General features: G+C 49.2%; 99 protein-coding genes, 5 tRNA genes and 1 other RNA gene. 48 read left to right on the top strand and 57 right to left on the bottom strand.

The features are described 5' to 3' along the window. Positions 1-753 precede the first annotated feature (753 nt). From LX98_RS00005 to LX98_RS00040, 8 genes are all read left to right on the top strand, one after another. Positions 754-888 (top strand): twin-arginine translocation signal domain-containing protein, encoded by a 135-nt coding sequence (locus tag LX98_RS00005; protein WP_496426960.1) that lies wholly within the window; start codon positions 754-756, stop codon positions 886-888. Further along, positions 828-1,190 carry a hypothetical protein gene (locus LX98_RS00010; RefSeq protein ID WP_496430638.1) on the top strand — a complete coding sequence of 121 codons (363 nt, stop codon included), beginning with the start codon at positions 828-830 and terminating at the stop codon, positions 1,188-1,190. Before LX98_RS00005 ends, LX98_RS00010 begins: the two co-directional genes overlap by 61 nt. Further along, complete coding sequence (locus LX98_RS00015; RefSeq protein WP_496426961.1) at positions 1,183-1,308, top strand: hypothetical protein; 126 nt, start codon at positions 1,183-1,185, stop codon at positions 1,306-1,308. Before LX98_RS00010 ends, LX98_RS00015 begins: the two co-directional genes overlap by 8 nt. After that, entirely contained in the window at positions 1,305-1,478 is a 174-nt protein-coding gene (locus LX98_RS00020; RefSeq protein ID WP_496426962.1) for a hypothetical protein, read from the top strand. The genes LX98_RS00015 and LX98_RS00020 overlap by 4 nt, the downstream gene beginning before the upstream one ends. Beyond that, positions 1,475-4,189 (top strand): molybdopterin-dependent oxidoreductase, encoded by a 2,715-nt coding sequence (locus LX98_RS00025; protein ID WP_496426963.1) that lies wholly within the window; start codon positions 1,475-1,477, stop codon positions 4,187-4,189. The genes LX98_RS00020 and LX98_RS00025 overlap by 4 nt, the downstream gene beginning before the upstream one ends. Before the next feature lie 91 nt (positions 4,190-4,280). Continuing rightward, a complete protein-coding gene (locus LX98_RS00030; protein WP_496426964.1) occupies positions 4,281-5,570 on the top strand; it encodes a 4Fe-4S dicluster domain-containing protein in 1,290 nt (429 codons plus the stop codon). Positions 5,571-6,012: 442 nt separating this feature from the next. Then, on the top strand, positions 6,013-6,348 hold the full coding sequence (locus LX98_RS00035; protein ID WP_496426965.1) for a fibroblast growth factor: 336 nt from the start codon (positions 6,013-6,015) through the stop codon (positions 6,346-6,348). A 125-nt stretch (positions 6,349-6,473) separates the two neighbouring features. Continuing rightward, a complete protein-coding gene (locus tag LX98_RS00040; RefSeq protein ID WP_312645104.1) occupies positions 6,474-6,842 on the top strand; it encodes a hypothetical protein in 369 nt (122 codons plus the stop codon). Positions 6,843-7,209: 367 nt separating this feature from the next. Here the strand turns inward: LX98_RS00040 and LX98_RS00045 are convergent, their stop codons facing one another. Then, entirely contained in the window at positions 7,210-7,515 is a 306-nt protein-coding gene (locus LX98_RS00045; RefSeq protein ID WP_496426966.1) for a Trm112 family protein, read from the bottom strand. Between the two features lie 190 nt (positions 7,516-7,705). Here LX98_RS00045 and LX98_RS00050 point away from each other — a divergent pair, with 190 nt between their 5' ends. The 7 genes from LX98_RS00050 to LX98_RS00080 all read left to right on the top strand — a co-directional run bounded on the left by LX98_RS00050 (position 7,706) and on the right by LX98_RS00080 (position 13,709). Then, on the top strand, positions 7,706-8,344 hold the full coding sequence (locus LX98_RS00050) for a DUF502 domain-containing protein (RefSeq protein ID WP_496426967.1): 639 nt from the start codon (positions 7,706-7,708) through the stop codon (positions 8,342-8,344). A 46-nt stretch (positions 8,345-8,390) separates the two neighbouring features. Then, positions 8,391-8,858, top strand: coding sequence for a GNAT family N-acetyltransferase (locus LX98_RS00055; protein ID WP_496426968.1), 468 nt, complete (start codon positions 8,391-8,393; stop codon positions 8,856-8,858). A gap of 66 nt (positions 8,859-8,924) precedes the next feature. Next, positions 8,925-10,214 carry a P1 family peptidase gene (locus LX98_RS00060; RefSeq protein ID WP_496426969.1) on the top strand — a complete coding sequence of 430 codons (1,290 nt, stop codon included), beginning with the start codon at positions 8,925-8,927 and terminating at the stop codon, positions 10,212-10,214. Positions 10,215-10,342: 128 nt separating this feature from the next. Further along, complete coding sequence (locus tag LX98_RS00065; protein ID WP_496426970.1) at positions 10,343-11,584, top strand: FIST N-terminal domain-containing protein; 1,242 nt, start codon at positions 10,343-10,345, stop codon at positions 11,582-11,584. 119 nt (positions 11,585-11,703) lie between these two features. Then, the gene (locus LX98_RS00070) at positions 11,704-12,042 is read left to right on the top strand and encodes an FKBP-type peptidyl-prolyl cis-trans isomerase (RefSeq protein ID WP_496430551.1); all 339 of its coding nucleotides are present in this window, start codon (positions 11,704-11,706) and stop codon (positions 12,040-12,042) included. Further along, complete coding sequence (gene gcvT, locus LX98_RS00075) at positions 12,042-13,139, top strand: glycine cleavage system aminomethyltransferase GcvT (RefSeq protein WP_496426971.1); 1,098 nt, start codon at positions 12,042-12,044, stop codon at positions 13,137-13,139. Before LX98_RS00070 ends, gcvT begins: the two co-directional genes overlap by 1 nt. A 45-nt stretch (positions 13,140-13,184) precedes the next feature. After that, complete coding sequence (locus LX98_RS00080) at positions 13,185-13,709, top strand: NUDIX domain-containing protein (RefSeq protein WP_496426972.1); 525 nt, start codon at positions 13,185-13,187, stop codon at positions 13,707-13,709. Between the two features lie 213 nt (positions 13,710-13,922). Here the strand turns inward: LX98_RS00080 and LX98_RS00085 are convergent, their stop codons facing one another. From LX98_RS00085 to LX98_RS00095, 3 genes are all read right to left on the bottom strand, one after another. Continuing rightward, a complete protein-coding gene (locus LX98_RS00085; protein WP_496426973.1) occupies positions 13,923-14,756 on the bottom strand; it encodes a sugar nucleotide-binding protein in 834 nt (277 codons plus the stop codon). Positions 14,757-14,821: 65 nt separating this feature from the next. Next, positions 14,822-15,391 (bottom strand): 2OG-Fe(II) oxygenase, encoded by a 570-nt coding sequence (locus LX98_RS00090; RefSeq protein ID WP_496426974.1) that lies wholly within the window; start codon positions 15,389-15,391, stop codon positions 14,822-14,824. A gap of 454 nt (positions 15,392-15,845) precedes the next feature. Continuing rightward, entirely contained in the window at positions 15,846-16,496 is a 651-nt protein-coding gene (locus LX98_RS00095) for a 2OG-Fe(II) oxygenase family protein (protein ID WP_496426975.1), read from the bottom strand. A gap of 494 nt (positions 16,497-16,990) precedes the next feature. Here LX98_RS00095 and LX98_RS00100 point away from each other — a divergent pair, with 494 nt between their 5' ends. The 4 genes from LX98_RS00100 to LX98_RS00115 all read left to right on the top strand — a co-directional run bounded on the left by LX98_RS00100 (position 16,991) and on the right by LX98_RS00115 (position 19,947). Then, positions 16,991-17,443, top strand: coding sequence for a response regulator (locus LX98_RS00100; protein WP_496426976.1), 453 nt, complete (start codon positions 16,991-16,993; stop codon positions 17,441-17,443). Positions 17,444-17,572: 129 nt separating this feature from the next. Next, positions 17,573-17,959, top strand: a complete 387-nt coding sequence (locus LX98_RS00105) for a response regulator (protein WP_496426977.1) — start codon at positions 17,573-17,575, stop codon at positions 17,957-17,959. Positions 17,960-18,415: 456 nt separating this feature from the next. Then, the gene (locus LX98_RS00110) at positions 18,416-18,823 is read left to right on the top strand and encodes a CBS domain-containing protein (RefSeq protein WP_496426978.1); all 408 of its coding nucleotides are present in this window, start codon (positions 18,416-18,418) and stop codon (positions 18,821-18,823) included. A 197-nt stretch (positions 18,824-19,020) separates the two neighbouring features. Then, positions 19,021-19,947, top strand: coding sequence for a TerB family tellurite resistance protein (locus LX98_RS00115; RefSeq protein WP_496426979.1), 927 nt, complete (start codon positions 19,021-19,023; stop codon positions 19,945-19,947). 445 nt (positions 19,948-20,392) lie between these two features. Here LX98_RS00115 and LX98_RS00120 read toward each other — a convergent pair whose 3' ends face one another. The 3 genes from LX98_RS00120 to gcvP all read right to left on the bottom strand — a co-directional run bounded on the left by LX98_RS00120 (position 20,393) and on the right by gcvP (position 25,995). Next, the gene (locus LX98_RS00120; protein ID WP_496426980.1) at positions 20,393-21,211 is read right to left on the bottom strand and encodes a DUF2971 domain-containing protein; all 819 of its coding nucleotides are present in this window, start codon (positions 21,209-21,211) and stop codon (positions 20,393-20,395) included. 598 nt (positions 21,212-21,809) lie between these two features. Next, entirely contained in the window at positions 21,810-23,069 is a 1,260-nt protein-coding gene (locus tag LX98_RS00125; RefSeq protein ID WP_496426981.1) for a cation:dicarboxylate symporter family transporter, read from the bottom strand. A gap of 73 nt (positions 23,070-23,142) precedes the next feature. After that, positions 23,143-25,995, bottom strand: coding sequence for an aminomethyl-transferring glycine dehydrogenase (gcvP, locus tag LX98_RS00130; protein WP_496426982.1), 2,853 nt, complete (start codon positions 25,993-25,995; stop codon positions 23,143-23,145). A gap of 448 nt (positions 25,996-26,443) precedes the next feature. On the opposite strand from gcvP, the gene LX98_RS00135 reads away from it, so the two are divergent. Continuing rightward, positions 26,444-27,751 carry an amidohydrolase family protein gene (locus LX98_RS00135; RefSeq protein WP_496426983.1) on the top strand — a complete coding sequence of 436 codons (1,308 nt, stop codon included), beginning with the start codon at positions 26,444-26,446 and terminating at the stop codon, positions 27,749-27,751. Positions 27,752-27,791: 40 nt separating this feature from the next. On the opposite strand, the gene LX98_RS00140 is transcribed toward LX98_RS00135, so the two are convergent. Next, on the bottom strand, positions 27,792-28,394 hold the full coding sequence (locus LX98_RS00140) for a hypothetical protein (RefSeq protein WP_496426984.1): 603 nt from the start codon (positions 28,392-28,394) through the stop codon (positions 27,792-27,794). A 335-nt stretch (positions 28,395-28,729) separates the two neighbouring features. On the opposite strand from LX98_RS00140, the gene LX98_RS00145 reads away from it, so the two are divergent. Together LX98_RS00145 and LX98_RS00150 are read left to right on the top strand one after the other, a co-directional pair. Continuing rightward, the gene (locus tag LX98_RS00145) at positions 28,730-29,020 is read left to right on the top strand and encodes an HU family DNA-binding protein (RefSeq protein ID WP_312645035.1); all 291 of its coding nucleotides are present in this window, start codon (positions 28,730-28,732) and stop codon (positions 29,018-29,020) included. 322 nt (positions 29,021-29,342) lie between these two features. After that, a complete protein-coding gene (locus LX98_RS00150; protein ID WP_496426985.1) occupies positions 29,343-30,167 on the top strand; it encodes a tetratricopeptide repeat protein in 825 nt (274 codons plus the stop codon). Positions 30,168-30,285: 118 nt separating this feature from the next. Here LX98_RS00150 and LX98_RS00155 read toward each other — a convergent pair whose 3' ends face one another. Next, a complete protein-coding gene (locus tag LX98_RS00155; protein WP_496426986.1) occupies positions 30,286-30,756 on the bottom strand; it encodes a globin domain-containing protein in 471 nt (156 codons plus the stop codon). Positions 30,757-31,158: 402 nt separating this feature from the next. Between LX98_RS00155 and ppnN the strand changes: the two genes are divergently transcribed. From ppnN to LX98_RS00185, 6 genes are all read left to right on the top strand, one after another. After that, positions 31,159-32,568 carry a nucleotide 5'-monophosphate nucleosidase PpnN gene (gene ppnN / locus LX98_RS00160; protein WP_496426987.1) on the top strand — a complete coding sequence of 470 codons (1,410 nt, stop codon included), beginning with the start codon at positions 31,159-31,161 and terminating at the stop codon, positions 32,566-32,568. A 1,054-nt stretch (positions 32,569-33,622) separates the two neighbouring features. Then, positions 33,623-34,015: a DUF4168 domain-containing protein gene (locus LX98_RS00165; protein ID WP_496426988.1), complete on the top strand. Its 393-nt coding sequence runs from the start codon at positions 33,623-33,625 to the stop codon at positions 34,013-34,015. A gap of 120 nt (positions 34,016-34,135) precedes the next feature. Continuing rightward, a complete protein-coding gene (locus LX98_RS00170; RefSeq protein WP_496426989.1) occupies positions 34,136-34,762 on the top strand; it encodes a hypothetical protein in 627 nt (208 codons plus the stop codon). Positions 34,763-35,481: 719 nt separating this feature from the next. Then, positions 35,482-36,459, top strand: a complete 978-nt coding sequence (locus LX98_RS00175) for a lipase family protein (protein ID WP_496426990.1) — start codon at positions 35,482-35,484, stop codon at positions 36,457-36,459. A gap of 535 nt (positions 36,460-36,994) precedes the next feature. Then, the gene (gene rbp / locus LX98_RS00180; RefSeq protein WP_312645020.1) at positions 36,995-37,318 is read left to right on the top strand and encodes an RNA-binding regulator; all 324 of its coding nucleotides are present in this window, start codon (positions 36,995-36,997) and stop codon (positions 37,316-37,318) included. A gap of 307 nt (positions 37,319-37,625) precedes the next feature. Further along, positions 37,626-39,800 carry a fused MFS/spermidine synthase gene (locus LX98_RS00185; protein ID WP_496426991.1) on the top strand — a complete coding sequence of 725 codons (2,175 nt, stop codon included), beginning with the start codon at positions 37,626-37,628 and terminating at the stop codon, positions 39,798-39,800. 261 nt (positions 39,801-40,061) lie between these two features. Here LX98_RS00185 and LX98_RS00190 read toward each other — a convergent pair whose 3' ends face one another. Then, positions 40,062-40,433: a response regulator gene (locus tag LX98_RS00190; protein ID WP_496426992.1), complete on the bottom strand. Its 372-nt coding sequence runs from the start codon at positions 40,431-40,433 to the stop codon at positions 40,062-40,064. An 877-nt stretch (positions 40,434-41,310) separates the two neighbouring features. Between LX98_RS00190 and LX98_RS00195 the strand changes: the two genes are divergently transcribed. The 4 genes from LX98_RS00195 (at position 41,311) to LX98_RS00210 (ending at position 46,326) form a co-directional block, all read left to right on the top strand. Next, a complete protein-coding gene (locus LX98_RS00195) occupies positions 41,311-43,011 on the top strand; it encodes a SulP family inorganic anion transporter (RefSeq protein WP_496426993.1) in 1,701 nt (566 codons plus the stop codon). A 93-nt stretch (positions 43,012-43,104) separates the two neighbouring features. After that, positions 43,105-44,142, top strand: coding sequence for a GAF domain-containing protein (locus LX98_RS00200; protein ID WP_496426994.1), 1,038 nt, complete (start codon positions 43,105-43,107; stop codon positions 44,140-44,142). Positions 44,143-44,484: 342 nt separating this feature from the next. After that, positions 44,485-44,853 (top strand): hypothetical protein, encoded by a 369-nt coding sequence (locus LX98_RS00205; protein WP_496426995.1) that lies wholly within the window; start codon positions 44,485-44,487, stop codon positions 44,851-44,853. Positions 44,854-44,874: 21 nt separating this feature from the next. Then, positions 44,875-46,326, top strand: a complete 1,452-nt coding sequence (locus LX98_RS00210) for a radical SAM protein (protein WP_496426996.1) — start codon at positions 44,875-44,877, stop codon at positions 46,324-46,326. A gap of 144 nt (positions 46,327-46,470) precedes the next feature. Here LX98_RS00210 and LX98_RS00215 read toward each other — a convergent pair whose 3' ends face one another. The 3 genes from LX98_RS00215 to LX98_RS00225 all read right to left on the bottom strand — a co-directional run bounded on the left by LX98_RS00215 (position 46,471) and on the right by LX98_RS00225 (position 49,300). Beyond that, complete coding sequence (locus tag LX98_RS00215; RefSeq protein WP_496426997.1) at positions 46,471-47,028, bottom strand: transglycosylase SLT domain-containing protein; 558 nt, start codon at positions 47,026-47,028, stop codon at positions 46,471-46,473. Positions 47,029-47,142: 114 nt separating this feature from the next. Then, positions 47,143-48,042 (bottom strand): glycosyltransferase, encoded by a 900-nt coding sequence (locus LX98_RS00220; protein ID WP_496426998.1) that lies wholly within the window; start codon positions 48,040-48,042, stop codon positions 47,143-47,145. Positions 48,043-48,052: 10 nt separating this feature from the next. After that, on the bottom strand, positions 48,053-49,300 hold the full coding sequence (locus LX98_RS00225) for a glycosyltransferase (protein ID WP_496426999.1): 1,248 nt from the start codon (positions 49,298-49,300) through the stop codon (positions 48,053-48,055). A 301-nt stretch (positions 49,301-49,601) separates the two neighbouring features. On the opposite strand from LX98_RS00225, the gene LX98_RS00230 reads away from it, so the two are divergent. After that, on the top strand, positions 49,602-51,200 hold the full coding sequence (locus tag LX98_RS00230) for an alkaline phosphatase family protein (RefSeq protein WP_496427000.1): 1,599 nt from the start codon (positions 49,602-49,604) through the stop codon (positions 51,198-51,200). Positions 51,201-51,401: 201 nt separating this feature from the next. Next, positions 51,402-51,950 (top strand): hypoxanthine phosphoribosyltransferase, encoded by a 549-nt coding sequence (hpt, locus tag LX98_RS00235; protein ID WP_496427001.1) that lies wholly within the window; start codon positions 51,402-51,404, stop codon positions 51,948-51,950. Between the two features lie 302 nt (positions 51,951-52,252). Here hpt and LX98_RS00240 read toward each other — a convergent pair whose 3' ends face one another. The 3 genes from LX98_RS00240 to LX98_RS00250 all read right to left on the bottom strand — a co-directional run bounded on the left by LX98_RS00240 (position 52,253) and on the right by LX98_RS00250 (position 57,773). After that, complete coding sequence (locus tag LX98_RS00240; RefSeq protein WP_496427002.1) at positions 52,253-53,272, bottom strand: adenosine deaminase; 1,020 nt, start codon at positions 53,270-53,272, stop codon at positions 52,253-52,255. 384 nt (positions 53,273-53,656) lie between these two features. Then, complete coding sequence (locus LX98_RS00245) at positions 53,657-54,034, bottom strand: hypothetical protein (RefSeq protein WP_496427003.1); 378 nt, start codon at positions 54,032-54,034, stop codon at positions 53,657-53,659. Between the two features lie 307 nt (positions 54,035-54,341). Continuing rightward, complete coding sequence (locus LX98_RS00250) at positions 54,342-57,773, bottom strand: GH36-type glycosyl hydrolase domain-containing protein (RefSeq protein WP_496427004.1); 3,432 nt, start codon at positions 57,771-57,773, stop codon at positions 54,342-54,344. A 788-nt stretch (positions 57,774-58,561) separates the two neighbouring features. Between LX98_RS00250 and LX98_RS00255 the strand changes: the two genes are divergently transcribed. Genes LX98_RS00255 through LX98_RS00265 form a run of 3 tightly spaced genes read left to right on the top strand, consistent with a single transcriptional unit; the run spans position 58,562 to position 59,840 of the window. Next, positions 58,562-58,816, top strand: a complete 255-nt coding sequence (locus tag LX98_RS00255) for a type II toxin-antitoxin system prevent-host-death family antitoxin (protein WP_496427005.1) — start codon at positions 58,562-58,564, stop codon at positions 58,814-58,816. Then, positions 58,813-59,112: a type II toxin-antitoxin system RelE/ParE family toxin gene (locus LX98_RS00260; RefSeq protein ID WP_496427006.1), complete on the top strand. Its 300-nt coding sequence runs from the start codon at positions 58,813-58,815 to the stop codon at positions 59,110-59,112. Before LX98_RS00255 ends, LX98_RS00260 begins: the two co-directional genes overlap by 4 nt. Then, positions 59,091-59,840, top strand: coding sequence for a hypothetical protein (locus LX98_RS00265; RefSeq protein WP_496427007.1), 750 nt, complete (start codon positions 59,091-59,093; stop codon positions 59,838-59,840). Before LX98_RS00260 ends, LX98_RS00265 begins: the two co-directional genes overlap by 22 nt. Positions 59,841-60,082: 242 nt before the next feature. Here the strand turns inward: LX98_RS00265 and LX98_RS00270 are convergent, their stop codons facing one another. Then, positions 60,083-61,126 (bottom strand): hypothetical protein, encoded by a 1,044-nt coding sequence (locus LX98_RS00270; RefSeq protein WP_496427008.1) that lies wholly within the window; start codon positions 61,124-61,126, stop codon positions 60,083-60,085. Positions 61,127-61,458: 332 nt separating this feature from the next. On the opposite strand from LX98_RS00270, the gene LX98_RS00275 reads away from it, so the two are divergent. Continuing rightward, positions 61,459-62,121: a CPBP family glutamic-type intramembrane protease gene (locus LX98_RS00275; RefSeq protein WP_496427009.1), complete on the top strand. Its 663-nt coding sequence runs from the start codon at positions 61,459-61,461 to the stop codon at positions 62,119-62,121. Between the two features lie 481 nt (positions 62,122-62,602). Here LX98_RS00275 and LX98_RS00280 read toward each other — a convergent pair whose 3' ends face one another. Beyond that, a complete protein-coding gene (locus LX98_RS00280) occupies positions 62,603-63,271 on the bottom strand; it encodes a hypothetical protein (RefSeq protein ID WP_496427010.1) in 669 nt (222 codons plus the stop codon). 461 nt (positions 63,272-63,732) lie between these two features. Next, a complete protein-coding gene (locus LX98_RS00285) occupies positions 63,733-64,356 on the bottom strand; it encodes a thermonuclease family protein (protein ID WP_496427011.1) in 624 nt (207 codons plus the stop codon). A 207-nt stretch (positions 64,357-64,563) separates the two neighbouring features. Between LX98_RS00285 and LX98_RS00290 the strand changes: the two genes are divergently transcribed. Next, positions 64,564-64,839: a hypothetical protein gene (locus LX98_RS00290; RefSeq protein ID WP_496427012.1), complete on the top strand. Its 276-nt coding sequence runs from the start codon at positions 64,564-64,566 to the stop codon at positions 64,837-64,839. A 181-nt stretch (positions 64,840-65,020) separates the two neighbouring features. On the opposite strand, the gene LX98_RS00295 is transcribed toward LX98_RS00290, so the two are convergent. The 6 genes from LX98_RS00295 to LX98_RS00320 form a co-directional block, all read right to left on the bottom strand. Next, positions 65,021-65,096: transfer RNA gene (locus LX98_RS00295), tRNA-Lys, on the bottom strand. Between the two features lie 51 nt (positions 65,097-65,147). Then, positions 65,148-65,834 carry a hypothetical protein gene (locus LX98_RS00300; protein ID WP_496427013.1) on the bottom strand — a complete coding sequence of 229 codons (687 nt, stop codon included), beginning with the start codon at positions 65,832-65,834 and terminating at the stop codon, positions 65,148-65,150. A 726-nt stretch (positions 65,835-66,560) separates the two neighbouring features. After that, positions 66,561-66,636 (bottom strand) — tRNA-Lys (locus LX98_RS00305). A gap of 224 nt (positions 66,637-66,860) precedes the next feature. After that, positions 66,861-66,936, bottom strand: a tRNA-Arg gene (locus LX98_RS00310). Between the two features lie 149 nt (positions 66,937-67,085). Then, positions 67,086-68,192 carry a hypothetical protein gene (locus LX98_RS00315; RefSeq protein WP_496427014.1) on the bottom strand — a complete coding sequence of 369 codons (1,107 nt, stop codon included), beginning with the start codon at positions 68,190-68,192 and terminating at the stop codon, positions 67,086-67,088. A gap of 11 nt (positions 68,193-68,203) precedes the next feature. Beyond that, on the bottom strand, positions 68,204-70,216 hold the full coding sequence (locus tag LX98_RS00320; RefSeq protein WP_496427015.1) for a UvrD-helicase domain-containing protein: 2,013 nt from the start codon (positions 70,214-70,216) through the stop codon (positions 68,204-68,206). Positions 70,217-70,380: 164 nt separating this feature from the next. Here LX98_RS00320 and LX98_RS00325 point away from each other — a divergent pair, with 164 nt between their 5' ends. From LX98_RS00325 to LX98_RS00335, 3 genes are all read left to right on the top strand, one after another. After that, positions 70,381-71,277, top strand: a complete 897-nt coding sequence (locus LX98_RS00325) for a hypothetical protein (protein WP_496427016.1) — start codon at positions 70,381-70,383, stop codon at positions 71,275-71,277. A gap of 111 nt (positions 71,278-71,388) precedes the next feature. Further along, entirely contained in the window at positions 71,389-73,542 is a 2,154-nt protein-coding gene (glgP, locus tag LX98_RS00330; RefSeq protein ID WP_496427017.1) for an alpha-glucan family phosphorylase, read from the top strand. 263 nt (positions 73,543-73,805) lie between these two features. Then, positions 73,806-74,231: a hypothetical protein gene (locus LX98_RS00335; protein WP_496427018.1), complete on the top strand. Its 426-nt coding sequence runs from the start codon at positions 73,806-73,808 to the stop codon at positions 74,229-74,231. Positions 74,232-74,391: 160 nt separating this feature from the next. Here the strand turns inward: LX98_RS00335 and LX98_RS00340 are convergent, their stop codons facing one another. The 17 genes from LX98_RS00340 to LX98_RS00420 all read right to left on the bottom strand — a co-directional run bounded on the left by LX98_RS00340 (position 74,392) and on the right by LX98_RS00420 (position 90,647). Continuing rightward, positions 74,392-75,261, bottom strand: coding sequence for a HEAT repeat domain-containing protein (locus tag LX98_RS00340; protein WP_496427019.1), 870 nt, complete (start codon positions 75,259-75,261; stop codon positions 74,392-74,394). Between the two features lie 43 nt (positions 75,262-75,304). Next, a complete protein-coding gene (locus LX98_RS00345) occupies positions 75,305-75,508 on the bottom strand; it encodes a hypothetical protein (protein ID WP_496427020.1) in 204 nt (67 codons plus the stop codon). 196 nt (positions 75,509-75,704) lie between these two features. After that, a complete protein-coding gene (locus LX98_RS00350; protein ID WP_496427021.1) occupies positions 75,705-76,163 on the bottom strand; it encodes a c-type cytochrome in 459 nt (152 codons plus the stop codon). Between the two features lie 365 nt (positions 76,164-76,528). Further along, positions 76,529-77,446, bottom strand: coding sequence for a RodZ domain-containing protein (locus tag LX98_RS00355; RefSeq protein ID WP_496427022.1), 918 nt, complete (start codon positions 77,444-77,446; stop codon positions 76,529-76,531). A 64-nt stretch (positions 77,447-77,510) separates the two neighbouring features. Continuing rightward, positions 77,511-78,425 carry a PfkB family carbohydrate kinase gene (locus LX98_RS00360; protein WP_496427023.1) on the bottom strand — a complete coding sequence of 305 codons (915 nt, stop codon included), beginning with the start codon at positions 78,423-78,425 and terminating at the stop codon, positions 77,511-77,513. A 5-nt stretch (positions 78,426-78,430) separates the two neighbouring features. Further along, positions 78,431-79,369 (bottom strand): S-methyl-5'-thioadenosine phosphorylase, encoded by a 939-nt coding sequence (gene mtnP, locus LX98_RS00365; protein ID WP_496427024.1) that lies wholly within the window; start codon positions 79,367-79,369, stop codon positions 78,431-78,433. 136 nt (positions 79,370-79,505) lie between these two features. Next, positions 79,506-80,531: a tRNA (adenosine(37)-N6)-dimethylallyltransferase MiaA gene (miaA, locus tag LX98_RS00370; RefSeq protein WP_496427025.1), complete on the bottom strand. Its 1,026-nt coding sequence runs from the start codon at positions 80,529-80,531 to the stop codon at positions 79,506-79,508. Positions 80,532-80,551: 20 nt separating this feature from the next. Further along, positions 80,552-82,342, bottom strand: a complete 1,791-nt coding sequence (gene mutL, locus LX98_RS00375; protein ID WP_496427026.1) for a DNA mismatch repair endonuclease MutL — start codon at positions 82,340-82,342, stop codon at positions 80,552-80,554. A gap of 58 nt (positions 82,343-82,400) precedes the next feature. Next, positions 82,401-83,306 (bottom strand): tol-pal system protein YbgF, encoded by a 906-nt coding sequence (ybgF, locus tag LX98_RS00380; RefSeq protein ID WP_496427027.1) that lies wholly within the window; start codon positions 83,304-83,306, stop codon positions 82,401-82,403. 158 nt (positions 83,307-83,464) lie between these two features. Continuing rightward, complete coding sequence (locus LX98_RS00385) at positions 83,465-85,201, bottom strand: coiled-coil domain-containing protein (RefSeq protein ID WP_496427028.1); 1,737 nt, start codon at positions 85,199-85,201, stop codon at positions 83,465-83,467. Positions 85,202-85,253: 52 nt separating this feature from the next. After that, a complete protein-coding gene (locus tag LX98_RS00390; protein ID WP_496427029.1) occupies positions 85,254-86,207 on the bottom strand; it encodes an OmpA family protein in 954 nt (317 codons plus the stop codon). Between the two features lie 44 nt (positions 86,208-86,251). Then, complete coding sequence (locus LX98_RS00395) at positions 86,252-87,610, bottom strand: hypothetical protein (RefSeq protein ID WP_496427030.1); 1,359 nt, start codon at positions 87,608-87,610, stop codon at positions 86,252-86,254. 18 nt (positions 87,611-87,628) lie between these two features. Then, the gene (locus LX98_RS00400; RefSeq protein ID WP_496427031.1) at positions 87,629-89,002 is read right to left on the bottom strand and encodes a TonB family protein; all 1,374 of its coding nucleotides are present in this window, start codon (positions 89,000-89,002) and stop codon (positions 87,629-87,631) included. Positions 89,003-89,133: 131 nt separating this feature from the next. Continuing rightward, positions 89,134-89,574, bottom strand: a complete 441-nt coding sequence (locus tag LX98_RS00405) for a biopolymer transporter ExbD (RefSeq protein WP_496427032.1) — start codon at positions 89,572-89,574, stop codon at positions 89,134-89,136. Continuing rightward, on the bottom strand, positions 89,571-90,290 hold the full coding sequence (locus tag LX98_RS00410; RefSeq protein ID WP_496427033.1) for a MotA/TolQ/ExbB proton channel family protein: 720 nt from the start codon (positions 90,288-90,290) through the stop codon (positions 89,571-89,573). Before LX98_RS00410 ends, LX98_RS00405 begins: the two co-directional genes overlap by 4 nt. Before the next feature lie 85 nt (positions 90,291-90,375). Then, positions 90,376-90,454 (bottom strand) — tRNA-Asp (locus LX98_RS00415). A gap of 117 nt (positions 90,455-90,571) precedes the next feature. Then, positions 90,572-90,647 (bottom strand) — tRNA-Val (locus LX98_RS00420). A gap of 183 nt (positions 90,648-90,830) precedes the next feature. Between LX98_RS00420 and LX98_RS00425 the strand changes: the two genes are divergently transcribed. Next, positions 90,831-91,640 (top strand): tetratricopeptide repeat protein, encoded by an 810-nt coding sequence (locus tag LX98_RS00425; protein ID WP_496427034.1) that lies wholly within the window; start codon positions 90,831-90,833, stop codon positions 91,638-91,640. A gap of 34 nt (positions 91,641-91,674) precedes the next feature. Here the strand turns inward: LX98_RS00425 and LX98_RS00430 are convergent, their stop codons facing one another. The 3 genes from LX98_RS00430 to LX98_RS00440 form a co-directional block, all read right to left on the bottom strand. After that, positions 91,675-93,624 carry a LysM peptidoglycan-binding domain-containing protein gene (locus tag LX98_RS00430; RefSeq protein WP_496427035.1) on the bottom strand — a complete coding sequence of 650 codons (1,950 nt, stop codon included), beginning with the start codon at positions 93,622-93,624 and terminating at the stop codon, positions 91,675-91,677. 212 nt (positions 93,625-93,836) lie between these two features. Further along, on the bottom strand, positions 93,837-95,786 hold the full coding sequence (locus LX98_RS00435; protein WP_496427036.1) for a RiPP maturation radical SAM C-methyltransferase: 1,950 nt from the start codon (positions 95,784-95,786) through the stop codon (positions 93,837-93,839). A gap of 8 nt (positions 95,787-95,794) precedes the next feature. Beyond that, a complete protein-coding gene (locus tag LX98_RS00440) occupies positions 95,795-96,139 on the bottom strand; it encodes a 4a-hydroxytetrahydrobiopterin dehydratase (RefSeq protein WP_496427037.1) in 345 nt (114 codons plus the stop codon). A 684-nt stretch (positions 96,140-96,823) separates the two neighbouring features. Between LX98_RS00440 and LX98_RS00445 the strand changes: the two genes are divergently transcribed. Then, on the top strand, positions 96,824-97,384 hold the full coding sequence (locus LX98_RS00445; RefSeq protein WP_496427038.1) for a hypothetical protein: 561 nt from the start codon (positions 96,824-96,826) through the stop codon (positions 97,382-97,384). A gap of 440 nt (positions 97,385-97,824) precedes the next feature. Next, positions 97,825-98,394 carry an acyloxyacyl hydrolase gene (locus LX98_RS00450; RefSeq protein ID WP_496427039.1) on the top strand — a complete coding sequence of 190 codons (570 nt, stop codon included), beginning with the start codon at positions 97,825-97,827 and terminating at the stop codon, positions 98,392-98,394. Positions 98,395-98,730: 336 nt separating this feature from the next. On the opposite strand, the gene sthA is transcribed toward LX98_RS00450, so the two are convergent. Further along, positions 98,731-100,125 carry a Si-specific NAD(P)(+) transhydrogenase gene (gene sthA, locus LX98_RS00455; RefSeq protein WP_496427040.1) on the bottom strand — a complete coding sequence of 465 codons (1,395 nt, stop codon included), beginning with the start codon at positions 100,123-100,125 and terminating at the stop codon, positions 98,731-98,733. Continuing rightward, positions 100,122-100,997: an HDOD domain-containing protein gene (locus tag LX98_RS00460; protein WP_496427041.1), complete on the bottom strand. Its 876-nt coding sequence runs from the start codon at positions 100,995-100,997 to the stop codon at positions 100,122-100,124. The genes sthA and LX98_RS00460 overlap by 4 nt, the downstream gene beginning before the upstream one ends. A 401-nt stretch (positions 100,998-101,398) precedes the next feature. On the opposite strand from LX98_RS00460, the gene LX98_RS00465 reads away from it, so the two are divergent. After that, positions 101,399-102,118 (top strand): SDR family NAD(P)-dependent oxidoreductase, encoded by a 720-nt coding sequence (locus LX98_RS00465; RefSeq protein ID WP_496427042.1) that lies wholly within the window; start codon positions 101,399-101,401, stop codon positions 102,116-102,118. Positions 102,119-102,238: 120 nt separating this feature from the next. Here LX98_RS00465 and LX98_RS00470 read toward each other — a convergent pair whose 3' ends face one another. The 6 genes from LX98_RS00470 to LX98_RS00495 all read right to left on the bottom strand — a co-directional run bounded on the left by LX98_RS00470 (position 102,239) and on the right by LX98_RS00495 (position 109,820). Then, a complete protein-coding gene (locus LX98_RS00470; RefSeq protein WP_312644907.1) occupies positions 102,239-102,454 on the bottom strand; it encodes a hypothetical protein in 216 nt (71 codons plus the stop codon). Between the two features lie 1,281 nt (positions 102,455-103,735). Then, entirely contained in the window at positions 103,736-105,772 is a 2,037-nt protein-coding gene (locus LX98_RS00475; protein WP_496427043.1) for a DUF6077 domain-containing protein, read from the bottom strand. Then, positions 105,772-106,164, bottom strand: coding sequence for a GtrA family protein (locus LX98_RS00480; RefSeq protein ID WP_496427044.1), 393 nt, complete (start codon positions 106,162-106,164; stop codon positions 105,772-105,774). The genes LX98_RS00475 and LX98_RS00480 overlap by 1 nt, the downstream gene beginning before the upstream one ends. 15 nt (positions 106,165-106,179) lie before the next feature. Beyond that, on the bottom strand, positions 106,180-108,195 hold the full coding sequence (locus tag LX98_RS00485; protein WP_496427045.1) for a hypothetical protein: 2,016 nt from the start codon (positions 108,193-108,195) through the stop codon (positions 106,180-106,182). A gap of 1 nt (position 108,196) precedes the next feature. Beyond that, positions 108,197-109,114, bottom strand: coding sequence for a methyltransferase domain-containing protein (locus LX98_RS00490; RefSeq protein WP_496427046.1), 918 nt, complete (start codon positions 109,112-109,114; stop codon positions 108,197-108,199). Between the two features lie 400 nt (positions 109,115-109,514). Further along, positions 109,515-109,820 carry a hypothetical protein gene (locus tag LX98_RS00495; RefSeq protein ID WP_496427047.1) on the bottom strand — a complete coding sequence of 102 codons (306 nt, stop codon included), beginning with the start codon at positions 109,818-109,820 and terminating at the stop codon, positions 109,515-109,517. A gap of 136 nt (positions 109,821-109,956) precedes the next feature. Between LX98_RS00495 and LX98_RS00500 the strand changes: the two genes are divergently transcribed. After that, positions 109,957-110,127, top strand: coding sequence for a hypothetical protein (locus tag LX98_RS00500; RefSeq protein WP_496427048.1), 171 nt, complete (start codon positions 109,957-109,959; stop codon positions 110,125-110,127). A gap of 40 nt (positions 110,128-110,167) precedes the next feature. Here LX98_RS00500 and LX98_RS00505 read toward each other — a convergent pair whose 3' ends face one another. Beyond that, positions 110,168-111,109 carry a glycosyltransferase gene (locus tag LX98_RS00505; protein WP_496427049.1) on the bottom strand — a complete coding sequence of 314 codons (942 nt, stop codon included), beginning with the start codon at positions 111,107-111,109 and terminating at the stop codon, positions 110,168-110,170. Here LX98_RS00505 and LX98_RS00510 point away from each other — a divergent pair. Beyond that, positions 111,108-111,362, top strand: a complete 255-nt coding sequence (locus LX98_RS00510) for a hypothetical protein (protein ID WP_496427050.1) — start codon at positions 111,108-111,110, stop codon at positions 111,360-111,362. The genes LX98_RS00505 and LX98_RS00510 overlap by 2 nt on opposite strands. Before the next feature lie 837 nt (positions 111,363-112,199). Here LX98_RS00510 and LX98_RS00515 read toward each other — a convergent pair. The 3 genes from LX98_RS00515 to ssrA all read right to left on the bottom strand — a co-directional run bounded on the left by LX98_RS00515 (position 112,200) and on the right by ssrA (position 115,002). Continuing rightward, on the bottom strand, positions 112,200-113,030 hold the full coding sequence (locus LX98_RS00515) for a TIGR03915 family putative DNA repair protein (RefSeq protein ID WP_496427051.1): 831 nt from the start codon (positions 113,028-113,030) through the stop codon (positions 112,200-112,202). After that, positions 113,008-114,297, bottom strand: a complete 1,290-nt coding sequence (locus LX98_RS00520) for a putative DNA modification/repair radical SAM protein (protein WP_496427052.1) — start codon at positions 114,295-114,297, stop codon at positions 113,008-113,010. Before LX98_RS00520 ends, LX98_RS00515 begins: the two co-directional genes overlap by 23 nt. 354 nt (positions 114,298-114,651) lie before the next feature. After that, positions 114,652-115,002: a transfer-messenger RNA gene (gene ssrA, locus LX98_RS00525) on the bottom strand. Positions 115,003-115,343: the final 341 nt, after the last annotated feature.

Below are 115,343 nucleotides of genomic sequence, written 5' to 3' on the forward strand. Positions count from 1 at the left end.
GTTGGTCCCCTTTGGTCAAAATATATGCATGCCGGTTTTGCGTAGGTGCAGTGTTTGAAATCTTGGTCAATATTTTAAAAAAAAGGTGTTTTATCCAAACGTTAATGAAAATTTTGAAATTTTTAGAATGGACTGAGTTCTATTGAAGTTGAGCTATTTGAATGGTTCCACATGAACCTAATTGTCGTTTTGAGCTCAGGGTTAGTCAAGGTAATGCCAGTATGGATATCTGAAGAGTCAAACAAAAACAGGAGCAGTTGGGCAGAGAGAAATCAATCTTATGCTCATGCTCAATGTGATTTTTCTGGTTATTGCTGGTGAATATTATTTGCATTAGGCTGGTGTTACCGTTTAATTATTTGTTACCAATTGGTACGTTTGTGGAGATAGCTTAATATTTTAATTATAATTTTCAATAACTTACAAAACTTTATAAAGTTTTAAGTGGAATTTGGACATTAGAAAAGATAATGATGCCGTTACCATTTCGAATCATTTTGTTTTTTGTAAAGGATCCTCATTAAATTTTTTTATAATTTATACAATGACTTACGATATTTTCATACTGGGTGAAAAAGGTTCAAATCTTGCAATTTTTCACTTATGTTATGTATTTCCTCAAGATTATTAAATAAAAAGTAAAATTGACCCAAATTTTAATTTTTGTAAAGGAGGTGATAGGGAGTTTTGAATTTGTATTTGTGAATTAAATCATGGACTTAATGTCCTGCACTCACTTAGGAGGTGTAAGCAATGTTTCTTTCTAGACGGCAATTCTTGAAAGTTTCAGCGGGAACAGTCGCAGCGGTCGCACTGGCCGATAAGCCTTGGCCCTCACGGCCTACAGCCGGTTATCGAAGTCGGAAATCCTCTCGGAGAATACCCTGACCGTTCTTGGGAGCGTGTCTATCACGACCAATATCGGTATGACAGTTCTTTTACCTGGTGTTGTTCTCCGAATGACACCCATGCGTGTCGCATCCGTGCATTTGTCCGGAACGGCGTCCGTCATGCGCGTGGAGCAAAATTACGATCATCAAACCTATGAAGACCTCTATGGCAACCGCGGGACGTTTGCGCATAATCCGCGTATGTGCTTGAAGGGCTACACAATGCATCGGCGGGTGTATGGACCGTACCGGCTAAAGGGGCCCTTGATGCGGCGGGGGATGGAAAGCCTGGATGGATGACGGGAGCCCGGAATTCACCCCGTCCATCATGAGCAAATATAAATTTAATGCCCGCTACCTGGATGATATGTTGCGGGTCTCCTGGGATACCGCCTTTACCTATTTAGCGAAGCTATGATCATCATTGCAGAGCGGTATAGCGGAGAAGCGGGCGCTCGGCGATTACGGGAGCAAGGCTATCCACCGGAGATGATCGAAATGACCAAAGGGTCAGCGATTCGTGCCTTTAAGTTCCGTGCCGGTATGCCCATTCTTGGTGTTATCGGAAAAATGGCATTACCAGGATGAATGGTGGCTGCGGGGCCTTATTGGACACCTACATTCGAAAGGTTCAACCGGATCAGGCCCAAGGGGGTCGGTACTGGTCGAACTACACCTGGCACGGTGACCAAAACCCTGCCCATCCGTTCTGGAATGGTGTCCAGGCATCAGATGTCGACATGAACGACATGCGGTTTTCGAAATTGAACACGAGCTGGGGTAAAAACTTCGTGGAAAATAAGATGCCGGAAGCGCATTGGAAACTGGAGAGCATCGAGCGGGGAGCCCGTTTGGTGGTCATCACTCCGGAATATAATCCCACAGCCTATCGGGCTGACTATTGGATGCCGGTGCGACCAGCGACTGATGGAGCTTTATTCCTGGGTGCATTGAAAATCATTTTTGACGAGAACATGTACGATTATGATTTCTGTCAATCGTATACGGACATGCCCATTTTGGTTCGGACGGATACCCTCCAATACCTGGATCCCCGTGAAGTGATTAAGGATTATGCGTTCCCGGATTTTGCCAATTCGTATTCCGGTAAAGTCCAAACCATGAAGCCTGATGTCATTGCGCGTTTGGGCGGGTTTATGGTGTGGGATCTTAATAAGAATCAAGCTGTGCCGCTTCATCGGGAATTGGTGGGCTGGCATTATCGAAAGAGTGGGATTGATTCAGCCTTGACAGGCACCTATCGGGTGCAATTGCTCAGCGGCCGGGAAGTGGACGTCATGCCGATTTTCCAAATGTATCAAGTCCATCTGCAGGACTATGATTTGGATACCGTCCATCAAATCAACCGGTGTCCGAAGGACTTGATTGTACGGTGGGCGCGGGATTCAGGGACGATTAAACCTGCGGCCATTCACAACGGTGAAGGGACAAACCATTACTTCCATCAAACCATCATTGCCCGTGGCGCGGCGATGGTCTTGATTGTGACGGGCAACGTCGGGAAGTTTGGGACCGGCCAACATACTTGGGCGGGGAACTACAAGGCCGGCATTTGGAATGCCACCCCCTGGGGAGGTGGCGGTTTAGGAACCCATACCGGAGAAAATCCGTTTAAGATTACGACGGATCCGAATGCCCATGGCAAAGAAATTCATGTCAAAGGGTATTACTACGGAGAAGAAGTGGCCTATTGGAACCATGGCGATACAGCGTTAATTGTGAATACACCAAAGTATGGTCGCCGGGTGTTTACGGGGAAAACGCACATGCCAACCCCAAGTAAATTCCGGTGGGTGGCCAACGTGAACGTGTTGAACAACGCTAAGCACCATTATGACATGGTGAAAAACGTGGATCCGCACATTGAAACTTTGGTTAATCAGGATGTGGAGATGACGTCAGATGTCAACCATAACGACATCTCGTTTGCCGTCAATACCTGGATGGAGTTTACGTATCCAGAGCATACGGCGACGGTGTCCAATCCCTGGTTCCAAGTGTGGAAGGGTGGTATTCGGCCATTGTATGACACGCGGAACGATTTGGATACGGTGGCGGGCGTCGCGGCCAAACTCAGCGAAATGACGGGTGATGGCCGGTTCCGCGATTACTTCAAATTTGTCTATGACAATCGCGTGGATGTCTATCTCCAACGGTTGTTGGATGCCAGTAGCACCGCTTATGGTTACAACGCGGATGTGATGTTGAAGTCGGAAAAGGGCTGGATGGTGATGTGCCGAACCTATCCACGGCATCCGTTCTGGGAAGAGACCAACGAGTCAAAACCTCAATGGACGCGAACGGGACGGTATGAGAATTATCGTGTGGAACCAGAAGCCATTGAATACGGGGAAAACTTCATCTCGCATCGGGAAGGGACGGAGGCCACTCCCTACTTGCCCAATGCGATCATGTCTTCCAATCCGTACGTCCGACCGGATGACTATGGGATTCCGATCACGGCCCAACATCATGACGACAAAACCGTCCGCAACATCAAGTTGCCATGGGCGGAAATTAAACGGTACTCCAATCCTCTCTGGGAGAAGGGATACCAGTTCTATTGTGTGACGCCGAAAACCCGGCATCGGGTACATAGCCAATGGTCGGTGAATGACTGGGTGCAGATGTATGAATCCAACTTTGGCGATGCCTATCGGATGGATAAGCGGACGCCAGGTGTGGGTGAACATCAAATTCATATCAATCCGCAAGCGGCCAAAGATCGCGGCATCAACGACGGGGACTATGTCTACGTCGATGGGAACCCGGTGGATCGGCCGTATCGTGGCTGGAAGCCCAGCGACCCCTATTACAAGGTGGCGCGATTGATGATCCGGGCGAAGTACAACCCGGCCTTCCCGTACCATGTCACGATGGCCAAGCATGCGCCATATGTGTCGACGGCGAAGTCGGTGAAGGGGCATGAAACCCGGCCGGATGGACGGGCGATTGCGCTGGATACCGGGTATCAATCGAACTTCCGGTATGGGGCGCAACAGTCCTTTACCCGTGACTGGTTGATGCCTATGCAGCAGTTAGATTCGCTGCCTGGCAAACATGCCGTCGGTTGGAAGTTTAAGTTTGGGTACCAGGTGGACAACCATGCGGTCAATACGGTGCCGAAGGAATGTCTGATCCGTATCACCAAGGCGGAGGACGGCGGCATCGGTGGTCGGGGACCGTGGGAACCCGTCCGGACCGGGTTCACGCCAGGCCAGGAGAATGAGTTCATGATCAAATGGCTGAAGGGTGACCATATTAAGATTAAGGTGTAGGAACGGGTTCAGGGGAACCCAAAGAAAATTATGTCTTTGGGTTTCCCCCTCGTTCACTCGGTAATTCAAACAATAGAAATGGAGGACGACAATGCCTGAAGTGTATAATTGGCACCTGGGACGAAAGATGCTGTATCCGTATGAGGAGCGGCATCCGAAATGGCAGTTCGCGTTTGTCTTTAACATCAACCGGTGTTTGGCGTGTCAAACCTGCTCGATGGCGGACAAATCGACGTGGCTGTTCAGCAAAGGGCAGGAATACATGTGGTGGAACAACGTGGAAACGAAGCCATACGGGGGCTATCCGCAGTTCTACGATGTGAAGATCACGCAGTTGATTGAGCAGGTCAATCCGGGCGGGCAGGTGTGGAATGTGCGGGTGGGCCGCAAACACCATGCGCCGTACGGAGTATTTGAAGGGATGACGATCTTTGACTCAGGGGCCAAGATCGGGCAGGCGGCCATTGGCTACATCCCGACCGACCAGGAATGGCGGTTTGTGAATATTTATGAAGATACGGCCACCTCGATGCGGGCGATCGTGGAAGGGGTGGATAAGACAGGGTTCACGAAAGAAGAGCCGTGGAAAATGCAAGGCAGCAGCTTGCCGGAGCATGAGACGTACTTCTTCTATCTGCAACGCATCTGTAACCACTGTACATATCCGGGGTGTCTGGCGGCGTGTCCGCGGAAGGCCATCTACAAGCGGCCGGAAGACGGGATTGTGTTGATCGACCAGAACCGGTGCCGGGGGTACAAGAAGTGTGTGGAGCAATGCCCCTATAAGAAGCCGATGTACCGGGGCACGACGCGGGTGAGTGAGAAGTGTATAGCGTGCTATCCGCGGGTGGAAGGCAAAGACCCCTTAACGGGGGGCGAGCCGATGGAGACGCGGTGTATGGCGGCGTGCGTGGGCAAGATCCGGCTGCAAGGGTTGGTGAAGGTGGGCGATGACGGGCTCTGGGCGGAAGATCGCTGGAATCCGTTGTACTATGCCATCCGGGTGGAACAAGTGGCGTTGCCCTTGTATCCGCAATGGGGCACGGAACCCAACGGGTATTACATTCCGCCGCGGCAGGCGCCGCGGGGCTACATCCGGCAGATGTTCGGGCCGGGGGTAGATAATGCGATTGAGAAGTATCTGGTGCCGAGCCGGGAGTTGTTGGCGGTGCTGCAGTTGTGGCGGGCAAGCCAACAGATCATCTTCCGGTATGACGTGATTCCGGGGCCGAAAGTGTTTGAAACCCAAATCCATGGGCGGAAGTTTGAGATGTACAACGACACGGTGTTGGGGTTCAACAAATCGGGCAAGGAAGCGGTGCGGCAGCAAGTGGAAGAGCCGATTTACATCCGCCCGGCGGAGCGGGTGAACTGGCTGTAAGCAGGTAGCCCAGAGGGGAACCCGAAGAGCAGGGGGCGACATGCGTCGCCCCCTGCTCTTTTTTTTTCTGGGAATGCCGATTTTAGAGAAGATCCCGTAAGTTAGTAATATATTAATATGTTTTGAATTGAAACTGGCTTTTTTAGGAGATGAGGGACCTGGTTTTTGTAAGGTTGGCCGAAAAATTTTATGTATTGGCAATAAAAATTTTTGGGCTAACCTAGGTAATCGATAGAAATTGATTTAGGACGGAATTGGGTCGTTGGAGTGGTTTGAAAAATTTTCAATTATTTTGATTTTCAGGAAATATTTACAAAAATTGTGGTAAAAAAATTGGTATAAATGTTTTGATATACAGGGAACCCCTGATACAATTACATATTAACTATTTGAAAATGTTGATTTCTTTGTCGCTGTGGCCAAGTTGGAGTTATAAAAAAGCGTGACGAAACTCGCAAAAACCATAGAAGATCTTCCATTTTCGGCGCAAGCTGTATCCTTTGCCGAAATCATCAAAAATGGCGAAATTCCAAAACAATATTTGGAAAGTGAATATGTTATGCATCAATTTGTGGAACGTTTGGTTCACTATATCTTAAGTGTTCCGCAAGGCAAATTCTCAATGTCGGAGTTAGGGAAACTTTTGGAGAAAATGGATCCAACTCACCAGGTTTTCTTTTTTAAACGGCTCAAAGAAAATAGTCCCAATAGCCTGAAGCAATTTGCACCTTTATATTATGGGTTTATGGCCGAATTTCATCCTTTATTATTTACCTGAGGTCCCCAGACTCTTAAAAAAGGAACCTCTTTGTACAATTATAATGAAAAAGTCCTAGAAGGATTCTGAGTAGCAGTATATAATCGAAGAGAGAGTAAAATAATTTTTTTTGTGAGGAACGGATAATGAATTCAATTTTACATCGTGCCGTGGCGAGTTTTTACAACCTGATTTATGAAGGACAAGCATTTGCCTCAACCATGGCCCGGATCGATGCAGCTGAACAAGAACGGTATTTTGGTCGGGTGGAAGGGCTCAACTGGGTTTTAGACCGTTGTCAAGAATTAGAGGACGTGGATATGAACCTGACGACAGCCTCCCTCCAGAAGTTATTAGGGGACGTTAAGTCAGATCTGGAACATGAACTTTCCATACAACGTAGGGAAAAAGGGCGTCGCGCGGATGGGAGAGAAGAAGCCCTAATTTTCGTAACTGATTATCTCGTCAGTTTAATCACTGCCACGGAAATCGAATCAACGAAAAGCCCTGTATAATTGCCTGCCCATCAGTGTTGGACCATTCCAGGAATGGTCCAAGCTCTGCCCTTGGTACTGAGCACTCGGAACTAACATGGTGTTGTCTCGAAAAACAATGGTCCGTGAGTGGATTATCTTAGCCTTATGTTTGGGGTTGGGCGCCCATGTGGCATTAGGATTTCTTCTGCATGGTGGACAGAATTGGCCAATTGAGTCGTATGGATATTATGGGATTTTTTTTGGAGTCTTTATCTATGTGGTAGTCCAGATTGGTCGATCACTATGGTGGTTTAAAAAAGGAGGTCGGAATATACAAGGTTTATAAAAATTCTCTTCCCAAAAAATGATTATCGCTTTATTCTCGGAAAACGGTGAGGCTAAAGCCTTACATTGATGAGAGATCGGATTCCTCTATAGGAATGCCTTCTTCAATAAGCATAATGGGAATTTGATCACGGATAGGGTAGATTACAGTGTGGTCTTTTCGAAGGAGTCCTCCATCGATTTGTTCAGTGACGAGTTGACCTCCCTTCGTCTTCAATTCTCCTTTTGAGATTTTTTGATTCAGTCGTTGAACAACGGTTTGGTCCAATACACACACCTCTTGCTTTGTCTCTGGGCAACAGAGTATTGCCAATAGGTCATCAGCAATCTCACCTTTGCCTTTAGTTGTATCATCAGGGCGCACCATCTGACTCCTTTCATGACGTGCCAGCAAATTGACGAACTCTTTTCCAAATGAAGAGTAGCACTGCCCTTCTTTTGTAGCAAGAAATTTTCAGAAAATTCGGTTGTGTAAGCACACAATCATTGTGGCTCTGATGCTGCGGAGTGGATAGGTTTTTGGTAGACTGCTCTCATTTCCTAGCTCCACCTATTTTATGCATGCCCTTTCTGACCATACTTTCAAACGGTATCTCCTGACTGGATTATTTCTTATTATTCCAGCCTGGGGAACCTTATTAATCCTCTATACGCTACTCGAAGCCTTAGAGCATATGACGGTAGACATAGTGTGGGCGTTATATGGCGTAAGGATTCCCGGTTCAGGAATCACCTTTTTTTGTCTTCTGGTCCTCTGGGTGGGCATGGGAACGACCCATTTACTTGGCCAGCAAATTCATCGAAAATTGGAAGATTCTTTGGAGCGTATTCCCTTTGTGCGTAGTATTTACTATACCCTTAAAAGTATGGCGGATGTCCTCAAGTTCCGCGAACGGTTTGGTCAAAGCAAAGTCGTTGCATTTCCGTTTCCTCGTGACGGGCTTTGGGCTTTAGGTTTTGACATGGGATTACCTCCACCTAGGCTACAAGTTGCTCCTGAAGGACCTCTAAGGATGGTCTTTGTTCCGACAGCAATCCATCCGTTTACCGGCTATCTGGCCTTTGTCCCAGAAAAAAGTGTGAATCGAATTCAGTTACCACCAGAAGAGGCGATGAAAATGGAGTTTTCAGCCGGACTCTACCGTCCCCGACCGGGATGGTTGTCACCAGCAAATGTTCCGACGAAGGATAGTTAACCTGGGAATGGACAGGTCATCCCCGGTGGTAATCAGACGAGCAACCATGTCTGATTTGAATACTATTGTAAGTTTTAACTTGGCTTTAGCCAGGGAAACTGAAAATCGATCATTAGATGTGCGGATTCTTGAGTCGGGTATAGAGGCAATTCTCAAAGATTCGGGTAAGGGATGGTATGCAGTTGCAGAAAAGTCTCTTATCAGTGGCGGACTTATAGTAGTTGGGCAGATACTGGTCACCTTTGAGTGGAGCGATTGGCGAAACGGGAATTTTTGGTGGCTTCAAAGTGTGTACGTGCATCCAAATCAGCGTCAACAGCAAATCTTTCGACAGCTATATGAGTATGTGCAAAGCCAAGCTCATTTGAATCAAGAACCCGTTTGTGGATATCGCCTCTATGTGGAAGAGAAAAATCATCGGGCCCAGGAGGCCTATGCCCACCTCGGATTTCAAGAAACCGCCTACCATATGTATGAAAAAGAGTTTTCCTGGACATCCCCGTCCTTTCCCTAAGCAATCGTGTAAATTTTTCGTCCCTGCTATGGGTGAATGGGCTGGAGGACAGGTAGGACTGGTACTATGCGTTTTCCCAGATTGAAGCAGGGTCTCCGGGCCTATTTTTTTAGCATGTTAGGAATTGGCTTGGCATGGACTTCCTCTGCCGTATTGGCCAATACCTCTGTTACGCAGGATGTAGTAGAATCCCGCCCCCATGTGAAGGATCTTGGGATCACCATAGGCCGGTATGCTCCGGGGAAAATGAATGCCATCACCGATGTCCAAGGGGTGAAAGTAGGACATGTCACCATTCATGAAAGCGAGGGGGCCTTGCAGGTAGGTCAAGGTCCTGTTCGGACCGGTGTGACGGTCATTATCCCGCGTGACGATGTATGGCATCATAAAGTTCCAGCAGGAGCGTTTGTATTAAATGGGACAGGGGAAATGACGGGGTTGGCCTGGATCGCGGAATCAGGTTTTTTAGAATATCCCATTGCGTTAACGAATACATTGAATGTCCCTCGTGTGGCAGATGGAGTCATGAGCTGGATGATTCAGCGCTATCCCGACATTGGGGTAACTGATGATACGCTCACGCCTGTGGTGGCTGAATGCGACGATAGCCGGCTGAATGATAGTCAGGGAAGGCATGTGTCTCCGGAAGATGTAATTCACGCCCTGGAAACGGCAACAAGAGGTCCGGTTCCAGAGGGGTCCATTGGGGCAGGGACGGGGATGGTGTCCTATCAATTTAAAGGCGGCATTGGTACCGCCTCTCGAGTGCTTCCCTCCGAAGATGGAGGATATCGTGTCGGCGTGTTAGTGAATGCAAACCATGGCCGTCGTCATGAACTAACAATCGCGGGAGTGCCGGTTGGCCAAGTTTATAATATGGACCTGCCAAACGTTTCACACAAAGACCCCGAAGAATCAACCTTGGAAGCTCTGGGCGAGCTCCCGGGAGAGGTCCCGCCTCAAAGACGGCAGGACAGCGGGTCCATTATCATCATCATTGCGACTGATGCTCCGCTTGATGCACGCCAACTGTCTAGACTCTCCCGCCGGGCGACCATAGGATTGGCGCGAACCGGGTCCATCTCCCATCACGGCAGTGGAGATTTTGTCTTGGCGTTTTCTACCGGCAATGTTATTCCTCATTATCCGGAGCACCGGACATTTTTTATGGCTCATCTTGCCGATACCCATATCAACCCCTTGTTTCAAGCCACGGTGGAGGCTACCGAAGAGGCCATTCTCAACGCCTTGCTGCAAGCCACAACGGTTACAGGAAGAGATGGACGACGCTTTGAAGCAATCTCTGTTGAAAGACTCCGTTCGATTTTAAATGCCTATGGTGGCCCAATTCAGTAAGCAATTTACGTCTAGGGTGAATGTGCTTTGATTATCGGGACGGGTTAGGAAAAGAGGGCAAAAATTCACCAATTCTCTTTCATGGACATCGTTTGGCGGGGATTGCTAGACTTCAAAATAATTGAAATATGATGCAGTGTCACGTTGCCATTTCCCAAGAAGCTCATCCTGAAGTAGCCGCGCATGCGGTAGCCGCATCAGTGTATGAGGCATTAGGCCAAGCGGAGTGTCATCTCGCATTTGTCTTTTTTTCTCCCCATTATTCCTCAGACATTCAGCGCATGGTCGAAATCATCCACGAGAACCTTCGCCCTCAGGCCCTGGTGGGGTGTATGGGGCAAGGGGTAATTGGAGGCGATCAGGAAATTGAAGAACATCCTGGTCTGGTGCTCTGGGGACTGAGAAGCACTGATATGCGAGTGGTGCCTTTCAAGTTAACGCCAAAGTCAGAGGGTGAGGAAGCGTCCCTGGATGGCTGGCCGGTAGCATTAGAAACCACCACCCATCCTTACACATTTTTCCTCTTTGCCGATCCGTTTTCTACCCCTATAGATGAATTATTGTCCTTATTGGAAAAGCATGCTCCCGGCTCATCCGCTATTGGAGGAATTGCCAGTGGAGGCATGGATGTCGGGGAAAGCCGCCTGGTCTTTAATCGAGACATTATTAGATCCGGGGTCGTAGGCGTGGCTGTTAAAGGTGGATTGGAAATCCGGACGGTGGTGTCTCAAGGGTGTCAACCTATTGGTGAACGGTATGTTGTGACCAAGGTCGATCGGAATGTCATTCAAGAGCTTGGGGGAATTCCGCCGTTGGAACGATTGGAAACCACCCTGAAAGCGTTAGATGAACACGAACAACAACAAGCGGCGCACGGGCTGCAAGTGGGCATTGCCATGGATGAGCATCGCCCAGAATTCGGCCAAGGGGACTTTTTGATCCGCGGGCTGTTAGGAGCCGATCGACAATCTGGGAGTCTCGCCATCGCGGATTTTATCCAGGAGGGCCAGACGATTCAGTTCCATGTGCGGGATGCTCATGCCGCGAGTGAAGACTTCCATTTACTCTTATCCAAGGAACGAGTGACCCATCCGGACAGTCTGCCTAAGGGCGCGTTGTTATTTAGTTGTAATGGCCGTGGGCGGCGATTTTTCGAAACGCCTCACCATGATGTTTCTACACTGCAACAACAAATGGGGACCATGCCGATAGCGGGGTTCTTTGCGGGTGGAGAAATTGGCCCCGTGAGCGGGAAGAATTTTTTGCATGGCTATACGGCCAGTATGGCGCTGTTTTATGAAGAAGTGCCTCGCCCATCAAAACTGAGCATGGTATCGGATACACACACCAGCAAAGAGAGAGGTTCATGAAAAACGGTATGATGTTACAATCAGGTCTTCGATTACCCGTATTTGTTATAGGATCTTGGATCCTCCTCCTCATTATATTTGTATTGAATCCCCTTTCCGGGAAGGCTGCGGAAGAAGCGATGGTGACCACACCTTCTGGATTACAGTATGCCGATCTCGCCATCGGTTCGGGGCGTGAAGCCCATGCGGGAGAAACCGCCATCGTTCATTATACGGGGACACTCACGGACGGGAAAAAATTCGATAGCTCTAAAGATCGTAATTCACCCTTTTCCTTTCGATTAGGAGCGGGCCAGGTGATTAAGGGTTGGGACGAGGGCGTCGAAGGGATGAAAATCGGTGGTATCCGTAAATTGGTAATCCCGCCTCAATTGGGATATGGTTCCCGAGGGGCCGGAGCAGCGGTTCCCCCCAATGCCACTCTCATCTTTGAAGTCGAACTGCTCGATCTGCGTTGATGAACGAAACCCCGCTCGTTCCCTCCCATCGTTCGCTCAATGCCAAGCTGGTGAATTTCGCCGGCTGGCTCATGCCCATTCAATATACAGGTGTTCTTGAGGAGTATTTTGCGGTCAGGAAAGCGGCTGGTTTTTTCGACGTCAGCCACATGGGACGCATCGAGGTATCAGGAGACCAGGCTGAAGCCTTTCTTCAATGGGTCAGTACCAATGACGTCAGTCGCCTCCAGAAAGGGCAGGCTCAATATGGCATGGTTTGCCAACCCTCCGGAGGCATTCTCGATGATGTGTTTGTCTATAGAACCGGGTCCTCTTCGTTTTTGGTTTGCGTCAATGCCTCCAATCGGGAAAAGATACTTCGGTGGTTCTTGAAACATCAGTCTGAAAAATTTCCGCGAGCGATCATTCATGATCAATCAACAGAGTTGGCCCAAATTGCCATTCAAGGGCCGGCATCAAAATCCATTATGCAAAACCTCATAGGAATGCAAATCGAAACCCTGAAGCCTCGGAATTGTTTGGCGCTGGAGGGCATGGGGTTTTCCGGTTTGCTTAGTCGAACGGGATATACCGGAGAGCTTGGATATGAATGGTATGTGCCTGCGGCGCAAGCGGTCTCCGCGTGGGATCGACTCTTGAAGGCCGGCGCGGAATTCGAAGCCAAGCCCGCAGGGCTAGGGGCACGAGATCTTTTGCGATTAGACGTGGGCTACTTGCTGTATGGCAACGATATGGATGAGAACACCTCCCCGCTGGAAGCAAGTGCGGAGTGGGTAGTGGCCTGGGATAAAGGCGAGTTTCAAGGGCACCTCGCGCTACGCAAACAGCAGAAGGATGGTCTCACTCGTCAGCTTGCCGCCTTTGAAGTGGTGGAACGCGGTATTCCCCGCCACGACATGACTATTTTCAGCAATGGACAATTGGTGGGTAAGGTCACCAGTGGAAATTTTTCGCCAATTTTGCAAAAAGGGATTGGCTTAGGATTTGTGCCCCCTGCACTGTGCAAGGAAGGCATGTCGCTTGAAATCGACATTCGTGGAAAACGGGTACAAGCCAGGATTGTCACACTTCCGTTTTACAAACGTCCAAAATCTTAAAATGCTATTGTAGTATTCCTCATTCTGACTGAAACGAGAACTCCTTTGTCGATCGAACATATCTACGCCGGAAAAGTCTTAATTCTCAACCGCGAAACGGTGAAATTGCCCAATGGGCAATCCACCCAATTAGAAGTCATTCGCCATCCTGGCGCCTCGGCTGTCGTGCCGGTTAAAGGTGACGGTACAGTTATTCTCATTCGGCAATTTCGCCATGCAGCGGGAGGATTTATTTATGAAATCCCCGCGGGCAAACTACATCCCCAGGAAGACCCGCTCATCTGTGCAGCACGCGAGCTGGAGGAAGAGATTGGCTATCAGGCCGGTCAGTTGGAGTTGCTCACCAGTATTTGGACCGCTCCAGGATTTACGGATGAAGTCATCCATATCTATCGGGGAACGGATCTGAAGGAAGGACGCCAGAATTTGGACCACGATGAAGTGTTGGAAGTGGTGGAATGGCCGCTTGAAAAGGCGTTGGCCGGTATTCAGGACGGCACTATTCGTGATGCCAAAACAATCATCGGGTTGCAGCTCGTATTTCTAGCCTCCCATTCTTCATCCGTCTAGCCGGTTACAGATTGATCGAAAGCGTCCAGACTCCTCGCATTGGGTACACCCGCCACACAATTCGGAAGAAAATTCCGGAACGCAGTTGAATCCCACAGTCCAATCTCTCAAAAACCAGGCATCGACAGAAAGTTCTGTCGCATCATTTCGAATCGATTCGGTGTAGAGTAATACTCTTTTTCGAAATTATTTTTTTATATTTTTGTAGATTGTTCATCCATCCAGGACGCTTGCCAATGGCCAAGAAAGGCTATCGGCATAGGCGCTGGTTAATTCCACCCGGCCCAAATGGGGGGCCGGCCGTTGATGACGGCTCTCGCAACGGAAAGTGGGAGGTTCTCCCAAAATCGACATCAGATGCTTGGCCAATTCCACTCTCGATACAGCCCGAGTGGCGGAGATATGCCGGATGCCTGTCTCAGTGCTTTGTGCGAATTTCATGACGCGTCTGGCCAGATCCGTCACCCACACAACGGAGCGAGATTCATCTTCAACAATAGTAATGGGAAGATGCTGTTGAGTGCGGTAACGAAGCCAATCCAAATGCCCTGTGCGCCCGTTCGGGGAAGGGCCAATCGCCAGACCCGTCCGAATGACCAGCGACCCTTGTCGATTCAAGACCAGCTTTTCTGCGTTGACACGGGTCTGGCCGTACACACTAATGGGACACGGGGGAGAATATTCATGGTATTCCCCATCCCCACCAAAGACATGATCAGAAGACACATACACCAATCGGATATGGGCTGGTAGTTTCTCCACCACACGATCGAGATGTTGGACGTTGATCTCATGCGCCCAAGCGGGGTCGGCTTCACACTTCGGCACATCACACACCGCATGGCAATACAACAGGACCTTCGGCTGATACTGAGCCAAGGTGTGTTCCACCCAATCTGGATTTTCCAAATGGAGGACCGGCCACTCACAAACTGATTTCGAAGAATTGCCCGGGGAGATAAACGGCAGAATGGTTTCCGGAAATAATCTGGCGAGGTTAAACCCAAGAATGGAGGTCGCGCCGAAGAGCAGCGTGGAATGGGTCATCTGCACCGAGTTTTTGAGGCCATAAGATAAATCATGAGTGTAGCGATCTCCCGAAGGCGCCCAATTTAAAATGCCCAACCCACAAACGTGTATCGTTCCCCTTTCGTGACTTCTTTGACTTCATGTGGATACATAAAGTTCGAGGGAAAGACGAGCATATCCCCGGCTTTGAGTTTCACCTCATAGTCGGAAGAGAATAAAAATTCGCCCCCTTCATAGCCCTCGTTGAGTACCCCTAATAAGGACAAGATGGGGATGCCTTTATATTTCCCGTCAAAAATGGAATGAATATGATCGTAATGTTTCCTCATCATGGTCCCAGTGCGGTACCGGTTAAACCGTATGGGCGTGAAAGTTTGGATAAAACTTTTAATGCGTTCATCTTCTTGTTTCGCAAACTTCATCATATATTCTTCGACGGATTGGCAAATAAACGGGGCTAACTTATCCTGTAGGGCTTGGGTGGTATTAAGGGTATCTAATTCTTTCTCAGGCTCGGATTTAAAATTATTGGCTGAATAGTTATACCAGGTATGGGGCTTCCACTCTTTGTTTTTAATTTCCCCAAGAACGTCTTGGCAGATATGTTGAGGAATCACGTTGGTCACAAAAATATAATCCGATACCTTATCCATTGCCCATCTCCTTAAAATTCAGATGTCTGACGCCGCCAGCGGAAGCTGGAAATGGCAACATCTTCACTCAATTCCGTAATCAATATTTCCAATCCCTCTGGCCCAACAAAGCCGTTATAAGATTGTAATACCCAAGTGGACTGTGTGGCCAGTCCTCAGATTCCCATGCTTATATATGTGGTCATTCCGGCCTTGCTGGACGGGCCTTTTTGAACATCCAGCCTCCCTCAGGGGTTCGTAAAATTTTTGATCCAGACAAGCTCTCAAAAGAATTTTGAGTTTCTCAACGCCCGCTAGGATACGGCAACGTCTCACCCATCTGAGGCAATTTGTGAGCCTTCACGGTAGGAACTTCAAGCTGGGAAGGCCCTGCTGCATCACAGCCTTTGGAAGTGGGATCTCTTCCGGAGTAGAAGTGATAGGACTGAACTATGTTTGGGTGGTGTGAGGTATTTCAATGTTCCGTCATGAACCATCCGGCGATAGAAAGGCGTTTATGGTCTCCAGCAAGAACGTCCACCCGGCAGACCCGATGTTGTCGAGGCACCGCGAAAATGACCAGAGATCCCGGCAATGGAGGGATGCAATGTGTCACCTGTAATGACGTATTCTTTTTAGAGTTCGTGGGAGGACCATACAAGATAAGTTCCCCTCCCCAGTCCGGATGCCACTCCTCGTGGAAATAGGTGACCAAGGCGAGACGACGAGTTGGCGGTCGACGGCCCTCGGCATAGGTATAGAGGTCGTCGGTATCGTCGTGGGTTGGGAGACAGTCACCAGCGCCATATGAATAATAGTTAAAATTAACATGCCGCTTTTTGATGTTTGGGAAGGATTCAACATAGGCGGCAATGCAGGACATTCCGACCCGTTGCATGAAGTGAGTAGCATCAGAAGGGCTGATGTCTGATTTCTGCCAGTTTCCGCAATTGGGAAAGGCTTGAGCCACGGGTGGCATATCGGCTAGGGCCATCCATTTCGATTGTGCCATGGCTTCCCGAACAACCTTCCGTTCCTCCTGACTCCAAAAATCTTCCAGGATCAACACCGGATCTTCGGCAAACGAAAATTGGTCAGGATGAAATTGAGAGAATTTGGCTTTCATGCTTCAAGGGCAATCAAAAATAAGGATTGGATGCAGAAAACTTGGAGACTTCTTTTAGCAAGTTTCTCATAGGGTATCAAATGAGAAATGAGAGGCATGTTCGGCAAAAGAAACTCTTTAAGGTTTCTCTGGGTGAAGAGATTGTGCCCCCGTCTCATCGCTAGAGACGTTTTCTCCTTTTTTGAGAAAACCAAGGAGGCTTTAGGAAACATGATAAATATTTCCTTAGGAGAGCATCTTCTAAATGCCTTGTTCTACAAGCATCACAAGGGATACGCCCCCTTATCCATTTAGATAACTGAATTGCGACTTCCCTCACTCTTAATGGGTAACGGGTAGAGCGCTAAGAAAATTTTACTTTTAATTTCAAGGTGTTATTTCAATGAATTTATTGAAAGCTATGCAGGAAAAGCTTGGCAATACTTTTGCTTATATAGGAAGTTGGGCGGAACAGGGACCAATTGATTGATAACATTTTTATCAGGTAGCGATTCATGAACCTGGGAACGATAGGCGAGGTCGCAGGGCAAGGAGCGATCTCCGACACCTATGTGGCTATTCCATGGGCGTATCATATGAAAAAACCAATTCTATTAATTGAAGACGACCGGCCTTACAGACAGGCCTTGCGTCTGTATTTGGAGAATCACGGCTTTACAGCTAAGGAAGCCGAGGATGGTCGGGAGGCCCTGGTCTTGTTGGATGGAGGGCTCGACGTGGATATCATCATATCAGATTATCATATGCCCGTTATCAATGGGCTCGATTTTCTCAAAGCCCTGTCCTATCGTGTGAAGGGACAGGACGTGCGAGTCATACTCGTGAGTGGTAATATGACAAAGGAAATTGAAAAGGAAGCAAAGCAAGCAGGGGCTTTTGCGCTTCTGGCGAAACCGATTGATTTTCATGAGCTTCTGGCGTTGGTGTCCCGAGCCGGCAAACAATAGGCTCTCATAAACCCGTCCTCTGTGAGAGGGAGGCATTGAATTTTTGACCATGAAATCAGACAGCACCCTAAAACACGTGCAATGTTGGGTCGGGAGGAAACGGTACCTAAACGCTGGTGAGGTGGATATGTGAAAGCGACAATTTTACTCTTAGACGATGACCCCGGATTATGTTCAGCATTGCGAGATCGGTTGGTGATGGAGGGCTATGATGTTCGGACTGCCTCCGATGGCCGACTGGGATTAAGGCTCTATCATGAAAGTCCCGTTGATCTGGTCATTACTGATTTGCTCATGCCTGAAATGGATGGGCTAGAAGTAATACGGGAACTTGCTGGGACGCCTTCTCCTCCATTAATGATTGCCATGTCGGGAGGTGGGAGCCGTGATTTGGGATTTTTGGTAGAGGCGGCAGAGTTTGGTGCAACCCGCACACTCTCTAAACCCTTTCTCCCGAAGGATCTGCTGAGCCTTGTGAAAGAACTGCTGAGTACTCTGCCCCATTCATCGACATGAATTTTTTGTTCAACTCCGATGGGCGGCGTGTGTAAAGATCCCATGAATCTGCAGTATGATGATCTCACGTACGGTGGTATGAAGACGAGAGCGAAGAAGGCCACCTTCCTGAGGTGACCAGGGCAATGAGTCTAGTGCGCGATTGCTGAAATCGTGTTATAGGTGAGGTAGGAAATCGCAGTCCTAGCCCGGGATTCTTCCCAGGACTGCTCTGTGGAATCCTGCGGACAGAAGAGCTTTCCACATGATTGACACCCCCATAGTCCATTGCAATGTTGATGGGATGAAGTAAAAAACCCCCTGTAAACTTTTAATTCTAAGATGCCGAATAGGAGGGGTGACGGCTATAGCAGCTGAGGACAAAGTTTTGTGGTAAGGTCTGAATTCAGTCACCCTATGCCATGAGGACCTCGTAAGGTGGAGTCAGAGACGAGAACCAGGGTAATCGGCAGAATTATGACGACCAGAGTTGTGACCATTGAGATGGATGATTCACTTGAGGTGGTCAAGGATATTTTCAAGAAAGTCCCATTTCATCATCTACTCGTCGTGGACAATGACAGACTGGTGGGAATTATTTCCGACCGGGATATGTTGAAAGCCGTCAGTCCGTTTGTCGGAACGATGTCGGAAACCACCCGGGATCGAGCGACCCTCAATAAACGTGTCCATCAAATTATGACGCATCATCCGGTGACGGTTCGTTCATCCTGCTCTTTGCAGGAAGCGGCCGAACTGATGTTAGCCCGAGGGGTCTCTTGCCTCCCCATCACGACTATTGGTGGTGAGGTTCTGGGGATTGTCACGTGGAAAGATGTGTTGCGAGCAATTCTGGATTCCCATGGTTTCACCGGTGATTCATAAGTATCTTCGCGTCGGTTACGGTCGGTGCCGGGAATGCTCCTTGTTCCTCATTTCACCGGGTTCTTTAGCCTCTGGATTCCCTTCGGTATACTGACTCTAGAATTTCCCACATCATTATGAATGCCGGTGACGAGGCAGGCGAGCCTGGTGAATGACAGGTATGCTATGTCTAGAGTCTACAGAAAGGGAGGATAGGGATGGTCGATAAAAGCTTTATTCTTGAGCTTGGTAAACTTTTGATCGGTGCCGCATGGGCTGATGGGAAACTGTCGTCTACCGAAGTGAACGGGTTAAAAGAACTCTTGTTTCAATTGCCGGAGATTTCTGGAGAGGAATGGATGGAATTGGAGCTGTATATGGTTTCGCCGGTGAGCGAGGAAGAACGGCAACGTCTTTTACATCGTGTGCTAGGACGTATGGGATCGGCAGAGGATAAAGCCCTGGCTGTTGCGACGATTGGAAAGCTTCTGACCTCAGAAACCTCAGGTGGAGATCAACAGACAGAAGTGGTCCAACAACTTAAAGCCGATCTTGAGGAGGGGAGTAGCGGATTTTTAGAACATCTTCGACGACCATTTCGGCAAATACTGAATCTGCGGGGGCAGCGTTTTACCGACGAGCATGATCGTGAAAGTCGATTGGAAGATTTCATTAAAAACACCATTTATTTCCAGGTCACTATGGAATTACAAGATCGGGGCATCACCTTTGATCTCTCTGATGCCGAGATTCGCAAGCTGTGCCTTGCGGCAGGATTGATGGCACGAGTAGCCGGCGTTGATCATGTGGTGGATTCAGTAGAAACCACGGCCATGAGTGCCGTACTTAAACGTCACTGGGCATTAACAGACGAACAGGCACAACTGGTGGCGGAAATCAGTCATCACCGGATTTTTCGAGGGTTGGATAGCGTACGATTGGTGAAACGTTTTAAGGAATTAACGACGAGGACTGAACGGCAAGAGTTTCTCCATTGTTTATTTGAAGTGGCCAATGCGGCTGAACAGACCTCGTTTGAGGAAATTGAGGAAATTCGGAGCATTGCGAAAGGCATGGACCTCAGTCACCAGGACTTTCTTGATGCCAAGCTGACTGTTCCGCGAGAAGATCGCAAGGGGCTCTAGGAATTTTTGCCTTTGGCAGATGAATGGACGAATCCAACCAGCGGCATCTCGAAGGGTGCGATCTTATATCTTGTAAATGACCAAAAGAGTTTTTCCGATGCGGTTATTCCCGACGGTTTTCATCGGGAATCCATCTTGTGTATTCTCACCTATAATGTCTAATCAATAATTGGTGATGCCGGAATTCGCCCCGGCAGGCGACCTACTTTTCTTTCGGGAAAAGTAGGCAAAACCATTGACGCCCCGTCCGGCCACATTGGAAGGGTCGGACGCAGGATTGAAGAGCGGACCAACTCGCTCCGCTCAAACAAGGCCCGCCAAAATAAAGAGCGTCCAACCCGAGGGCCGAACGGAAGGCGTCAGGGAGGGGGATACTGGATGCCGTTTAAGGGGTTCGAAAAATTATTCTTTTGAAAAATCTAAGTGATATTTAGATTTCATAAATTTATTCAAACTTGTTTTCATGAATTTTTGCATGTCGAATTTCAATGTGGGACAAATCATTTTCTCTCATCAAATCCTTGATTCCTTCTTTTAATTTGGGTAAAGCTTTCACCCCTATATCAACACTAATGATGGCCTCTGCCGGAATTTTTACAAAATGAATGTCATTTTTCAATTCACACCTTTGGATCGGAATAAACCATCTATACTCCTGCTCATATTTCCATCCTAGGCTCTTTACTATTAATGCCCTTTTAATATCGTCTTTGACGGTAGGATCCCCTTTGTGAATTTTTATGGAGTCAAGCATCACTCTGTCTTCTGAATATTCTACTTGGTCAATTTTCAGATCATTCCAACCAATTTTTTCAGTATCAAAAGAAATCTTTACTCCTTTATGCCCGTTTGAATAGTGCGCCCACATTAAAATATCTCCATAAGGCTCGATAGCTGTTGCATCAGAGACACATAAAATTTTATTTTCTTTCGAAAATTCATTTTTAACCGAATCTAGGGATTTCATAACATCAGTTTGCATAAGAGCCGTCTGAGCTTTTTGCCTAGCACCAGCTTCCCATTTCTTTCGAAATTCCTCTATGTCCTTTATTCCAAGTCTGTGATGCATACGATTGTAAAGGTCCTCGATAGTTGAATCTTGCTTAAGATAACATTCCCATTCTTGCTCTTCAGATTTTCTGAAATATGGAGAATTTTCGAAAGGATCATTTAATTCGTTTGGATTGGTTACTTTAAATGAAAGGTCCTGGAGTGTCGTGACCACGAAAGAATCGGAAAAATATCTGCATACAACCATTGCCATGGTCCTTGATCAAAATTGACCAGGTTAGTCTTTAAACCCAATTCAAAATATTCACATTTTAGAGGGATAAAATAAAGGTAGCTTAGACCCAAAGAAACACCTGCTAATATTGTTCCTAAGGGGAAGTCATCTTGAGAAGGGATGGCCAAATTTTGATGATATAGTGCAGGGCAAGCTTTAAATCATGATTGGCCATCTGCTGCGGTTCTTGTTTGCCCTTTACTCGGGAATTTAAGGACCTCTGTCGTTCTTGCTCATCAAGCCGACGCATTAGCGTCATATATCCTTATATAACTCTCCTTCAAAGTTTTGACGCCTGCAGTCAGGCCTTAGGGACGGACGCTCTTGCTCTTGCGGGCCTTGTTTGAGCGGAGCGAGTTGGTCCGCTCTCTTTCTGGCGTCCGTCCCATCTGATTTGACCTGACTGGGCGTCAATGGTTTTGTCTACTTTTCCCGAAAGAAAAGTAGGTCGGCAGCCGGGCCGAAACCCGGCATGCGCCAATAAAAAAAGGGATCAATATTTACTAGGATCCCTTGACTGGGAATTTCTTTTGGGTCGTTACAGGAAGGAAAAAGTCGGTTTAGCTGAAGAGAAGCTTTATGTCTTGTTAGTAGATTCCCACCGATCAATGACTGCGGCCCCGACGGCATCACCCCAGACATTCACCGTTGTTCGGCAGCGGTCCAGAAACCAATCCACCACTAAGATCAGGGAAATGCCTTCAATTGGTAGGTCCACGGCTTTGAGCACAATGACCATCGTCACGAGTCCGGCCTCTGGGATACCTGCAGCGCCTATCGCAGAGAGGGTGGCGGTGAGCAACACCACAATGGTTTCCCCTACACCCATTTCAATTCCATAGGTTTGTGCGATAAACATGGCGGCTACCGCTTCATATAGAGCGGTCCCATTCATGTTGATGGTGGCTCCTAAGGGGACCACGAAACTCACGACTCGCCGAGAAACCTTTGCTTCCTCAATCAGGCCTTCCATCGTGAGGGGTAGGGTGGCCGAACTGGAACTGGTTGAGAAGGCGGTCATCAGTGGGGTACTCATGGCTTTGGCATAAGCTGGGACAGAACGTTGACCGATAAATCGTAAAGATAAAGGAAGCATGACCAAGCCATGAATGGCTAAGGCAAGGAGCACTGTACCTACATAGGTTCCTAAGCTCGCCAATTGGGGACCAAATCCTGTGAACCCTCCAGCTTCGCCTAATCTCCCGGCTAATAAGGCGCCAATGCCTACCGGGGCGACCCACATGAGTAGGTGGACAATGGCCATCATAGCCTCGTTGATTCCTTCAAAGACCCGAATCACTAAAGTGCCTTTTTCTCCAATGGTGGTGAGGACGCCACCAAAGATTAAAGCAAAGACGATCAACGGCAAGATTTGTGTTTCGGCCATGGCCGCGAATAAATTTTTGGGGACTAAACTCGTAAGGATGGATTTAAACAAATCACCTAGGGTGGTGGGTTTGTCTTCCATTCGTTCTGACAGGCTTGTGGTCTGTACCGTTAGTGTATCGGGGCTGGCTTGTTCGGTTGGTGTTCCAGGGTGAATGACGATGACCAAGATCAAGCCGACCAACACAGCCAGCCCAGTCGTCGTCATGAAAAATAGGATGGTGCGAAGCCCAATAGATCCGAGTTGCCGCACGTCCCCTAAACTGGCAATGCCGACAATCATTGAGCTCATGACCAAGGGGACGACGAGCGCGAACAAGGCTTGTAAAAACAGGTCACCAATAAACGCGAGGCTCAATCCGATGGATGGTGCAAGCCCACCCAGGAGAATGCCGACGACAATGCCCAAAAGCATGGCAATGAGCAGATGATGCGGGCTGGAGGCTTTCATGTGGTTGGACGCTGTTTCCCCATCAAGAATAGGAACGGGCTATCCAATGGTCGATGAAAAGCCTAGAGGAAGTCTAGGATGAATAGGTGTCCATGGGTGGACAGGTACAGACCAAATTCCGATCTCCATAGACGTTATCGATCCTGGAGACGGATGGCCAAAATTTATACTGCCGTAACCAGGGAGCTGGAAATGCCGCAGTTTCACGGGAATAGGGGTGCGGCCAGTCGGATTGTGCGATGGTCTCAATAGTATGAGGCGCATGTTTTAAAGGATTATTGTCGCGAGGGAGGCGACCTGCTTCAATTTCGGCAATTTCCTGGCGGATCAGGATGAGCGCATCGCAATATCGGTCTAATTCCGCCTTGGATTCACTTTCGGTTGGCTCGATCATCATGGTGCCGGTGACCGGCCATGAAATCGTGGGAGCATGGAATCCGAAATCCATGAGCCGTTTGGCCACATCTTCCACTTCGATGTCCGCTGATTTTTTGAAAGGGCGAAGATCTAAAATAAATTCGTGGGCCGCCATACCGTTTTTCCCGGCAAAGAGCATCGAATAATATTTATCTAATTTGTTGGCCATATAGTTGGCATTGAGGATGGCCACTTGTGAGGCTTTTGTGAGTCCCTCTCCGCCCATGAGTTTAATGAAGACCCAAGAGATAGGAAGAATATTCGGGCTGCCATATGGGGCAGCGGCGATGGGCCCGATACCTTTTGGTCCTCCTACCTGTACCAAGGGATGGCCTGGGAGAAAAGGGGCCAAGTGCGATGCGACGGCAATGGGGCCCATCCCTGGGCCTCCGCCACCGTGGGGGATACAAAAAGTTTTGTGCAGGTTGAGATGGCACACATCGGCCCCGAATGCAGCCGGATGCACCAAGCCAACCATGGCATTCATATTGGCGCCATCCAAATAAACTTGGCCTCCATGCGTGTGCACGATTTCACAAACCTTGCGAATACCTTCTTCGAATACCCCATGGGTAGACGGGTAGGTCACCATTAAACAGGAGAGGGTGTCATGGTATTGAGCTGCCTTGGCTTCCAAATCCTGAATGTCGATGTTTCCATGGGTATCACAGGCGACAGAAACGACCTTCAATCCGGCGATGACCGCACTCGCGGGGTTGGTCCCGTGCGCGGAAACCGGAATAAGGCAGATATTCCGTCCTTTCTGCCCTCGCTCCTCTTGATAGGCACGAATGACCATCAATCCGGTATATTCTCCTTGAGAGCCGGCGTTGGGTTGAAGTGAAACAGCCTCAAATCCGGTGATCTCGGCGAGCCAGGCTTCCAATTGCCGAAACAACAATTCATACCCTTGCGCCTGGTCGCTGGGGGCAAAGGGGTGTATACGACTGAATTCCGGCCACGTTACGGGAACCATCTCCGTTGTCGCATTGAGCTTCATGGTGCATGATCCCAATGGAATCATGGAATGGACAAGGGAGAGGTCCTTCGATTGTAGCCGATACATATACCTGAGCAATTCGTGCTCGGAATGATAGTCGTGAAAAACAGGGTGTGTGAGAAAAGGAGAATGTCGCTGAAAGGTGCTTGGGATAGAGGAACCGAGTTGTTCCGCCAGATCGTTTAAGGAGAAGGGAAATGATGTATTGTCGGTAAAAAGGGTCAGGAGCTGGCTCACGTCTGTGATGGTGGTCGCTTCGTCCAACGCGATGCCAAAGGACCCGTCTGGAAATGGTCGAAGATTGATGAAACTCTGTTGACCCTTCTTAATGATTTGGGCAGGGCTCCGGTGCGGGCACCGGACCCGAAGGGTATCAAAAAAGACATCGGAGTCAAGTTGACATCCCAAGCGACGAAGTCCTTCGGCTGTGAGCGCAGCAAGGTGATGAACATTGGTGGCAATGTTCTTTAATCCTTCTGGTCCATGGTAGACCGCATACATGCCGGCAATATTTGCCAGCAGCACCTGTGCGGTACAAATGTTACTCGTTGCCCGATCGCGCCGGATATGTTGCTCCCGGGTTTGGAGGGCCAGGCGATATGCCGTTTGGCCATGAGCGTCCTTGGATACTCCCACCATCCGGCCTGGAATGTTTCGTTTAAAGGACTCTTTTGTGGCCAGAAATGCCGCGTGGGGACCGCCATAGCCAAGCGGAACCCCAAATCGTTGCGATGACCCCACCGCAATATCCGCTCCCCATTCTCCGGGTGGCACTAAGAGGGTTAGGGCAAGGAGATCCGTACTGACCACGACGAGTGCCCCGGCTTCATGTGCCTTCTGGACCAGGGCTTCATAGGAGCGGAGCGTGCCGTCAGTGGACGGATAGGAGAGGAGAATGCCAAAGGTCTCATCGTTTGAAAAATTTAATGTATCTGGATTCCCTATGGTAATTGAGATATTCAATGGTTTGGCCCGAGTCTGTAGGACTCCAATGATTTGCGGGTGACAATCCTCCGCGACGAAAAATGTACGTCCCTGCAGGGTGCTGAGTGCCCGACACATGCTCATGGCTTCCGCCGCTGCCGTGGCTTCGTCTAGCAATGAGGCATTAGCCAGGGGAAGCGCAGTCAGATCGGCGACCATGGTTTGGAAATTGAGTAACGCTTCTAATCGTCCCTGGGCAATTTCCGCTTGATAGGGCGTATATTGGGTATACCAGGCGGGATTTTCCAGAATGTTCCGTCCAATCACCGGTGGGGTCAGACAATCGTAATAACCCATGCCGAGAAATGATCGATAGACTTGATTGCGTGCGCTGAGATGGCGGAGTTCAGCAAGCACCTCTTCTTCCGATTGTGCCGGGGGCAAATCCAAGGATCGGGCAAGGCGAATTTCCTGAGGAACTGTGGCTTGCATAAGGGCATTAAGTGAAGAGAGCCCCAGCGCTCCCAACATTTCCTGAATTTGGCTCTCACTGGATCCGATATGGCGGTGGGCGAACGTGGTCATGCCTGGCTACACCTCATGTGATGTGAAGGTTATTCCTCAAGCAGATGGGAAATTCGTTGCGTTAACCGTAATGAGGAAATGATGATTTCTAGTTTTAGACCTATGGTGAAAAAATTCGAGAGGAATTCTGAAAGAAAACATAACTGACAAATGCGTCTCTCATGAATAGAGAAAAGAGATGAGTCAATCTCTTCGAAGATTATCATGTTTATTATGAATCCGCAAAATTTCAATGCCCACAAATGTAATTGATGTAATTTATTAACAGATGTTAAAAAATGAACGCGACCAGATTAGGGGACGCTCAGAGGGGACGCCGAACATCCCCTGCTTGTCCGGAGGAGTTGTTCAGGAATGAGCGTGATCGAATGTGTTGCAGATATTGACGGATATACGGTAAAGAAAAAGTGGAGGGTTCATAAGATTTTATCTCGAAGAGAGGGATGTGATGATTGTTCTCTCAAATATACACAAACTCTATGATGGGACGTCGGCAACAACCAGTTCTATTCACGAACGAGTTGATGTGTGGATAGATGATGGAACTATCAAGGCCGTTACTCCTCATAACCCCGCTCGTCCTCAGGGATCTGATGTTCATCGGATCGACTGCGCAACCTATACCGTCACCCCAGGGCTTATCGACTGTCATGGGCATGTGACACTTTGGGGAGTGGGAAGTGCTGAACTGGACCGAATGAATTCACCGGAGGCCCCGTTTTGGGCTGAACGTATCTTATATCGCACCTTAGTTCAGGGAGGCGTAACGACCCTGCGGGATGTGGGTGGAGCCACTTCTGTTCTGAAACGACTCGTGGAACAGGGGGTGATGTTAGGTCCACGTCTCAAGTTGGCCATATGCATGCTCTCCACGACTGGAGGGCATGCGGATTTTCGAGGGCCGGATCGGTGCTGCGGGGAGCTTTCCCGTTTGTGGCCTGCTGGTCCCGGTCGTCCGTCCAGTCTCGTCGATGGGCCGTGGGAATGCCGAAAGCGGGTAAGAGAGATTGCCGCCTGCGGGGGCGATCTTGTGAAAATTTGTGCCAGTCCGGGTGTGGTGTCTCCTACCGACCATTTGGAGCATAGGGATTTTACTCTTGAAGAAATGGAAGCCATCTGTGACGAAGCGGCTGGGCGGGGGATGTATGTGGCGGCCCATGCCCATAGTCGAAATGGCATTAAGTTGGCCATTCAGGCTGGAGTGAAGGATATCCAGCACATTTCATTTATGAATGAGGACCTGGCCGAATTGGCCTATGCGAAGGGGTGTGTGGTGACTCCGACGGCATGGGTAGGGCAAAAATTAGCTCAGTCAGAGGGGTTCAATGCCTTCATTCGCGCCAAAGTTCAACAGGTGGCAGAGAGCCATGCTCAGGCAGTCAAATCTGCGCAAGCTAGCGGGCTCAAACTGTTGGCTGGAACTGATCCGGTATTACCCGATATGCATGGCCGGAATTACATGGAGTTGGTGGCTTTGATCGCAGAGGGCATACCGCCTCTGGCAGCATGGTTCGGAGCGACGGGGTTGGCGGCAGATCAACTTGGACAAACCGATACAGGAACACTTGTGGAGGGGAAACGCGCCGATATCCTGGTCTGCAGAGAAGATGTGGTTGAAGACCCGTCGCGATTTGAATACGGAGCCCTGCTGGAGGTGTTGAAAGATGGCTGGGCCTATCGCAATGGACTACCGGGTATGAGGCAACGGACCTTTCCGGATTGCGTGGACTTGGCCCTCGGATCAAGCTCTTCGTGAGGCTCTTCTTCAGCAGAGCAGGATTGGACTATAAGGTGGCTTATGCCAATGTTTGGGTATCAGACTTGGGTGTAGGGGCTATATCATCCCCAGTTTCAGCGACTTCTTCCAAATCCACAATGAGTTCGCCCTTCGGAGAGTAAAATCCCTGTCCGTCGATTTGCACAATGCCATTGCAGTTTTCTTGAAAAAATTCCAGAATCCATCCGTTAAAATCATAGCCCTCATCAGTCATATCTTTTTTCACCATTTGGGTGGTGGCAATGAAGCGGGCTTTTGAAATACATTCCCGGGCAATCCCCGCTTCGACATCATCAAAGACAGATATGCGGTTGAAAAATGAAGTTTTTTCTCCCTCAAACACGTCCTGATAGGTACCCCGGTCCCGCAAGCAAAATAAGCGGATGGGCTTTCTCTCCCGGCTATACCCAAGGGACACATGGACCCAGTCCCAATCTTCCAGGGCGGCCGGATCCATTTTGGGAATGAGTGGAACCTGGTTTTTGGATTTGAGAAAGTCCAGAAGCAGCTTCAGAGGGGGGCTATCCTCCCGCGTGCAAAACACTCTGGAATATATCAGTTCTTCTTGTTCTGAGGATTCTGATTGTTTGGGGAATGGGATAACAGGTAATTCTTTTGCCATGATCGATGCCTCATGTGTGTTGTGCCAATTGCACGAACGACTAAAGTAAGTAAAATGTGTATTTTGGCTACTTTACCGTGACAAAAGCCGAGGCAGCAAGACAGAAAAGTCATTGGGAAACTTATGACAAAAGAATATTCCCCGCACTGGGCTTGTTTTTTGTTGACAGTTTTTGAGGCATTCGGTAGACTCTGCCGCCGTTGTGACAGAAGGGAGAGGTGTTCCCGCGTTAAACCCTTCTTCCAAAATGACAGACAAGGCAACCCTTCCTTGGAATTTTAGAATCAACAAATGGTGTCTCTTACTAAAACAATTCAAATGAGGAGGAAATGTGTATGGGAAAGGCCATGACAAAGTCGCAGATTGCCGATCACCTGGCTAAAAAAGCGGATGTTACCAAGAAAATTGCCACGCAAATTCTTGATGATTTTGCCGCGTTGGCTTACAAGGAAGCCAAAAATGCGTTTGTGGTACCTGGAATTGGCAAGTTGGTCCTTGCACACCGAAAAGCCAGAATGGGCAGAAATCCCCAAACTGGAGCTGCGATTAAGATCCCAGCTAAACGTGTCGTGAAGTTCCGCGTAGCCAAGGCGGCTAAAGATGCGATCTTGGGGGTTAAAAAGTAACTGTACCCTTCTCAAGGCATTATCCTGTCGGCTTTCCCCTCTCTAAGCCGGTTGGTTTGAATGAATGAAAAGGCCGGGGCCTGCCTTTTTATTTTGAGTTTCTCTCAACAGCCGAGTCCAGATGTCTGGACTCGGCTGTTGTGTTTATAGGCTGAGTGAGTTCCGGACAGACCAACGTAGATGGGACGCTTTTCAGACTGAATGTCGCAACAGCCCTTCGATCCGGCGAGGTTTCCCTGATCCTTGTCAGGTGTAATCTTGCTAAAGCGTGCTCACGTGTCATAGGTTTTCATGCAGGTACAAGCCTAGAGAGTCGGTCAGGATGTATGTTTTACCGGCTTTCCTTGGAGAACTGAATAATTGTTACGGGATTTTCATTGCTATCATGGCCAGCTCTTCTTCTCGTCTCGGCGAAATTTTCCTTCATCGTGGCGATCTGTCAAAAGCGCGTGAGTGCTATGAACAGGCTACCGCAGAGGCAAGACAGCTGGGATCATCCAAGGCCTTGTCAGATGCCTTGGGCAATCTGGGAAATGTCAGCGCCTTGTTAGGACACTATGAACAAGCCGAGGCCTGTTATCGAGAAGTCCTGGAAATTCAACGAACCTTGCAAGAAGACCATGCCATCGGGGAAACCCTGGTGAATTTAGGAAGTCTCAAAGCCGACAGGGGTGAACCGGAAACGGCTCACGCGTTCTATTTGGAAGCTATAGATTATTTGGTTCCTTTAGGCCATGACCGGGCTTTGGGAATTTTATATAGCAATCTGGCCCTGCAAGAATTGAAGTTACATCGGTCCGAACCTGCCATTCAAGCCTTTCACACGGCTTTAGACTACCACCGCAAAGTCGGAAATGAAGACGGCCTGGCTACCACTTATGGGCAACTTGGGAAAACATTTTTTCATCTGGGCAATCTTACACGGGCCGAGGCCTGTCTGAATAATGCGACTGAACATTTCATCAAACTGGGACATGGTTCGGGAGAGGCAGGAGCCTTGCGTCTACTGGCTGACGTCTATATCGAGCGAAAAGATCACATCTCGGCGCTTCGCTGTCTGGAGCGTGTCGTGCAAATCGATCGAACCTATCGGCTCCCACAATATGAAGAAGATCGCCAACGACTCGCCTGGTTGCGTAGTTCCTAAGCGGACTGACGGAAAAAAGGTCTCCATGTTGTAAGAAAGTGTATGGCGGATCTGAACTTGGCCCGCCATGAGCCTGTGACTCAAAGACAGGCCACGATTCGGATAACCCGATCTATTTTTAACTTTTTCGTTCAACAATATAGGATCGCAGATTGCCAATTTTGGCCATCACCTCATCATGTTCACGATCAGGAATTTTAAATTCCTTGAGTGTCGCAGCCAAATGGTTAACCACAATATCGAACTCTGTGTCGGTGATCCCCAAACCCTCATGGGTCAGTTCTAGTGGTCGATTGATCTTCTGGCAGGGCCCCCCTGTGTTGAAGCACAAGAGGTTTTTATTTTTTTGGCGTAATTGATCCCGGGTGTCAGTTCCCATTCCCACAAAAAACCGACCCACGACCGGGTCGTCCCAAACCTTTGTCAAAAAGACATCAACGACGGCGGAGATGGCATCATAGCCTCCCAGGCGGTCATATAGGGATTTTTCTGTATTGGCAAAACTGAGATGCTGAAAACCCGCAACCCATAAGAGGGTGGCTGTAAGGCAAAGAAAAAGTGGAAAGCGAGGCAAAGAACGTTCCTTCATGCAATTTTCTCCTTATTGAAACAAGAGCCCAATTTTTGATGAAACCTGTTAGGAATGGTTTGTGGAGTGAGAGTACATTTTTAAAAGTCACGGCAAAAGGGAGGGAACGCAAAAGCCGAAGAGATTACTGGTAAAGAGGTGCTGAATTTTAATCTCCCCTCTTGATCATATCGAACACGGCCTTCACCTGACTACCCTCAATGGATTTTCCAGATTCTTTACATAATCGTAGCACGGTATATTCTGCCGAATGTGTTCTCATTTCATTTACAGGGCGTGTTCTGACACCGCCCATAGAGCCTGAAGAGGTTGGTGTGATAAATTGACTTCTTCCTCGTGGCCAGCATTGGGCCACGTTCCCACAAAGAGGGCTCTCATTTGACTAGGAGCTAGGGCGCAAGAATGGAAAACAATCGAGAGTACATCACGTCGAAGCGCACATCCTCAGGTCAGGGCGTGAGTGTGAGCATCACCCCGGATACCTCAATGCACATGCTCTCGCAGCATGAAGTTGAGAAGCTTAGGGAGACCAGTGAGGGCGGCCTTCATGAAATTTTCAGAAGCAGTGCCTTAGCGGTTCTGACGAGTGGCAATGATACGGACGACACGAAAGCATTTTTCGCCCGCTATGCAGATTTTGACGTGGCCTTGGAGCAGCGGGATCGCGGAGTGAAGCTTGAGCTCATCAATGCTCCGGCCAGTGCGTTTGTGGATGGGAAGATTATTCAAGGGATTAAAGAGCATCTTTTTTCGGTGCTACGTGACATCATCTATGTCCATAACGAAATAGAGCACAATAAAAAATTTGATTTAACGACATCCAATGGGATCACCAATGCGATTTTCCATATCTTACGAAACGCCGAGATCATTCATTCGGTTGATGATCCGCATTTGGTGGTGTGCTGGGGAGGCCATTCGATCAGTGAGGTCGAATATCGTTACACGAAAGAAGTGGGGCATCAACTAGGCTTGCGTTCCATGGATATATGCACGGGCTGTGGGCCAGGGGCGATGAAGGGACCGATGAAAGGAGCCACGATTGCTCACGCGAAACAACGTATTAAAAACGGGCGATATTTGGGCATCACGGAACCAGGCATCATTACGGCTGAAGCTCCGAATCCTATTGTGAATGAACTGGTTATCATGCCGGATATTGAAAAACGCCTCGAAGCGTTTGTTCGTGTCGGACATGGGTTTATCGTATTTCCTGGCGGGGCGGGGACCTTGGAAGAGATTCTTTACCTACTCGGCGTCCTGTTGCACCCAAATAATAATGAGGTGCCCTTTCCGCTTATCTTTACCGGCCCCAAAGGCAGTGCCAGCTATTTTGGAACAATTGATACCTTTATCAAGCAAACGCTCGGGCCTCAAGCGGCCCAACGATATCAAATCATCATTGACGATCCTCAGCGTGGGGCCTATGAAATGACAACAGGCATACAACGCGTACGGGAATTTCGAAAACGGACCCACGACGCCTTCTATTTCAACTGGCATCTAACCATCGACCATGAATTTCAAAAACCGTTTGAGCCCACACATGAGTCGATGGCGCAATTGGATCTCCATGTCGACCAACCCATCCATATGTTGGCCGCGAATTTGCGTCGGGCATTTTCAGGAATCGTTGCCGGTCATGTGAAGTCCCAAGTGCTTAATGCCATTGAAATAAATGGGCCATTCACCATACACGGGGATTCAACAATTATGAAGCTCATGGATGAACTCCTGCAATCCTTCGTCAATCAGCACCGCATGAAAATTGATCAACAGAACTTCAAGCCGTGTTATGAAATTATCGCGTAGTCGTCGCGTGACATGCTTCGCTGTTCGAGTGTTAAGTGCTCTCTGAAATTGAGGAAGAGCATTCCCTGTTGTTTACAGGCAGATTTAAAAGGGGGTTGGGGAAAAGGAATTTTCGCATTTGGCCTCATACTGGCTTGAAGAATGCTACTCACCATCTTCCTGTTTTTCCCAATTATCCCCCCTCAATCATGTCAGGTATTCCCAAATAGCATGCAGTCGTGATTTTCTTGCGAAGATAATCGGTAATCAAATCGCCTGCCCTTCCCATACTTTTCTGGGATGACTCTATTGGTCAAATAATCTGAGCCAAGAGGTTGGCGAAAGATTTTAGACGAAATGCCTATATTTCGTGAATTATCTGGGCCCTTTAATAAAAAATTATTATAGGGCTTGTGGTTCAATCCAGCTTATATCAATTGAAAGTCTGCCTAGCGTCATTGATCGAGCATGGTCCATCCATTCTTATATTCCCTTTGAGATATATCAACTCCTTCTTGGGTTTTCCATTTGTGAATAGGACAAAAAAATCTATTTCAACCAATGGAATACACGCAATAGTAATCTCTGTACGAGAGGAAAAGTACCAAGTCAATGGATAAGATATGGATTTTTAATGCGGACAATCTCAATGACTATTCAAATTTTCATAATGTATTTTCGTTTGAAACTGTAGGGATTTCATGTGCATTCGTAGGGTCTTCCCTACGCTACTCGTTGAAAAAACAGGATCATCAAAAAGAAGCCCTAGAGGCGGATTTTGCGCCCATGACTTAAGTTATGCCTTACAAAAGGGTACTTCCGCACTTCGGCCGCTGATTTTGGCCTGGCTTTTGCCTTTATGTACAAAAGAATGAGATGAAAATACGGGTATGTAATGGGTTTCACGTTTCTCTGACCCAATTCACTGATCCAGAAGAAAAAATGATATTTCGGGAGACCCCAAATTGAGCTTGCGGCGTTCCTGTTTCGAAAAGATAAAAAGACATGACATGAATGGTTATTCGATCTCAGCTTGCTGGGGAATATTTATTCAAACTAACAAAGGAGAGCTGGTATGAATTCCATGGCAACGAGTTTACAGAAATTGAGTGTGCTGCTAGTGATTCCGAGCTTATGTGGCTTGGGACTTTTTTCTGTGGTACAGGCGCAAAATGTTAATTCCCAACCCCAGAAAGTTGAATCCCAATTGATTGGTCCAAATCTTGAGCCCTTTGCTGGAGCCTACAAGGAAATTTCCCAGATCCATACGACATACAAGGAGCGAATCATCCAGGCAGGTGACCCAACCAAAAGTGAAGCTCTTCAAGAAGAGGCTAACCGGAAGATGAGTCAAGCCGTGACGGATCATGGATTGACCATCAAGGACTACAATACAATTTTTCAATCAATTCAAAATGACCCGGCCCTCAAGGAAGAATTCATGACGGTCCTGAATCGAACGCAGTAAAAGAAAGTCAGAATCCCCGCTCTACTCGATTTTTTAATAAAGAATAACGTCTCCAATGACAAAAACCCGGTTTCTCAGAGTGGGAGAGGCAAAAGGGTCCATTCAGATGGGAGGGAGCAAATGCCGGCAATGTATCAGATTTTTGGACAAACAGCGGTCTTGATTATGTTGCTTGTCAGCAGTGGATGTTCGGACTCATCCACTGACCCTGCTTCCCAAGAGCCTAAGGTGGATCAGTCAGGATTTACCGCAAGCCTATCCGGATCTGTGAGTGGTGAAGTGTCGGGGGCAGGTGTGGTGACCTACCTGCCCCCCAAGCAAGGGGACCCGGTGACTGGAGTGCGTCCCGGTTACTTTTTGGTTGCCAATCTCAATTCAGATAGGAATGACAGAAGAGAGTTTCTCATTATTTTTCGAGTCCCTGGTGAGGCACAGCCTGGCGATTATGATTTGGTGGCACCCGATCCTTTGAGGGTGGGTGAAAATTTTGAGGTGCAGGTTGAAATGGTAGAAGAAGGAAGGTCCATTTCATACCAATCCAATACCGAGGGGACCATTACTTTAGAGGATTTCGCTCCTAACAGTGCTGGTTCCGGTGATAGTAATATTACCGGAACATTTCAATTTGTGACGGAAAACAGCGAAGGGGGACAGATTTCAGCCACGGGCACGTTTGATTTGCCTTTGGGTAGGAGGGTCGTATTTCAGGATTCAGCCTATTCAGGGAAGGATGTGTCGAAGGGCTGAGAGAATGCCGCATGGTCGCCTTCGAAACATTAGAAGACCGACCTGTAGGAATGTTGATGGCTAACATGGGTTTTAAAGTGAATCTTTGGTTTAGCTCCTCTTAAGCGACGGATGAATAGTGTGCGATCGCCATTCCGTTTTGCCACTAAACCTTTCGTGACCGACCCCATTCTTTGTCCTGTTGATGAATGACATCTTCGCGTTGTGATGGTCTCTCTGATCCAGGATTCCTACCCGTTTCATGTCTGGCAGGGTGTTGAAAGTTCGCCATCGGCGTTCCCTGCCTTCGCCGGAGCGGTTATGCGCAAGCGGCCTTGCTGGGCGGGCCTGTTTGAACATCCTGCCGTTGGTGACTAACGTCCCTGAAGTGTTGAGTCAATATAGACCGTTTACCTGTTCTTGAGTTTCAGCAGGCTGCTAGCTTTTAATTGACAATTTTGGCACAGTTCAAATAAAAGATTTCCGCCACAAGCAGCGGGGAAAAGAAATGATTCAAAAATTTCCCCCCCCGTAGAATCCAGCCATCGCGATGTCGGTGGTCAAACTTCAAAGAGCGTTTCTTCTCCTTGGTAAAGGATGCACCTTGGGGTTCGACTTCCCCTCCATCAACACCTTTTACAAGCAAATTGTAAACGTCATCGTTTGGAATTACTCTGTGGCAATGGACCTGTTTCCAGTCACAGGGGAATATAAGTTCAGTCCATAACAAGTCTAAGCCCATGCCAAAGATTATTCCTGGTCCCAATATAGAAGTGGTGTTACCTCCAAATTTGAACCATAACTATTTCGCCGAGGCCAGCCAACATCCATTCCGGTTTAGGTCCCAAAGCTTTCAATTGGTGAATGCCTGGTGGTTGGCGGAAGCCGCCTTACTGGCGTATGCCGAAAATGAATTTGCTATTCCTCAATACACTAAGACCGGCTTGATCGTGGAAGGCAATCAGCCCTTTAGCAATGGTGGAAGTACCCAATGCTATGTGACCCATAACCAGGACCTTGTGATTGTGGCCTTTCGCGGCACGCAGGTGCTGAAGCCGGTAGGAGGTCAGCTCCCTGGGGAGATCTGGCGTCAGGTAGTCAAGGATTTGTGGACGGACGGCAATTTTCGGTTAATCGTATCTGGTCAAGGTGGGTCTGTGCATGAGGGCTTTAAAAAGGCATTGGACGAAGTGTGGGAACCCCTCAAGGCGTATTTAAATGGATTGAAAGAGGAAAAGCCAAATCGAACTTTTTGGTTTACCGGCCATAGTCTTGGCGCGGCTCTGGCGACATTAGCTGCCGACCGCTATGGAGATGTGCAAGGGCTCTACACCTTTGGGTCTCCGTTGGTAGGGGATGAGAGCTTTGCGAGGGATTTCTATGTCAGTGGGTATCGATTTGTGAACAATAATGATGTGATTGCTCGAATACCACTTTGGGGTCCCAATGCGTTGAACTTGATGAAGTGGGGTCGTTATGAACATGTCGGTCTCCTTAAATACATCGATGAAACGGGTAAGCTTTTCGACAATCCCTCCATGCTGGAAAGGGTACAGCGTGGTGTGGCAGGCCAGGTTCAACTTCTTCGTGAGGTGATGAGTCAATGGTCCAATGGCGAGTTTAGTGACATACCCATTGATTTTTTCAATGATCACGCTCCCCTGTATTATGCCCTTCATATATGGAATTGTTATGAGCAGGAACTCCAAGGTGTCTAGAAGTATATTTGCCCCAGATTTCCAATCGGCTATACAAGCCAGGGTAGCTGCGGGGAAAGTCCGTTCATTTGGGCAGGAACAGCCTGACCGTTTGGAAATACCGCGAAAATAAGGGTGAAAGCCGGTGGGAAATTCGGATTTGGATACTGTTTTTCCGGCGTGTTTCCACCCTGTTTTTTCGTTCCAGGAAGGGATGGCTTTTTCGTAGAACCCTGAAAATGTTAAAGAAAAAGACCTTCTCGCCTCAATGGCTCAGTGCCAGGCTTATATTTCTGTCAAATTTTCCGTTCCCTCTTACTGAAATTGTCTATCTTCTTCCCTTCTCTTGTGCTAGTTTGAATGAACTTAACGCCTAGGGCTTGGCGATGAGCAATCAAATTACCAAAGCCCGTAACCGGTGTTGTTTTGCCCGAGAGATTACTCGAAAAGTGTCTGTCCACTGTCGCATGAATGCAGCGTCCGCGGCCTACTCCTTCTCCAGGTTTTACCCTTTCTCGAGCCTAAGACAATATCATTTTTCAAAAGGAGGACCCCCATGGGTTCAAAATTGTATGTAGGTGGTTTGCCGTATTCCGCGACTCAAGCAGAATTAACCGACTTGTTTTCGGCACACGGCACGGTCGAGTCAGCCAATGTTATCAGCGATAAGTTCACCGGCCAATCGCGCGGGTTCGGATTTGTCGAAATGTCTTCGGGAGAGGAAGCGCAAGCCGCAATTTCAGCCCTGAATTCTACCGAGTTTGGTGGCCGCACATTGACGGTCAACGAAGCTAAACCCCAAGCTCCACGCACGGGTGGTGGAGGGTATGGCGGCGGCGGTGGAGATTTTGGCGGCGATAAACGTCGCAGCCGATTCTAACCAGAACACCGATACGTTTCATAAAAGGGAGAGGTCAATACGATCTCTCCCTTTTTTTGTCAAAATTCAGCAGTTGAAATGTATGGTCTAATCCAAATGTGCCACATTGGACCTGTGGAGCGTGGATCGCCTAAAAAATGGATAGTATAATGCCCCGCCCGACATTTAGCCCATTTTTTTATAGGACAGGGCTTGGATCGAGTGCATGGATTTGAACTGAATGAAGTAATGAAGTGTTGATACAAGGCCGTATTCGAGCCCCGCTGGTACTAATATCCGCAATGACCATGCAAAATCGGTTGCATGTATGAACAATGCCCCATCGCCACCGTCTGTCAACATGAAGGTCATGACTCCCTTCCCACCCAAAATGCCCCAGGTGTCTGTCCTCCCGTATGCCGTTGCGATCTTTCTCAGTGCCTTTTTGCTGTTTCAATTAGAGCCCATCATCGCCCGGTATATTCTTCCCTGGTTTGGAGGCACCCCGGCGGTCTGGACGACGTGCATGCTCTTCTTTCAGGTCTTTCTTTTGGTCGGGTATGCCTATGCCCACCTTCTCGCAAGCCACCTATCCCCTCGGCATCAGGCGCTGGTTCACCTGGGTCTGGTGGTGTGTTCTCTGGTCTATCTTCCTATCACCCCAGGGGATGGATGGAAGCCGGATGGCACACAAAATCCGATGGTGGCGATTCTTCTCCTTCTCATGGTGACCATTGGGGTGCCGTTTCTCCTCATCTCGGCTTCCGGCCCTCTCCTGCAGCATTGGTTTAATCGAGTCCATCCCGCTGTGTCACCGTATCGGCTTTTCGCCTTATCGAATCTTGGCTCACTCTTGGGATTGGTCTCCTATCCTTTTTTTATCGAGCCGCAACTGGGGTTGCGCACGCAGACCCTCTTCTGGTCGGGCGGGTACGCCCTGTATGCGGTCATGTGTGCGTGGGGTGCCAGGCCGCTGTTTCGATTAGACACGAAGAGCGGATTCTCAGAAAATCCTGAGTATGGACCAGACAAGAAGCCGGGTCAGCCTGAGAGTCTTCTGACACTTGCTCTCGCAGCTTGCGGGTCGGTGGTCCTCCTCGCAAGCACGAATCAGATTTGCCGGGATATCGCGGTCATCCCTTTTCTTTGGGTTCTCCCGCTGGGCCTCTACCTTATCTCCTTCATTCTGTGTTTCGATCACCCGCGATGGTACGACCGACGGATCTGGGTACCCGTGTTGCTGGTATTGCTCTCCGCGGTTGTCTACCTGCTGCATCAGGAATATGCGGAGACGGAGATCAATATCTACCTCCAGATTTTCATCTATTCGGCTGTCCTTTTTGCCTGCTGCATGGTGTGTCATGGGGAACTGGTTCGCTTGAAGCCTCCCGCCAGGTTTCTCACATCCTTCTATCTCATGGTCGCGTTGGGGGGAGCGTTGGGTGGGGTGTTTGTCAACCTGGTCGCACCCGTTCTTTTTCAAGGATACTGGGAATTTCATTTCGGGCTGGTGGCCACCATGATGCTCCTGGGAATCTGCCTGTTTCGGACAAAGAATCCACTCAGATCGCCACTCATGTTCTGGTCAGAAAGGGTTGTGTTTGTTGGGGGAATTGCCACTCTTGCAGGTTTTCTGGCACTGCATATTCACGAGCAGCAAGCGAGTACCATCCTGACATCGCGTAATTTTTATGGTGTTCTGCGAATAAAGGAGACGGACAAAGGGACGAAGTCCGCCAGCCGTTTCCTCTATCACGGTCGCATCAACCATGGCAGGCAATTCCTGACTCCCCCCCGGCACTCGTACCCCACTGCCTATTACGGACCCTTCAGTGGAATCAGCTTAGCCATCAGCCGTCATCCTCACCAACTGAGGTTGAACACGCTCGAGGACAGAAAAGGGCAAGGGGGCTTGCGGGTTGGGAACATCGGGTTGGGGGTTGGCACCACCGCAGTGTATGCCCGGCCCGGCGATACGTATCGATTTTATGAAATCAATCCTGAGGTGGATCGAATGGCGAGGGAGTACTTCACGTTTCTCAAAGATGCCAAGGGATCACAGCAGGTTGTCCTTGGAGATGGACGTATTTCTCTTGAGCGGGAATTGGAGAAGGGGCATCGACAGCAGTTCGATATTTTAGCGGTGGATGCTTTCAGTGGCGACGGGATTCCGGTGCACCTGCTGACGAGGGAGGCCTTTGCTCTCTACTGGGAGCATTTACAACAAGACGGGATTCTCGCCCTCCATGTCTCGAATCGCCACTTTGACTTCAGCCCCGTGGTGCGGGCTCTGGCCCGAGAGTTTGGAAAACAGGCGCTCTGGATCAAGGACGTGGCTGACCCTGAGAAAGGGAATAGCTATAGTGATTGGATTTTGGTCACGAACAACCAGGCGTTTTTAAAAGACCCCTTCGTCAACTTCCGGATTGCACCCTGGCGATTACTCGAAGAAATTCTCTGGACAGACGACTACAGCAATCTTTTTCAAGTGGTGGCGCCCTGACCTGTCTTCTGGCGTGATTTTACTTGTGCGTGATGATTGCGGGTATATCATGTCTCAGAGCATGCTTCACAGATCCCTTCCGATACCGTAACGGTGCTTCGATCAAATTCTATTTGACCGTACCCTCCACTTCCTATATTTCAGGGAGCCCGGCTTCCAGGCTGAATACATGCTTCTCTGTGAAACCTGTTTTTTCACGAACAAGCTGAGTTATCACATTCTTTTGGAGATGAGGAACGCCGGGACTGCACTCTCCATGTTTTACAGTGTTTTGAGGGCTTTGTTAACCATTCCGACAAAATCTGAAAAATTGTACGGTTTGTTGAGTACGGCCAGAGCTCCCGCCTCATTTGCCTGTTGGTACATCTCGTCGGTGATATTTCCCGAATACAGAATGAAAGGGATGGAGCCGAAATGAGGGTTGGCTTTCACCTGGAGGAGTAAGGCCATGCCGGTCATGACCGGCATGTGGTTATCGGAAACGATGAGATCTATGGTCGGTCCTTGCTCCAACTTAGCCAGGGCGACGGCTCCGTGTTCGGCTTCCTCGCAGGCATACCCATGGTGCTCAAGAAAAAGCTTCATGGCTTTCCGGGCCATCTCATGATCATCAACAAGGAGAATGCGTTTCATGATGGACGACCTGTTCCAGAAAGGTTAAAACCTTTCTATTCTAAATGAAGCAAAGACCGAATATCCTCGATCGGAGCGAGCTTTACCGGAACGGATATACTGTATTCTCTTCTTTCAATAATTTCAAAGGCGGTGTGCTGGAGAGTGGATATGGAAGTTTTATCTTATGGAGATTTCCCACGGATGGGAAAGCTGTCCAAATCTAGCTCTCAAAGCATGTTAAAATTATGGTGACTTTAGCCCAACCTATTAACGTTCTTTTTTTAAAAGGTGGGGAAAGCATCTCGGTTTTCCCATTCTCCTTACGTTTTTTCTGGAGAGGGTGTTAATTATTAATCTGGAAAAATAGTATTTATTCCTTTTCTTGGTCGAGAGTGGTTGAGGAGATTTTTGTAAGGGTTAAACTCACAACCGTATGTGAATGCTGCCTCATAATGTTTGGTGGACCATGCCTGTTCGAGCCGGGCCCAGGGAGATCAGCAAAGGCGGGTCCAAGCACCGTTCGTCAGGGCGGTAATACGTCCACCCAGAGGTTTGCACCACCGCTACGCGATGGCATTCCGGACTATGTGACGCGCAGGTTGATTTTGAGGACATGATTATATTCCGGCAATCTCCTGAATATAGTTTCGTCAATGGGCCAAACCAACCTGAGTCGTCATATCGTCATCGCTCTACCGTATTTCCCTGAAATCTGGCATCAATCCCACCTTCCATTCGGTCACCGTTGGCTTTAAAACATTAGGTTCATAGCCTATACTATCCCGTCGTTGACTGGTGTAACGGGACACAGACAGGCTCGGAAGGCTCTGGACTGGTGCAAACCCAAAGCATAGGAGTCGTGCTGAAGCTCTGACCGGGTGATCTCTATTTTCCTATGACATACACCGCGCAGGAATCACAATGTAATTTCCTTCATATCAAGGGAGATGTTCTCGGCGGCTTGACTGCTGGAGTGGTGACCTTACCCTTGGCCCTGGCCTTTGGGCTTCAGTCCGGACTGGGAGCGGTTTCCGGGCTGTATTGTGCAATCCTGCTGGGAGCCATTGCCATTCTTTTTGGGGGCACGCGCACGCTCATCAGTACTCCAACAGGCCCCATGACGGTGGTGGCCGCGTTGACAATTTCTCAAGCCATCAATTTCTCCGGGAGCTTGGAATTGGCCCTGGGGACGATTATCGGAATATTCATCTTAGCGGGTGTGGTGCAAATCGTCTTCGGCCTCATAAAAATTGGCGGAAATATCAAATATATTCCCTATCCGGTGCTTTCCGGGTTTATGACCGGCATTGGCATTATTCTGATCTTATTTGAAGTGTTTCCGTTAATGGGTTTGTCGGCTCCCTCCACCATCTATGGAGTGTTCACCGGGGGGGCGCAGGCTTTGCGCGACATGAATATACAAGCGCTGGCCCTGGGGGGCCTGACCCTGGTGATTCTGTATGCGGCCCCAAAGGTCAGTACCACAATTCCGGCTGCGCTGATGGCCTTGTTGGTTGGAACCTTCCTCGCACTGGCGACCGGTTTGTCTGTTCCTCTTATTGGGGAGGTGTCCCAGGGCTTGCCTTCCTTGCAACTTGAACGGTTAATGAATGTGGTCATTTCTGAACCGTCCTTTATCATCACCGCCGCATTGACCCTTGGAGCCTTGGGATGCATTGACACCCTCTTGACTGCAGTCATCGTTGACAAAATTACCGAAACCAAGCATCAGAGCAACCGGGAACTAATCGGTCAGGGTATGGGCAATGTGGCATCGGCACTCTTTGGTGGATTACCCGGTGCGGGAACGACCATGTCGTCGATCGTCAATGTGAAAGCCGGCGGTCGTACACGCCTGGCAGGTGTGGTGTCCAGTTTATTTCTCCTGGCTGTGTTATTAGGCTTGGGGAAATATGTGCAATATGTCCCCATTCCCGTTCTGGCGGCCATCCTCATTACTGTCGGTTTAGACATTATCGACTATAAGGGCCTCAAAGAAGTGGTGAAAGTGGATCGGGCTGAAAGCGCCATCCTCTTCATTGTATTATTTCTGACCGTGTTTGTTGATTTGATCACGGCTGTCGGAGCAGGGATGACTCTCTCCGTCTTTGTGTTCATGAAAAAAATGGGGGACATCGGAGAAGAAAAAATTGTCCTGTTTCCCCTTCGGTCGCTAAAAATCCGAAAACCCTGCGACCTGAGAGAAGAATTCGTTTTACCACAGGATTATTTAGATACCGTGTATATCAAAACATTTACAGGTCCGATTTTTTTCGGCTTTTCCCACTTCTTAATCGATAACATTAAAAAATTGCCGTCAGTCAAGATTCTTATTTTTGAGATGAATCGCGTGCCGTATCTCGACCAATCAGCCGCACATGCTCTGGAATTAGTCTTTGAATACATGCAAAAGCGAAAGATTCGAGTCTTGTTGGCCAACATTAACCCTCAACCGTTAGAGATGCTCCGCGCGGTTGATCTGACGCCAAGAATCATTCCAGAACACCATATTTTTGAAGATATTTTTGATTGCGTACGATGGCTGGAGGAAGAGTTTGTCTCAGGCAAAACTACCTTGAATCCACGGGTGATTTAATTCTTGGGAGTCGATTCCAAAATGAAGGTGTCGGCAAGGAAATGACAACACTCACGAACCCCAACCGCATTTTGTAAGGATCGCAGGTACCCTATGCTCAAACCCTTTTTAAACTTTTCCGGTTTTTCGATCCCGACCGTTGGCTATGTCGTTCTGATGGTCGGCGTTGCCCTGGTCATTTCTCTCGTGGATGGCATGTTGCCGTTGGGTGTGTCAATTGGCGAAGCCTATACCATTTTGGTGTTAATGGGCTTCATGGCCAAAGACAAGCGGCTGATCTATGGCGGGGCCATTGCCGGGACGATTCTGACCTTAGAAGGGGCGTTTATTTCCGATCCGGGCGTGGCCTTATGGATGGCAGAAATCAATCGGGCGCTTTCTATCTTCGTCATCTGGCTGGTCGCCGTGTTTGCCCTAGGACAGTTGCGGTTTATCGAAGAGCAGAAGGAATCGGAAAAAATGAAAATGGCCTATGAACTCTTGAAACAGGAAACGACTTTTCTGAAATTAAATCAGGAGATTGCCGTCTTATCCAATACCAATGACCCGGTGGAGGATGCGTTAAAAGGTGCCATGAAAATCATTTGCGACTATACGGGGTGGCCGGTCGCACATCTCTATATTCGTGACGGCGATAAGGATCTCTTGAATCCAAGCAAAATTTGGATTTTGAGGGACTGGGGGAAATTCGAGACGTTTCGACAGGTGACAGAATCGACGAAATTTTCTCCTGGAGAGGGGTTGCCAGGTCGGGTGTTGGCCAGTGGAAAGGTGGCCTGGATTAAAAATGTGACGAAGGATCCCAATTTCCCTCGCGCCCGCCTTGCCAAGGAAATAGGCGTGAAGGCCGGCTTTGCCTTTCCCATCCTTATTGGACCGAAGGTGGTGGCGGTGATGGAGTTTTTCTCTGAAGAAGCGATGGAGCCGGATGGCAAGCTTCTGGACGTCATGGAAATCATCGGCTACCTGTTGGGTCGCATCTTTGAACGAGATCACGCCGGTCTCAAACGAGGCGAATATGAGGACCACTTGAGACGCCTTTACGGCCGAATCAAAGCGGTGCGGGAACTAGAAGACGTGCCGGGTGGTCACAAGAGAACCGCCGAAGGCATTCATGAAGATTTACGATAAATAGTCTGAATAGTCGAAAAGTGTTCCGTTTTTGCTGCCCTTCAAATGCAAGAAGCTGTCTAGTCCGTTCCGTGCAAAAGTCTCTACAACAGTTGCCTTGATGACATCACGGCATCGCGAATATCAAACTCCCCAACCACAAAATAAGTGAATCCCCCATGACGAGGTGTCGATTCTCTATACATCAGGACGTCGGATGTCTGTGGAAAACGGGGTCATTATTTTAATTGACAATTTATGTCCGTACTTTAGAATGGCGCATTGAAAAATTACCACATGGGTAATGAGCAATAGCCATTAACCTGAAACAGGGGTTCCATCTATTTTCAATAGGGGGTATGTATGCCTGATAAACCGGTTCGTGCCATTGATCCCCTCGGTATCATTGCTCTTGCTGACGTCCTCGTAAATCATGGGCCCCTATACTGTGGATGTGAAGGCAAGCCGGGACCCGGCTGTTCCTGTCAGGACAAGCCGCCTGGGTGTTCATGCGAAGATAAGCCGGGGCCTGGCTGTTCCTGTCAATTGAAGCCGGTCAAAACAGATATTCTTGAGGTGGTGTCCAATCCAATTTTTCGTGAAGTTGTGGCAGGAATGGATATCAAAAAACTCAAGAGCATAGAAGATTTCCTGTCTATTGTGGACGAAATCCGTACAAAAATGAATTCGTCCAGGCTTCCGACTCGCTCCACGGACAAGAAAAAATCCTAATGTCTAAAAGGAGAGTCTCCTATGCCAACAACCTTACTTATGCCGCAGAAACGTAGCAACAGTCGCAGTCATCCTTCAGAGAACTTCATTGAAGAGCGAATAGAAGGAGCAGGAGATATCTTTCTTGTTTCATTTCTCAACGGATACTTGTTTTACAGTCCCCTTTCGAATTTCAGCATGATTCTTGACGAATTTGGCGCATCGACCGTCAGAAAATATTTTCGTCATGAGATGCTCTTACCAAAGGAGCAATCTCTGATCGATGGCCTCGTCAAACGCCAGGTGTTCAAGATTCCCGAGACGCCACAGCGGTCCCTGGTCAAGCCCAGCACACGATGGGCCCCAACCAGCGCGACCTTCTCCAACACTCAGAAGTGCACCTTGCGGTGCACGTATTGTTATGCGGAAGGTGGGAGGTTGGAAGATCTAGATATACCCTTGCCCGTAGCGAAAGGGGCAATCGATTTAATTGTTCAGAATGCACACGTGCAAAATGTGGATCCGTCCATCAGGTTTTTAGGAGAAGGGGAAGCCACGGCCAGTTGGGGTATATTTCGGGAAATTATTGAATACTACAAAGAACAGTGCAGGGTCCATCATTTCAAGCCCTCCGTATCGTTGAGCACGAATGGTGTGTTTGCCCAATCCCGGCTGGATTACATTGCAGAAAACTGCACTCATCTGACCTTCTCCTTGGACGGTGTGCGAGAAGTGCATGATGAGCATCGGGTCCTGCCGAATGGCGGGGGTTCGTTCGATCGCATTATTGCCATCATGAAGGGGCTTGAGATGCGTGGGAGGACCTACGATATCCGATCGACGGTGACAGTCGCAGGGAGTTCGACATTGTCGGAATTTGTTGCGTTTGTCGGGGAGAACCTCCAATGCAAAAGTCTCCACTTCGAACCGGTGTTCGATGCCACAAAAGTGACAAACCTGAAGGACCAGATTGGACATCTTGATGGGCAGATATTCGTTGAGAACTTCCGCACCGCAAGACAAGTGGCTGCAGGATTTGGTATTCAACTGCACTATTCAGCGGCTTCTCTGAAACACCGGGAGACGTTTTGTGGTGCCAGTGATGCGAGCAACTTCCTGGTCACCTCGCGTGGAATTGTGACTTCATGTAACGAAGTTCTTCAACCTACGGATCCTCGATCCAGGTTGTTCCAATATGGAGCGTGGAATCAGGAGGATGGTGAATTCGTTCTGGATCATGAAGCGATTGATCGTTTAGGGAAACTTAATGTTCATGACATGCCGAAGTGCCAGGGGTGTATCGCAAAATATAATTGTGCAGGAGACTGCTATGCCAAGAGTGCCTCCTCGACCGGCGACCCGGCTTCGGCAGGATACACGGAACGGTGTCATATCACCCGGGAATTGCTCAAAGATAACCTGCTCCTTGCGCTCATTTTTAAAATGGCTGGTGTTAATGCGGGTGGGTCAGTCCAACATGCTTGTCCCATGTAATTTTTAAAACGCGGATATTATGTTCCAGAGGTGTTATTTGGGGACAGACAGGCCTAACCGGAATGCGGCAGGATAAAGTAATAGTATACAGCAAATTCTGATTCCCCCCGTTACAATACCCTTCTGTGATCAGAGGTTGGAGTTTCAGCTGCAGAATGGCCAGAATTGATACCAGTGTCGACACCTGAACCGATGTTCGCATTGGCGTAACTGAGCGCCGTATTGCCTGGCTTGGCGATCCACACGATTCGCGATGCGCACGACCTTCGGTTTACGCTTGTAGCTCCCACGCCGATAGCCGCCGCGACCTTCATGGTAAGCCAAATAGAGGCGCTTGGGGTCCCATTTGGATATGCCAAGCTCTCTGCTGGTTTTGTGGTTGTACCAGCCGATGAAGTCCAGGGCGTCCTCCATGTTTGAGCGGCTATTGAAGAACCCACCGGCCTCATCCTCATACTCCTCCCATGTTTCATCTTTAGCTTGGGCATAGCCTTCCGCCGACGATTGGGGTCCGAGTGGAATGAACAGGAACCAATCCCATGGGGGCGTCGCGTCGTGGCGAAACGCCGACTCCTGTTTGACGAAAGCCATGAGAATGTGGGGTGGGGTGCCCCATTTTTCCTGGGATTCTTTGGCCGCATCGTACCATTCGGGGTATTGGTCGAAAATTGTGCACAGATTCTCCTGATGTCTGGGGGGCATTGATGCGCATCCCGCTAACAGTACGATGGCTATCGCCAAAAATTTTATGCACTGGATAGAATATCTTTCAGTAACTGTTCTGTTCAAAACCATCAGCCATCCATCCATGTTTCTTTATTTCACGGGATCTTTCTCCTCCCTGGCGAGGCTGATTGCACCCAGATTCCAGTAAGCAAGGCCGATTCCAAGATACAGAATTAACATCATGGATTCCATCCAAGAGTACCGCCGGGTACGGACGACATTGCGAAATACCTGCAGCCGTTCCTTATTACTTAACGGTTCTTGCTCCACAATAAGTCTATGGCTTCTTCTGCTACGCCCATAAATGAAAAATTTTTGGTACAGATTCCTTGGAGTTTCAATTTCCAAATGCCGGACTCGAATCTGTGGGCAATACCGGACGACCTCACAAGTATACTTATTGACAGATTGTCGAACAAAAACCGTGTCGCTTCCCCTGGCTCGCTCTACGAAGGGACCCAGGTCGTCAAACAAGTGTTTTTTTACGGCCATATTGTTCGTATGCCCGTAATAGAGTTCTTTTTTTCTGCTATTGAACACGTAATGATGCTTTTCATCCTCGTAAGCTGCAAACATCGACAGCACATGAGAGTCCCCGCCATATTCTCTCTGACCGAGAACAATGCTGAGGTTTGGTTGCTCTATTGCCATCATGATTTGGTGCAGCCAATCGTGAGCGGGGACACAATCCGCATCGATAAAGGCCAGGACTTCGCCCTTCGCTTCCTGTAGCCCTCGATTCCTGGCCGCATACGCGCCTTGTTTCGGTTCTGTCAGCAACCGAATGCCGGGATATTGTCTCGCCGTTTCCGCAGAGGAATCCGTAGAGTTATTATCGATCAGGATCAGTTCGTAGGCCTCTCGTGGTAAGCTTTGCTGAAGTAATCCTTCGACACATCTCTGGATATACCGTTCCGAATTATAAAAGGGTACGATGACGGAAACCTGGATCATAATTGGACCATGCGCGACAGTCTTTGCACGGGACATGACCCTGTCGTTACTCGCATTCTCCCTCCTGTTGCCCGCGTTTGTGAGGCTGGTTCATATGACGAAGCATCAAGGTTACCGTCGTCTGTATGTCATGGTGTTTTTCGACCAAGGCGCGAGCCTGTTGAACCAGGCGATTTCGAAGAGCCGGGTCTTCCCCAAGCCGCATAATTGCTGCAGCCAACGCATGTGGATCATTGGAAGCCACCAATGAACCTGTTTCTCCATCCCGCACGAGCTCTGGTATTCCTCCAATGGGGCAACTGATCACGGAGCGCCCGACGGCCATGGCCTCCATAAAAACAGTCGGGATCCCATCCATATTCCCTGTGCCATCTTTGCGGCATGGCATGACAACAAGATGACTCTTCGTCATTTGCTCCAACACTTCGTCCTGTGTGATGGGACCTCCAAGCGAAACCTTGTCAAGTAAGTCCAATTCGGAAATTTGCTGCTCCAACACTGGTTGTAACGGGCCATTGCCATATAAGCGCAAATAGAATCTGAAGTTATTCTCACACAGAATCTTGCAGGCATCCAGGAGCGTATCCAAGCCTTTCTTTTCAACATAACTGGCCACGCATAACAGCTGAAGAACTCCATGGTGAGGAGGAGCAGGTCTCCGCGTAAACAATGTCAACGGGATACCCACATGAACAAGGTGTATGTGGGAACAATCAGGTGCCATCCGGCGGAGGAGGCGAATCCCATCTTCGCTAATGGCAAACACCTGGGTTGCATGGCGAATCTTCCATCTGAGGGTGTCGTTACGCAGTTTAAGGGAGGTACAGTAAATATCGTAAGCATGGGCGGTGAATGAGAAAGGAATCTCACTGACACGTCCCGCAATACCGGCGCAGGTGGCTGACCGGGTGGCAAACGGTGCATGGATCCGATCTACGTTCATCTTTCTCAGGCGCCAGGCCGTGGCCAGCGCTTTGGGCGTCCATATAATATTACTGATATGCGCATAAGGATTTAGCCCTGCAGCCCAATGAAGGGCAGCAAGAGTTTTCAAGACGCGCCAGGGACGCCTCAGGAGCATTAGAAGGGCTAAGCCTGCGACTTGGAGGTCAAACGGAGGGTCAGGCAGGACGGCTTCGGGTTTCACATGCTCAGCTCTTCCATAATGAGTAAGAGAGGGCCCGCCTGAATAAAGAGGCGCCAGAATTATTTGATGGCCTGCACGCTGAATCTCTACCATTTCATTGATCGTAAAGGTCGTGACCCATGAGCAGGAATCAATAACATATGCCATTCGCATCGCAACCCTACCTGACTTTCTTTGGCTAATAGAGAAATCCGTTTAAGCTGCCATTACGAGAGACTACCACCGTCTTCCTGGTATCCCAATACTTCACGGTCCATTCCACACGCAGCCTTCTACCATTAGCGAGGTGTGGTTTGATATTCCACTTTTTTTCAATTAAGGTCTGTAGGCAAACTCAGTCATACGAGCCGGATCTGAACCATCGTATTGAAAAATTCGTGACAACTTCAAACCTCTTCTCGTTGCATGGTGTAGAAATACCGCGGTTGGATTTCTGAGGAGTATTCAGGTGGAAAAACCCCAAAAAGTTGTGTTGCTGGGTATTGATGCGGGATCGAGAGATTTATTCAAACGATGGGCGCAGGATGGAACTCTGCCGACCCTGCAAGCCCTTTTCGCAAAAAGTTTGGTGGGAGCCACTATGAGCACCCCTGGGCTTTTTGTCGGTTCGACGTGGCCCACATGGTATACCGGCGTCAACCCGGGTAAGCACGGGATTCATTCCCTACATCAGCTTCAGTCGGGAACATATGAGCTGCATCCAACGTATGCAGGAGAGAGCGTTAAACGTGAACCTTTTTGGAACCATCTAAGCCGGGCAGGGCGAAGGGTCGCCATCCTTGATATTCCTCTGACTGCCCTGTCCCACAATCTCAACGGGATTCAATTGGTTGAATATGGCGCACACGATGCGCATTCCGGTTTTATGACATGGCCACCCTCGCTGGCTGCTGAGGTGGAACAACGCTTTGGTTCACCGTGGTCTCATCCTATCCAGGGAGACTGTGATGCAAAACGGGATGCGGCGGGGGTCGCGGCCTTTCGGGATACTCTTATAAAAGGGGTTGCCAGAAAGACTGCGGTCACGAAACATTTTCTGCAACAAAATAATTGGGATTTGTTTGCCCAGGTTTTCACCGAAAGTCACTGTATCGGTCATCAGTGCTGGCATGTACACGATCCCACCCATCAATGGCATGATGCAGATCTTGCCAGGAACGTTGGGGATCCGATCAAGGATGTCTATAAAGCCATCGACACGGCCATTGGAGAAATTCTCAAGGATATTGACGAAGAAACCACGGTGATCGTTTTTGTCAGCCATGGTATGGGGCAGACGAACATCCCATATGGCTTCTTGGAAAAATTCCTGCTTCAGTTAAAGGTGGCTGTGCCGCCAAAAATCCCGGCGAACAATGTCACAGGCCCTCTTCTTCAACGAAGATCACTCGCCTTCCTGTACCGAATGTGGCAGAAGATTCCGTCGGACGTTCAGAAATTCCTTGCGCCCATAATATATCCTCTTTCTCATAAACTGTCCTCAGATTCTGGCCCACTGGTGGATCGAGCGGGGAGTAAGTGCTTTTCTATTCATGACACGCCTTCCCATGCCGGGATCAGAGTGAATCTGCTTGGCCGGGAACCCGAAGGCAAGGTCCAGCCGGGGCTGGAATTTCAACAATTTTGTATGGAGCTCGAAAAGGATTTGTTAGGGATCATCAACGTCAAGACAGGAAAGCCGGTGATCCAGCGAATTATTCGCACAGCCGATTATTATTCCGGTGAGAACCTTGCTCATCTGCCCGATCTCCTGGTGGAATGGTATGAAGAAGATCCTATTCCAGCTGTCTTTTCAGAAAAATTCGGGAAAATCTCGACAAATTTCTGGCATCCTCGTACAGGGCATCATCGCGCGGGCGGCATGTTCCTGGCTTTCGGACCATCTATTCATCCGGGAACTGTAGATCGAACGGTGTCCCTTATGGATTATGCCCCCACGATTGCACAGTTGCTCAATGTCTCCCTTCCTGATGTGGATGGCCGGCCGATTGATGAACTTCTTATGCCCCTTCACACTTCCCAAGCATCTTCCCGCCGAGATACCTGAATACAACGCCATAAAGCCAAGGAATGTTCTTCCATCTCGCAGTCTCCTCTTGTTTTGGACATTCTTGAGCTAGCCATGGGTCCGTTTGTCGGAGTGGCTCGATTAGGTGGTTAACAGGTAGGTTTTTCCTCTTCTGTGCTTGCGGTGGCTATGTCAAATAGTCAAGAATTTCATGACACACGAATTAATAGAAGGGACTTTGTGCTTCCTCATTCTGTCCTCATTGATGAAAACACCATTGAGACGCGGGTTGGCGAATTAGCCAAACTGATCGCAACCGATTTGCCGACCAGACGGCCCATCCTGCTTGGATTGTTGACAGGAAGCTTTGTCTTCCTGGCTGATCTCGTGCGACACCTTTCACGCCATGGTATTGAGCCACAAGTCGAATTTTTGAAAGTTTCGCACTATGGTGGCAGCAGGGATGCCAGCAGGTCAGTCAGCTTTATCAGGGAGGAACTTCCCCATATTAAAGATGAAGTGGTCTTGGTCGTCGATGATATTTTCGATTCGGGTTTCTCGTTGCACGCGGTGAAGGAACATCTGAAACAACAAAAGCCGGCCTGGGTTCGTTTCTGTACCCTATTGAATAAGCCAAGCGGCCATCAGGTGGCTCTCAAGGTAGACTACGTCGGATTTGAGATCCCGGATGTGTGGGTAATCGGGTATGGCTTGGACCTAGGGGGTGAGGGTCGGGCTTTACCTTATTTAGCGGCAGTTGAGCGGGAAGGCCGGGAAGACCCCCAATAGGGTGTTGAAAAGGATCATACGAAAATTACGGTTCGAGCCCTTTTCCGGTCCTCTCCTTGTCATCCTGAGAGAAACGAAGGATCTGAGCCCAGCCTAACCACGGCATGTCTCAGGCAAATGCTTGTGTCTGCCCTGAACGGAATCGAGGGGCTCAGCATGACCATTTTGTTGAGGGTGTCTCCCACCTAATTTTTTGTCATCATCAGACGTTCAATGGACCTCCATCAGGATTCATCTTCTCAGAATGATGAGCGCTGTAGGACGGAGATCCTATATTCTGTATGATCTCAAAACTGCCAATGCTACAGGCTTGCGGCATGGTCCTGAATTTTACCAATAAGTTTTTCCTTTTCAGTGTCTGACAGGAAGCTGGCCTTCACGCCATTCTTCGCCAATTGAAGAATATCGGTTGGCTGGAGATTCAGCGCACGCTGGGCGGCAAGATAATTGTCGGTAATGTACCCCCCAAAGTAGGCGGGGTCATCGGAATGGATCGACACGCATAAACCTTTTTGGAGAAGCACCTTTAAATTATGATGACCCAGTGAGGGGAACACTTTGAGTTTCACATTCGAGAGAGGGCAAACCGTGAGAGGAATTTGAGTGTGAACCAGATGCTGAACGAGGGATTCATCCTCAATACAACGAATGCCGTGGTCGATGCGGACGACTTTGAGTAGCTCGAGGGCCTGCCAAATATATTCCGGAGGACCTTCTTCTCCGGCGTGAGCCACGGTCAGCAATCCTTCAGTCCGTGCGTGATCGAAGACGTCCTGAAAAAGCTCCGGAAGACGCCCCTTCTCGGAAGAATCCAGCCCCACAGCCGATACCCAGTCTCGATAATCCAGGATCTTTTCCAGCGTCTGTCTGGCAGAATCGGGAGGGAGATCGCGAAGAAAACAGGGAATCAGTTTGGAGGAGACTTGCAACTCGGTGCGAGCTTGCTCAAGGGCGGTGTGAATACCTGAAATGACGTTGTGAAGGTCTACCCCCCGATTCATATGCGCCTGGGGGTCAAAAAAGATTTCCACGTGGCGGACATGTTCCTTCACCACGCGTGTGAGGTAGGCCCAGGTCAGATCAAAAAAATCACGTTCCTGTCGTAAGACCTGCGAGCCTTCATAGTAAATATTTAAGAATGACTGCAGATCTTGAAAGTTGTAAGCCTGCTTCAGGTCCTCACTTGTCGCAAAGGAAAGAGAGAGGCTGTTACGCTTCGCGAGATCGAACATCAAATCCGGTTCGAGGGTCCCTTCGATATGAAGGTGAAGTTCGACTTTGGGAAGATCAAGAATCCATTGTTCAAGTTCGTTCTGGTTCATGGATTAACCTGAGATTGGAGTTTGTCCATTCTGAAAAAATGATATTCCCAAATTACCACACAACATGGGAATTCATACGGTCGCTTGAGATGGGTGGTTTAAAAAGGCCTCGGATCGGTCGGTATCTCTTATGGATTTTGCCCTTCACTATTGGGCCGTTGTTCAATGTCTCCCTTCCTGATTTTGATGGCAAAAAGATTATTGAATTTCTTATGCTCGATCCTTCTCCATCCGCATTTTCTCGCAGAGACACCTAAATTACAGGTCTTTGAGCGGTGTCTCCTGGCCATTAGATTAGGAATTTATTAAAAAAGGGGTTGTAGATGTGGCACGACTGAATGGGTTTTTGACCCTCATTCCGAGTGTTCGACTAAACCTGCCCAGTCATTGTCCCTTCCCTTGAGTGGGAGGAGCTATCTGACTGTTGTACCCGGAGCCGGGTTGGTAATGGATTTCTCCACGATTTAATGCTCCCTGGTAGCCACCGGAATACTGCCATTCCTCCAGAACGGGTTCTCCATATTCCGTCACGTAGGGAGCTTGAGCTTTCCGTTGAATGTAGGTCGGCCCTCCGTAATCATAGTCAAAGGTACTATAGCCATTATACTGGGGGTTGGGAACGTATTCGTACCCTGGCTGTGGCGGATTATAGCCGGGCGGGGAATAGCCCTGTTTGGGAACCACGGGGGATTGTTGCGTTGCGGGAGAGGCCGCGTCTTCCGCTTGTCCACTGCCCCAAAAGAGCATCGAGGCACAGGCCATTATGAGAGAAACTACCTTCGGCAAGGAAAAAGAATGCAGAAATCTTTTCACCATCATGATGTTCCTTAATCCATAAGGTTAATAAATGGTTCCTCCGAAACAAATTGAACATGCGGCCTGCTAAAAAAAATCGCATACTGAAAGAGGTGAAGTCAACGACAGGGAAAGACGGGATGCTGGATGTTGTCCCCGTCATTTCCGCATCATGTCTTATAGCTCTGTGGGACTCACAATGTGCTGCCCATCCATACAATAGTTGGAGCCAAGTCTGTTATTGACGAATACCTCAGCTTCGCGGGAAATCGCTTTAGCCTATGCTGATGAGAATGCGATTGGGGCCGTCAGTCAGGAGGGGGTACACGTCGGGGCGTGGGATCCGGACCCCACCAGGGCGATAGGGATTGTGATCGCGTGTAAATCCCATTTCGGTTCCATTGATGGTGACGGATTGGACCGAAGCCGGAGCATCGCCAGCAATGGAGTAGATCACGGTGATGGGTTTTTCATTGATGGCAAAGGTAAAGTGTAATCCGTCCAGTTGTTTGGGTAGGACAGGATCGATGACGACATCGTCATATGACAGCCTCAAGCCCAAAAAATTGCTGACGATTTGATTGATTAAGATCCCGGGTCCGCTGGAGTAGATGCGCCACCCCCCTTTTACCCGAACCTGACCTGCCCGCAGCCCATCCCATAGCTGTTCGGCCTCATACCGATCCCGCACATCCGCATCCGAGCTGCTGAAGTAGGCATTGCTCTGCCGTGTGACCGCATTGGATACCTGATCCTGAATCGTGATTGGCAAAATCTGCAGGATCGCCTCGTAGGCTTTCCGGGCTTGGCCGATTTTGCACATCGCTTCAATATAGCGGATGTGGGCGTGGACATATTGTAATCCGATTTCACGCCCGAAATGGGCCGACTCTTCGGCCCGACGGAACAGCACTCGCACCCCGCCTTGATAGGACACCGGTGTGTTCATAAGGCGGACACCGTCCGGAAAGCTTAGGTGGGACTCGATAAGCCCCAGATGATCCTGCGCTTGCTCAGGAGTAAATAACTCGCCAATGATGCTGCGGGTCATCGGCAGCAGCCGGTAGTGAATCTTCGTGCGCGTATCGCTCGGGTGGATGATGGGTTCTATCCAGCCATCGGAGTGGCGATAGCCAAATCCGCTCACGACCTCATCCGGTAGAAGATGCTTATTGAAATCTGCTTTGATGCGCCGGGCTAACTGCAGCAGCCGTTGTTCGTCGGCATGAAGCCCGGCCTGCCTGAAAGCGGTGCCCAATTGTTGAAACACTTGATAAGTTAAGGCGACCGTCCAGGTGCTGACCATATGCTCGCGCATGGCGGATTGAGCCGGTTGAAGGGTATCGTCCCAATCCCCCGCGCCGTAGGCTGATAACGCCGTACCCGGAATAAAGCGGGATTCGATGGCGTCAATCGTGCGCTGAACATGCCGTAGCAGAGTCGATCTGGTGGAACTGCGAACAAACGTGGGTATCTCAGTATAGGGAAGCTCGATGTCCAGGATGCTGAAATCATTGCTGGCCTCGAGGTACATGGCCAGGGCTTTTAAGGGCCAAAGGATGATGTCACCATGGCTCTCCGGATGCTGGATATTGGCGAACCGGTCAAACATAAACCATTGTGGCCAATCAGCCGTCTTCTCGTATTGCTGGGCAAAGACCGTCACCAAGATCTGTTTGGCTTCAGTATGGTGTCGGGTGCCCAACAGGAGTTCGAACGGGCCCTGGCAGACATCGCGGACACCCCATGCGGCACCGGAAAATTGTTCGAGACCATGGGGGATCGTGAGGTGCACCATGGCATTGTGGAGGTACCAGTAAAAGATGTCATTGAGTTTGTCACACAGCGGATTCGTATTGGGAAGTGAAAGGTGAAATTGTCTTCCGAGTGATTGCCAAAATGACCAGCCGGCCTGTTGGTCCTGTTGCAAATGAGCCGGCTGCGCTTGATATTTCTTGCATAATGTCTTTGCCTGCCCGGCGTTAACGATGGAACCTGTGATCGCCAACGAAAACGTCTTCACCGGTTTAGTACGAAAGGTGAGATAGGCTAACCCACGGGACTGTTGATCGGTAAATAATTCGTCATCTGTTCCGATGTGCTCGACCTTGGCTGGTTCCGACGTGGTGATATAAAAGATGGTATCCGGATATCGTTGGGCCATCTCCGTATCGGCATGCGGCCGTAAGGTGGCGGTGGCTGACCCCGCATCAATATCAATATGGCCTTGATGATCCAGTTCATGGTTACCCAGAACCAGATTGCCGAGTATGACAAAAGTCTCGGGCTGATCGGATTCGATACTCACAAACGCGGCGGCCTCTTCGGGGCTGACCCAGGCATCGACCACAATCCATCCCTGATCGGTCTTGTAGCGCCATCGGCAGGAGTGCAGGCCGATCTCATAACACGACGGCATCCCGAGAAGATGATACGTGGCGCCTCGATTGATGAAAATGCGCAGGCCGCTCGTTTTGAAGATGTTGAAGTGAGTTCTCGTAATAGACAACAGTTTGTTAAACGACGTGTTGCCAATGGTGAGATGGGAGTGAAAGACGCCGGCCATATGCGTGGTGGAACTCAGTCCATCGTCCTGCGGAATCCTGGCGTTCCCGCTGCGCAAAATATGGCCGTGGGAGCGTTCGACGAGGAGTTCTTTAGCTTGTAACACCACATGGGTGGCATCCGCATAGAAAAACGACAACAACGTTCCGTTCTGGACTTCCTCATGGCGTCGTCGATCCGGGTAGAGGTTTTGGACCTCGTCGTCGGTTAAATCCTGGCCGGACAACATCGTAAGGTTGTGCAAGATGGTCTGGGTGGCCGGTTGGGACGTGAACACGCGATGGGGTGGTTGATCTTGTAGTCGTTCGATATGATTTATCGCGGGAGAAATGCGGTTGGCGTCAGTGGTTTGGGTGGGCTCCGGATGGTGGGGAAGATATTCAGCAAAAAACGTGACCGATCGGGACTCGCCGGGACCAATACGAAGGATATCTGATTGCAGACCGCAGAATGCCATTTCATATTGCTGTTTGACACTCGCGAGGCAATCCTGGGTCAGTCCAACAGGGATATTAGTCTCTTTATACCCCAATCCATAAAATGGGAGCCCATCTGTCACGAAGCCTCTGGTATGGGTGGTACATCCCTGCATCAACCAGGGATGTTGATCTCCGCAGGCCTGATTCTGGCGTGAACAGACGACAGGTCCGTAGAGGTCGTGAGTCAGAACATGGTGGTCAATGTAGTGGCTGCAATAGGCTTCATTGTTCCGGACCGCCCCTTCGTGAGCCAGGCCGATATCCTGGGTATAGATCACATCGCAGAGACGATCCGTCGAGGCGGCGTTGAGAATATCGATAGTCCAAAACCACAGCGTGGCTTCCGGGTGGAGCGTCAGTGAACAGGTATACGCCAGATCCTGCCAGTGCCCTTGCCATCTAGCTTGGTTGGGAGCATGCGCGAATGAGCTGGGTGATGAGGGTCCGATCAGCGGGATGAACGTGATTAAATCAGCTGTGCGGAGGCGTAAATAGATATTGTTCAATGATCCTTCAAGCGGGTTGCCCAGTATTTGATTAATCATCACATCATCACGCATCGCGCGGAATAACCCGCCATTCGGAAAAAATTCAAAGACAAGGCCGCTTGAATTGGCTAACTCAATCGTTTCAAGCTCGTACCGTGATCGAAATGTCGACATAGTGTCTCCCGATGGTTCTGTCACAAACAGGATTTCCAATCGAAAAGGATTGGATCATACAGAATATAAGGTTCCTCGCTCTTTTAGGTGATTCACTGAAATGCTCGTTTCCCATGATTTGACGCCTGCCGTCTGGCCTAATGAAGGGACGCTCTCATCCCCCGGCGGGCCTTGTTTGAGCAAAGCGAGTTGGTCCGCCCTCCGCAAGTTGGCGGCCGTCCTCTCTAATGCTGCCAGACGGGGCGTCAATGGTTTTGGGGCCTTTTGCCGAAACAAAAGGGCCTCGCCTGCCGGGGCGAAACCCGGCAACGCAGAATATCACCTGAGACATGAGAGATGCCGGTACCAGTGCGAGGTGTTCACCTGCCAGCGATTTTTAACTGGTAACCCTCAAGATGTATTCCCGATATGCATCATCAAGCTGTAAGGCCAGAACCATAAATTCTGAATGATCCAAAGAATCGCGCTGACTTTGATGATTAGTCGGCGAGGGCGTAGGATATCTCAGCGGGAGATTACTTGTCTCACACCAATGGCTTCATCGGCCCTTACCTGATCATCGCTAGCACTTCCATGCCCGCTACCGTCTGATGTCGCCAACGTTTCCACTTCCATATTCAAGTACTTCTGAATACACAGAAAGCCCAAGGGGAATGAAGGCGCGACTTTATCTCCACATTACATCCCTCATGCTGTTCTGGTGCAAAGATCTGCAAAGCTCTACAAAACGGCATAGACTGAGGGCATTGTTGTGGCTATAATTATAGCTACCAAATAGGGAGGGAAGTATGAAAATAGCCAGTGTAAAGGAAGTGAAAGATAACTTATCACAGTTTCTGAAGAAAGCTGAGCAAGAGGATGTCGTGATTACCAAAAATGGGCGACCTACTGCCATTCTTCACCATCTTGGAGAAGATGAACTGGAGGATTATCTTCTGGAACATGATCCCAAATTCAAGCAAAAAGTCGAAAAACGCTGGAAAGACTATCTCAAGAATGGTGGTGTCTCTATGGGGACATTGCGTAAGGAATTGGGCGGGTGAGCGAAGGTGATGAGCTGTTTACCATTGAATTTGCCAAGGAAGCCGAACGCGAAATTAGGGAATTGCCGGCGGCAGACGCGAGGATGATTCTTCAGAAAATTGAAAGTCTCCTCACGGCTAAGCCGTTTAAGGGGAACAAAACTCGAATCAAACGGCTCGTGGGTTTTGTCCCGCCGTTGTATCGGTTGCGAGTCGGAGACTACCGGGCTTACTACCGTATTGTTAGGCAGCAAGTTGTGGTCCTGACCGTTTTGCACAAAAAGGACAGCGAACGGTGGCTAAAACGTCGCAGTTGATTTCAATGCCCAAGATACTCAGAGTGCGAACCCCTTTACAGCGAAGTTTTATTTGGTTTCCGACTTGCGGAACGATGCTCCTGATTGGCCGCGCATGCCTTGCGACGGCATTACTCGTGATATTGGCCGGCTTAGGTCAATCGGTTTATGCCGCAGGCGGAGGTCAGCCGGAGTTTCAGCGCATTTCGACGCAGTACATCGCCGCATTGGGTGATCCGGATGCAACCTCCGGGACTGGCGCGGAGTCGTGGGGTCTCTGGCCTCTGGATCCGGGTCCTCGGGGAGTGCGGTTGAGCAATTTGGAGCAGTTGGAGGAGGCGGGGGGTGTTGCCCCGGCACGCTGGCAATTTGACCAGACCGACTGGTGGCTGGAGGAACACGGCCTCATTATGGAGCAGCCGACATTTCCGATCCCTCCCGGCAAATACCTGGTCACGGGTGACCGCGAGGTCACGACCGTGCTGACCATTCATCCCCCTGATAAGAATGGAAATAGCCGCTGGGAGCTCGATGACCAGGCGACGCTCCATGACGTGACGCACCTGAGGTGCCGCTCCGCCCGCTATACACCGACGTCCGGTGATGTTTCGTGTTCTCCGGCAAACGTGCAGCAGACGGCGTTTCCGGTCACTCCAGGTGGGGTGATGCCTCCAGTCAAAGGTTGCCAGAAGCAAGACTATGCGGTTCTCATCGTCACAGCTGTGGCGGTGGAAAACAAAGGCCCGTGACGCTGGCAGGATTCATAGCGTATACCGAGAATTCTCCCACCAAATGCATGCGGTGAGTTAAACCATTCATTACGCTTGCGGTCTGCCGCTTGTGCGTTGCGTGATGCGGCGGTAACCACTCCCAACCCAAAGCAGGACCAAGCATGGGTGTAAAATCGTGGATGTGAGTTTTTACAGGACCAAAACGCAAGACAAGGGAGATATTTCCCCGACTTCAGATATTTTAACCGTAGCCAGATTGATTAAGGCCTTGGATTGGCAATCTTGTGGTCTGAAATAAATTCGGCCATTAGGGCATTTCCATCGGTCTGAAATTGCTCAAAATCTACCGCTTTAACCACCGACACCTTTCTTCGGATCCACGTATCCGTCGTAAATAACAGCCCGTTTCTTTTGATCTGCACTGGTTCCGACAATCGCATGGAGGCTTCATAGATGCGGAGATGAGGACATGCTGTTTGCGCGGGCCACATTTCAAAACTCAAAAGCAGTCGTTTGTTTATGGTCCCTGAATGGCTCTGGCTCAAGGACAATCCGGCGTCCGGATTCTGACTTTGGGCAAAACTCTTAAATTGCCTTTTGTATTGTTCTGTCCAAGCAGCATATTTAACACGATCCATGTTAAACGCTTCTAACGGACCTCGGCCGCCCACAGTAAACTCTAGGTGTTCAAGTTGCAGCCCTTCTAAACTGGCCTGATCGGTTGGGACATGTGGGCATGGAGAGGATGGTTGATTTTCTCCCGCTAATGGTCCGGTGGGAGAATTCGTGTAATATTCCGGGTAGGCGGCACGACTGAGCCGATTATACCCAATAAACTTTTCGATGAATTCTTTCCCAAACGCCTCTATCACTTTGAGGGCATCCCTCTTTTCTATTGTATGGGCTGGTGCCTCCGAGGACCAGGTTAGAGCTTGAACTTGAATGGGACGGGGCTTCCTCTCCACCAAAACCGCCGAAGTCAACGTTATCATGGGTTCATAAAGCAACGCGTCAGGACATAATGCTCCGATTGGTTCCGCCATCAGGTGAAGCTGCAACGTTGACCGGTGGTGAGCCAGCGGTTTCGCTGCAAGCGGGGAGAATGCATACTGAGTAAAAAGGTCACGCGCTTGGACCACTAAACGATCTTTCAGTTCAGGAGGGGAGACCACCTCCAAGTACACGGTGTCCAGGTCCAGCCCCACCGTCGTTGGGATATCATTTGCCTTCCCTTGTGGAGGGTAGACAAGTCCGCCCAACCCCCAACACAACAGCGCGATGAGAAATACACGATAAAGGTCCATGTCGTCAGCCTTCCGCCCAGAATCTATGTGAAACACGGGCGAGGTTTATAGTGTCCACAATAGGCGTGGGCCTCTCGTAATCCTTTTAACAGGTCCTACCGACAATGCAAGCTATGTTGTACTGTTTGGAAGTAGAGGAAGTGATTCGGAGGCGGGGACTGGGTCATAACTTGACCAGGAAATCCTCAACCTTGTCCCACAGTTCATTTTCCTCATTCCACAGATTCAAAGTCTCACCTTTCATGGCCAAGTTATCTCTGCTTTTATTTCACTTTCCAATCAACCGAAAAGAAATCAGAAGAATCGAGGGCTGTGGGTAATCGAGAAGACTAATGGAAGAACGGATACAAAGTCATTCAGTCAATGCGTGGGATCCATGGTTCATTCTAGTTGCCTTTCTTTCCTTATTTGTCCTTCTCTTTGTTACCTCAGTTTTTATGTCGGTCGTGCTGGAAAAATCCAACCTCCTGCTTTCCCTTGAATGGTTTGAACGACGAGAGATATTGCTTGCCAACCTTCTATTAGCTCTCTACTGCCTTAAACAATATGGGCCTATCAAATTGTCGGAATTTATACCACGTGGGAGGGATTATGTCGTTTTAGCCATAGGGCTACTGATTATATTTTGGGCTTTTGGATTAATTGTAGGTCGTCAGGGAGTCAAGGCAGACCCCGACTGGCGGAATCTCGCGGGGTACCAGTATGTGATTACAATATCGGCGCTGACTCTATTTGGGCCTTTGCTAGAAGAAGTCTTTCTTCGGCGATACTTTTACGAAATGCTCGCGACTCTATATTCTCCGGCGGCAGCTTTGGCCGTTACAGTTTGTATCGGAGCCCTTTTACACTGGCATCCGGATATCAACTGGTTCTATATCTTTTGGCATCTTTTCTTAGAAGGTGTATTGACCTTGGCCTATATGAACAGCCGGTTAAGCGTGTCTATTCTCTTGCATATTTTTAACAACACAATGGTCGTGTTGCTGTCGCGTTAATCTACAACTAAAATTTCTCTCCATTGTACTCATCAAGCAGACGTCTCCTAAGCCTTCCATGGTAGCTAAAGGTGGTTTTGGGTAGGACAGAATTTGCCATACCACCTCCAACCTCAGCCTACTTTTTATAGCATGAGATAGATGACCTGATATGTTTACTCCTATTTCTTTTATGAAAAACAGGTCCAAAAATGGCTTTATGGGAAACGGGTTAGTGGCGGGAACAGGTAAGGCGGTGAACGAAATGGTGGACCGTGTAGGGGGCGAACCTAAAGGCCGGCTGGTCAAAAGTTCGAAGGGGAGCGTAAAAACCAGCCTGCCAATGCCTTTCAAGCCCAGATTTTTGTCATGGCTTTCTGGTCTATCCCCGACTTCGTGTAAACATCTGAATAGCGCAATAGGAGGCGAGGTGGCGTGAGATGGAGAACCGCAGAAAGTCTAGCCAGAAGCTTGGGCCAACTTTGCGAACCAACTCCCATTTCTAGGATCGTCTGGCATGTGTCACCAAACAGTCTCTGCGCCAGATGACGTAAGCCGTAAAGGCCAAGAGTGAGATGAAGAACACGGTGCGGATGCGTCCGAATCCAAAGCATACGAAGTTACTGGTGGCATTGAGAATGCCAAAGCCGGCATAGGCCAGGAAGACAAACAAGGCCCATCGACGGAGTGTGAGAAAGCCATACCCGATGGCGATATGCAGCACTGGTGATTGCACTTTGAACAAGAGACCTAAGATGCCGGTCGGTTTGGTGCAAAATACGGACAGGTGGTATTCAGGGTTTGCCAAAATAATGTACAGGTCCATGAGGGCTGTCCACAGAAATAACCCGCCAAGAAATCGGATGTCGTGACCACGTTTCCAGACAAGGCGTAACGTGGCCACCTGGCCTTGTGGAGTTGGAAGATACGCTTGATAGGCCTGAAGGCACCACCAGGGCAAAATCATCAACATGCCGAAGAACCAGCCCGCTCCCGGCCCCCCGACCTCTCCGAGCGCCCAGGTGGCGACGCCGAGCAGTCCTCCCACCATCAGCACCCAGGTCATCTGAACGGGAAATCCCCGGACCAGGAGCCCAAGTCCTGGAAGAATGGCCGAGAGGATCCCTCCAAGCGGAGACGTGTTTGAATGATCGGATGCAAGCAAATTCAATTCAGATTTCATGAGAAGGAAAAGGATAGAGATGTGAGAGACTGAGGGCAAGCCGGGCAGAGGGGATTGAGAGGGTGGCATCGAAAAAAAATCCGGCCTGCTGGAAGTGAGATTTTAACGCCTTATTCGCCGGAACTTCTACTCGGTTGGCAGGCTTGTGAAGGAAGGCAGGAGCGCTGATCTGTCCTAGTCTCTGATCAAGGTCGGTGAGGCCGATGATGTGACCGGAAGATGAGAATCAAAGTAGGTTAGGCTGTTAAGAAGTTTGCTATGATCAAAAAACTCATCCAGCCTAGGGAAACTAAACACACATATATTTCCATGCGGATGAATGAATAGAAGAGATAGGTGAAATTTGACTTCAGCGGACCATATCGCTTGCGACCACGGTGGCGCACCCGCGCGTTACCGAAAATCTGGAACGTTCCTTGTTTCCTCTTCACCGGAACCGATGTTGAGTTCTATGAGCACCAATCCCTTTTCCCTTCCCTAACGGGAGTGGCAAGTCCTTGGCTGACTAAGAGCTCGGAAAGATCCTGGTCATCAGCAATCAACCTTCCCACGATTTCTTCCCGGTCTATCGAGGAGGAAATGAGCTCAATGTGAACGGCGGAAGAAAGATATCCATGGATGAGTTCCTGAGCCTGTCGGCCCAACAGCGTTTCTTGTTCACAGGACGCCTTGATGTGCGGAGTTCGGATGCCTGCAAGTCGGATAACTAGGCGTTTTGCAGCGGGCTCGTTCGTCTGTTGGAAAGAAAATTCGCACTGGTTACTATCGGAGCAGCCCAGGTACACAAGTGCAGAAAAGGTAGATGTCTCCGGCTGTTGGGAGGTTTCCGGAAACGGGAGAATGCGATTGGGATCCACATAAGCGGGTAGTCCCGGGAGCGAGTCCTGCGAAGGGGTAAGAATCGACCATTTATAGCGACCCGGGTTAAACTCTCCGTCGATACCGAACACACCGACAATCCCTTGTTTATAAAAGTAGCGCCGCTCAAGGACTACACCCTCGGTCTGGGCTGTCAATTCTTCACCCAACAGCGAGAACAGACCAATTACGAGTAGGAGGACGCGAGGAATCATAGAAAGAAATCCTATCACTTATGATGTCCTGGAAAAAGTAGGAGGCGGCACCTGAGAGTAAGGCTGAGGGAATGCTCCTCACTCAGGGAGGTCACTCCGGGGGGTATGGGCTGTATGTGCAGAAGGATCGACTCATCTATCACTACAACCTCGTTGGTGTCGCACGGTATACCATTATGTCTAAAGGAGCCCATCCCGGTAGGAGACGTGACGATCAAAGCCGTGTATAAATCGGACACGGACACACCGTTTGCCGGAGCCACCGTGATCCTTTATGCGAACGGGAACCAAATTGGGGAAGGCCGAGTGGAGAAAAGCATTCCGAACCGCGTGACTCTTGACGAAACGCTCGACATTGGTTTTGACACGGGTACGCCGTTGACGGAAGGATATGAGATGCCCTTCAAATTCACGGGCCAATTGGCGGCAGTGACGATTGAATTGAACCAACTCATCAGTCTACATCGGCCCCAGGATGGTTGACTCTAGCTCTTATCACCACCAGCGTAAGTGGTCAAAATCTTGTCTGATCCCCTATGGTCAAACAAATCAAAGCCTGCCGTTAAAAACAGAGGAACGCGCTCGCCCGATTTCCAGAAACAGATCTCAGACAGGTTTTTGGGAAACGGGTTAGTGGCGGGAACAGGCAATGAGGTGATTGAAATGGTGGGCCGTATAGGGGTTGAACCTACGGCCCGCTGATTAAGAGTCAGCTGCTCTACCAACTGAGCTAACGGCCCCACCGACACGGCGAAGGTTGAAAAAATCCACCAGTTGCGATTTTCTTACTCTTATCGCACCTCCTCCAGATAGAAATCTGATTCCCCGTTCGTCGACTCAATCTTTCCCGCTGCTGCGAAGAGGAAGCTCCCAAGTTCTACTTCCTTCTTAAAGGTCCCCGCAAAGGACAGCTCGACTCGCCGTGCAGAACCGGCCTCCCCATGAGGTGAAATCGACCGAAGGTTTCCTTTGGCCTCAAATGTGATGTCTTGCGGGGGATTACCGGTCCCAACAGGTTCGTTAAGTGTCACGTATCCGGTGATCGGCAAAGTTCCTTCCCACCCGATTCCAACCTCGGGAATTTCTGCTCCACCCAAATTAGTCACTCGGCTAACTTGGCCCTCGACAATCGGAACTTCGACCGTTCCTGGCATGCCTGGCCTGGTTTCCTCCCTGTCGCTAAAGTCGATGACCAAATCGATCTGGCCCAGTTGGGTCAACCCCGCAGTCGTTGAATCTTGGAGCGAATACATGCCGGTCATCCTCACGCGACCGCGACCAATGTGAAATTCACCATACCCGGGGTTGAATTGATAGCTGGATATCCGCTGGTAGTTGTCCCGATAGGAAGGGAGATCCTCTGACGAATATAATCCCGTGTTCGTCGGTTCAAATTCAAGGCGTTCAATAAGCGAGCAAGACGCAAAGAATGCAGAGAGGACTATAAGCAGGATAAATTTGTGGTTCTGTCGTGTCAAAATTACCTCCTTTACCTCATAAATGAATGATTATTTTGGAAGAAAAAAAAGGATAAATGATTGGCCACACTCTTTCAACCTTACAAAAAAAATTGATTGGTTTCCCGCTATAGAAGGGTGTTTTAGAAGGACATTCAATAATGCTGACCTGATGTTTTCCAGGAATCGAGTTGATTTTGCTGAGCAGGCATGGCTCGTCTGCCAGCTATGTAATGGTGAAATGACCTAATTGGATGAAGGGGGGAGCAGAAATGTTTTTCTCCCCTGAAGAGGTGAAGGGACTTCGAAGCTATCGAGAGAAATCGTAAGTCGGCTTTTCGATGACAATTCATCCTAATTCTTGATCTTTGATAGGAAATTTCTTGAGGACCTCACACTATCGGATGTGAAGACTTTGGATCGCAGCGGAATCTCCCAAAGGGAAAATCTCTAGCTTATTGAGAGTGAGTTAGGATCATGCGGCCTTGAAACACTGCCTGGGTCTTGGAGTCCAACGAAACTTCGTGTCGACCAATGCGTCTAGGAATGTCACATGGCCTTCACCAGATAACCAACGTGATCAAGTGCGGATACCTGTGGAATGGGAACTCAAGAAACCAGATGAATGAAAGGTTGTGGCCAGAAGGATGTGGAGAAATTGGGGGGCGCTTTTTTAATTCCAGCGCTCTTCCAAGAGTAATTTGGTTTCGGATTGGATTGGCGTAGGTCTAGATGTTGCGATAAATATGGTGGGCCGTGTAGGGGTCGAACCTACGGCCCGCTGATTAAGAGTCAGCTGCTCTACCAACTGAGCTAACGGCCCCACCGAGGTGAAATATATTTTATGAAAATATTTACGGTTTTTTCCGGAACCACTGCTGGATATCGGAGAATTCTACCTCCCCTAGCCCCTCCTTACAAAGGAGGGGGACTGATGTCTAATTCTTCTCCATCGGGTCTTTCGTCCACCTATAAGGAGATTCCTACCTCCCCTAGCCCCTCCTTACAAACACAAACGGAGGGGAACCTGCGAAATATACATGTGCATGGTGCGCCTGACAGGATTTGAACCTGTGGCCCCTTGCTCCGGAGGCAAGTGCTCTATCCACTGAGCTACAGGCGCAAGATTGTGTTCATGTGCGATTACATCCGGCCTCTAGTTCTTGTGGCCTCTCCGCCATGCGAGAGGAAAAACAGAGGGCAACCGCCCCGGAAAAGTTTTGAAGCTAGCATGGATGTTCAGGTGATGTCTACCTGCCGGAGGCCCTCAATTTATTCGCAAGAGGGAGCCGGTTCCATGGTGGTTTGGTACTGCTCAAACACCGCGGTGGAAGCTTGGACCAGTTCGGGTGGTTCCCCTAGGACGGTGGTTAACAACAGTTCGACATCCTGCGGGGTGAGGCCATTGGAAGGGGCAATGAAGCGTTTACGGGCGATCTGGCGTTCCTCCGGATCATCGGGTTCGTAGTAGCCCAATAATTCACCGGAGTTCACCGCATCCGTTAACCGTTGGGTCCATTGCTCGATGAGTGCGGGTGTCCAGCTTTTTGTGGTCAGGTGGTCCTGGAAGAGTTCCAATTTGGTCCATAGCACCCAGCCGACAAAGACCGCCCAGGTTTCATTCATGACTTCCCACGTGTCCTGATCCGAGAGAAATCGGAGTTCGGTGGCGCCTTTGAGCTGGCGAATAGGATTGATCCGGACAAAGCGGTAATGACAGGCCATCTGGTTGTTGGCGGCCTCCAATACCTGCTGGTCTTCCGCGGTCAGCGCTTGTCCATGGTCGGTGGCGTAGAGGTAGTCCAGATAGGCATGCAGGAGTTCATGGTAGAGCAGGGCGACATCATGGTGGGTCATCCGGGCCAGATCGGCCAACGCGCCGCCGGCTTCATTGAAGGACAGCCGCAGGTTGAGAATCATGGTGTGATCGTGTGGGTGGTATTCTGCGGCGTACGTGCGGAGGTCTTCAAAGTGTACGGTGACAAATGTGGGGTCGATGTGTTTGAGGAACCCCGTTGGCAGCCCCAGGGTGTCGGCTTGCTGCAGGAGGGCAGGCCAGGGATGACGGGGGTTGGGACGACTTGAGGTGGTGTCCTCAACCGACCAGGCTTGGCTTGGCATGTTCACACTTATCAGACTGACCAGAATGGCCAGGCCCAACATCCGACCGAAATATGTCACTAGCAGAGTGTTGAAAAAGTTCGCCAACTGCGTTCTCGGCCTTTTGTCGTGCTCACGTACTCCCCCGTACGCTGCGCTCGCCAAAATGCCTGCGGCCTTGCTGGACGAGCCTTTTTGAACACTCTGCCGCCGCTGATGAGATAATGTGAAGTACTGAATAAAGTTGAGCATTTTAATGTTCTTTAGGCTTTTCGGCATACTACTAAAAATTACCTCCAGGAATAGGATTGATCTTCTTCAACTAAACTCCAGGTGTCGAAATAGGATGGCGGGATGTGATCCAGGTACCGTGAGGGTTTCGTGAGGACCGACCCCGTCATTTTATCGTACACATTGATGGGGTAGGTGAGGAAGAGGTGCTGTTTGGCTCTGGTGACCGCGACGTAGAGCAGTCGGCGCTCTTCTTCCAGTTCTTCGGGGCCCATGAAGGAGTAGGCTGAAGGAAACCGTCCGTCCACCAGCCAGATGACAAAGACGCATTGCCATTCTAATCCCTTGGCCGAGTGAATGGTGGAAAGAATCAGCCGCTCGTCGTCCCGATCGGGGGCTTCGACGTCCACCACACTTTCATTGGGGGGCTCAAGCGTGAGATCGGCCAGGAAGTCGTTGAGACTTTCGTAACGTTCCGCCATGACGGATAAATGTTCCAGGTCTCGAATCCGTTTGGGGTAATCGTCATACTGATCTTTGAGGAGAGGGACATAGTATTCCATCATTTCCCCGAGCAGGACGGCAGGGGCGAGGGGATTTTCGGTTAATTGGTCCAGTGTGGCGGCCAGGTGCCGCAATCCCGAGGCGGAGCGGCCGGTGCTGTGTTTCAAGATCTCATATTGGCCATGGGCCTGGAGGATTGACGCGATCAGATCTTTGGCTTTTTTGGGGCCCACCCCTTCGAGGAGCAAGAGGAGCCGGTTCCAGCTGACGGTGTCCAGAGGATTGTGAATGATCCGCAAGTGGGCCATGAGGTCTTTAACATGAGCGGTTTCAATGAATTTGAACCCGCCTCGTTTGATGAAGGGGAGGTTTCGCCGGGTGAGTTCCAATTCGAGGTCAAAGGCATGAAAGCTGGATCGGAACAGCACGGCGATCTCATGTAAGGGGATACCTTCTTCCCTTAATTCCAGAATTTTTTGAGCGATGAATCGCGATTGGGCGTTTTCTCCCATGGCCTCCACGACGGTGGGTAATGGTCCCTTTTCTTTTCGTGTGAAGAGCGTTTTGCTGTATTTTTCGGGCGCCGCTTCGATGAGCTTGTTCGCCAGTTGGAGAATCGGTTGCGTGCTCCGGTAGTTTTCCTCCAATTTGTATATAGTGGCTCCTGGGAAGAGGTCGGGAAATTCCATGATGTTGCGGAAGGTGGCACCACGAAAGGCATAGATGGATTGCGAATCGTCGCCCACCACCATGACATTGTCATGGGTGGCCGCCAGATTGCGGACCAGTGAGGCTTGTAGGCGATTGGTGTCTTGATATTCATCCACCAGAATATAGCGAAAAATTTGACTAATGGTTTCCCGGGCCTGTTGGTCGATGACCAGGAGTTCAAGGAGTTTGACTAAGAGGTCGTCGTAATCGACCAGTTGCCGTTGGCGCTTGGCTGCGTCATAGGCGGCCTGAAGTTTCTGGAGTTCTCCTAGGTACTCCCCGAAGTGGTTGTATTCGTTGATGACAATGTCTTCCAGGCTTTCCAGCGTGTTGGCTGTTTTGCCGAATATTTCGGCCAGGGTATGTTTGCGGGGGAACCGCTTACCGGTATCGTTCAGCCCCAATTGACCACGGAGGAGGCTTAAAAGATCTTCGGAATCTCCCCGGTCGAGTATCGTAAACCCTGGCTCCAGGCCGACGGGGCGGCCATATCGCCGCAGGAGGATATTGGCCATTGAGTGAAAGGTTCCACCGCCGACCTGCTGGGCGCGGAGTCCGATGAGGAGTCCGACCCGGCTGAGCATTTCCTGTGAGGCTTTTCGGGTAAAGGTCAGGAGTAAAATGGAGCTGGGGACAATGCCCAGGTCGATGAGCCTGGCGACCCGGTACACGAGCGTGCGTGTTTTCCCGCTGCCGGCTCCGGCGATGACCAGGGCCGGGCCTTGCACGGCTTCCACGGCGGCGAGTTGTTGGGGATTCAATTCTTCCGCGTAATTACGCGATAATTTTGGCGGAGTGGACTCCTCCAGGGGACGTTTCAGGACATAGACTTTGGATGGTGGCGACGTGGAATCCATGAATCCATGGGCAGGAATTGACGGGAGATATGCACCCGAGTTTCGTCTTTCGAAGACCTTTGGCCGTGTATAGCATACGTGGTGGTGGGTTGCAACGCGGGCGATATTAGGCTTGGACAGGTCGTGGGCCCTCGGTTATACTTTACACAATTACGGAGTTGAAAATGGCCAAACAATCCGCTGAAAATTACGAGAGTGTGCTGAAGGATCTTGCTCATACCATGATGAGTGTAGCTCGGGAATCGGTCGGCCTGATCAAACGGTCTGATCAAAAGCTAGCCATGAAGCTGCAGCGGAAGCAGGAATGGGAAATTTATTTGGAATTTCTGCGTATGCTGTTTAACCTGGTGGATCGCCTGTCTGGATTTTATATCCCGATTCAAGGCCAAAAAGACTTTATGAATAGTTTGGAAGATTCCGTGGCCCACCAATTAAAAACGGTCCTGGCGCCGTCGTTGAGTTCAAGTGAAGTAGATGACATGGAAGTGACGCTGTCCGTTGGCCAGGTGGTGGCGGATAGTCGGAAGACCTATGAAAAATTTAAGTTTGTGGTCACAGACCAAACCAAAGAGCGGGATCAATATTTCCAGTTTTTTTCGGAACGCATTGCCTCTAAAGCCGGAGCTCCGGGCAAGCAGGAAATAACCGCTGCGGCATTTTTGTGTGGAAGCGCGGTCGTCCCGGCTCTCAAAAGCCTATTTGAAGATGCGACTAAACCCAAAGTTCAACCGGGAGCGGCTGCGTCTCACTCCGTGGCGGAAGGGACCGGTTCGTCCGGGGCTGCTGAAACAGGCAGCTCTTCAACCCAATCGGGTGGCCCGGAGACAGCGGGGAAAAACCTGATCAAATTGATTAGCGTGGTGTCTCGCGCACAGGGGGAGGAAGTCGAATCCTGGTGGGGGCTTCATCCACAGTTTCGCCGCGACCTTCCCCCTGATGAAGCCAAGGAATTGGCCAAGCACATGAACCGGGCGACCCGGATTGTGGGCGAGCGCTTTGCGGTTGTGGCTTCGTTGGCGCAATCGGGGACGAATCCAAATCAGCCTGTTGGGAACGCCTAACCCTCTCTAACTGACTCTTCTGCGTGTTCTCTTTGACCACCTCAACATGTGTCCATGTTTGGTGAAGATCCTTCGCCATTGGATGATGCCATTTTTTTGTGAGTATACCCTATGAATCAAACTCGTACATTGACGGATGAATTTCGTAACCTTTCTGAGTTAGCTCAAAATGTGTGGTGGAGTTGGTCTCCTGAAGGCCGGGCTGTCTTTTCTTATATTGATCCCACACTCTGGCGACTAACGTATCACGATCCCATTAAGCAGTTGCAGAAGATTTCCTCTGATCGATTGGAGGCTCTTAGACAAGATGTGGTGTTTCTTTCCCTGTATCGCGAGGCGATGAAGGCGTTTCTTGTTTATATGGAGGCCAAGGACCACTGGTTTGGGCGAACGTATCCCCAGTGGCAGGATCGCACAATTGCCTATTTTTCTGCAGAATTTGGCTTGCATCGTTCCGTTCCCCTGTATAGCGGGGGATTGGGGATTCTGGCTGGTGACCATCTCAAAGAAGCCAGCGATCTGGGAGTGCCCCTGGTGGCTGTCGGATTTATGTATAGCCAGGCGTATTTTCGTCAGGTCGTGGATACCAACGGGTGGCAGGAAGCCGTGTATGATTCCGTCGATCCGATGATGATGCCGATTGAGTTGGCACGGACACCGGCCGGGGATTTGGCGAAGGTTCAAGTCCAATTGGGTTCCCGAATGGTCGCATGTGTAATCTGGAAGATCCAAGTGGGCCGGGTTTCGCTGTATCTCTTGGATACCGATACACCGGAAAATTCACCAGAAGATCGTCATCTAAGTGCCCGGCTCTATGGAGGAGATCATCGCACACGGCTTTGTCAGGAGTTGCTGTTGGGCATCGGCGGTGTACGGGCCCTTCGTGCCGTGGGGCGGGATCCCGATGTGTGGCATGCCAATGAAGGGCATCCGGCCTTTTTTCTGGTCGAACGGATGCGGGAACAACTTCAACAAGGGCTGTCCCTGTCGGAGGCGGCCGCTCAAATTCGCCAGAGCACCGTATTTACCACCCATACGCCCGTCCCGGCCGGGCATGATGTCTTTTCGGGAGACCTTATTCGTGAGCATTGTCAATGGTGGTGGGAGGAGGTCGGGCTCACGCAGGAAGATTTTATGGCGTTGGGGCGTCATCCGGAATTATCAGCGGATCAATTCCATATGACGACATTGCCTATCCGCCTGGCCTCGTTTATTAATGGCGTGAGCAAGGAACACGAACAGGTTTCAAAAAAAATGTTTCACATTCTATGGCCGGAGCGATCGCTGCAGGAAGTGCCTATTCATAGCGTCACGAATGGGGTCCATGTCCCCACGTGGATTGCCCAGGAAATGGATGTGTTGTATCAAAAATATCTTGGCTCTGACTGGCGTGAACGGTGTGACGATCCGAGCATGTGGCAGCGCATGCAAGAGGTACCGGATGGGGAAATTTGGGAGGTCCGGCAATTTTTGAAACGAAAGCTGTTGACGTTTATCCGTCAGCGCGCCCGGATGGGATGGATGGATGGGACAATGGAGCCTATCCAGGTGTTGGCGAGCGGGGCATTTCTTGAACCGCATTCGATGACACTGGGCTTTGCCAGGCGATTTGCCTCCTATAAGCGGGCCACGTTGTTGTTTTCAGACCTGGACCGGCTGAAACAGATTCTGTTGAATCCATGGCGGCCTGTTCAAATTATCTTTGCCGGAAAATCTCATCCCGCCGATCAGGCAGGGCGCGAACTCATTCATCGTATTTATCAATTTGCCAAAGCGCATCATCTGGGGGGCCATATTGCCTTTGTCGAAGATTACGATATGCATGTGGCCAAATTTTTGGTGCAAGGGGTCGATGTGTGGCTCAATAATCCTCGCCCCCCATTAGAGGCGAGCGGGACAAGCGGCCAGAAAGCCGCCCTAAATGGCGTGCCCAATTTGAGCGTGTTAGATGGGTGGTGGAAAGAAGGCTATGATGGAAGCAATGGCTGGGCAGTGCCTCTCCCTGAAGAGCCACTTGGTGATTGGGCCCAGGATGACCTGGATATGGTCGGCCTCTACACCAAACTTGAAAACGAGGTGATTCCGTTGTATTACGACCGTGGTGTTGATGGCGTTCCACATGGGTGGTGCACTGTCGTCAAAAATTCCATTCGGACCTCGGCTCCACGGTTTAGTGCCCGTCGCATGCTCAAAGAATACGTGCAGCGTGCCTATACGCCGTTGTTTTCGGAGGCAGGGAAGGCACGAGACGAAAAGTTGGCCTGAATCTCTTAGCGGGTTCTATAAACTTTCGGCTCATGTGCGGTAGCCTGACTCTTTCCCCAGAAGGTCATGGAGTATCCTGTGTCAGAGTTGTACCTTCTGCAATGCAGTGATACCATCGGCTTACGTATGGTGCATCATTCCCTGTCTCATCGGTTGCTCCTCGATCGATATGAATTTCCCTTCCAGTCTTATTCATGGAGTGAACTAGGGTCGATGTCTATTCAGCGAAGAGCGGGAGGCATTTTGAGCCGGCGAGGTCCACTATGAAGGTGTTACGAATATTGATCCTGCTGGGTATTGTATTTGGATTGGGTTATTACACGGGGCAAAAACCGGACGAGGTGAAGCAACGATTGCGAGACTTGTCGGGACAAGTCCTGGAGAACACGATTGGATATGATCAGAAGATTAATTTGCAGAGACAAATGCTGGCAGCAAAAGATGGCTTTTTGGAAGGGCGAGCGTATCTGTTAGATCAACATTTCAAGGAAGCGTCAGAGGAGTTTGAACGTGCACTTCACCATTTAGATCAAGCGGTTGAGATAGACCCTCAAGGACCCATGGCTCAAAAAATCAAAATCGTTAAACAGAAAATTCGAGAGGCCCAGCAAAATTTGGCTCAAGGCCATAGCCTTCCTCCTCACACGTTGGACGATCTTCGTCAAGAATTGCAATCCGTTATGCCTTGATTAAGTCGTTCGAATAGCCCGCCGCCGGTTGCGTTCTTTGTAGTTTTCACTCCCATCTTATTATTCCGGATTCGTCCATTTCTGACCATAAAAAAGAGCCCTCAATTGTCCTGACAATTGAGGGCTCAGGTTTGTTCGCAATCCTAACGGCTGAACAGGATTAAGCCGTGACAGCCTGCTTTTTCCATGCTGCCAACATGCGTTCGATGCGTAAGCGCACAACCAGATCAGGGTCTTTCGCCAACGGCTTGATCGCCTCACGGCCACGAGGATCTCCGATTTTTTCAAGCGCGGCAGCTGACGAGAGTCGGATGAACCAGTCAGGGTCTTGCAAGCGTTCGATCAATAAATCCACGCAACTGGCATCCTTAATCTCTCCGAGAGCCAGGATGGCCTGTTTTCTAATCACTTCATCTTGATTCTTTAGGCATTCGAGTAACCGTCCAACAGCGGGTTGTCCAAGTTCTGCAAGCGCCCAGGTCGCATCGTCCTTAAATTCATCATTGTGAAGCATCGAAATTAACGGATCAAGGACTCGTTCATCGTTGATCTTCCCCAGCGCTTTGATCACTGATTTTCGAGCATCGTAGTCTCGTATATAGCGGAGGAGCAGGTCCACGGCCGGTGACCCAATCATGGCAATGGCTTCAACGGCGGCATCCCGAACCTGCCAATCCCCGTCTCGAAGGCACCGAACGAGAGGCTCGACACAGCGTTCATCGCCCATTTCGCCAAGGGTAATGACTGCTTCACGTCGGACAACCCATTCTGAGTCATTCAAGAGATCGATCTGAATATCGATTTCATCTTTAACCTGCTCTTCGACCAACTCTTCTTCTGGTTCTACGCCTTCTTCGGTTTCAGCAGAGGCGACGGTGTCGGTTGTTTCTTCATCTGCTTCTGCTGTGATGGCTTCTGAGACTTCATCTACTAGTTCGTCTTGAGGCAGGGTTGTCTTGCCTTCCAGCGATACAAACTCCTCCGTTTGATCTGAAAATGCATCATCAATATTATTTTGGTCGTCTCGCATCACTTAATTCCTCCACATTCTCTTCAGTGACGATTGCAGAAACTTAGGCCTCTGCCTCGACTTTCTTTGATTTTCGGTGTTCTTCGCGCCGTTTGGCGGTTCGGACCTTCCGTTGCACCCGTCGTAATCGTTTTCGTAATGACCGAATGGCTGAATCTCCCTCAGGATTGTCGCTACTGGCTAGGGATTTCGTGACCTTGGCTTTTAGAGAGGTTGCGTCCTCCTGAAGTGACCGTCGTTTCGCCATATGATTATGCTCTCCTTACACTAAAAATTTGATTGACGAATAGTGGTATAGGTTACCTTCCACCACAATGAGTCTAGTCAAGGGATTTGAATGGTGTCAACGGGGAACCGTCATTATTGGCAGGGGTAAGGTTCTTCTCAAAAAAAAACCCCCGCCGGGTCAAGCCCAGCGGGGGTTTTCATGAAGATAACTACTACTATTTGCAGAAACTTCTTTCGTATGCAATGACCTTCCAGGCCTCTTCTTCACTGATAGTAGCTGGGACTAGGGGAACCATACCTGTGCCCGGGCTACCATTCTTGATGACCCACATGAGTTCGCCATCTTTCCGTTTCTTGTGAAATTTGCAATTGGTGAAATCGCGGGGACCCGGATTTAAGACGGCTCCTGCCGGACCTTGGCCATTGCCTTCTTTGCCGTGGCAGTTAATGCAGGTCCCTTTTCCCTCATACAAAGCTTTGCCTTCCGCCACGATTTCAGGCGAAGCATCTTCGGCCTTGGAATATAAGTCTGTTTTATCTTTTTTAGCTTCACTCCGTTTATCAGCCGGAACACGGGCTGGAAGCGGATCTTTTTCTGGTCCGGCAATGGCCAAGCCAGTGGTCAAAAACATGGCGGCGGTTAAGGTTCCAAGCACTTTCATCGAAAACGTCATGTAAGCCTCCTAGGTTAAACAGAGTTGATGAGACCGTAAAAAGCATGGGTGCATTATCGCTTCCCCTTTTTTCCTCTTTGGAGTGGTGTCATTTGAGTGCACCTAACTTACTCATAATTATAACATATTCATAAGATAGGTTGCCTTTTAGCCACCCAAACTCCGACATCATATCAATCACTTTTTTAGGCTGTCAAGAAGTTGAATATGAGTTATTGTGGACATTGATTGACAAGGCACTCCACTCGAACATTTGAGAATGGTGCAATTGCCAGGAATAAGGTTTTTTATCCATTTATCAAGTAAATTTTGCAAGGCGAGAGGGAGAAAGATAATGTGGAGCGCTTGGCATTCGTTTTGTGAGGTCAGGGCTTCAAGCGAATGTCTCTGACCACCTGACCTGGCTTTCCAAATGGACCTTGTGGTTCTCCATTAAGGCGGATGACTACACCGGCAGCGTTCCCTAGCGTGAGCAAGTATTGTGTGTTTGCCTTCCAGGTGCTTTTTTGTCCCGGTTGTAATAGCGCCTCATGCGGATCCTGATCATCAGACTGCACCACCACCCAGGTCAGTTGAGTGGCTTCGATTTCCAGGACCAGGGTTCCATCGGTCCCTGTGGTCTTCTCAGGAACGGGGGAAACAGCCAAGGTCGGGGATATCGGTTGAGGCTCAGGGGGGGGCGGCGAAGGTGTGATACCGGATGGGGGAGGAGAAGTGAGCTGTAGTACCTCAGTGTCGACAGGGGCTTCTATTGAAACACTGGCGGGTAATTCTTCAATGGGGGGTGCGGGCTCATGTATGACATCCTTCTGGATTTCATTGATTGGTAAAGGGGTTTCGGATTCAGATGCGGGTGGAAGGGGTTCCTGCTGTTCGGGTAGCAGATAAAAGAGGATTCCACCGAGGGCAAGAAAAAGTATGACAACAAAATTCCAATTGAATCGTTTACGATGGGCTGCTTGTAAGGTGATTTGAATGTGTTGTTCCTCTTCTTGGGTACGATCATAGAAATTGCTAGAGGAGGTTAGGAAAAGCTGAATGGCATTTTCTTCATCCAGTCCCAACGCACGTGCATAGGACCGAACGAATCCTTTGACGAACACTTTGGCCGGTAGGCTTGCGAAATCCTCTTCCTCAAGCGCGTGAAGGTGGTGCTGTTGAATGCGAGTTCTGGAAGCGATCTGCTCCAAAGATAAACGTTGTCGTTCCCGGGTCTGTCGGAATAATCCCCCAAGAGTTTCCATGGCGTTATCCTGAATGGGAAAGGCCTTTCCGGTATTCATGTGATTGACTTGTCATGGGAAGGCACACGTCATGTAACAGGTGTGCCCTCCGAAATCCTGAGGCCTATGACAAATCCTCAAAATGAGTCAGATGTTTAAACGAGGTAAATCGTTGGTCAATTTCCTCGCGGGTTAAATGCCTGAGTCGGTCCAGGCTGAATTCCTCCACATTGAAGGACGCCATGACACTTCCAAAAATGATGGCCTGTCGAAGCCCAGCTTGGGAATAATTTTCCGTAGCGGAAAGGTACCCCATAAAGCCGCCGGCAAAAGTGTCGCCTGCCCCGGTTGGATCTTTTACCGCTTCCAGCGGGTAGGCTGGAGCCCCGAAAATTTCCTGCTGATGAAACATCAAGACGCCATATTCTCCGCGTTTAATAATCAGGGTTTTGGGGCCGCGCGATAAGATCCGTTTCGCCACTTGTACGAGATTTGCGTCATTGCCCAATGCACGGGCCTCTCCGTCATTAATGACGAGGATATCGATATGTTCAAGGACTTTCCATAATGCTTCCCTTTTCCCCTCAATCCAAAAATTCATGGTATCGCAGGCCACGATAGAGGGCCGCTTCACTTGATTCAGGACATCCAGTTGTAATTCCGGATCGATGTTGCCCAGAAACAGGGCGGATGGCGTGGTGTAGCTGTCGGGAATTTTTGGGCGAAACGTTTCGAGAACATTGAGATGGGTTTCCAGGGTTTGAGCTTCGTTGAGTTGATAGGAATATTCTCCTCGCCAGCGAAAAGTTTTTCCAGGTCGGTGCTCTAATCCGTCCAGATTGATGCCCCGACTGTGCAGGAAATCGAGATGTTCTTTTGGAAAGTCTTCACCAACGACCGCAATGAGGTTCACATCTGTAAAAAAACTGGCCGAAGTGGAAAAATACGTGGCGGATCCTCCCAGCACATTCGAGGCTTCGCCAAACGGCGTTCGTACAGAATCAAAAGCAACGGATCCAACGACTAATAAATTACCCATAATAATTAGGCCCTTTTTTTGGAGTGTAGGGTGGTCGATAATAAATGACGCCGTAACAGAAGCTGATACCGCTTTTGTAAGGCCGGACTGATTCGTTTGAGCGGGGTGATGACGGCGTGTTCCAATGCGGTCTGACAGGAGCAAGGCCCAAGGTCTTTTGCAAGTTCTAGCGCGTGCCGCAGAACGATTTTAGCGGTTTCGACATTTTGATGCATGATAGATAGGATGGCCCCAACGGAAACCGCATCTTCCGTCTCGTGCCAGCAATCATAATCCGTGACCAGCGCAAGTGTGGCATAGCAAATTTCGGCTTCACGAGCCAATTTGGCTTCAGGAATATTTGTCATCCCGATGACATCAACGCCCCATTGCCGGTAGAGAAACGATTCTGCTCGACTGGAGAATTGTGGGCCTTCTATGCAGAGGTATGTTCCCGGACGGTGTACCCTGACGGAGGCTCCCAGGCTAGCCTTTTCTAACACATTCGATAAAGTCCCACACAGGGGATCTGCAAAAGCCACATGTGCAACAATCCCCTGGTCGAAAAACGTATTGGCACGTTGAGTGGTTCGGTCAATGAATTGATCAGGCAGGACAAAATCCCCCGGTCGAATGGATTCCTTCATGCTTCCCACCGCACTGATGGAAAATATCCGCGTCACACCCAGGGCTTTGAGGGCATGAATATTTGCGCGATAATTTATGGCGGAAGGTAGCGTGCGGTGTCCTCGTCCGTGACGAGCCAAAAAGGCGACTCGCATGCCATGCAAGGTTCCCAAAATAATGGCGTCCGAGGGCTTTCCAAACGGGGTGGCCATCCTGACTTCTTTGAGGTTGGTAAACCCCTCCATTTCATAGAGTCCACTGCCTCCGATAATCCCGATTTGGGCCTTTTGGGTGCGTAACGAGGGCCGTTTAGTCTTCGCTTCCTCATTTTCCGTCATGTGAAAAGGTCTCTCTGATTAAAGGGGAAAGGCATGTGGTTTTGGTGGCATGCTGATTCAGCCCGAACTATTGGGAGTCTCTCATGTCTCAACGGACCGAAATTTTCCGGATTGTACCATGAACGGTCCTGTATGGTTAACCCGACGATTGAGTGGATTTGAAATGGGACCTTCCTTCCGTAGGAAATGGTAAATTTACGAAGGTAGAGAGAAACTGGTTGATATGGTCCACGATTTTGGCGGCCGCTCGATCAGGGATGTCTGACTCTTCCACTGTCATCCACTGGATCTCGGATTCCTTCTGGAACCAGGTCATTTGTCGTTTGGCGAAGTGACGGGTATCGCGTTTTAATAATCTCACAGCCTCTTCATAAGAATAGTCCCCTGCTAAAAATCCTGAAAATTGTCGATAGCCCAGCCCTTTCATGGAACCGAGTTCTCGAGTAAATCCTTGACTCATGAGGGATTGCGTTTCTTCCACAAGCCCTTTTTTTATTTCCCAATCGACGCGGGTTTCTATTCGCTGATAGAGGGTCTGGCGTTTCATGGTGAGCCCAATCAATAAATAGGGAAATGGCGCTTCGTCAAATCGGTGTTGTTGCTGGATGACCGATAGGGGCGTGCCAAGAATGCGATACACTTCAAGCGCGCGCTGGACCTTGGGCTGGTCATTGGGATGTAGCCGTTGTGCGAGTTCGGGATCCACTTGTTGAAGCTTTTCATAAAGAAAAGCGGGTCCTTGCATTTTGGCTTCTTGGGCTAATTCACTCCGAATCAGCCAATTAGCCGGTGGACCAGGGCAAAGACCTCGTAAGAGGGCTCGGATATAAAGCCCGGTACCTCCGATGACCAGAGGCAGAAGACCCAGGCGATGCAGGCGGGCAATGTCTTGGATGGCGTAACGCCTGAAGTCACCGGCATTAAAGGATTGGTCTGGATCGACGAGATCGATTAAGCGATGCGTGATATTCCGTTGCTCGGCTAATGAGGGTTTGTCGGTGCCGATGTCCATGCCACAATAAACCTGTCGGGAGTCTGCGGTTAAAATTTCCGTGTTGAGCATTTTAGCGACTTCAATCCCGATACGGCTTTTTCCGATTGCGGTGGGTCCTGCAATGGCGACGACGGGTTTCCACGCTGAGATGATGTCGGCTTGTTTCATGAACCATCAACGAATAAAAATTATTTTAATGGACGGGCAAATAGGGTGTGCAATTCTTCCAAGGAATGTCGAACAGCCACTCGCCTTCCGTGAGGACAAGTCATGGGAAAATTTTCCTGTGCCCAGTCCTGGAAAAGGATGGTGATTTCAGGTTGCGTCATGGGTCGTCCGGCTTGAACGGCACTTTGACAGGCCATGGTAGCCAGTATGGGTTTAATTGTGTTGTCCAGCGAATCTGTTGATTGCCATTCAGAGAGTTCATCCAATAATTCCAGGACCAAGGGACCAACGGATATATTCCCTAATATGGCTGGAATGGCTCGCACAACATACGATGTGGTGCCAAATCGTTCCACCTCCAATCCCGCTTGAGCCAGGAGGGGCAGCCATTCTTCCAATAATTCTCCCTGGTGTGGAAGGAGTTCAACCGGCTCAGGAATGAGTAAGGGTTGTTGAAGAATTTCTTTTTTCTTCCATGACCGAAGCAGTCTCTCAAAACGAACCCGTTCATGGGCCGTGTGTTGATCGACAATGAATAGGTCTTGATCGATTTGTCCGAGAAGATACGTGTGATGAATCTGCCCAAGAGGATATACATCGTATGGCTGCTCCCTGCCCGTATAGATAGCAGGCGGCTCCTGAACAAATAGAGAAAGAGTGGGATGTCGATTGGTGCCGCCTCCAGGGATTACAGAAGCATGCTGGAATGGAGCCGGGGCGACGGTGAGTGACCCAGATGGTGGCCTGGCAGAATGAGGAACTGGGCCAGTCATTTTCTTGTGTTCATCGGATGGGATATCGGATGAGAGTTGCGTGAAAAAAAGAGCTTTGATGCCACGAAGAACGCCCGTATGAATGAATTCCGGATGGGAGAAGCGAATCTCCCGTTTCGTCGGGTGGACATTGATATCGATTGACTGGGGGTCAAGATGGATAAATATAGTAAATTGTGGATGTTTCCCTTTTGGTAAAAAAGATCCGTAGGCTTCAACCACCGCATGGGATATGGTCGAATTCTTAATAGGGCGTCCATTGACAAAAATTTCCTGTGGCGCACGAGACGCTCGTGCATGGTGAGGACTGACCGTATACCCCGTGAGTTGAAATGAACCGGCGTTATAGGTGACGGGGAGAAAGCGCTCAAGGAAGTCTGGTCCGTAGATCTGTAATAATCGATCTTGCAGCGAGGACACGGCAGGGTACTCCAGCACCTTATGGTTCTGGTGGCGTAATCGGAAGTGGATCTCTGGATGCACGGCTGCCGCCTGTTGGACGACATAACAGATTTTAGAAAATTCAGTGGGAACGGTCTTGAGAAATTTCAGCCGTCCTGGAGTATTAAAAAAGAGATCACGCACCTCCACTTGAGTGCCTTGAGGTCCGGTATAGTCTTGAACCTCCCATGCCACGCCTCCCGTGGACTGTGTTTGGGTGCCAAGCGTGCTATCGCGTGGAACGGTCTTCAAGCAAAAACGAGAAATGGAGGCAATACTGGGAAGAGCTTCCCCTCGGAATCCCATCGTCATGAGTGTCAAGAGATCGTCTTCGGATCGTAGTTTGCTGGTTGCAAAACGTTGACAGGCCAGTTGGGCATCCATTCGCGTCATGCCTGTCCCATTATCGATGACGCGAATGACACGTCGGCCACCTTCTTCGACCTCCACGGTGATCAAGGTGCTGCCAGCATCCAGGCTGTTATCGACCAATTCCTTCACCACAGAGGCTGGTCGTTCAACCACTTCTCCTGCGGCAATACGACATGACACGCTGTCTGGAAGGATTTGAACTTTTCCAGTTACGGTCGAAAGCATGGGATTCCAAGCACGGGGTGATTAGGGTGAACAATAGAATGCGAAGACTGGCAGAGAATCAAGACAGCCCAGATTTTTTTAATTGTTCTTTCGCTTGGGTGGATTCTGGTGAATCTGGGTAATCTTGGATGATGGAGTTCCACAGTTCCTGAGCTTTGGATCGTTGATCGATTTCAAGCATAATCTGTCCCAGCTTGTACAAAGCGTGACTCCGATATTTGCTGCTTGGATAGCGGCTGATGACTTGCTCTAGGGCTTGCTTGGCAGGATCATACTGTTTTTGCACGTAGAACGATTCCCCAAGATAGTAGTAGGCCTGAGGGGTTAAGGTGGTCGAAGGATAATTTGTGACAAATCGTTGGAATTCCACCGAGGCCCGGTCATAATTCCCATTAAGGTAAACTTTATAGGCTGACCGAAAGGCCGATGCCTCGTTTTCCGCTCCTGCGCTTTCTTTGGGTGAGGCAGGTGATCCGGGGATTCCTGTCTGGGTTGCTTTAGGATCGGAAGAAGGGCCTGTGGGGTTAGGAGTCGTGACTTCAGGGGATTCTGAAACAGATCGAGGTTGATGAATCACATTGTCTATTCGGCTTTCCAGAGCCTTTACCCGAATGGAAAGGTCCTGATCACGGCGTTGGGTGGTGGAGCGGGTTTGTTCAATTTGTTCTCGGAGCAGAGTACTGGTCCGTTCGAGCTTCTCCAGAAGGTGTCGAGTATCCAGACTGGCTTCTTCTTCGGTTTTGATGAGTTCACCCACTAAGAAATCATGTTCGTCCAATTGCGATTCAACCGTCTCTATCCGGTCGAGAATTTGTTGTTCCTGCTTGTGGGACGCTTCTTGTTGGATGATGAGGGTTTGGACTTGTTTTTGGATGTCAGTCAGGTTGGGTTCGGTTGCGCAACCCCATCCGCCCGTGAGGGCTAACCCAATAAAGATGGCCATATTGGAAAATTTGGGAGTCATGAAATTCCGGCTTAGGCAACAGATAATGTTTGTAATATCGGAGTCAGTTACCCTCCGCCTCATATCTTATCAATTGCCAGGGAGTTTAGACAAAGGGGTTTTTGACAGTCTAGAGGTATAGTCGGCCTTTCTTTAAAAATATTAAGTGATGATGTACCCTATTTTTGTGGTTTGGGGCTTTGCAAGTGATTGACTCTCTGGGCCAATTGGCCTAGACGATCTTCATGCTGGTCCACCCGCTCGCCTAATTTGGTCCCAATGGTATTAATCACATCGCGCAACTTATTGACGGTTTCTGTCAACTGATTGAGGTGATTCAGATTGTTTTGTGAGGTATCAGCGGTACCCTGGACCTGTTGGAAAGAGGTCATGGCTCGATTCAGCCGCTGTTCCTGGCTTTCAATGCGAGCATTCAGCTTCGTACTGACATTTTCCAGTGCTTGGGCGACCGATTGAATTCCGCTGTTGACTTCTTGGAGGTGGGTATTTGTCATCTGGGTGTCAGAGTCAATTTTCCCCACCAGTCCAGATTGATGATTCTCCAGGTCTTTTAAGCGTGAGCCAATGCGCTCGACCGTCTGGTTAAGCTGATCGGCAACCTGGCTGACCGCCTGCGCTTGTTGCTTTTGGTCCTGAACGTCTCGTTTCAACTGTTGGATTTGTTGAACCGACTGACTGAGTGTTTGTCCTGTTTCTTCTTGTTTGGCCAGGCGACTGGAGAGTGATTGCCTGGTTTGATCAAGTGCTTGAGTAATGGAGGTGAGGCTGGCATTGACCTCGGCTAGATGGGCAGACGTTTTTTGGGTATTGGATTGAAGTTGTTCGGTCAATGCGGATTGGTGTGATTCAATCATATTCATGCGTTCCGAAATTCGTCCCGCTTGTTGAATAATTTCATCCCCGCGTTTCCCGAGTAAACTTCCCATGACTTCCTGGGCTTCGCGAAGTTTGAGCACTGATTGGGACAGATCCTGCACGTGAGAGGCATCCGCTTGCACGTGCGTTCCCAGAGCTTCCATATCTTTTTGTAAGGAATCAATCTGCGCTAAAATCGGGCCTTGGCGGGCGTCTATCTCGGCAACTAACCCGGCCATAGAGGCTTTCACGTCTTGTTCCAGATAGGAACGAAGGGCTTGGGTATCGGCGGTAAGTTTCTCTTGCAGGGTAGTGACCTGATTTTCAAGCTGAGTGATTTGTGTTGTTTGCTCTTCAAATCTGGCATTGAACACCCTAGGCAGTTCTTCCGTTCGGGATTGCACGGTTCCCAGGTCGTGCCGTTGTCCTGATAAATCGGTTTGGACCTGTCCAATCGTCGCTCCGAGGCTGGTCAGCGTTTCCTTGAATTGGGTAAGGGAATTCTGAAATTCGCCCATGTTTGTGGTTAACGCTGAATTGTTTTCATCCACCTGCTGGGCGAGGTTGGTATTGTGGGTTTTTACCGTTTGGAGGTCTTCCTCATGTGTTTGAATTGTTGGTTGAATCGATTGGACGTCAGATTTCAAAGCGCCTATTTGATTCGTAAAATCCTTTTTGAGGTCCTGGATACTTTTTTCAGTTTCTTCAAGTTTTCCGTATAAACTCGCCACATCCTTTTCTTGGAGGAGCGTGGCTTTTTGATTAATAGAAGCCAGATTGCCACGTGTTTTTTGCGCGTCCTCATTCATCTTGATGAGTTGTGCCTTGGTTTCATCAACTTGTGCACCAAGGGTCTTTTTTTCTTCTTTGATCTTGGCGATTTGTTGTTCTAAGTCCTTTTGAATCCGGGCAAGATCAGCTTGTTGAGCCACGCAACCCGTACCCAATAAACTATAGACGGCAAAGACCACTATCCAATTGAGAGAAAAAGTCGATGTCCACAATCTTGAAACATGTTGCAAGGTCCGCCCTATGTTCACTCTGGATTTATCCCTCCATGCTTTTCGAAAACTGGTCGATTGAAAGGAGTTGCTAATTTTGAACAAGTAAATGTCCCCGTCGGTTCAATTGGTAGCACACTTCTGTGGTGTCCTGGCAAAAGGGCTTGTCTTTGCCATAAGAAATGACGGTCAATCGCGAAGGATCGACCCCCAATTGAGAAAGGAAATCCCGAACAGCCATGGCCCGTTTTTTTCCGAGCACCATGTTGTAGGCCTGCGTTCCACGCTGGTCGGCATGTCCTTCAATAATTAACTGTGAGGAGGGATCGTTGGTGAGCCATGCCATGTCTCGTTCGAGGGAATCCTTGGCTTCAGCGGTGAGAGACCAACTGTCAAAATGAAAAAATACATCCTCTAAGCCAGCAGATACTGTAGCCAATTCTTCCTCTTGAATTTTATCCAACTGCTCTCGAATGATTTCTGACGGCTCAGCTTTTGCTACCTGAAGCGTTTCAGGAATGGGTTCCGTGTCCTTTGGCAAATTCGAAAGATCATTTTGGAATTCCGTCTGGGAGGTAAAGGGGGACGTCTCTGTTTGATCGTGAGGTGAGCCGTTCATACTTGAAGAACTGGATTGAGTTGAGATGTCCTTTCCATCGTTGATCGGCGTCGATGCGCTGGCACCGCTTTCCTCAATTTCGGAGTCTTTCCCAGAAGGAACTCCAGCTTGAAGATTCTGCTTGAACGATTCATCCATGTGGTTGGGGTCGTACCCAAAATTGGAAGATTCAACCGGAGCAGGTGGTTGAACCGCCTCTGCCCGAATTTCATCGGTGGAAGTGCCTTGCCCCGGCAGGGGGGATTCATCAATTGAGGTCCCTGTTAACCCTGACGTATCAGTGCCTGATGTTGTTTCCCCGGTTTCTTCGCCTGGGGAGCCGGAAGCGGTGGAGACGTGGATCCGTTTTTCTCCACATCCCGAAAAACTGATGAGTGAAAGACTGAGAATGCCAAGTAGTGAAATCATATGAGTGGCTGGGCGCATGGAATGACTCCTTTTTTGGACTATCACGGTTGGTGTCTCGTTAATTATGGTTGAAACGGCGACCAGGAGGGAGAGCTGAGATGTTCGCCTGCCAGGGAAATTTTCTCCAATCCTGCCCCCTCGCTAGTGATGATGTATAATTGACTCTCTCCTCTTCGAATCGAACTAAAAACAATATGGCGTCCATTTGGAGCCCAAGAAGGCGAGTCATCAATACTTTGCCCGTTGGTGATTTGTTTCCGCTGTTCCCCATTCGGACTGATGCGGCATAATTTAAATCCCTCGTTTGGTATCCGACACACATAGACGATCCAATCTCCCTTTGGAGACCAAGCTGGAGCCGCGTTATAGTCTCCATCATAGGTTAATCGACGGGCGTTCAAGCCATCGGCATCCATGATGTAAATTTGGGGGCGGCCTCCCCGGTCTGAGGTGAAGGCCAGATGTCGCCCGTCGGGAGACCATGACGGGGACAAATCTGCGCTATTATGGGAGGTTAACTGCTTCACGCTTCTACTGTCCAATTCTATCTCATAAATGTCCGAGTTGCCATCTTGGGCTGCGGAATAGGCGATAGATTTTCCACTAGGAGCAAAGGTGGCGGTAATGTTCAGACTGGCTGGCGAAACCAAAACTTCCTCCCGACCGGTAGCCAGCTCCCTTTTTATAATCAGTTGTTTCCGGTCCCGATATGCGGTGTAAATAAGGGATTTCCGGTCCGGGGCCCAGGTAGGCATGAGGTTTAAATATCCATCAGCGGTAACCTGTTGCGGGTTATATCCATCGTAATCCATGACGAAAAGCTCTCGTCCATTCTCCTTTTGACCCACAAATGCAATTTTCGTTCTGGCAATGCCCTGCTCGCCGGTATACCGATAAACCAGTTCGTCCGCCCACCGGTGGGCCATTAAGCGAGTGAGAGTTTCTGTCGTTTTAAGGGAAAAGTACCGTTTCCCGGTCAACACATCCTGTTGTCCGGGATCAAATGCGCAAGCATCAAGGATAAGTCCCTGAACTCCGCTCGACGTCCCTCCTACTCCTATTCTCCCCCAGGTAGAGACTGTCACCTTTTGGAAGTGCGGAGCCAAATTTGAAGAAAGACTCATGCATTTATTGTCAGAAAAATCCCCTTTGGCAGGAGGTAATTCAGCAATCGAAAATATTTGTGAGCGTTTGAGATCCGCTTTTAGGACCGATGCGACTTGGGACTCAAGGTCTTCTGAAAGGCCCGTATTTTGTTGAACGGGCGAGAACCCCATTACCCAAATCGGGATTTTTTGAAACTCTGAACGTGTAGCTTTAAGATCTGCTTCCTCCCCATGAAGAAAGGCCGGTGAGACGGAAATAACAGAAAAGGCGAGAAGAGCCAAAATGGCATACAAAGGGTTGAGTGCTTTCTTCATAATATAGCTGGTGTCCTTCTAATCTTTTTTGATGAATCGAAATCGTACTTCGAAGAATGGTTCGGAAATGTCTGGTGGAAAAGGTGGTAATGGGTTCACGGCAGATACCGCCCGTTTGGCTGCGGAGTCGTAGTTCCCGTTTCCTGAACTTTCATCAATGTGAATATTAGAAATTTCTCCAAATCGGGAAATGCGGAATTTGAGGACCACGACCGGAGGGTTTGTGACCAGTGGAAGGGCTCTCCACTCGTGGTCAATTCTGTCCTCGACCATTGCCAAATAATTGTTTTTTCCAGGAGAAGCCGGAGACGACGACTGGCCTGGTTTTGAGTTGGGCTGCACCTCGAGCCGTTGGAGTCGTTCCTTGATCGATTCGACGGGTGTGACATTGGGAATAGATAATTTTGCAATTTGTTGATCAATTTCCGACTGGACCGGCTGGGTTAACGTGGAAGAAGAGGGCAATGGTTGTTGAGAGGATGGTGTGGGTGGAGACGATTGTAAATTTGGGACTCTAGCTTCTTCCAGTAATTGCTTCATCATATCTGACATTTTCTCACGTTGGGGAGCTTTTTCCAGTGGTGGGGAGGGAGAGATCTGGGCTAATTGAGGAGGGGAAACTTCAGGGACGAAAGGTTTTTCCTGTTTTGGGGTAATGGTTTTGTGCTGTTTTTTGATTTTTGGAGTTGGCGCAGGTATTGGAACTGTTGGGATGGTTCGCTTGAGAGATTCCTCAAGATTGTTTGATGGAGAAGCGTCGTTGGGTTTTCTTTCTTTTTTGGATGTTCTGAATGGGGTCACCGAACTCAATTCCGGTAGCACAGGAGCTAGCTTGACAGTTGGTTCAATTTTAGGAAGCTGAGGTTGTGATTCCGACCCTTGAGGCTCGGGAGGAACCGTTGTGGGGGGCGCGGCCTCTTTAGGAGATGGCGCTGGAGTTGGAGCAGGTTTGGGAATGACAAAGGGTTGTGAGGAATGTAAGCGTTCCGGGCGTGAAATCTGTGGAGCCGTGGGGGGCATTCGAAGGTTTTCAAACAACGGTGTCTGGTCATTCGTGGGTGGTTGTTCGTGTATGGGGGGCTGAGGTGTTGGTGAAGTCATTTCTTGTTTGTGAGGCATCACGATTGAGCCAACAGCCCCTTCCATGAATTCCGATAATCGCTCGGAGGCTTTTGGGACCGGCAACGGAGGAAGGGGGGGGGCTGTTGGTTGCGTCTTTGTTGGTTCTATTTTTTTTGTTGGTTGAGATTTTTGCTGTGATGGCGGTGGGGGAGAAGATTTTTTTTGGCTTGGAGCCGGAGCTTGGGTTTCGGGTATAGAAATAAGAGTGACATCGATGGCCCGGAGAGGTTCCTCAACTGTCGATTGAAAACGTAGGAACAGGGCCATCATGATGACGACAGCATGGAAAAGGCCTGAGGTGGCGAGTCCCCAACGGAATGAGGCGTCTTTTTGAGAAACGTCAGTAGCGAGCCCCAGGGAAATTAGACTTGGGGATTCAGCATGTCCCATTGGTCAAACGCTTAGCGGGAAATCCCGATGGCCTCATCCTCGATTAGTGTTTCAGTCTTCGGGCCGGTAATCATTCCGAGGCGTTCAATTTTGGCCCCTTTTACCTCATCCATGACCTGTACAACAGTTCCATATGGAACCGTTTGGTCCGCTCGCAGATACACTGAAATCAAGGGATTTAAGGTTTTGGCTTCATGAAGCTTGGCTCGTAAATTGACCAGACTAATCGTGTCGTTGCCGAGGGATAATGTGTGATCCCGCTGAATTGTCACAATCAATCGTTCTTCGGCTTTAATATTGTTGGCAGTTGTTGTCGGGAGGTTAATGTCTAAGCCCCGATGCAGCATCGGGGCGGTAACCATGAAAATCACCAAGAGAACCAGGACGACATCGACGAGAGGAATGACATTGATTTCAGAGAGAAATTGCCGAGGCCTTGATCCACTATTCATCGGGTTACTTCCACCTCATAGGCTTTTTCCGCTTCTTCTATCGTATTGAGAAATTCAATTGTAAACGCCTCGACTCTGAAGGACATTTTTCGAATTCTAGAGAGAAAATAGTTGTAGGCCATCACAGCAGGAATTGCAGCAAATAGCCCAGCAGCAGTGGCCACAAGTGCTTCAGAGACTCCAGGAGCAACTGCGGCAATGCTCGCTGAACCTTGAAGGCCGATTTCATGGAAGGCATTGATAATGCCCAAAACGGTTCCGAGGAGACCAATAAATGGAGTCAGATTTCCTGTGGTCGCCAAAAAAGGTAAATAGGCCTCCTGTTGGCCGATTTGGTTCTGGATGATGTATTGAGCGACTTTTTCCAAATACTGTCTGTTAGGGGAGCGCTCTGCCTGTTTTGCCTCCATTGAAGGTCTCGAGGTGAAAAGATCGGAGGATTCTGGCAAGCGATCGGTAATGCCTAAATACACCACTGAGCTTGGGCTGTAAGTTAATGTTTGAGCCTGGCTTCTTAAGGTATGCTGGTCGATGGGATTTTGTTCATACAATTGTAGAAATTGTGATTCTTCCTGTCGAATGCGACTAAATCGCCTGAATCTATTCACGATGATTCCCCATGAAACCACCGAAAAAATTGACAGGATAAAAAGAATGACAATTGATAACAGGCCCAAAGATCCAAAGAACTCAGAGGGATTGGCAGCAAAGGTCATAGGTTGTTTTTCGACCTCCTCTAGGCTGATCAGAATCTAAACAGGGGATAATTGATACAGAAATAAACCACTGCGAGATGAGGTATGGCGGGGCCGACGGGATTTGAACCCGCGACCTCCAGATTGACAATCTGGCGTCCTAAACCTAGCTGAACGACGGCCCCGAAAATTTTTTTGATCTTGGGCAAATAGCCCACGCATTCATTCAAAGAGGAAATGGAGTCGATGAAGAATTTCGTAATATATCAGATCAAGAAGACCATAAGCCAAAAAAATATATTTGGTAGGCGGAACAGGGATCGAACCTGCGACATCTGCCGTGTAAAGGCAGCGCTCTGCCAGCTGAGCTATCCGCCTAAAAATAGAACACTACAATTATTCTATTATAACAGTGAGTTAGACCTTGTCAACTCAAATGGAATAGTGTGGAATACTGTTTGACATGATCAGGGCACGTGGGTATAAGGCATCTCGTCTCAATCAATGCGTCATGCCAGAAAAAAATATGTGGTCGTCCAGTGACGAGAGGGAAAAATAATTATGGGATATAAAATTAAAGATCTTGGCAATAAGCCTCCGATGGTGGAACAAGCCCAGTTTCTGTCTAGTAAAGAACGTTTTTTGTTTTTTGTCGAAGAGCACCGGGCATTGGTATGGGGAGGAATTTTTCTTGGTCTGGCGGTGATTGTGGCCGTGGTGACATTGAGTTGGCTCAATCAAAATAATCAAGAACAAGCCTGGGAATTGGAAGGCCAGGCGCAAACAGTCTATTTGGATCGTCCTATGGATGATGTCAAAAAGGGTCAAGAGAATATTCAAAAGGCTTCAGGCATGTTCAAAGACATCCTTAATCAATTCCCAGGTACGCCTAGTGCAGGAGTCTCTTCATTTTTATTGGGAAACAGTATGATTGAGGAGAAAAATTACCAGGGGGCGATAGATGTCTATACCTCCTGGGTCAAGGAATATGGGCACAATCAGATCCTCCTTGGATTAGTTCAGCAACGATTGGGGTTTGCCTATTTACTTAATGGCAATCGAGAGGACGCCCTAAAAGCTTTTGAGGCAGTATTAGCCAATTCACATGCGTTAAATAAGGACCAGGTAGTTTTTGAGCTGGCGAAAATTTCCGAGTCGGATGATAATATTCCTGAAGCGGTGGGGCAGTATAAAAAGGTTATCCAGGAATTTCCTTTATCTCCGTTTGCCTCGGAAGCCGCTCTCCGGGTGAAGGTATTAGCGCCAGAAGAAGCTAAAGATTCTCCTTCATCGGAAATAAATGACCTGGGTGGAACCGAGAAAAGCAGTCCTGAAAATCCACAGGTTCAGGATAAAGAAGAGGGAAAATAGTATGGGTTCAGTGGTTTAACCCGATTAGGTGGGGTTATTGGCTCACCATTAACATGCGGCCAGCCTGGATAATGCTGGAAGAGAGGTTGTTGAGTGCTCGCAAATCGTTCACACTCATACTAAATTGTCGGGCAATCGTCCATAAACTATCTCCCCGTCTGACCTTATACCATTTAGAGTTGTTTTTGTTTGAAGGGCTTGAAGGTTCCCCATTTACGCGTAACCGATCTCCTGGATGAATGATATGGCTAGAGAGATTGTTCAGTCTCATCAGTGAGTTAACGGATTTTCTAAATCGAGTGGCAATGCTTCCCAGGGAATCCCCGGATCGAACCCGGTACCAGGTGATTTCAGAGTCAGCATCATCGTCACCAACCTCGCCACGAACCCGGAGTTTGGTTCCTACTCGTATGATATTGCTCCGCAAGTTATTCATTTCTTTTAATTGACTCACTTTCATTCTATATCGTTTGGCTACAACCGATAAACTCTCTCCTCGTCTGACCGTATGCCATTCGGTTGGTGGGGGAGGAGGTTGTGTCCAGACAGCGAGTGTCGGATGGAGTTCCTCAACGAGCGAGGCCATTCCAAGGGGAACTTTCAAATAATAACCAGGAGCCGTAAGGCTGGGCACGATACTGCGTCGAAGTTCAGGGTTCAGCCGTTGGAGTTCCTCAACCGGAATCCCAGTTTGCTGGGTGACGGCCGAAAGATGAACGCGTTTTGTAATCAGGACTTCTTCAAATTCATGCCGATCACCGTCCGGAGTCGTGAATCCATAGGCTGTAGGATTTTGGGCAATAAGGGTTGCTGCAATAAAGCGAGGCACATAGTCTTTAGTTTCCCGTCTTATGTGGTGTGACCGTCGAATCTTCCAAAAGTCACGGGTACCCGTTTTTTTGATGGCCCGCGAAATCTTTCCGCTCCCCGCATTATACGCCCCCAAAGCCAAAGGCCAGGAGCCAAATTGGTCATATAAATCACGAAGATGATGAGCGGCAGCAACTGTGGATTTAATCGGATCCCGTCGTTCATCCAAATACCAGTCGACATCGAGGCCATACACACGCCCAGTCCCTTTCATAAATTGCCAGGGGCCCGAAGCACGGGATCGAGAAAATGCACGTGGGTTGAACCCACTCTCAACGAGTGAAAGATACATGAGTTCCGGCGGGAGACCCAGTTCACGAAATACGGGTTCTACAAGATCTTGGTAATGATGAAAGCGATCAAGATACGATTGAAATCGTTCATGAATTCCATACTGAAAATATTCAAGGTTTTTCTCTACGGCATCGTTCAGGACAAGGGGAATGGTGCCATAGGTCCCAGGCTTTCTCTGGTGGGGCGCTTCCCATGTTTGATCGAAAACTTTGGCAAATCGAGCAAGGGCAACTTGCGACCGTTGCTCAGATGAGTCAGCAGGGTAAAAACGTAATTTTGTAGAGGCTTTAATTGAAAATTGGGGTTGAGGGTCGAGGGCTTCAAACTTGTTCTCGTCAGATAAAAAAATCCGCTGGTCTTGGGAAGCGTTGGATTCCTGAGAGACATCAACTGATAAGGGAGCAACGGATTTTACAGCACCCGATGAGTGAATCTGGTGTTCTGGGGTTTGAGCTAGGGCCTCTGCAGAGGACTGATTCGGGTCAACTTCGGTAGGTAACCCTGGCATGCGTGGGGTATCCCCGGTTTGATTTATGGGAATAGACGATTGCTGATGGGTATGGTTGGTGCTCGTCTCAAACGTTTGAGCTTCAATTGAGGTCGCTGGGCGAGAGTAGCTATTCGCAATTGCATAATTAAACGTAAGAGTCTCAGGGGAATCAGTATGAGGTAAAAAAGAGGTTTCGCCGCGGGTTGGTTGGCAGAGAGTTAACGTGATCAAACTCACACTGAAGCCAACCAGTACGTTGCGGGCAAAACCAGTGGCTCGCAAAGGCATGAAGGAGCGTTGAACTTGTAACGTTTTATCTAAGTGACTCATTTTATAAGAGTTTTCGGCAAATCTGTGCACAACTTAATAGGCTACCCTCGTAAGAAAAAATTGTCAAACATATTTATGAATTTTTGGCAATTGTCGATGGGTGGAAATCTTGCACGAACCGCACCAAAAAGTAAGTGTATGAAAAGAAGAAAAAAATACGGTGGGCCTGTGAATGAGAGTGGCGTTTTTATTCCAGTTGTTAGGCAAAAATGTCAACGATGGGGATTGACCGGCAGGGCCAGAGTAAAATACCGTCCCCCTTCCTTATGCAATAACCTTTTTCCCTGCAATGTCGTGAGGATATCGGTGATGGGCACGATAATGTCTTCCTCCGATCCTGGAACGGAGCACCCCTGCAAGGCTTTACGAATCTGTTCGACGGACTTGGGTTGCTCATTGCAAAATTCTAAGATGAAGGCCTGTGGTCCTTCAAATCGTTCGCTCGTCGGAGTTAAGCCTCTCCCGTCATAAACGGTGAGATAGCTCAAGGCTTTTGCAAAGAAGAGAAAGGGCCGATTAGAAGAGTGATATCGCTGTTTCCACTCTTCCACAAGTCTGACGAGTTCCTTATAGAGATGTGGATCGACTTTCCAATCGATTGTGTACTCAAAATCATAAGCGATTTTGTTGAGATCAACCTGCCGTTCGTCATACACATAGGCATAGGCTAACCCCGGTCCTGTTCGGTGAATCCCATATCGTTCAGGCCATTTAAAATAAGGACTAAACCGTTCGAGCCAGAGTTTGGCTGTGGATTCTGGAGGTTGCAGGTGGATCAATGAGGGAATGAGTTCGATTTGTTGTTGGTAATCGGTATCGGTTTCCTGTGGAAAACCCAATAAAATATTCCAGGAGAGGTCGATATTGTAATATCGGCTCCATTTTAAGCATTCAATGTTTTGTAGTGGGCTGACACCCTTATCCATTTCCTTTAATTGCGCCGGACTCAAGCTTTCGATACCCGGTTGCATGCATTTCACCCCACCCTTCGCCAGTGTCTGAATTTGTCGTTTATTGAGATTGCTTTTCGTCTCCATAAACACGTCCAGGTCCACATGTTCTTGGGCTAGTTGCCCGAAGACACCGTTCACGTATTTCATATCAATAATATTATCGACCAAGCGAAAGCGGGTGGTGTCATAGCGGCTGGAAAGATAGTCCAATTCTGAAGCGACCTGAGCAGGATTTTTTGCACGAAATTCCATCGCTTGAGCATTCAATCCGCAAAAGGTGCAATGATGTTTTTCTCCCCACCAGCACCCGCGAGATCCTTCATAGAGCAGAATCCGGTTCAATCCGGTGGATCCCTGCTTGGCTAATTCCTGGAGCTCTGCAAAATAATCGTCGTAATCGGGTGGGGGCGTTTCTGAAAACTTGGTGAATAAGGATTCCTGGGGGGTAAAGTTGATCTGTCCTTCCCGTCGAAAGGCCACTCCGGGAGGAATATCCGTTTCATCGTCCAGGAGGATGCGTTGAACCAATGGAGGAAAGGCTTGTTCACCTTCTCCGATCACGACGTAATCAATCCAGGGAAATGCCCGAAAATGTTCCAGCCCCATTTCTCCGTCGAAATTTGCCCCCCCAAACACTATCCGAACATCGGGATAGACGTCTTTGATCAATTTGGCCAGACTCAAGCTGGCGACATTCTGATCGAAGGTGGAGGTGAAGCCCACCACGTCGAATTGACTCCAATTCACCGATGTCAGGCACCAGGTTAAAAATTGAGGAGCGATCGACCGGGCAATCTCTTCTAAATGACTGATTGAACAGCCGGCTTCCCGAGCCGTGTCTTCGAAGATGGGTTTAAACACCATAGGATATTCCCTGTGTTTTGGATTATTCCGAAACAGGAGTGCAGAGAACAGCCATTCGCCAAATAGGCCACGTTTTTCGCATAAGATTTCATATAACGGTACCCCGATTTTATGGGCGAATTGGAGGTTGAAATGATAAGTTTGGGCACCAATCCCCTGCGCTTTTAGTAAGGACGAGAGGGTCCCTAATTGGATCGAGGGAAATTTCGAATAACTAAATGGCATGGTTACCAGTGCGACCTTCGTTCCGAAAGATCGGAAATCGGTGGTGCCCTGAGAGGCCGCAGTCTGGGTTCGTTTTGCTTCTGAAGCGACCGGGTGAATTAAAATCGGGCTGGTGGCCATAAGAGCCTTCAATACGCAGCAGGAAGGTGGAAGGCGCGATCAGCCTTGGCGGCAAAATAAAAATCACTTTCGGTGAGGCCTTGAATCTTGTGAGTCCAAATTTCTACCTTGCATTTGCCCCAGGCCAAATATATATCAGGATGATGGCCCTCAAGTTCAGCCACATTCCCTACTCGATTAGTAAAAGCCAAGGCATCGGCAAAGTTGTCAAAAGTATAGGTTTTCTCAATATGACCTTGAGCATTGAGCACCCATCCCGTTTCTAATTGACCAAGGAGGTCCTGGATTTTTTGAGGTTCCAGCGGAGGGACGCCCCCACGACAAGGTACGCATGTGTTATCTGCTAGACTCATTTGCTTTCTCCTTACCTTCTGAACATTTCTGGTGGATTGCCTTTTTCAACGTGTTCTTGACTTGTACCAGGGAAACCGGTTTTCTTCCCATCTCCTTCGTATGAATTATCTTCGATGTGGTAGAGAACTCCAGATAATCGTGAGGTCATACCATATCCCCAGTCAAGCCACTAATTATAGACATCACCAAGTTCGGTGCACAATTCCAGAGCGGAAATTGGAATAAGCCAATGTGCAATTTGGGATATCTATATGGTGAGTTTGATTATTGGGCTGATCCGGTTTACCGTACCATTGTAAATTGACCCCACTGAGCCTTTCAGGGAACTCAATCCACATTGGTTTCTATAGGGAAAGAAAAAGCCAGTATTCAGAAGAGCATGTTTGCTGATCAATCGAGGTCGATCAAAGTCTTTGGTGGCTTCTGGGCAGAATCTCATTATCCCCTCGCCATGATTGGATGACCAGCCTTAGGGCGGGAAGGCTCCAGGGGGAAGTGAGCAGCGTATGGAGTCTTTCTTTCCTTGCCAAAAGATCATTTGACAACCTGAATCCTAGACAGGTAGAAAAACATTCCAAAAGCTTAGGTCCTTCTGCTATTGCGCATTCTTGTCGTCATTCAAGATTTAAGGCGACCTTAATGAGCGTCGGAAGGTCTATGCTACACGATCATGGAGTTGGGCAATGCCAGTGAATGCTCTGCGAAAACCTGGGGCGAGAATGAGTCTGCAAGAAGCTCTTGCACGAGTGGAGAAACTCAAACGGTTAACAGAAAGCAGTAATCCCCACGAGGCGGCCTTGGCGGCCATGCGATTGAAAGATTTTGATGTAGAGGTGGCCCGCTTTCCCCGGCCCGAACCCGTTGTTGAAGATGCCCCCCCCCACGATGACCAAGCTTTCCTCAATAAAGTTGTTGAAATACTTGATGAAATTCCCATTGTTCCCTATGAAACGTTGGATGAGATAGAGGTCGAACAACCTTCTGATAAATCGAAAGTCAATTGGGATGAACTCCATTTTGCCCTTGTGAAGAAGGCGCAGCGTATGGGAGCAGATGCCTTGATTCATATCCAATTAAAGGGCACTGCTGAGCAAAAGGTGCTTGGGGCGACGGCATTAAAATATCTCACTCCAAAAGAGGTCATGGAAATTCAACGATCCACGGCGTTAGAGGATGCCGAGAAAGCCTATAACGAGTCTCAAAAGGAGCGCCTTGATGAAGATCTAGCACCTGGCATTGGCTAGACAAAATTTTTGTCAGAGGGAAGAAGACCTGTTAGGCTTTTAGAAGAAAGGGAAATATGCAACCACATTCATATTCTGGATGGACCGCCTCTAAATCGAAAGGTTGATTGAGGGCGATTGCTACCCAAAAAATAGAAGGGGACGACAGACATATGAGAATATGGTATATTCCCTGAATTGTTTACCCTCTCATCGCACCATTGGCATTCTTTTCCTAATCCCCTCTTGTAATTTTTCTCACAGACTTCGGCGACGAGCAGAGAGAAATTTCCCGTGAGGAAAGACCGTGAAACCCGTCGCACTGGCCTCAAGTGCCGATGTGTCAAGGGACGAGCATGTGGACCCAGGTCAGGGCTTGTCCATTTTGCCGGGAAATGCTGACGTGATTAGCTCTTATCATAATTCAACCATAAGGACCAACTGTGGAGAGACGTAAGATTGTGTCAAAATTCCCAACTATACTTGGTATTCTGGGGATAACAGTGTGGCTCACGGTAATCTTTTCAGGTGTTGCCCACACAAAAGAGACTGAATTGCTCTCTGTTGGGATACGGGGAGGATTAAATTCTGACACGTTAGGCATTCCGCCGACTGAAAAGGAAGATTTTCAGCAATACGACGTATTTGCGGTTATTGGGACTCCTTGGAGTTGGGAATTTTCTTCTGGGTGGGATATCCGTTTTAGGCTTAATCTTGCCGCAGGGGCGTTGAGGGCTGCCGGAGATGCCGGGTTCATCGGAGAGGTCAGTCCCGGGCTGGCCTTTACGCAGAAAGATTGGAGACTCACCTTCGACATTGGCGGTGGTGGGGCATATTTAAGTAGGGAAAAATATGGTCGGCAGGATATCGGCGGACCGGTTCAAATTGTTGCGCATGCTGGTATTACCTATCACCTTCCCTGGAATTTATCACTGGGATGGCGATTTCATCATATTTCTGATGCGGCACTTTACGGGTCTAACAATCGGGGAGTGGATCTGCACTTGTACGAGCTCAGCTATCGGTTCTGAGGGTATTTGAGAAGATTCCTGCCATCATAGAGGGTAGCGCTCCCCCGTTAAGGTCTTCCGCCTCATCTTGTTTTTCTATCAATGGTCGAATTATTCATCATCCAAGGGCATATTGACCCACAGGCACCTTGCATATCAGAGGCCTCGGGCTGTTCAAAAAAGCTCGTCCAGCAAGGCCGCAAATTGCCTGCCGTGTCCCGAAGGGCACAACTTTTGTTTTGCGCGCAGAGCGTACATGCAGTACGTGAGCACGGAAAAACGGCGAGGACGCCGCTGGCGGCTTTTTTCAACAGCCCCACACTGGGAAAATAAAATCCGAATACAAGAAACCAGCTGTTAGCGCTGACGTTGTTTGGCGATATCGAGTGCGGCGACGCGGTAGGTTTCGGCGAGAGTCGGGAAATTGAAAATGTTATCAATGAATCGGTCGATAGGCATATGGTGAAGCAATCCAAGTTGCCCAATGTGAATCAGTTCGGTTGCTCCTTCCCCGACGATATGAATACCTAACAGGTGTTCGCCTTTTGGATCGGCGACCATTTTGAGCAATCCATTGGTCATGCCGGAGATCTGTCCTCGTGCAATTTCATGAAACCTCGCTCTTCCCACCGTGGCTCCGCCATACTTAGCCGTGGCTTCCTGCTCGCTTAATCCTACGCTCGACATTTCAGGAATAGTATAAATTCCCATGGGTATATGCTCCGGAGCCCCGCCGGGTTTGAGGCCCAGGGCATGACAGACGGCGCGTCGGCCCTGTTCCATGGAACAGGATGCCAGCGACGGGGGGCCAATGACGTCACCGACGGCATAGATATGGGGAACCGTAGTTTGGCAGTGGTTATTGACCGGAATGAGCCCACGAGTCGTCGGTTCAATGCCGGTAGCCTGTAAGTTTAAATGTTCCAGATTGGACACTCGTCCAAGAGCTACCAGCACTTTTTCACTTTCCAGCGTTTCGCCGCTTTCTAAAATGGTGGTCACCTTAGAACATCCGTCCCATTGGACTGTGTCGATTTTTTGTCCACCCCGATAGTGCCCTCCGGTTTTCTCAAAGGCTTCGCAAAATTCATCGGTGAGTTCTTGATCCAAAAATTTGAGCGGGCGGTCTGCCGTATCCACTATGGTGACCTGCACTCCCAGTAAGGCAAAAATTGAGGCGTATTCACTTGCGATGACGCCACCTCCCAACACGGTCAGGGATTTCGGCAAATACACCATGGAGAGAATGGAGTCGCTATCCAGAATATGTTCATGGTCGATGGGAATATTGTGGGGGACGCGTGGGCGCGAGCCGGTGGCGATGATGATAATCGGAGCTGTGACGAGGGCGGCAGTGCCGTCAATTTTTTGGATTCGTATTTCATGGTCGGATGCAAAGCCAGCGCGACCATGAAAGCAGTGGATACCATTTCGAGTGAGTTGGTCCTTCATGAACTTCCCATGCGCGCGCACCACCCGGTCCAAGCGGGTCATCAGGTTGGTAATTCTGACATCGTCGCGCATGCGGAATTCAAATACCTCAGTTGCCTGGAGAAATCGTACCATTTGTAGGGCGCTTTCCCGTAACGTTTTGCTGGGAATGGTGCCCTGATAGACGCAAGCCCCTCCCACCTCTCGGGTTTGCTCGATGAGGGCCACCTGCTTTCCTGCTTTGGCGCCTTGAATGGCGGCTTTTTGTCCTGCCGGGCCGCTTCCGATCACAATAAGATCAAATGGAGTGGGGGAGGTCATGGCAAAAAACACTCCACGCTTGCCTTGACGGTTTCCCGCAATTCCAGAAGGGCCGTCATGTCTTCAGGGTAAAAATTCAGATCCTGTACGACGGGAAGTGTGAGGAGGGTCTGTTCGTCATGCGTTGAATCCCCAAGCGTGACAGAGGCCAAATGATGAGCAAGGCAGGTGATCATAGCTCCCTTTGTGGGGGAAAGGCCTTGGTGGTAGTGGTCGTCATGGTAGTAGCGGATCGTTTCCTGAACCGGATCGGGGAGTTGCCAGACTGCAGCCAATTTAGAGCCTGCCATAACGTGAAACTCCTCAAAGAGGGATTCCACGGTGGTCCAGGAAACGGGCTCCGCTGATTTGTCTGGAGATTGGGAGAGCAGATGAAGAATGGCGGGTTTTCCGATGGTATGCAGGAGCCCGCACAAAAATGCGTTTTCCACATTATGACGGATTCGTCTGGCGATTTCCTTTCCGAAAAGCCCTGTCGCGAGGGCGTGCCGCCAGAGGTTCCGTACTTCTTTCTCATAGCCGGTCGTATGAAATACGCCGCCTTGAACCGACACCGAAAACGCTAACCCGGCCAACATCGTCAACCCTAACCATGTAATGGCTTGTTGCAGCGAGACGATCGGGGTGCGAGTCGCATAAGCAGGGGAATTAGCAATGCGAAGGATTTGTCCCGCAAGGGCCTGGTCCTGTTGAATCAATGAAGACAGCTTTGAGGCGTCCGCATCCGGATCGCTTGAAAGCAGAAGAACTCGATTGGCCACCACGGGCAAGAGAGGAAGATTCAGATTCCCTCGTTCCAATTGATCGGCGAGAAAGGAACGGAGGGTTTCCCTCTCTTCTTGTGCAAATGGCGTGATCGTAGAGTGAGCCATGTCTCAACTTGTCGGTTTTCGAGAAACAACCTTGAGAAATCTCTATTTAGGGCCGGTAGCGGGTTTAAAAAATGAAAAAGGGAACCGGCGGAAGAAGGTCACCAGCTGAACTTGTCGCGGTCTGGCCAATGAGCGACATGAGCGACAGGAATGACAGCCCTCTATCTTGGCCGAAGGAGCCCTCTTTCATCCCTGTCCGCTTTTGGTGGGGTAGCGCCCTAGTCATTCAGTAAACACGTTTCTCTGAAATGAAGGCCAGCCTTTCGAGAAGGGTTTTATATGTCCGTCTTTTCAATATGGTTGGCCTGGACTGACGGGGTGGTCTACAGTCAATCGAAGGATTGGGCTGGCGAGAGGGCTGATACAGTGTGTTGAGGAGAGGCCTAAAAAAGGAGATAGCTATGAAACGGTTAGAAGGGAAAATCGCGGTGGTCACAGGAAGCAGCAGCGGAATTGGAAAAGCCATTGCCCTTCGATTCGGAGAAGAGGGAGCAACGGTGGTGGTGGCCGCCAGGCGATTCGATTTATGTCAACAGACTGCTGCACAAATACAAAAGGGTGGCGGAACCGCGCATGCTCAACAAACGGATATTTCGCAGGAAGAACAAGTCGAGATGCTCATGCACGAGACCATTAGGCGCTTTGGGCGCCTCGATATTCTTGTCAATAATGCCGGCGTGGTTGGAGGAGGACGGGTGGCTGACACATCCACAAAAATGTTTGATGAGGTGGTGGGTACCAATTTGCGGGGGACCTTTTTCTGTTGTCGAGCCGGATTTCAACACATGAAAAAGCAGGGAGGCGGGCTTATTATCAATATCTCCAGTGTAGCCGGCGTTCAGGCCTGGGCAGGAACAGGCACCTACAGCGCGTCAAAGCATGGCATCATGGCCTTGACCAAGTCACTGGCCGATGAAGGGCGGGCTTTTCATATCAAGGTGAGTGCAATCTGCCCGGGTGGTGTGGCAGATGAATTAGTGGATGCGACGCCTGAGGAAATCCTCAATAGTGAAAAGATCAGTCCCTATGATGTGGCCGAAACCGCTATATTTTTGGCGACATTGGGATACCATACGGTTGTGCATCAGGTTGTGCTGGATCGGCTAGGGGCTGATTGGTAAAAGAACGGCTAGGTTTGAATTGAGAAAGCATGTCCCATAAAAAAACGACCTTCCGGGATAAGCCCTGGAAGGTCGTTCTTCAATCAGACTAAAAGAAAATTTATGTAGACCAGGCAAAAACTACTTCTCGCCTTTTTCTCCATCCTTTTCATCGTCTTTTTTGTCGTCCATCTTTTTGTCGTCACCTTTATCGCCATGGTCATCCTTGTCCCCATCCGCGCCCAAGGGGAAAGTGTTCTGAATGGACGAATTGTCAGCCAAGGACCCGGCGAAGGTCATTCCGCCGAAGGACAAGGCAACAAGTAAGGTCAGTAAAACAGTGAATAATTTAACCATGATTCAGCCCTCCAAAATTAATAAAAGGTTAACCACGCTCTCCCTCGAATCATCTTGGGAGAATAACTCTAACTACCCACAGGACCGCTTAAATGAGCAAAAATCATTCCCCTGTATTATGTAAAACTCACTCGCATAACACATTGTTTTTGTTGATGAAATGTAACCGTTCTGCCTGGTGAATTTATGAAGAATTTCTAATAATTTCGCCAAAATGAAAATTACGTTCTGAAAATAATAAAAAAATGCACTAAAAACGATTGAATTACAGAGACTTGCGTGGAAATATTATTAGAAAAATTCTTTTGAATTCTCATGCCTCTACACTGTATGGGTTGCCCTCCATCGAGTATGGTTTTCACTTCATCTATGCTCCTAGTTAACCCCTCGGGGCGAGGGCAAAATGAGCCCAAAAGGTATGCAAGCTGACCGAGCGGATCACAAAAAAGAGAAGACTTCAGATGATCTAACCGGGGTGGCAAAGGGGAAAATGATTAGAGCCGTGGAATGCTGACCGTGAAGGTCATGGGCACAAAGGATAAGGGAAATGGAAAAAGTGGAAGGAAAAAGTTGAAGGAAAAAATGTGAAAAGAAGCTAATCGTAAGTTCTTTGTGCCTAACTTTTTTCCCTTTATCTTGGGATTTGACCATGCACCTCACCAACATTTCCATGATGGCCATCGACTGTGCCGCCGCTTCCATCTGATTTAGGTTTCACAATTATGATTGGAGCCTTTTCCGTTGACTGGTTCATAGCCCACTGGACGGGTGCCCGGCGAAGCACTTCTGCGCTGTCATCTCGAAGCTGTTTGGCCGTTGTTCTCCATTTGCCGCCCTTCTAAGCTGACGATGCTCATCGAGGTCGTTCCTTTTAGCAGAAGTGTTCGCACATCTTCTCTCCGCTCGCAGTCAAGGTTAAAGGAGATATGGGGAGAGCAGACGAGAGAAAACCATTTCGCTTTACTACCGTCGTTGCAGGTCAGGTGCTGCCGCTTTCTCACGGATGTGAATGAACAATTTTGGCTTTACCGGGAAACCACGATGAAAAGTCAGCAGACCTGCTGGATTTTTATACTATTGAGATGTTTTTGATGATGAACCGGTGGTGAAAAGGCAGCCCGTCACTGACAGTCGTATGGAAGAACGCAAACGTCGCACAGTCTGTCGCAACGAAAAATTGCATATGGCTGGGCCAACTCCTGTTGCCCTCGAAAACCGGATTTCTTAATCAATGTGTTCTATCACCTTGTTAGGTCCCTGCAATACATAAATGGGGCTGTCTCAATGAGGGACTCTGTTATTCGCATCATTGTGGGTGGTTCGAATCAACACGCGATAATTTGCAGTACCTGAATCCGTAGAAAATTTGACCGCTATCACATTCACACCGTAAGCATCCAGCAACGGGTCTAGCGAATCATCACCAGCGGCAATTGCCTTTATGCCGCCTAGCAGTTTATTTCGCTGCTCGAAATCCTGATTATCCATAATTGTCTTTAAGGTTACCCAATAGCCATGCCCGGGCATAATTAACTTGAAGTCGGGTGCTACCACGGTCAGCCACGTTCCCACGCGACGTTCCACCAAAACGGTAATCTCTTCTTGCTCCATGGTGTGTTGTCTGATGTCCTGCGCCAGTTCAACGGCGTGCTGATATTCAGGTGGCAATTTGTGCCCAAGAAATCCCCAATGCACCTGATTGCTTTTTGCCAATGTCCAGGGATTCACAGTCGCAAAGGCGACAATCAAACCGATGGGCAGTAACCACGCAGTCTTTTGCCAAGTTCCTTCGTTCTTTCCTTGCGCCCAATGCAGAAGATACACCAAGCTGACCGTGAGTAAGAGCGGAACCGGAACAGCCCAAGCCAGCCGCCAATTCATGTTTTTGGATGTCATCTTTGTAATGTACTCTATCAAAAATGGGTTGAAGATCAGGACAAAACAAACCACCACTAGCCAAACATAGGTTTTTGATGCCTTCGTTGATTTACTCCTGTGGCTTAATTGGATTGGTGTGAGGAATATCGTTGTTTTGAGTAAAAGTGCTAGGAGCAGAATGATTAATGCCAGGGCTTCGCGCCAAGTGCCCCCCAACGATGCGTTGATGGGAAAATAGTTCCCTATCTCTTCAACCTTTCCAGAGGTGCTGCTTAGGTACTTGATCCACAGACCCAAGACAATAGGATAAGTAAGAGTCACCGCCCCTGTAGATGCCATCCATAAGCCGTGGTATCCGGGTTGAGCCAAGAAGCCAGCTAACAAGCCGAGCGCCGTGGCAAAGAGGGTAATCACTAGCCCAGAGGAAGAGACTCCAACGGCCACGACTTGCATAATGAGCAAACCCCACCACGTAGTGGCATTGGGTGTTCGCATCCATACGAAAGCCATGATGAGTGTGAGTGGCGTGGTAATCGCCACGAGCAAGCCTTTCCCTTGAAACAACCGAACATACATCCTGTTGCCATAGGCAATATGAGTTTCCCCCCACGCAAACGAAATCAGTAAAAACAAGGCGATGGCAAGCAAGCTCCAGCGCAATGGTAGGAACCAACGCAAAAAAACAAAGGCGACTAATATTGACAAGACTGCCGAAACGGCTGGTATCAGCAGGTAGTACACATCCAAAATGTTGAGATGAGTCCATTGAGTAATTAACGCAATGAAAGTCTCATACGAGGTAAGGCGATAGGGTGAAAAGCGAAACTGGTCCAACACGATCCCCAGTGAGGCATCAAATGTGTACAAGCCTTTATCGGGGTAACGCAAGGTTTGAATGGCGAACTGTAGGTATTCGGCGTCATCAAAATCAGAGCGGTTGACGCACAATACGATCAGCACGGTGCCGCTCATAAACCCGATAAGGTAAAGATAGGCGAGCCATGAGGACAATTCACCGGAGAAAAGGGCGCGCGTAGGGGTACCTTCATTGGCAGGAGTCGTAGGCCAGGCGAAAAACGTAATCGACGTTATGCACAGAATCACAGCGACATATCGTGCCGTGAAATTGTCAAATACAAGGCAAAATCCCAAAAAACCAAGACAAAGCAGCCACACAGAACGGGTTGGCGTCCCACTAGGTTCGATCAGAGATTTGGGCAAGTGCCGCGCATACAGTTTGGCCAAATGGCCGGACTGCCAGTAGATCAATGCGAGCGCCGGGAGTAAGGACCAGGCGACAGTCCGTGTCAAGGCGGCCCAAGAGAAGGCGGCAAAAGTCGCAACCTGGTGCGCGACCGTCCAAAAGGCGTAAAGCCCCAAAGCTATCAGCAGCAGTTGCATGACGTTTTGCTCTACGTGAGTGTTTCCGGTACGTGGCATTAGCAATAGACCCAATATTTATTGACAACAAAGCGAACCGGCATGAGCACACCTGCAGTCAGCAAGGTTGCCAGGAGATAATACACGCCGACTGACAATAGCCATGCGTACAAGAGCGTGCTGATCCCCAGGAAAAATCCAACATAAGTGACATATTTGAGCACTTTGCTTCCACGGTGAAGCTCGTTAAATACCAGGCGCAGGGTCACCGTGTACTCCATCGCATAGGCCGTGAGATATATCGCTATATACGCTGCCACTGGATCGAGTTGCAGGACATCAACCAACAGGTAAAGAGCGGCAAGGATGTAGATGTAGACAGCAAGACTGGTCGACAAATATTTGATTAGCACTAAATGTTGACGTAGCTTGGAAAGCCAGAATGACCACATGATGAGGGGTTGGACTCAGTGCGGATAGAGCTTGGGAATCTTATTAATCACTTTGAGCGCCTCAAGCGCATCAATCCGCACAGTATCGCAATACCACTTAAAGGACTCCACCCGAGGACGGCTTTCTTCTTCAATTAAGGATAAAGCTTTCTCCCGGGTGATCAAACCTTCGCGGATTTGGTTGCTGCGAAAGGTGTCATGTTCACTGAAGCCTGCAACAGTGAGATAGATGTAGTTGTAGAAGGGGGCTGTGCCATCTCCAATGCGCCAGGTGGAAGCGGTATCGGGCGAAGTTTCCCACTCATAACCCTCAATGAGGGTGCGCTCAATGGTTTTTTCTTCCCACGGCAGGTAGTCAAAAATCGAGTGGTAGTCTTTGCGCTGCAGGTAGAAAGAAAAAAAAGCTAATAATGTGTCTGGTAGGGTACCATTCAAATACGCAGGATTGGATATGAATTGTTTCCCATAGTAACCGAGGAGTTTTATCTTATTCCTCATGCCCATGCTGTATGTTTTTCCCTGAACACTGGCATCCATATCCTGAATGTCATTGACGTGGGCAAAGCCGGACTTAAATCCGGTTTTTTCCAGCCAGTTCATACTGAATAAAATAGGCCCCAGCTTCATCTGACGACGAATCAGACTGGCGTAATATAAAAACAATTTGTCGCCTGCCATGAATAAAGGAATCATTCCCAGTGCGGGGGCCTTGAGCCAAGCCACGATGTTTTTCCGCACATTGTCCCGTTTTTGTCGAATATCGGCTGCGATGAGAACATGCTCAATGCCAAGGCTTCCGCACATGCGGGAAATGTTGCGCCGCGCCAAATCAGTCACCAGACCCCAATCGTACGTGTAGGCCACGGGGTTGAGCCCCAGCTCTTTTTTGACGTAGTGCAGTCCATAGCAGCTATCGCGGCCTCCGCTGATCGGCACGAGACAATCCGCCTGACCATTGTTTCTGCGTGCCCGGTCGGCCAATTTTTCCAAAGCCCCTACGCCCTGTAATTGCCGCGGCTGGTGGTGGCGACAGATCTGGCAGAGTCCCTGGGTGTTAAAGCTGATGAAAGGAAAGGATACTGGTAACAGGCAACGCGTACAGCGTTGAAGCTGACGGATAGCGGCATGGTCGAATTCCATCAACTGCTCAATTTCTGTCAGCTTATTGGTGAAGACTGGCGCAGGTATTCTGCCCCCATAGCCGAGCGGAGTCTGAATCAAGGAACGCTTTGTTGTGCCCGGCATCGTCTCCGGTATTGGTGGCGTCTCGGTGAGGGAGAACGTTGTCAATCGAGCATGGATCAAATCCATCGCTAACGCCCTCCCAGGCTTCAGTTGCTGCACCGATTTCGTTTTTCCCTGGATTGGTAGGCGTGTGGCTATTCGATCCACAATCAGGTGCTCAGAGGCAAACACAATGATCCGTTCATCCAGGCTCTGCCAGAAGTACATGGACCCATTGGTAGTCCCTATCACCATCTGGTTCTGCTCTATGCGTTGTGCAAGGATCGTGTTGCCACCTTTGATTTGTCTAAAAGCCGCATGTACTGCCTCAATCAGGGATTGGCCACAATTTTCCCCAGCGCCTAATATGGCCCCAAAAATTTCTGTGTCGACGAGGTATTCTCGTTGCCATGACGGGTTCACGCGCCATAAATCGGCATCATTGACGATGATGCCGTTGTGCAGAATCAAGTGGTTATCTTTGATGACCGGCTGGTTATTGAAATCCTCTTCTTCTGTTCCATTGGTCACCATACGGGTGTGACCCGCAATCACAAAGGATGATTCAGCGTTGTAGGCATCCTTTGCGCTGGCCAACATCTGTTTGAACTGTGGCTGGGCAATCAGGTAGCTCACTCGCTGGGCTGATTTAATGACCTCAATCCGATCGGGTAGCACAACCAATGCGCCGGAAGCGTCCTTGCCACGTGTTTCAGATAATTTAAAAACATCCAACGCCAGACTCTCAAGCGCATTTGCGCCCAAGCCGGAAGCAGGGTTCGTAATGATTCCGAAGATGCCACACATGTCAGTTGCCTGTTTCAGTTCGTGGAGCGTGAGGATGGGGTTTTCGAACGGCCAAATAGGCAATGTCATTGGTCGGGATGTATAGCTTGAGACGCCCGAATTGGCTTTGTGACGCGAGATGCAATAAAGATTCGGGCGCGATCCAACGGCTCATCTGGTTTAACTTATACAGGAGAAAGGCGACATCAACGGTTTTGCCTCGGGTTTGAAAGGTCATAATCTCACCGGGAACCCTATGCTTGAACAGAAATTCAAAAGATTCCCTCCGGAAATATCCCAAGTGATACGGAGGCGTCATGAAGGCCCAGTACGATCGCATCATTCTTGCCGTAACAGAACCAAAATCCGGGGTCGACAGAAGGAGGTAACCCCCGGGCTTTACTCGATCCATCATCCGCTGGATCACCACAACAGGGTCAGCCACATGCTCAATCACGTCCCAAAGACATACGGCATCAAACCCTTGCCAGTTTGCCCCCCCATCTTCCAATCGCTGCGCCGTCAGGCGCTCGCTCAATTGGGGCAAACGATGTTTAGCGTGGGCTATCGCTGCTGAGGAAATATCACAACCAAACATCTCAAACGCTTCAACGGCTTCAGCCAAAAAGTCTCCGGTGGCGCACCCAGCATCCAGAACCCGGGCGCCACGAGGGAGTTGTGTTTGAAGGAATTCGAGCCGGCGCCGATTTTCTAATTGTGCCGATTGGCCACTACGGTACTTGATGTGCTTGAGGTGCAGCGTTTCATAGAGTTGACTCAGGGTATGGGAGCTAGGCACATCCAATACTTGCGCAAATCCGCATTGCGCACATCGTCCAATCCGGTATCCCTTGGCAATCAGCCAGGGTTTGGCTTGTGCATGTTCACAGACTTTGCAAAGCTGATTGTGATCTTGGTTTTTCTTAGTCTTGGCGCTCATGTGAAAATGTAGAACTCAACAGCCTTGCAGTTGTTGTCATCGACGACGATCTGAACACGTGAGTGAGACACACCCAATCAACAACGCAACAGGTCCGATGGCTAACCAGAAATAAAAACGACGAGGGAAATATTCAAGCTCTACTCGTTCTGCACGGTTGTCGGGTAAGAGACTGATCAAATGGTTGGGACTCGCCGCGATGGAGATGCCCCCTTTTTTAATGTGCCACCCATCGTGAAATCCTACAGGGATTGTACTTGCCGGCGCTTTTGGTTGAAAGCTGATGCGTCCGGGGCTTTCAATATAATCTGAATAGCCATACCCTGAAAGTCCGCCTTGCTCCTTGAGTGTTCGACCATTGTCAAGCGCCTCCAGTAGGGAAATCCCCCTCCTTGTCTTTTTAAATCACTCGCCAGTCCGTGCTGTGATGATCATTAACCCACGCCTGATTGCCGGTATAGGGCAATGAGACAAATTGCACATGCATCTGTCGCAAAAGGGGCCAAGCATTCTTTTCATCACTTGAATTAATTGTATCAATCGTTAAGACCGTTTTCGGGGCAGTAGACCTCAATTGATGCACCCAGGTTCGCCAACTTGATTGGCTAAACCAATGATTACTCACGGAAGAGATGTTATAGGCAATGGCCGTCTGCTTAAATAACACATCCTGGACCTCCAGCACTCGCGCGCCGCAAGTAGGCATAAATATAGGTGCCACATAATGCCAACCGTGCCCACCAGCCAATCGCAAAGACTAACCAATCCGGCATCAGCAAGGGGAAAAGATGAAATGCGCCCGTGCCAATTGTCGACAGGGCTGGGGCACCGAATGAGGAGTTATGACTCCAAAATGGATTGTCGCCATGGCGAATGGCCTGCATGAAAAACCCTGGCATAAGGCTCAACAAATACGTAACTATCAGTCACGCCTGCAGCAAAGGCCCCGGCACCTTACCCCAAAAAAATTGCGGGAAGAACAGGGGGACGCTAAAAATGAGGAACAAAATTGAGGCGTGATCCTGAGCCTTCGGAGTAGCCAGCCCCATATGCTCAGCTGCGCTTTTTGAGTCGGTACAAGATGCGTTCCTGATTGGAGCGTATTCGATCCAGCATGTCTGCCACGATACCCAACACAATAAAGACCGTGGCCATAATAGTGAAAAACGCTGATAAAAATCCTGCAAATAAATACCCCGTGAAGACGCCCACGACGAGATAATGTCCGAAAAAGAGCATCCCCAATAGCACCGCAGGTATAGCAAATCCTAAGGCGATGCCCCAGAAAAAACGTAAAGGAAAGTAGTCGCGATAGCCGCGAAAAATTATTTTGGCAGTGCTCACTGCATAGGTGAAAATACTTCCGGCTACTCTGGACATGCGGTCGGGAAAGTAAAGAACGGGGATGGGCACTTCCATAATCGTTAAGCGTTTGACAGCAAAATCCAAAAACGTTTCCTGCGTATAGGTAAATGATCCATGCAGATTCAGTTGGAGGAGAGCCTCACGGCTATAGCATCGAAACCCACACGACACATCATGGAAATTTTGCCTGACCAGTCGGCTGATCAGGTAGGACATCATGTGATTGCCCATCAGCTTAACCTTGGACATATTGGGTGTCATCTCACTGTTCATAAAGCGTGAGGCGGTAACCATATCGGCCTGCGCGGCTATGACCGGCTGCACGAGCTTAGGGATGTCCTGCGGGTTGAACTGGCAATCACCATCGATATTGACCATTAAGTCATAGCCGTGCTCTACGGCATAGTTCACCGCCGTTTGAAATGCCTGGCCCACACCTAAATTACGTGGGTGGCGCAGAACCAAGGCCCCTGCGGTAGCCGCATCAGAACCGGTTTCGTCTGACGAGCCATCATCGACCACCAGCACATCGACTTGTTGGACTCCAGGCATAAGGCGTGGAACATTCTGTACCACCTGGGCAATGGTAGTAGCCTCGTTCAGACATGGGATGGCTACGAGCAGCCGCATGTCTGTCATTCTCTTCGTCTCATTCATGCTGGTCGACCTGTTTGGAGAGAGCAATTTATCAGAGTTCATGGCAAAGGTGTCTTATCGCCACCATATCAAAATCAGGGCTGACACAATCAACATACTTGCCGGGTCCAATGCTGAAAATGTCACGCGTATTGCCGAAGCCGTGGCAAGATTTCCCTCGCGCCATAGGGAGCCGATATTAAAGAGCCTCGCTCGGTTCGCTGAAATTGAAGTCATGAGGGGGTGACCGACGCAAATTGTTTGGAACGCTTTCCGGTTCTCGAAGAGAGTTCAATACCTCACAGTACCTTACGCGATGGGCGCAGCCTACGATCTGGACTAAATCCTAGAGACACTTGATTTGCAAAGAAAGGGTGAAGCCATGCCACTCAGACTTGCATGAAATCAACGTATTGAAGTCGCTGCGACATCGCAACTGCATCCCTGAAATTGTTTGCGCGCCAGCATGCCAAAAGTAGGCCCCTCACCACAACCTATTTCATGGATTTTTTATGGAACCTACTTGTTGTTTGGTTGCCTTATGGTTTTCATGAAATAGTGAATCAACCGGCCATTTCTTGGTGTGAGCCGGGTATATTCTTGAAGGGCTAAGCGGGCACTATCGGCTTTATATGATCGAGGATGGGCCGCGATTTGTTTTAAAATGTCCAGGGCCTGTTTTTACAGTTAGAGAGGTCATGAAGTTTCCCGTGCCATTGTAGAAGGAGGGCTGGTCAAACAAAGGCCTCTGGATCGTGTGACTCAGAGGCCGATTGGTGGAGGTGAGGGGACGGATGTTCCATGTTTTTCAGCGTGGTCAGACTATGCCTTCCCACGTGGGATGCGTGGCGTCTTAGCATCGAATGCTGCTCCGAGTGCCTGATCATCTGACGACCAGCGGGTCTTCTGGGTCTCTATTGAGCTGGAGAAGCTGGCCTTGTACATTCCAGGTGCAGCGTCTGAAACTCGAATGGCGGCAACAGGAGGAGAAACTTTTTATTTACCTGTCCGTGAAAACGGGGGAGGCCGCTATGATTTAAAGGAGAAGGTTGTCACACCCCAACGGTTTCCAAAGTCCTACAGCTTACGATTTCTCTAGCATCTCGCGGGTCCGAGCTTCGGATTTCATCAACATTTTATCAATAAGATCCGCTTCTGGCATATTCTTCCAGTATTTTTTCGGCATTTGTGCCAACATTGCGTTCTTCTTCGGACGCGCGGGATTAAAAATATTCGCGTAATATGTCAGCCAATATTTTTCAATATTGTCCTCTCGGGGGTAGACAGACGGATCGGGATTGTCCTCCAACGTCAGACATTTTGTGTCCCAATGCGCTGCACGATAGGGTGTCAAGATTGACCAACGCATATTTTTAAAACGCGTTTTGAAAAAATCAAGTTTCAGCTCAAGTGCATAATGTTCAGGTTCATACCAGGCTATAAAATGCTCGGTGCCGTTATGGGTGATTTTACGAAATCGTAGAAAGGCCGTCATTTTATATGCGTCACGTTGCACCGCCTTAAAGAGCGCGTTCAAACGTAATACATCGTTATCGGTTTTGAGATTTAGAAGGTGTTTATTTTCATTCGCTAAGCGCCAAAGCACGCGATAACAGAGAGAGAATCTTTCCGGGCTCTGATGGCAAAGTGCCATCTCACAAAGCTTTAAAAACGTATGTGAAACATGCACGGGCCTAGGCGGCCTCTTGATGAGGAACCGATCAAAGGAATCTTTCTCAGTCGCATCGGCTTGTTTTTCGTGACCGGGACGGGTGGCGTTAAATAGATCAACCTGTAGGTTCTGCCCTGTCGTCCACAAAATTTGTTCAGGCGCGATGTGGTTTATCAACGCGTTTCTCGCTGCCTCGCGCCATTCTTGATAACCTGGAATATTAAGAATGGTAATGTGTTTCATAGTGTGCTGGGTCTGTACTGTAAGAACCAAACAGCTGCATCTGTTGTGGTTTTGTTAAGATCAACCCCAGATTCTCTGCATCCAGAAGATGTATGGCAGGTTTATAATCTGTTACGGTGATGAAGGGTTTAAGTTTGTCCAGCGGCAGACGCATTTTGGTCAAATCCGCCCACGAAATGTTGGCGTGAGGTCGGATAGAGAGAATTTTTTCCACTGTCCGCATTCCGAGCCCTGGCACGCGAAGCAAAAGATGTTTATCGGCTCTGTTCAAATCTATTGGAAATATGTGACGATTGTGTAGCGCCCAGGCCAGTTTTGGATCATAAGCCAAATCCAACATTCCATGATGCGTGGTTTGCAAAATTTCATCAATTTCAAAGCCGTAAAACCGCAGTAGCCAATCCGCCTGATATAGACGATGCTCCCGGATGAGCGGTGCAGGTTTAACCGGCAGGATTTTCGATGGATCCGGAATTGGCGAAAAGGCAGTATAATACACTCGCCGCAAATTCTGGCCTTTGTAAAGCTTAACGCTGCAGTCAAGAATAGTTTTATCGTTCGATCCGTCCGCTCCGATAATCATTTGCGTTGATTGTCCGGCAGGAGCAAACCGCGGAAGTTTTTTTCCGCTCAGTGTCCTGGAAGATCGATGTTCGGAAATTTTATCCTTTAATGTATCCATCGCGCCTGTAATCGCCTTTAAGTCTTTTTCAGGGGCATATTTATTAAGGCTCGATTGGGTTGGCATTTCAACATTGATGCTCAGACGATCTGCGTACAGCCCGGCTTCTGTCTGAAGCTCCTGGGAGGCATTAGGTATTGTTTTGAGATGAATGTATCCCTTAAATTCATAATCTACGCGCAAAGATCTGGCGATCCGCACCATGCTTTCCATCGTATAATCAGGCGTATGAATGATGCCGGAGCTTAAAAAGAGCCCCTCAATATAATTGCGTTTATAAAAATTTAAAGTGAGGTCGACAACTTCCTGCACCGTAAAGCGCGCCCGGCGAACGTTGCTGGAAACTCGATTGATGCAATAATGGCAATCATAAATGCAATAATTGGTCATCAAAATCTTTAGTAAGGAAACGCAACGCCCATCGGGTGTAAAGCTGTGACAGATGCCTGAGCCGCCGGTAAGCGAACCAACACCCTTCTCGCCTTTTTTCGCTTGTCGTTTTCCCGCAGACCCTGAAGCACACGACGCATCATATTTTGCCGCATCGGAGAGAATTTCAAGCTTTGTCAGTAATTTGTCCGTCATACAGAGATGGGGAGTTCTATTTGGATATGTACATGATTTGGAAAAATAAACACATTAGTCTTGGGTCTTGAAATCGACAGTAGGACGAAATTTTTGCTAACAAGCACAGATTATCATCCCCCTGCAGTCCCAGTCTTGAAGTGTGTGCTTGTATATGCCGATTTCCTCAAAATGTTTAGACAATCCTGCGATTTGATGTAAAGGGTTTCCTCACCATCGATTGAGCCTCGCGGGGTATCTTACCCCTACTCTGATAGGGCTTTTAGGGTTTGGGAAACCATTGCAACACCTGCGGAATTGTAGGCTAGGTCTTCAAAAAAAAAGGCCCCCGAATCGTATGACCCAGGGACCGATTGGTGGAGGTGAGGGGAATTGAACCCCTGTCCGAGAACATTCAGCGCAACAGCCCTACGTGTGTAGCCGATGATTTGTTATTCGCAGTTGCCCACGCCCACCGACCGGCTTAGAGCACCCGCTAGCCCAGAATGTTCTCGTCCGCCGCCGCTGAGCACCGGCATTGGACCAGCCTGCAGTGTGACGCCCCTTCCTCACCCGCAGGCAAAGAGAGGAGGGACGTCGCGGTCAATTAAGCCGCGAGAGCCAAGTTATCGTTGGCACTTAATGTTTTCCCGAAGGTTTTACGAGACTCCGAGAGCTCGACACGCTCTGTTGACCTCTTGATTCCCGTCGAAGCCAGTCACCCCCTTGTTAATGTTCAACCTATTTTCCCTGATGGAGTTCCTTCATTATACACTGTTACTCCCTCTAAATTCACAAACAAATTTTTGGGAGAAGTGTTCTTTTTTCAAGATAGCCACTAAAGAAGAAAGATCAAGGAAATGTGTGACAAGCGGACAAAACCTTCAATTTTGTCATCATATTTTTTGTTGAAAGCCTGGAGCCTTTTGAAGTTTGAGGCTTTCTCGAGCTCCGTTCATCCCCAGATTGAGTTTTTTTAAGTGTTCCGAGCCCCTTCTTTTTGGGATAATCTTCTTCGGTTGTGATTTTTCTCGTACCTTCTGGTATGGGTGGAGACTGATTTTTTA

Source organism: Nitrospira marina (assembly GCF_059568365.1).

What these genes read in the sequence shown, in the direction of transcription:
- LX98_RS00170 (WP_496426989.1), top strand. Translation starts at nt 34,136, where the DNA reads ATGCCGGCAATGTATCAGATTTTTGGACAAACAGCGGTCTTGATTATG.
- LX98_RS00030 (WP_496426964.1), top strand. Translation starts at nt 4,281, where the DNA reads ATGCCTGAAGTGTATAATTGGCACCTGGGACGAAAGATGCTGTATCCG.
- LX98_RS00155 (WP_496426986.1), bottom strand. Translation starts at nt 30,756, where the DNA reads ATGAAGGAACGTTCTTTGCCTCGCTTTCCACTTTTTCTTTGCCTTACA.
- LX98_RS00410 (WP_496427033.1), bottom strand. Translation starts at nt 90,290, where the DNA reads ATGACCTTTGCTGCCAATCCCTCTGAGTTCTTTGGATCTTTGGGCCTG.
- LX98_RS00190 (WP_496426992.1), bottom strand. Translation starts at nt 40,433, where the DNA reads ATGAAACGCATTCTCCTTGTTGATGATCATGAGATGGCCCGGAAAGCC.
- LX98_RS00135 (WP_496426983.1), top strand. Translation starts at nt 26,444, where the DNA reads ATGATTGTTCTCTCAAATATACACAAACTCTATGATGGGACGTCGGCA.
- sthA (WP_496427040.1), bottom strand. Translation starts at nt 100,125, where the DNA reads ATGACCTCCCCCACTCCATTTGATCTTATTGTGATCGGAAGCGGCCCG.
- LX98_RS00360 (WP_496427023.1), bottom strand. Translation starts at nt 78,425, where the DNA reads ATGGGTAATTTATTAGTCGTTGGATCCGTTGCTTTTGATTCTGTACGA.
- gcvT (WP_496426971.1), top strand. Translation starts at nt 12,042, where the DNA reads ATGAACGAAACCCCGCTCGTTCCCTCCCATCGTTCGCTCAATGCCAAG.
- LX98_RS00240 (WP_496427002.1), bottom strand. Translation starts at nt 53,272, where the DNA reads ATGAACCAGAACGAACTTGAACAATGGATTCTTGATCTTCCCAAAGTC.
- LX98_RS00445 (WP_496427038.1), top strand. Translation starts at nt 96,824, where the DNA reads ATGCCAGTGAATGCTCTGCGAAAACCTGGGGCGAGAATGAGTCTGCAA.
- mutL (WP_496427026.1), bottom strand. Translation starts at nt 82,342, where the DNA reads ATGCTTTCGACCGTAACTGGAAAAGTTCAAATCCTTCCAGACAGCGTG.
- LX98_RS00270 (WP_496427008.1), bottom strand. Translation starts at nt 61,126, where the DNA reads ATGGACCTTTATCGTGTATTTCTCATCGCGCTGTTGTGTTGGGGGTTG.
- LX98_RS00255 (WP_496427005.1), top strand. Translation starts at nt 58,562, where the DNA reads ATGAAAATAGCCAGTGTAAAGGAAGTGAAAGATAACTTATCACAGTTT.
- LX98_RS00060 (WP_496426969.1), top strand. Translation starts at nt 8,925, where the DNA reads ATGCGTTTTCCCAGATTGAAGCAGGGTCTCCGGGCCTATTTTTTTAGC.
- LX98_RS00085 (WP_496426973.1), bottom strand. Translation starts at nt 14,756, where the DNA reads ATGACCCATTCCACGCTGCTCTTCGGCGCGACCTCCATTCTTGGGTTT.
- LX98_RS00425 (WP_496427034.1), top strand. Translation starts at nt 90,831, where the DNA reads ATGGGATATAAAATTAAAGATCTTGGCAATAAGCCTCCGATGGTGGAA.
- LX98_RS00245 (WP_496427003.1), bottom strand. Translation starts at nt 54,034, where the DNA reads ATGGCCTGTGCCTCGATGCTCTTTTGGGGCAGTGGACAAGCGGAAGAC.
- LX98_RS00505 (WP_496427049.1), bottom strand. Translation starts at nt 111,109, where the DNA reads ATGCGGCTGCTCGTAGCCATCCCATGTCTGAACGAGGCTACTACCATT.
- ybgF (WP_496427027.1), bottom strand. Translation starts at nt 83,306, where the DNA reads ATGACTCCCAAATTTTCCAATATGGCCATCTTTATTGGGTTAGCCCTC.
- LX98_RS00015 (WP_496426961.1), top strand. Translation starts at nt 1,183, where the DNA reads ATGGATGACGGGAGCCCGGAATTCACCCCGTCCATCATGAGCAAATAT.
- LX98_RS00220 (WP_496426998.1), bottom strand. Translation starts at nt 48,042, where the DNA reads ATGTCCCGTGCAAAGACTGTCGCGCATGGTCCAATTATGATCCAGGTT.
- LX98_RS00140 (WP_496426984.1), bottom strand. Translation starts at nt 28,394, where the DNA reads ATGGCAAAAGAATTACCTGTTATCCCATTCCCCAAACAATCAGAATCC.
- LX98_RS00005 (WP_496426960.1), top strand. Translation starts at nt 754, where the DNA reads ATGTTTCTTTCTAGACGGCAATTCTTGAAAGTTTCAGCGGGAACAGTC.
- mtnP (WP_496427024.1), bottom strand. Translation starts at nt 79,369, where the DNA reads ATGACGGAAAATGAGGAAGCGAAGACTAAACGGCCCTCGTTACGCACC.
- LX98_RS00275 (WP_496427009.1), top strand. Translation starts at nt 61,459, where the DNA reads ATGGAAGAACGGATACAAAGTCATTCAGTCAATGCGTGGGATCCATGG.
- LX98_RS00515 (WP_496427051.1), bottom strand. Translation starts at nt 113,030, where the DNA reads ATGAAACACATTACCATTCTTAATATTCCAGGTTATCAAGAATGGCGC.
- LX98_RS00070 (WP_496430551.1), top strand. Translation starts at nt 11,704, where the DNA reads ATGGTGACCACACCTTCTGGATTACAGTATGCCGATCTCGCCATCGGT.
- LX98_RS00285 (WP_496427011.1), bottom strand. Translation starts at nt 64,356, where the DNA reads ATGATTCCTCGCGTCCTCCTACTCGTAATTGGTCTGTTCTCGCTGTTG.
- LX98_RS00430 (WP_496427035.1), bottom strand. Translation starts at nt 93,624, where the DNA reads ATGAGTCACTTAGATAAAACGTTACAAGTTCAACGCTCCTTCATGCCT.
- LX98_RS00175 (WP_496426990.1), top strand. Translation starts at nt 35,482, where the DNA reads ATGCCAAAGATTATTCCTGGTCCCAATATAGAAGTGGTGTTACCTCCA.
- LX98_RS00090 (WP_496426974.1), bottom strand. Translation starts at nt 15,391, where the DNA reads ATGGATAAGGTATCGGATTATATTTTTGTGACCAACGTGATTCCTCAA.
- LX98_RS00395 (WP_496427030.1), bottom strand. Translation starts at nt 87,610, where the DNA reads ATGAAGAAAGCACTCAACCCTTTGTATGCCATTTTGGCTCTTCTCGCC.
- LX98_RS00495 (WP_496427047.1), bottom strand. Translation starts at nt 109,820, where the DNA reads ATGCCTACTTGCGGCGCGCGAGTGCTGGAGGTCCAGGATGTGTTATTT.
- LX98_RS00145 (WP_312645035.1), top strand. Translation starts at nt 28,730, where the DNA reads ATGGGAAAGGCCATGACAAAGTCGCAGATTGCCGATCACCTGGCTAAA.
- miaA (WP_496427025.1), bottom strand. Translation starts at nt 80,531, where the DNA reads ATGAAACAAGCCGACATCATCTCAGCGTGGAAACCCGTCGTCGCCATT.
- LX98_RS00225 (WP_496426999.1), bottom strand. Translation starts at nt 49,300, where the DNA reads ATGGCATATGTTATTGATTCCTGCTCATGGGTCACGACCTTTACGATC.
- LX98_RS00325 (WP_496427016.1), top strand. Translation starts at nt 70,381, where the DNA reads ATGGCCAAACAATCCGCTGAAAATTACGAGAGTGTGCTGAAGGATCTT.
- LX98_RS00050 (WP_496426967.1), top strand. Translation starts at nt 7,706, where the DNA reads ATGCATGCCCTTTCTGACCATACTTTCAAACGGTATCTCCTGACTGGA.
- glgP (WP_496427017.1), top strand. Translation starts at nt 71,389, where the DNA reads ATGAATCAAACTCGTACATTGACGGATGAATTTCGTAACCTTTCTGAG.
- LX98_RS00250 (WP_496427004.1), bottom strand. Translation starts at nt 57,773, where the DNA reads ATGTCGACATTTCGATCACGGTACGAGCTTGAAACGATTGAGTTAGCC.
- LX98_RS00440 (WP_496427037.1), bottom strand. Translation starts at nt 96,139, where the DNA reads ATGAGTCTAGCAGATAACACATGCGTACCTTGTCGTGGGGGCGTCCCT.
- LX98_RS00120 (WP_496426980.1), bottom strand. Translation starts at nt 21,211, where the DNA reads ATGGCAATGGTTGTATGCAGATATTTTTCCGATTCTTTCGTGGTCACG.
- LX98_RS00465 (WP_496427042.1), top strand. Translation starts at nt 101,399, where the DNA reads ATGAAACGGTTAGAAGGGAAAATCGCGGTGGTCACAGGAAGCAGCAGC.
- gcvP (WP_496426982.1), bottom strand. Translation starts at nt 25,995, where the DNA reads ATGACCACGTTCGCCCACCGCCATATCGGATCCAGTGAGAGCCAAATT.
- LX98_RS00315 (WP_496427014.1), bottom strand. Translation starts at nt 68,192, where the DNA reads ATGCCGAAAAGCCTAAAGAACATTAAAATGCTCAACTTTATTCAGTAC.
- ppnN (WP_496426987.1), top strand. Translation starts at nt 31,159, where the DNA reads ATGGAAAACAATCGAGAGTACATCACGTCGAAGCGCACATCCTCAGGT.
- LX98_RS00435 (WP_496427036.1), bottom strand. Translation starts at nt 95,786, where the DNA reads ATGGCCACCAGCCCGATTTTAATTCACCCGGTCGCTTCAGAAGCAAAA.
- LX98_RS00040 (WP_312645104.1), top strand. Translation starts at nt 6,474, where the DNA reads ATGAATTCAATTTTACATCGTGCCGTGGCGAGTTTTTACAACCTGATT.
- LX98_RS00510 (WP_496427050.1), top strand. Translation starts at nt 111,108, where the DNA reads ATGTCTGTCATTCTCTTCGTCTCATTCATGCTGGTCGACCTGTTTGGA.
- LX98_RS00210 (WP_496426996.1), top strand. Translation starts at nt 44,875, where the DNA reads ATGCCAACAACCTTACTTATGCCGCAGAAACGTAGCAACAGTCGCAGT.
- LX98_RS00485 (WP_496427045.1), bottom strand. Translation starts at nt 108,195, where the DNA reads ATGTGTGGCATCTTCGGAATCATTACGAACCCTGCTTCCGGCTTGGGC.
- LX98_RS00115 (WP_496426979.1), top strand. Translation starts at nt 19,021, where the DNA reads ATGGTCGATAAAAGCTTTATTCTTGAGCTTGGTAAACTTTTGATCGGT.
- LX98_RS00350 (WP_496427021.1), bottom strand. Translation starts at nt 76,163, where the DNA reads ATGACGTTTTCGATGAAAGTGCTTGGAACCTTAACCGCCGCCATGTTT.
- LX98_RS00215 (WP_496426997.1), bottom strand. Translation starts at nt 47,028, where the DNA reads ATGCCCCCCAGACATCAGGAGAATCTGTGCACAATTTTCGACCAATAC.
- LX98_RS00045 (WP_496426966.1), bottom strand. Translation starts at nt 7,515, where the DNA reads ATGGTGCGCCCTGATGATACAACTAAAGGCAAAGGTGAGATTGCTGAT.
- LX98_RS00020 (WP_496426962.1), top strand. Translation starts at nt 1,305, where the DNA reads ATGATCATCATTGCAGAGCGGTATAGCGGAGAAGCGGGCGCTCGGCGA.
- LX98_RS00200 (WP_496426994.1), top strand. Translation starts at nt 43,105, where the DNA reads ATGCTCAAACCCTTTTTAAACTTTTCCGGTTTTTCGATCCCGACCGTT.
- LX98_RS00025 (WP_496426963.1), top strand. Translation starts at nt 1,475, where the DNA reads ATGAATGGTGGCTGCGGGGCCTTATTGGACACCTACATTCGAAAGGTT.
- LX98_RS00065 (WP_496426970.1), top strand. Translation starts at nt 10,343, where the DNA reads ATGATGCAGTGTCACGTTGCCATTTCCCAAGAAGCTCATCCTGAAGTA.
- LX98_RS00195 (WP_496426993.1), top strand. Translation starts at nt 41,311, where the DNA reads ATGACATACACCGCGCAGGAATCACAATGTAATTTCCTTCATATCAAG.
- LX98_RS00355 (WP_496427022.1), bottom strand. Translation starts at nt 77,446, where the DNA reads ATGAATACCGGAAAGGCCTTTCCCATTCAGGATAACGCCATGGAAACT.
- LX98_RS00490 (WP_496427046.1), bottom strand. Translation starts at nt 109,114, where the DNA reads ATGAGCGCCAAGACTAAGAAAAACCAAGATCACAATCAGCTTTGCAAA.
- LX98_RS00500 (WP_496427048.1), top strand. Translation starts at nt 109,957, where the DNA reads ATGACTCCAAAATGGATTGTCGCCATGGCGAATGGCCTGCATGAAAAA.
- rbp (WP_312645020.1), top strand. Translation starts at nt 36,995, where the DNA reads ATGGGTTCAAAATTGTATGTAGGTGGTTTGCCGTATTCCGCGACTCAA.
- LX98_RS00205 (WP_496426995.1), top strand. Translation starts at nt 44,485, where the DNA reads ATGCCTGATAAACCGGTTCGTGCCATTGATCCCCTCGGTATCATTGCT.
- LX98_RS00340 (WP_496427019.1), bottom strand. Translation starts at nt 75,261, where the DNA reads ATGCGAGACGACCAAAATAATATTGATGATGCATTTTCAGATCAAACG.
- LX98_RS00125 (WP_496426981.1), bottom strand. Translation starts at nt 23,069, where the DNA reads ATGAAAGCCTCCAGCCCGCATCATCTGCTCATTGCCATGCTTTTGGGC.
- LX98_RS00110 (WP_496426978.1), top strand. Translation starts at nt 18,416, where the DNA reads ATGACGACCAGAGTTGTGACCATTGAGATGGATGATTCACTTGAGGTG.
- LX98_RS00480 (WP_496427044.1), bottom strand. Translation starts at nt 106,164, where the DNA reads ATGTGGTCATTCTGGCTTTCCAAGCTACGTCAACATTTAGTGCTAATC.
- LX98_RS00470 (WP_312644907.1), bottom strand. Translation starts at nt 102,454, where the DNA reads ATGGTTAAATTATTCACTGTTTTACTGACCTTACTTGTTGCCTTGTCC.
- LX98_RS00055 (WP_496426968.1), top strand. Translation starts at nt 8,391, where the DNA reads ATGTCTGATTTGAATACTATTGTAAGTTTTAACTTGGCTTTAGCCAGG.
- LX98_RS00100 (WP_496426976.1), top strand. Translation starts at nt 16,991, where the DNA reads ATGAACCTGGGAACGATAGGCGAGGTCGCAGGGCAAGGAGCGATCTCC.
- LX98_RS00405 (WP_496427032.1), bottom strand. Translation starts at nt 89,574, where the DNA reads ATGAATAGTGGATCAAGGCCTCGGCAATTTCTCTCTGAAATCAATGTC.
- LX98_RS00400 (WP_496427031.1), bottom strand. Translation starts at nt 89,002, where the DNA reads ATGATGGCCCTGTTCCTACGTTTTCAATCGACAGTTGAGGAACCTCTC.
- LX98_RS00335 (WP_496427018.1), top strand. Translation starts at nt 73,806, where the DNA reads ATGAAGGTGTTACGAATATTGATCCTGCTGGGTATTGTATTTGGATTG.
- LX98_RS00520 (WP_496427052.1), bottom strand. Translation starts at nt 114,297, where the DNA reads ATGACGGACAAATTACTGACAAAGCTTGAAATTCTCTCCGATGCGGCA.
- LX98_RS00185 (WP_496426991.1), top strand. Translation starts at nt 37,626, where the DNA reads ATGAACAATGCCCCATCGCCACCGTCTGTCAACATGAAGGTCATGACT.
- LX98_RS00165 (WP_496426988.1), top strand. Translation starts at nt 33,623, where the DNA reads ATGAATTCCATGGCAACGAGTTTACAGAAATTGAGTGTGCTGCTAGTG.
- LX98_RS00320 (WP_496427015.1), bottom strand. Translation starts at nt 70,216, where the DNA reads ATGGATTCCACGTCGCCACCATCCAAAGTCTATGTCCTGAAACGTCCC.
- LX98_RS00150 (WP_496426985.1), top strand. Translation starts at nt 29,343, where the DNA reads ATGTATGTTTTACCGGCTTTCCTTGGAGAACTGAATAATTGTTACGGG.
- LX98_RS00345 (WP_496427020.1), bottom strand. Translation starts at nt 75,508, where the DNA reads ATGGCGAAACGACGGTCACTTCAGGAGGACGCAACCTCTCTAAAAGCC.
- LX98_RS00095 (WP_496426975.1), bottom strand. Translation starts at nt 16,496, where the DNA reads ATGAAAGCCAAATTCTCTCAATTTCATCCTGACCAATTTTCGTTTGCC.
- LX98_RS00475 (WP_496427043.1), bottom strand. Translation starts at nt 105,772, where the DNA reads ATGCCACGTACCGGAAACACTCACGTAGAGCAAAACGTCATGCAACTG.
- LX98_RS00390 (WP_496427029.1), bottom strand. Translation starts at nt 86,207, where the DNA reads ATGCGCCCAGCCACTCATATGATTTCACTACTTGGCATTCTCAGTCTT.
- LX98_RS00460 (WP_496427041.1), bottom strand. Translation starts at nt 100,997, where the DNA reads ATGGCTCACTCTACGATCACGCCATTTGCACAAGAAGAGAGGGAAACC.